Source organism: Streptomyces sp. NPDC025638, assembly GCF_055558775.1.
In genome coordinates this window covers 321,582-414,046 of record NZ_JBVHLX010000008.1, presented here as the reverse complement: position 1 = coordinate 414,046, position 92,465 = coordinate 321,582, and the positions used below count along the sequence as shown (strand labels likewise).

Below are 92,465 nucleotides of genomic sequence, written 5' to 3'. Positions count from 1 at the left end.
AGCGTGAGGGAAACGCCCGGTTACATTCCGAACCCGGAAGCTAAGCCTCACAGCGCCGATGGTACTGCAGGGGGGACCCTGTGGGAGAGTAGGACGCCGCCGAACAATCTTTGGAGGACCCCTGGTCCCAGCGTTCAGCTGGGACCAGGGGTCCTTTTGTTTTTAGAATGGCTTGCGGTACCGAAGACAGGAGTCACCATGTCCACCAACTCTCCCGACGACCGACCGGAGCGCGACCAGCGGCGACGGGACAGTGGTGACCGCGGTGACCGCGGCGGGTACCGAGGCGACCGCGGTGACCGCGGTGGCTACCGCCGGGACAACGACCGTGGTGGCTACGGCCGTCGCGACGACCGGCGTGGTGACGACCGCCGGGATGACCGCCGTGGTGACGACCGCGGTGACCGTGGTGGCTTCCGTCGCGACGACAGCCGTGGTGACGACCGTGGCGACCGTGGTGGCTTCCGTCGCGACGACAGCCGTGGTGGCTACGGCCGTCGCGACGACCGTCGTGACGACCGGCGTGATGGCGACCGTGGACCTCGTCCCGCGTACCGCCGTGACGACCGTTCCGGTGGGCCGCGCCGTGACGACCGTGACCGTGGCTTCCGTCGTGACGACCGCGGTGACCGCGGCGATCGTCCCTCCTACCGTCGCGATGACCGTCGCGATGACCGCCGTGATGACCGTGGCGAGCGCCGGGACGACGACCGCGGCGGCTACCGCCGTGACGACCATCGCGGTGACTATGGTCGTCGTGACGACCGCCGGGATGACCGCAGGGACGATCGCCGGGATGACCGCCGTGACGGTGACCGGGGCGGATACCGCCGTGACGACCGTGGCGAGCGTCGGGACGGCGACCGTGGACCTCGTCCCGCGTACCGCCGTGACGACCGTTCCGGTGGGCCGCGCCGTGACGACCGTGGCGACCGTGGTGGCTACGGCCGTCGCGACGACCGCAGGGACGACCGTCGCAGTGAGGACCGCGGCGAGCGCGGCGGTTTCCGGCGTGACGACAGCCGTGCCGGATACGGTCGCCGCGACGACCGTGGTGACCGTGCCGAGCGCACCGATCGCGGTGAGCGCGGCGGCTTCCGCCGTGACGACCGCGGCGGCGACCGCGGTGACCGCGGTGGATACGGCGGTGGCCGTCGTGACGACCGCGGTGGATACGGCGGTGGCCGTCGTGACGACCGCGGCGGTGACCGCGGTGGATACGGCGGTGGCCGTCGCGACGACCGCGGCGGTGACCGCGGCGGGCGCCCCGGTGGCTTCCGTGGCCGGCCCGGTGACGACCGGCGCGGTGGTGGCGGCCGCTTCCGTGAGGAGCGCGAGCGGGACCGCGACCGTGAGCCGATCAAGCGGCTGCCGATCCACGAGGACGTCACGGGCGACGAGATCGACAAGGACGTACGGCAGGAGTTGCTGAGCCTCCCGAAGACGCTCGCGGAGGACGTCGCCAAGAACCTGGTGATGGTCGCGCGGCTCATCGACGAGGACCCCGAGCGCGCGTATGCGTACTCCAAGGTGGCCCTGCGCCTGGCGTCGCGCGTCGCCGCCGTCCGCGAGGCGGCCGGGTTCGCCGCGTACGCGAACCAGAAGTACAGCGAGGCGCTCGCCGAGTTCCGGGCCGCGCGGCGTATGACCGGCAACATGGACCTGTGGCCGGTCATGGCCGACTGCGAGCGCGGGCTCGGGCGGCCGGAGAAGGCGCTGGACATGGCGGGTGCCGCCGAGGTGCACAAGCTGGACAAGGCCGGTCAGGTCGAGATGCGGCTCGTCGCCGCCGGCGCCCGGCGTGACATGGGGCAGCTGGACGCGGCGATCGTGACGCTGCAGAGCCCCGAGCTGGCCTCGAACTCCGTGCAGCCCTGGACCGCCCGCCTGCGCTACGCCTACGCCGACGCGCTGCTGGCCGCCGGGCGGGAGAGCGAGGCCCGTGAGTGGTTCGCGAAGGCTGTCGAGGCCGACCGTGACGGCAGCACGGACGCCTCCGACCGGCTGGCCGAGATGGACGGTGTGGAGTTCGTCGACGCCCTGGACGAGGGCGAGAACGACGGCGAGCACGACAGCGACGGCGACGGCGGCAACGACGGCGACAGTGACGACGAGTCCCGGGACGCCTCCGAGGAGGACGGCGACAAGGACTGACGTCCGTCAGTGAGAGAGGCGGGATCCCGGGCAACCGGGATCCCGCCGTCGTCGTATCAGAGGTCCAGCGCGCGCAGCACAAGCCCCGACGCCGGCTTCGGGCCGAACGACGTCGACTTGCGGGGCATCGTCACGCCCTCGCGGGCCAGGTCGAGTACGACCTCCTCGCGGACCGGGTGCAGCAGGACCGCCGTGCCGCCGTTGCGCTCCGCCTTCTCGACCGTGGCGGCCGCGTCGTGGATGTAGGCGATGTGCGCGGAGGAGTCCTCGGGGATGTGCCAGACGTGTTCGAGGAGCGCCGCGTGCAGGACCGTGGCGTCCAGGGTGCGCCACGCGACGGGACGGTCGGCGGGGACCGTGCGGGTCAGGAGGTCCGGGTCCGGGCGGTCGATCAGGTGGAAGGCGCCGTCGCCGGCCAGCAGGAAGGCGTTGCCGACGCAGGCCGCGTCCGCCAGGACCTCCAGGGCCTCGGGCAACGGCACGGCGAAGTGCCGTACCCGGAACAGGCCGTCCAGGGACGCGAGCGCGTCCGCGACCGGCAGGGCGTGCAGCAGACGGTGGATGGCCCGGACGCGGAGCGGATAGCGGACGGTGTCCACCAGGAGGACCAGGCCGTAGTCCCAGGGGCTGGGGGAGGAATGCTCCGCGTGTAGACGCAGATAGGTGGCCCAGCGGTGGTGTCCGTCGGCGATCAGGGCCTGACGCTGGGACAGGTCCGACTGGACCAGGGCCACTTCGGCGGGGTCGGTGACCGACCACAGACGGTGGTGGAAACCGTCCTCGGTGGTCGTCGAGAGCAGCGGGGGCCGTTCGGCGGTGCGTTCGACGACGTCGGACGCGGAGCCGTTGCCGCGGTAGGTCAGGAGCAGGGGCTCCAGGTTCGCCGAGGTGGCGCGCATCAGGGCGGCGCGGTCGGCGACGATGGGCGGCATGACGTCCTCGTGCGGCAGGACCACGCCCTCCGAGGGCTCCGAGACGCGCAGGGCACCGATGATGCCGCGTTGCAGCATGCCGTCGCCGTCGCTCTGCTCGTAGATGTACAGGCCCGGCTCGGGATCGGTGGTCAGGACGCCCTCGTCCAGCCAGCGGCGCAGGGTGTCGGCCGCCTGCTCGTTGCCTGCGCTGGGGGTGCCCGCCTGCGGAAGGATCAGCCGGACGATGTTGTACGGATCGGCCGATTGGAGGTGGTGCAGGCCGTCGGGGCGGACGACGACGTCGTAGGGCGGGGATGTCACGGCGGCCAGGCTGCCGACCCGGTCGGGGTCGTAGCGAAGGCCTCGGAACGGGGTCAGTTCCAGGCCTCGGCGCGCCGTTGCTTCCGAGTGACCTGCAGTGTTCATCCCGGCATCGTACGTGTGTCGGTGGCATGCGGGATGATCGGTGGGTGAGCGAGCGAACGAGGAGCGATGTGGAATGAGCCAGGGCGTCAGGACGAGGCCCGAGGGCAGTGGCCGGCCCCTGAGCGAGGTGTACGACACGGCGCTGCTCGATCTCGACGGGGTGGTGTACGCGGGCGGGAACGCGATCGTGCACGCGGTCGAGTCGCTGGCCGTGGCGCGTGCGGGAGGTATGCATCTGGCGTACGTCACCAACAACGCGCTGCGGACTCCCGACGCGGTGGCCGAGCACCTGAGCGAGCTGGGGATACCGACGGGCGCCGGTGATGTCATCACCTCCGCGCAGGCGGTGGCGCGGCTGATCAGCGAGCAGGTGCCGGCGGGGGCGCGGGTGCTGGTGATCGGCGGTGAGGGTCTGCGGGTGGCGCTGCGCGAGCGCGGTCTCGATCCGGTGGAGTCGGCGGACGACGACCCGGCGGCGGTGGTGCAGGGCTACGGCGGGCCCGACCTGACCTGGGGACGGTTCGCCGAGGCGTCGTATGCGGTCGCGCGCGGGGTGCCGTGGTTCGTCTCCAACACCGACCTGACGATCCCGAGCGGGCGCGGGATCGCGCCGGGCAACGGCGCGGCGGTGGAGGTCGTACGGATCACCACGGGGGCCGAGCCGCAGGTGGCGGGCAAGCCGTTGCCGCCCATGCACCGGGAGACGATCCTGCGGACGGGTGCGAAGCGGCCGCTGGTGGTCGGGGACCGGCTGGACACGGACATCGAGGGCGCGTTCAACGGCGAGGTCGACTCGCTGCTCGTGCTGACCGGCGTCACCGACGGCGCCCAACTGCTCGCCGCGCCGCCGCGGCACCGGCCGACGTACGTCGATGCCGATCTGCGGGGGCTGCTCACCGGTCAGCCGGAGATCACCCGGGAGGGTGAAGGCTTCCGGTGCGGCGGCTGGACGGCCACCGCGGGGAGCGTGGGGAGGCTGGAACTGGAGGGCGACGGCGAGGCCCTCGACGGTCTGCGGGCCCTGTGCGCGGCGGCCTGGACGGCGGCCGGGGAGGGCTCGTGCGAGCTGGACGGAGGGAAGGCGCTGGCGCGGCTCGGGCTCTGAGTGCCGTGGGGCGGTGAGCCCGCGGGGCGCGTGAACCTGTGCGCCCCGCCTCGGCATCGAGATCGTATGCGAGGGTAGGCTAACCTAACCTCGTGTTGGTCGACAGTCCTCCCGAACAGCGCGCGGAGACCGCCCCCGCGCGCCCAACCCGCCGGGCGATACGGGCCGTTGGGCTCGTCGCCGCCGTGGCGATCCTGGTGCTCGTCGCCCTGGCGAGCATCGCGATCGGCGCGAAGGCGCTCCCGCTGGACCAGGTCTGGCACGGCCTGTTCCACGACTCGGGGACGTACGGCGACGTAGTCGTCGACGAGCGGCTGTCGCGCACTGTCCTCGGTCTGCTCGCCGGCGCCGCGCTCGGCCTGTCGGGCGCGGTGCTGCAGGCGCTCACACGCAATCCGCTGGCCGACCCAGGGCTGCTCGGCATCAACGCGGGCGCCTCCGCCGCCGTCGTCACCGCCATCACCTACTTCGGCGTCACGAGCCTGAGCGGGTACGTGTGGTTCGCGTTCGCCGGCGCGGCGGCGGTCGGCGCGCTGGTCTGGTTCCTCGGCGGCAGCCGGGGCGCCACACCGGTGCGCCTCGCGCTCGCCGGTACGGCCGTCAGCGCCGCGCTGTACGGCTATCTCCAGGCCGTGATGATCACGGACGACGCGGCGCTGGGCAAGATGCGCTTCTGGACGGTCGGTTCACTGGCCTCGGCGACCGGTTCGACCATCCTGCAGGTGCTGCCGTTCCTCGCGGTCGGCACCCTCCTCGCGCTCGGGCTCGCCCGGCCGCTGAACGCCGTGGCGATGGGCGACGACACCGCCCGCGCCCTCGGCGCCGACCTCAACCGCACCCGGGCCCTGGCGATGCTCGCCGCCACCGTGCTGTGCGGCGCCGCGACCGCGGCCTGCGGGCCCATCGTGTTCGTCGGCCTGATGGTCCCGCACGTCGTGCGCTCCTTCACCGGCCCCGACCTGCGCTGGATCCTGCCCTACGCGACCGTCCTGTCGCCGGCGCTGCTGCTCGGTGCCGACGTCATCGGCCGGATCGTCGCCCGGCCCTCCGAACTCCAGGTCGGCATCGTCACCGCGATCCTGGGCGGTCCGGTCTTCATCTTTCTCGTACGACGGCGGAGGACGGCGCAGCTGTGAAGACCCCCCAGACGAGCCGCGCGGGCCGCGCCCTGCGCACGCCCGGCGGGCTCTCCGTCCGGCTGGACGTCCGCACGCTGATCGTCGTCGTCCTGCTGCTGGTGGCCGCGCTCACCGCGAGCGTGCTGCTGATCGGCACCGGCGACGCCGAGATCCCGGCCGCCGACGTCCTCAGGACGCTGGCCGGGAACGGCACGGCGTTCCAGGACTTCATCGTCAACGAGCTGCGGCTGCCGCGTGTCCTGGTCGGCCTCCTCGTCGGTGCCTCGCTGGGCCTCGGCGGCGCCCTGTTCCAGTCCGTCTCGCGCAATCCGCTGGGCAGCCCCGACGTGCTCGGTCTCTCCCAGGGCTCGACGGCCGGCGCCCTCGTCGTGATCGTGCTGACGTCCGGCTCCGCCGACGAGGTCACCATCGGCGCCCTCATCGGCGGCCTGGTCACCGGGCTCGCCATCTATCTGCTCGCCTGGAAGCAGGGCGTGCACGGATACCGGCTGGTCCTGGTCGGCATCGGCGTCTCCGCCGTCGTCACCGCCGTCAACGGCTATCTGCTCACCAAGGCCGACCTCGTCGACGCGGCCCGCGCGGTCGTGTGGATGACGGGGTCCCTCAACGGCCGCGACTGGAGCCAGGTCCGGCCGCTGCTCGCGCTGTGCGCCGTCCTCGTACCGCTCGTCCTCGCGAACGCGCGCGGCCTCAGGATGCTGGAGATGGGCGACGACGTCGCGTACGCCCTCGGGGTGCGCGTGGAGCGCGTACGGCTGCTGATGCTGGTCTCGGCCGTCCTGCTCACCGCGGCCGCCACCGCCGCCGCGGGCCCCGTCGGCTTCGTGGCGCTCACCGCGCCGCAGCTCGCCCGGCGCCTGACCCGCTCGCCGGGCCCGAACCTGGTGCCCTCCCTGTGCATGGGCGCCGCCCTGCTGGTCACCGCCGACTGGGCCGCGCAGCGCGTCTTCGGCGCCGACCAACTGCCCGTGGGCGTGGTCACCGGTGTCCTGGGCGGTGTCTATCTGCTCTGGCTCCTTGTCACCGAGCGCAAGGCAGGCCGGATATGACCGCGACCGGCGCGTCGAACAACCGAAGGAGCACCGTGAACCGCCTGTCCGCCGAGGACGTCACCCTCGCCTACGACCAGCGCGTCATCGCCGAGCGGTTGTCGGTGGAGATCCCCGACAACTCCTTCACGGTGATCGTCGGCCCGAACGCGTGCGGCAAGTCGACGCTTCTGCGGGCGCTGTCCCGGATGCTGAAGCCCAGCCGGGGCCAGGTGCTGCTCGACGGGCAGGTCATCCACTCGATGCCCGCGAAGAAGGTCGCGCGGACGCTCGGTCTGCTGCCGCAGTCGTCCATCGCGCCCGACGGGATCACCGTCGGCGATCTGGTGGGCCGCGGCCGCTATCCGCACCAGGGCCTCCTGCGCCAGTGGTCCGCCGAGGACGAGCGGGTCGTCCAGGAGGCGATGGCCCGGACGGGCGTCGCCGAACTCGCCGACCGGTACGTCGACGAGCTGTCCGGCGGTCAGCGCCAGCGCGTGTGGATCGCCATGGCGCTCGCCCAGCAGACCCCGCTGCTGCTCCTCGACGAGCCGACGACGTATCTGGACATCCAGCACCAGATCGACGTCCTCGACCTGTGCGCGGAACTGCACGAGGAGCAGGGGCGGACGCTGGTCGCCGTGCTGCACGACCTCAACCACGCCGCCCGTTACGCCACGCATCTGATCGCGCTCAGGAGCGGCCGGGTCATCGCCGAGGGCGCCCCGAACGACATCGTCACCGCGGAGCTGGTCGAGGAGGTCTTCGGACTGCGCTGCCAGGTCATCGACGACCCGGAGACGGGCACGCCCCTGGTGGTGCCCGCGGCGCGCGGGGCCCGCGCGGGAGCGAAGGTTGCCGCTACAGAAGCTTCCTGAGGCGGAACAGGTCGAGCAGGTTGGCCTCCAGCCTCACCCGGCCCGAGCCCCAGGCCTTGGCGAAGTTCAGTTCGCCGTCGACCAGGGCCACCATGTCGTCGCCGGCCATGGTGAGCCGGATCTGGGCCTTCCTGGGCGGCGGTCCCGGAAGGGTCTCGTCGACCACGATCCGGCCGTCGGTCATCCGGCCGAGGAAGGTGACGTCCAGGTCGGTGACGTAGCAGCTCACCGAGCGGTCCAGGGCGGCCGCCTCGCGGACGCCGCCCTCGGCGTCCTGCATGTTGTCCGAAAGCTTTTCGAGTGCGTCGCGGCACTCCTCGATCGTGGCCATCGTGATCGACGTTACCTCAGTGGTTCGAGGTAGCGTCTGGGCATGAACGACGCAGCGCCGGAGACCGAGGGCCCGCAGGAAGCGGTGGTCGAACCCGAGTACGACGCCGAGTGCGACCCCGCCGCGCCCGCCCCGCTGGAGGTCCCGCGCACCCCCACCGGCAACGCCGAGGTCGACGACCGGCTCGAGCGGCTGGCCGACGCGGACCACCTCGCCACCGACGGTCACATCGAGGTGTACGAGGATGTACATCGGGGGCTGCGCGACGCGCTCACCGCGCTCGACGCCCGCCCGGGACCTCCGGCGCCCCCGTCGGCATTCCAGAGCAGGAGCTGAACCGAACGTGGCAGGAGTCGCACGCCGTCGTCTGGACGCGGAGCTGGTCCGCCGGAAGCTCGCGCGCTCGCGCGAGCACGCCAGCCAGCTGATCGCCGCCGGACGGGTCACCGTCGGCAAGACCGTCGCGACGAAGCCGGCCACACAGGTGGAGACCGCCGCCGCGATCCTGGTCCGGGACGACGACAGCGACCCGGATTATGTGTCCCGGGGAGGCCACAAGCTGGCCGGCGCGCTCGCGGCCTTCATGCCCCAGGGGCTCGTCGTCCAGGGGCGGCGGGCGCTGGACGCCGGCGCGTCCACCGGCGGCTTCACCGACGTCCTGCTGCGGGCGGGCGCCGCGCATGTCGTCGCCGTCGACGTCGGTTACGGCCAACTCGCCTGGTCTCTCCGGAACGATGAACGCGTCACCGTCAAGGACCGTACGAACGTACGCGAGTTGACGCTTGAAGCGATCGATGGGGAACCTGTGGATCTTGTCGTGGGTGATCTGTCCTTCATCCCGCTCGGCCTGGTGCTGCCCGCCCTGAAGCGGTGCGTGCAGCCGGACGCCGACCTGGTGATGATGGTCAAGCCGCAGTTCGAGGTGGGGAAGGAAAGGCTGGGGAGCGGGGGAGTCGTACGGAGTCCGCAGCTGCGGGCGGAGGCCGTACGGGGCGTGGCCGAGAAGGCATGGGAACTGGGGCTCGGTGTGCGGGGGGTCACCGCCAGCCCACTGCCCGGACCGTCCGGCAATGTCGAATACTTTCTGTGGCTGCGGGCCGGAGCACCGGAACTGGACCCGGCCGATGTTGACCGTGCAGTGGCGGAGGGGCCGCGTTGACACAGAACCGAGCTCGTACTGTTTTCCTGCTCGCCCACACCGGGCGGCCCGCGGCGATCCGCAGCGCCGAGCTCGTGGTCAAGGGGCTGCTGCGGTCCGGCGTCGGCGTACGGGTCCTGGAGTACGAGGCGCGCGATCTGCCGCTGCCCGAGGAGGTGGAGCTCGTCGAGGAGGCGACTCCGCAGAGCCTCGACGGCTGCGAGCTGCTGATCGTGCTCGGCGGTGACGGCACGCTGCTGCGCGGCGCCGAGTTCGCCCGCGCGTCCGGGGTGCCGATGCTCGGCGTCAACCTCGGCAGCGTCGGGTTCCTCGCGGAGGCCGAGCGCGACGACCTCGACAAGGTCGTCGACCGGGTGGTGAGCAAGGCCTACGAGGTCGAGGAGCGGATGACCGTCGATGTGGTCGTGCACCGCAACGGCGACATCGTGCACACCGACTGGGCGCTGAACGAGGCGGCCGTGCAGAAGGCGGGCGCCGAGAAGCTCCTCGAAGTCGTGCTGGAGATCGACGGACGGCCGGTGACGGGCTTCGGGTGCGACGGGATCGTGCTGTCGACGCCGACCGGGTCGACGGCCTACGCGTTCTCCGCGGGCGGGCCCGTGGTGTGGCCCGAGGTCGAGGCGCTGCTGATGGTGCCGATCTCGGCCCACGCGCTGTTCGCGAAGCCGCTCGTCACCTCGCCGGAGTCGGTGCTCGCCGTGGAGGTGCTGCCGCACATTCCGCCGGGCGTGCTGTGGTGCGACGGCCGGCGCACCGTCGAGCTGCCGCCGGGAGCGCGGGTCGAGGTGCGGCGGGGAGCGGTGCCGGTGCGACTGGCCCGGCTGCACCACGCCTCGTTCACGGACCGGCTGGTGGCGAAGTTCGCGCTGCCGGTCTCCGGGTGGCGGGGCGCGCCTCACTAGCTCGCGCGGGTGACATCGGGTGCTCGATGCGCAATCGTCACCTGCACCTTCACACGATGGGGGCGGGGGCCGTCGCACTTCCCCGCCCCGACCTCGTATGGTCTTGTGCGTGCTGGAAGAGATGCGGATACGGTCGCTCGGAGTCATCGACGATGCCGTCGTCGAGCTGTCGCCCGGGTTCACCGCCGTCACCGGTGAGACGGGTGCGGGCAAGACCATGGTGGTCACCAGCCTGGGGCTGTTGCTGGGCGGGCGCGCGGACCCGGCGCTCGTACGGATCGGCGCCGGCAAGGCGGTCGTCGAGGGGCGGATCACCGTGCCCTCGGGTGCCGCCGTCGTCGTACGGGCGGAGGAGGCCGGTGCCGAGCTGGACGACGGGGCGCTGCTGATCAGCCGTACCGTTTCCGCCGAGGGACGGTCACGGGCCCATCTGGGCGGGCGCAACGTGCCCGTGGGGGTGCTCGCCGAACTCGCCGACGAACTGGTCGCCGTGCACGGGCAGACCGACCAGCAGGGTCTGCTCAAACTGTCCCGGCAGCGGCAGGCCCTCGACCGGTACGCGGGCGAGACGGTCGCCGGGCCGCTGGCCAAGTACACGGAGGCCTACCGGCGGCTGCGTGCCGTCTCCGCCGAGCTGGAGGAGATCGTCACGCGCGCGCGTGAGCGGGCGCAGGAAGCCGACATCCTGCGGTACGGGCTCGACGAGGTCGCGGGCGTCGAGCCGCGGGCCGGCGAGGACGTGGAGCTGGCCGAGGAGGCCGAGCGGCTCGGCCACGCGGAGGCGCTGTCGTCCGCCGCGACCGCCGCGCACGCCGCTCTCGCCGGCAACCCCGAGGATCCCGAGGGCATCGATGCTTCGACGCTCGTGGCGGGCGCGCACCGGGCCCTGGAGGCCGTGCGCTCCCACGACCCGGCGCTGGCCTCGCTCGCCGACCGCATCGGCGAGATCGGGATCCTGCTCGGCGACGTGGCGGGCGAGCTCGCCGGGTACGCCGACGACCTGGACGCCGATCCGCTGCGGCTGGCGGCCGTGGAGGAGCGGCGGGCCGCGCTCACCGCGCTCACCCGCAAGTACGGCGAGGACATCAACGCCGTACTGGCCTGGGCCGAGCAGGGCGCCGCGCGGCTGACCGAACTCGACGGCGACGACGGGCGGATCGGCGAGCTGACCGCCGAACGGGACGCGCTCCGTGCCGAGCTGAGCGGGCTCGCCCAGGCGCTGACGGACGCGCGCACGGAGGCCGCCGAGCGGTTCGCCGCCGCCGTGACCGCCGAACTGGCCTCCCTCGCGATGCCGCACGCGCGCGTGTCCTTCGACATCCGGCAGACCGAGGACCCCGAGGGCGTCGAGGTCGGCGGGCGCACGGTCGCCTACGGCCCGTCGGGCGCCGACGAGGTCGAGCTGCTGCTCGCGCCGCATCCGGGCGCGCCGCCGCGGCCCATCGCCAAGGGCGCGTCCGGCGGTGAGCTCTCGCGCGTGATGCTCGCCGTGGAGGTCGTGTTCGCGGGGACCGACCCGGTGCCGACGTATCTCTTCGACGAGGTCGACGCCGGTGTCGGCGGCAAGGCAGCCGTCGAGATCGGTCGGCGGCTGGCACGGCTGGCCAAGACCGCGCAGGTCGTCGTGGTCACCCACCTGCCCCAGGTCGCCGCGTTCGCGGACCGGCAACTGCTCGTGGAGAAGACCAACGACGGGTCGGTCACCCGCTCCGGCGTGAAGGTCCTCGAGGGCGAGGAGCGGGTCCGTGAACTGTCCCGGATGCTCGCGGGTCAGGAGGACTCGCAGACGGCCCGGGCGCACGCCGAGGAATTGCTGGCCGCGGCCCGCGCGGATGGCTAGCAGGACCGCCTTCCAGGGTGGCCGGATGATCACCCGTACTCGAAGGACCGGCTCGTTCGTACTCGCCGCTGCGCTCACCGGTGCCGCTGCCGCCGCTCTGCGCGCCAAGGCGCCGGGCGGACGGGAGCGTTGGGAGCGGAAGAACCACGCGGGGCGGACCGTCGGGCTGTACGCGGGCGCCGCGTCCGCCGGGGCCACCGCGGTGGCGGCCTGGCGCACGCACCCCGCCGCCGGGTTCGCGGTGCTGGCCGCCGGGGCGTGCGGGGCCTACGACGACATGGCCGGGGCCGGTGACCCTCGGCGCGGCTTCCGGGCGCATCTGGCCGCGCTGCGCGAGGGCGAAGTCACCAGCGGCGCGGTCAAGTTGGCCGGTGTCTCGGCCGCCGGGCTGGTCGCGGGGGCGGTGTTGAAGGAGCGGTTCCTCGACCAGGTGCTCGCGGGGGTGGTGATCGCCGGGGCCGCGCACTTCGTCAACCTCGTGGACGTACGGCCCGGTCGGGCCGCCGGCGCGGTGCTCGCCTTCGGGGCGCCGGGCCTGCTGCGGAAGGGGCCGGGGGCCGAGCTGGCCGCGGTCGCGATGGGGGCCGCGGCGGCCGTGCTGCCCGAGGACCTCGGTGAGCGCGTGATGATCGGTGACACGGGGGCGCACGCCCTGGGCGCGACTCTCGGCACTGCTGTCGTCGCGGGCAACGGGCGCGCCGGACTGCTCGCGCACGCCGTCGCGGTGGTGGCCGCGGCCGTGTGCGGCGACCGGGTGAGCGAGTTGGCCCGTTCGCTGTGACGGGTCACGGGGTCTGACCTTCGTACAGACGCTCCGGGGTGTTCGGCCGGTCCGCGATTTTCGACACTCGTGTGGGTGACGCGATCCCCGTGCGGCGAGGCGGGGCCGAGCACCGTGCGCCTCCTCCCGGTTCCCGGAACACCCCTCGGTCCTGGCATCCTTGGCAGGGAACGCGGTACGCGTGGGAGGCGCGCGCGGGGTCATCCCCTCGCCCGATACCTTCTGTACGTTTCTTCGTGACCGCCCGACGCCGAACCAGGAGCCCCGGCCACGTGAGCCACGTGAGCAGCAACTCGCCGCACGGTCAGTCGCCGCTGCGCACCGTGCAGGTGCTGGGCGGAGGCAACGCCGGCAGCAGCGCGCACGTGCGCTCCCTGGCCGCCGGGCTCGTCGCCCGGGGCGTGCGCGTCACGGTGTGCGCCCCCGCCGAGGCCGACCGCGCCTATGACTTCACCGGTGTCGGCGCCGAGCACGTCCACATCCCGCGCAGCAGCGACCCGGGTTCCGTGGCCGCGCTGCGAGCGGTCTGCGCGGACGCCGACCTGGTGCATGCGCACGGGCTGCACGCCTCCTTCCGTACCGTGCTCGCGCTCAGTGGCCGGGACACCCCGCTGGTCGTCACCTGGCACAACCGGGCGCACGCCGAGGGGGCCCGCGGGCATCTGCTGCGGCTGCTGGAGCGGCGGGTCGTGCGGACGGCGGCCGTGGTGCTCGGCACCACCTCGGACCTGGTGGACCGGGCACGCCGCACCGGCGCCCGGGACGCCCGGCTCGCCGCCGTCACGCTGCCCGGCTCGCGCCCGCCCGCCGAGGTGGACGACCCCGACCGGCAACCCCCCAAGGTGCGGGCCGAACTCGGCGCCACCGGACGCCCGTTGCTCATCGCCGTCGGCTCCCTCGACCGGCACCGCGGCTATGACGTCCTGCTGGACGCGGCCCGCGCCTGGCGCCGCCTCGATCCTCCGCCGCTGCTCGTGATCGCGGGGGAGGGACCGCTGCGCCCGGAGCTGCAGCGGCGGATCGAGGACGAGGAACTTCCGGTCCGGCTCATCGGGCAGCGGGAAGACGCGCGCGAGCTGCTCGACGCCGCCGATCTCGCGCTGCTGACCAGCAGGTGGGAGCCCCGCTCCGTCCTCGCCCAGGAAGCCCTGCACGCGCGCGTGCCGCTGGTCGCGACCGCCGTCGGCGGCATCCCGGACCTCGTCGGCGACGCGGCCGAACTCGTCCCGTACGGCGACCCGGCGGCGCTCGCCGGAGCCGTCGTACGACTGCTCGGCGACCCCGCGCGCTGCGAATTGCTCAGGGACAGAGGCGTACGGCAGGCGGCCGGCTGGCCGACCGATGACGAGACCGTGGCCCAAGTCCTCAGCGTGTACGACGAGTTGACCCGGCCACGCACCTTCTCCTAGGGCACGTGCCGACGGGCGCGCAAGGCCAGGCTCAACGCCAGTACCGTCTGCGGGTCGTCGAGGTCCGTGCCCAGCAACTCCCCGATGCGGGCGAGCCGGTTGTAGAGCGTCTGCCGGTTGAGGTGCAGCTCGCGGGCCGTCTCGGCCTTGCGGCCCGCGTGGGCCAGATAGGTCTCCAGCGTGGGCAGCAGCGGCGGCTTGGAGCGGTTGTCGTGGTCCCGCAGCGGGCCGATGGCGCGGTCCACGAAGGCCGCCAGGTCCGGGTGGTCGCGCAGCCGCCACAGCAGGAGGTCGATGTCGAGGCGGCGGGCGTCGTACCAGGGGCGGTCCGACAGGCCCTGCGCCGCCGTCGCGGTCTCCGCCGCGTGCCGCAGCCCGGCCGACGCCGCAGCCCAGCCGCCGGCCACCCCGACGACCACGACGGGCTGCTGCGCTCCCGGCCGCTGCATCCCGGCCCGCTCCACCCCCGCCCGCAGCGCCGCCGCGACCCGGTCGGCCACGGCCGACCGCTCCGACTCCGACCGCAGTCCGAGCAGCAGCGGCACCCGCCCCTCCACGGGCCGCACGCCCAGCAGGACCGGCACCCCCACCGAGGCCAGTTCCTCCGCGACCGCGCGCGCCAGGACGGCCCAGCCTCCCGCACTCTCGAATCCGCTAGAGCGGGCGGTACCCCCTCCGGGGGAGAGGGTGTCGCCCAGCCGCATCACCACCGGCAGCAGCGGGCTGTTGCCCGGCTTGAAGCCCAGCACCCGGGCCTGCGCGGGCGCGTCCGCGGCCGCGATGCGCCCCTCGGCGAGGTCGGTCAGGAAGTCGCCGCGCCCGCGTGCCGCGAGCTCCTCCTCCTGGCGGGCCTGCATCAGCACGACGGCCAGGATGCCGGCGGCCCGCTCGGCGGCGATCCGGTGCACGGGAGCCAGTGGATTCCGCACCGGCAGCAGGACCAGCCGGGCGCGCACCGAACCCGTGCCCGGCCCGCCGCCCGGCACGTCCACCAGCACCGAACCGGCCGACGGCGGCGCGTCCTTGTGCTGGCCGCGCAGCCCCTCCCACACCTGCAGCGGATCCGCACCCTCGGGCCCGGCCCCGGCGGCGTACAGGAGCTGGCCGTCGGTCGTCTCCAAGAACACCGGGTTGCCGCTGAAGTCCGCCAGGATGCTCAGCACCTGCGGCACCCCGCCGCCGCCCAGCAGGGCCTCGGTGCAGCGGCGGTGCACCTCCTCGGCCCGCTGGAGCAGCGCGTAGTGGCCGTTGACGATCTCGGTGTGGATCTCCTCGGTGACCGTCACGAACGGCACCTCGCGGTGCAGCTGGACGAGCGGCAGACCGGCCGCCCTCGCGGTGTCGACGAGGGCGGCGGGCAGCCGGGTGAAGCGCGGGCCGAGCTCCACGACCAGGGCCGCGATACCGCGCTCCGCGAGGGTGCGCACGAACGCCCGCTGATCGGCCGGGCGGGTGCCCAGGCCGTAGCCGGTGGTGAGCAGCAGCTCGCCGCCCTTCAGCAGCGAGGCGATGTTCGGCACCTCGCCCGCGTGCACCCAGCGCACGGTGCGCCCCAGCCGGTCGGCGCCCGCGATGATCTCCGGGAGCCCACTGCGCAGCCCGGGCAGCTCCAGTGCCCGCTGAACGGTGATCCCCGCGCCCTGCGTGTCGAATCCGCCGCCGGCCCTGCCGTCCGTACCGCTGCCCGCTCTGCTGTCCGTACCGCTGTCCATGCAGCGGACGCTACCTGCGAGAACGCCATGGCGTCAGCTCCGGCGGCAGGCTAGAGCCTGTCGCGAAAGTCCCGCCTGCCCGTCGACGCCCGGCACGCTCCCCCAAGCTCTTCGAGCAGGGGGGACCCCCATGACGCCGCAAGGCCCGCCCTTCGGGCGGACGACGGGACTTTCGCGACAGGCCCTAGACGGGCCGGATGTTGTGGTTGCAGCGGAAGACGTTGTCGGGGTCGTACGTCCGCTTCACCTTCTCCAGCCGCAGCAGGTTCCCGGCGCCCAGCCCCGCGCCGACCCGCTCGGGGCCCTCGTCCCCGACGAGGCCGAGGCAGACGGCACCTGTGGTCCAGGGACGGACGTCGGCGCGGGCGTCCCGGACCCAGGCCAGGGCCCGCTCGTCATCGGCCGGGTCGGCCCAGCGGGCGAAGGGGTGCGCCGTCCAGGACGCGTCCCGGTACGGAACCGGGTACCGGGCAGGTCCGGTGGCGGCGGCGCCACCACCTGGGAAGAGCGTGTACCGGGACCCGCTGGGCACGGGCACCGGAACGGCCTCCGCGCGGGCGCAGAAGGCGTCCACCAGTTCATCGGGCAGATCGGTCAGGCACTCCGCGGACCAGTGGGCGCGCAGTCCGGGGAAACAGTCCAGCAGGCGCAGCGCCTCGGCGCCCGGCAGCATCGCCTCGTACGGCAGGGCCAGCAGGGGCTCGGCGACCTTGCGCAGGTCCGCCTCGCCGCCCGCGTACGTCAGCAGCGCGCCGTACACCGGCCTGCCCGAGGCCGGACACGTCACGGCTCCGCTCACCTGGTCGGGTCCCGTTCGGATGATCTCGCGGAAGGTACGGACCACCTCGCGGCCGAACTCGGGGCGGTACAGCAGCAGCGCGACGGAGAACTCCGGCAGCTCGTGCAGCTCCAGGGTGAGCGCGGTGGCGATGCCGAAGTTGCCACCGCCGCCGTGCAGCGCCCAGAACAGCTCCGGGTTCTCGTCGGGGCTGGCATGGATGCGTTCGGCGTCGGCGGTGACCAGTTCGACGGCGATCAGGCTGTCCACCGCGAGGCCGAAGGCCCGGTCCAGCAGTCCGGTGCCACCGCCCAGGACGAACCCGGCGACGCTGACGGCCGCGGCCGCGGTGCCGTTGGCGGCCAGGCCGTAGGGCCGTGTGGCCCGGTGCAGCCGGCCCATCGTGGCGCCGCCCTCGACCCGTGCGGCCTCCCCGGCCGGATCGACGGTCACCTCGTGCATACGGCGCAGATCCACCAGGAGCGCGCCCTCGGTCGGGGCCGTGCCAACCAGGCCGTGGCCGCCGCCGCGTACGGCGATGCGCAGGTCGAGGTCCCGCGCGAAGCGCACGGCCCGGACGACGTCGCCCTCGTCCGCGCACCGCGCGATCACGGCCGGGCGCAGGTCGATCACCCCGCTGAACACGGTCCGGGCCTCGTCGTAGCCCGGATTCCCGGGGGCGAACACCTCGCCGACCAGATCCTCGCGCAGCGCGACGAGGGCCGCGCGCGCCTTGGAGAGGGAAGCCATGCCGCCCCCTTCCGAAGAGGGCCGGTCCGTCCCTTCCAGCCTAGGCGGGCAGGCCCAGCGGGTCGCGCCCGCCGACCACGCTCACCCGCGCACGCGCGGCCAACCCCGCTCGCTCCGCCGAACCCCCGGAGGGCTCAGCCGCCGTATGCGCCGGAGGCCGTCAGGCGGAGTGCCGTGTCGATCAGGGGGACGTGGCTGAAGGCCTGGGGGAAGTTGCCGACCTGGCGTTGGCGGCCCGGGTCCCATTCCTCCGCGAGCAGGCCCAGGTCGTTGCGCAGTGACAGCAGCTTCTCGAACAGCTTGCGGGCCTCGTCCACGCGGCCGATCATCGCGAGGTCGTCCGCCATCCAGAACGAGCACGCGAGGAAGGCGCCCTCGTCGCCGGGAAGACCATCGACTCCCTCGTGCTCGCCCTCCGTCGGGTAGCGCAGGATGAAGCCGTCCGGCGTGGACAGCTCGCGCTGGATCGCCTCGATGGTGCCGATCACGCGCTTGTCGTCCGGCGGCAGGAAGCCCATCTGCGGGATCAGCAGGAGCGAGGCGTCCAGCTCCTTGGAGCCGTACGACTGCGTGAAGGTGTTGCGCTCCTTGTCGTAGCCCTTCTCGCACACGTCCCGGTGGATGTCGTCGCGCAGCTCGCGCCACCGCTCCAGCGGGCCGTCCGCGTCACCGGACTCGATCAGCTTGATGGTGCGGTCCACCGCGACCCAGGCCATGACCTTGGAGTGCACGAAGTGCCGGCGCGGACCGCGCACCTCCCAGATGCCCTCGTCCGGCTCGTCCCAGTGGTCCTCCAGGTAGCGGATCAGCTTCAGCTGGAGGAGGGAGGCGTAGTCGTTGCGGGCGAGCCCGGTCATGTGGGCCAGGTGCAGGGCCTCGGTGACCTCGCCGTACACATCCAGCTGGAGCTGGTGCGCGGCGCCGTTGCCGACCCGGACCGGGGCCGAGTTCTCGTAGCCGGGCAGCCAGTCCAGCTCGGCCTCGCCCAGCTCGCGCTCGCCCGCGATGCCGTACATGATCTGCAGGTTCTCCGGGTCGCCGGCCACCGCCCGCAGCAGCCACTCACGCCAGGCGCGGGCCTCCTCCCGATAGCCGGTGCGCAGCAGTGAGGACAGGGTGATCGCCGCGTCGCGCAGCCAGGTGTAGCGGTAGTCCCAGTTGCGGACGCCGCCGATGTCCTCGGGCAGGGAGGTGGTGGGCGCGGCGACGATGCCGCCGGTCGGGGCGTACGTCAGCGCCTTGAGGGTGATCAGGGAGCGGATCACCGCCTCGCGGTACGGACCGTGGTACGTACAGTGCTCGACCCACTCGCGCCAGAACTCCTCGGTCGCCTCCAGCGAGGTCTCCGGCTCCGGCAGCGGCGGCGGCTCCTTGTGCGAGGGCTGCCAGGAGATCGTGAACGCGATCCGGTCACCCGGGGCCACCGTGAAGTCGGCGTAGGTGGTCAGCGACTTGCCGTAGGTCTCGGCCTCGGTGTCGAACCACACCGAGTCGGGACCGGCGACCGCCACCGTCCGGCCCTCGTGCTTGTGCACCCACGGCACGACCCGCCCGTACGAGAACCGCATCCGCAGCGCCGAGCGCATCGGCACCCGTCCGGTGACGCCCTCGACGATCCGGATCAGCTGCGGGGCACCGTCACGCGGCGGCATGAAGTCGGTCACGCGCACCGTGCCGCGCGGGGTGTCCCACTCCGACTCCAGGATCAGCGAGTCGCCCCGGTAGGTACGCCGCGCCGCCGTGGGCGGCTCCGAGTCGGCCGCGTGGGCGGGTCCGAGCCGCCAGAATCCGTGCTCCTCGGTGCCCAGCAGACCGGCGAAGATGGCGTGCGAGTCGAAGCGGGGCAGGCACAGCCAGTCGACTGTGCCGTCCCGGCAGACCAGCGCCGCGGTCTGCATGTCTCCGATGAGTGCGTAGTCTTCGATGCGCCCGGCCACGTGCAACTCCAGTCGAACGGCCACGTCGCCCCCGGGGAAAAGGGGGCTTTCGCTAGTGCGGTCAAGGGGTCGTTGTTGTGCGTCGTTGAGCGGTGAAGCAAAGCAGCCGCCCCGCCCTGAGGCAAAACGACAGTCATAGCTCAACGAACTGCCGAGCTCTCGTTGTTCCGGTTGGTACGAGCGGGGGTGTGCCGTCTTCTTCCGGCCGGGCTCGGCAGCGAGTGTCCGAGCAGGATACGACGCACGTAGATGATCTGCGTGCCGCTCCCGGCAACCCGTGTGGGCCGAACGAGTGAGCACCGGGTGAGAACACCGTAAGGTGCGCGCGCCCGTGTCGGCCCGTGCGCGGAGCGTGGCCGGAAGCCATCGCCTCGCGGCGCTGATACCCTGGTAGCCCGTGGACCGGTGGGCAAGAAACCCCCGAACCGCAGCGACGGCGCCCCCGGAAACCTCCGGGCGGGGAGTCGTACCGCACCAAAGATCGCGACCACGGGAGCCCCCTCTTGGCCATGCCGCCCACGGCTTTTCGACACGTCACAGCCACGACGACCAAGCACATCTTCGTCACCGGGGGTGTCGCCTCCTCTCTCGGCAAGGGCCTCACGGCCTCCAGCCTCGGCATGCTGCTCAAGGCTCGGGGACTGCGCGTCGTGATGCAGAAGCTCGACCCGTACCTGAACGTCGACCCGGGCACGATGAACCCGTTCCAGCACGGTGAGGTGTTCGTCACCAACGACGGCGCCGAGACCGACCTGGACATCGGACACTACGAGCGCTTCCTCGACCGCGACTTGGACGGCTCCGCCAACGTCACTACAGGCCAGGTGTACTCGACCGTCATCGCCAAGGAGCGGCGCGGTGAGTACCTGGGCGACACGGTGCAGGTCATCCCGCACATCACCAACGAGATCAAGCACCGCATCCGCCGCATGGCCACCGACGAGGTGGACGTCGTGATCACCGAGGTCGGCGGCACGGTCGGCGACATCGAGTCGCTGCCGTTCCTGGAGACGGTCCGCCAGGTCCGGCACGAGGTCGGCCGTGACAACGTCTTCGTCGTCCATATCTCGCTCCTGCCGTACATCGGCCCTTCGGGAGAGCTGAAGACGAAGCCGACCCAGCACTCGGTTGCGGCCCTGCGGAACATCGGTATCCAGCCGGACGCGATCGTGCTGCGCTGCGACCGCGAGGTGCCCACCGCGATCAAGCGCAAGATCTCGCTGATGTGCGACGTCGACGAGGCCGCCGTGGTCGCCTGCCCCGACGCACGCTCGATCTACGACATCCCGAAGACGGTGCACGGCGAGGGCCTGGACGCCTATGTCGTCCGCAAGCTCGACCTGCCCTTCCGTGACGTGGACTGGACGACCTGGGACGACCTGCTCGACCGCGTCCACAACCCCGACCACGAGATCACCCTCGCGCTGGTCGGCAAGTACATCGACCTGCCCGACGCCTATCTCTCGGTCACCGAGGCGCTGCGCGCGGGCGGCTTCGCCAACAAGGCCCGCGTCAAGATCAAGTGGGTCACCTCGGACGACTGCAAGACCCCGGCGGGCGCCAAGGCGCAGCTGGGCGACGTGGACGGCATCTGCATCCCGGGCGGCTTCGGCGACCGCGGTGTGCTCGGCAAGGTCGGCGCCATCCGCTACGCCCGCGAGAACAGGATCCCGCTGCTCGGTCTCTGTCTGGGCCTGCAGTGCATCGTGATCGAGGCCGCGCGCAACCTGGCCGACATCCCGGACGCCAACTCCACCGAGTTCGACGCCGCCACCGGCCACCCGGTCATCTCGACCATGGCCGAGCAGCTGGACATCGTCGCCGGTGAGGGCGACATGGGCGGAACGATGCGGCTGGGCATGTACCCGGCCAAGCTGGCCGAGGGCTCCATCGTGCGCGAGGTGTACGACGGCAAGGAGTACGTCGAGGAGCGGCACCGGCACCGCTACGAGGTGAACAACGCCTACCGCGCGGAGCTGGAGAAGAAGGCCGGCATCCTCTTCTCGGGCACCTCCCCGGACGGCAAGCTCGTCGAGTACGTCGAGTACCCGCGCGATGTCCACCCCTACCTGGTCGCCACGCAGGCGCACCCGGAGCTGCGCTCGCGTCCGACCCGTCCGCACCCGCTGTTCGCCGGGCTCGTGAAGGCGGCTGTCGAGCGTCAGCAGGCAGCGGGCGCGCAGGAGAACTCGAAGTAACACACCAGTTGTACGGTTGCCGGGGTGCATACCTTCAAAAGGTGAGCACCCCGGTTTCAGCCGACCGGTCTTTTGTGAAGCGTGTGGAGGACAGGGCATGACGATCAAGGACACCCCCGAGGAGTGGGAGATCCGGGCCACGGAGACCCCCTTCGTGGGGAACAAGACCTCCGTCCGCACGGACGAGGTGGTCATGCCCGACGGCTCGGTGGTCCGCCGCGACTACCAGGTCCACCCCGGCTCGGTGGCGGTCGTCGCCCTCGACGAAGAGGACCGCGTTCATCTCATCCGCCAGTACCGTCACCCGGTCCGGCACAAGCTGTGGGAGATCCCGGCCGGTCTGCTCGACGTGCCCGGCGAGAACCCGCTGCACGCCGCCCAGCGCGAGCTGTACGAGGAGGCGCACGTCAAGGCCGAGGACTGGCGGGTCCTGACCGACGTGTACACCACCCCCGGCGGCTGCGACGAGTCCGTACGGATCTTCCTCGCCCGTGATCTGTCCGAGGCCGACGGGCAGCGCTTCGAGGTCGAGGACGAGGAGGCCGACATGGAGCACGCGCGCGTGCCCGTGGCGGAGCTCGTCCGGGGCGTGCTCGCCGGCGAGCTGCACAACAACTGCCTCGTCGTGGGGGTCCTTTCCCTGGTCGCCGCCCGCAACGGCGAAGGCCTCGACGCCCTGCGCCCGGCCGAGGCACCGTGGCCCGCGCGTCCCTTCGAGTCCTGAACCCGGTCACCTCGACTCCTGACACCGGCCACCTCCGGTCCTGAAGTCGGCCGCTCCGCCACCGGTGTGACGATCGCCTGATCCGATCGAGGGACCTGCCCGCCGTGCTCCGCACGGATCGTCGCAGAGCGTGAACTAGGCTCGACTCACGCCCGAACCGGAGTCCCGGCGGGCTTGCGCGTTCGGTGGGACGGGAGTGTGGCCCGTGACGGATCAGGCGGTGGACACGGACGGCGCGGGGCCGTCGGGCGACGCGTCGGCGGAGAGCCATTTCCTGGGCCGTACAAGGGAGTTGAAGGAACTCCGGGCCGACATCGAGCGAGCGGGCCTGGACACCCTCTCCGGCCGCAAGGCCCCACGCGCGCGCGTGCTCCTCATCGCGGGCCGGCCCGGCTCCGGCCGTACGGCGCTCGCCGAGGAGCTCGTACGGCAGGTCGCCGACCGCTATGCCGACGGAGTGCTGCGGGTCCGGCTCGGCGAACCCGACGGCACCCCGGTGCCGGTCGAGCGCGCCGCCCGCGAACTGCTCACCGCCCTGGACCTGCCCACCCCGCCCGGAGCCGGCGAGGACGAGCTCAGCGAGGCGCTGCGCGCGGCCCTGGCCGAGCGGCGGGTGCTGCTCCTGCTGGACGACGCGGCGGGCGCCGAGCAGGTCGACGCGCTGCTGCCGGACTCCCCGGACTGCCTGGCCGTCGCCGTGTCCCAGGGCCCGCTCACCGGGATCACGGACGTCCGGCCCTGCACCCTGGGCGGTCTCGACACCAAGTCGGCCCTGGAACTGCTGACCCGGTACACCGGCTCGGTCCGCATCACCGTGGACCCGCGCGCCGCCGAGAGCCTCGTCGAGGTGTGCCAGGCCCAGCCCGCCGCGCTGGCCCTGGCCGGTGGCTGGCTCGCCGCGCGCCCCCAGGCGGGCGTCTCCGACCTGGCCAAACGCCTGCACGCCGAGGTCGACGAGGGAACGCCGCTCAGCCGGGCCTTCCGGCTCGTCCACGAGCAGCTGCCGGCCCCGGCCGCCCGGATGCTGCGACTGCTCTCCCTGGCCCCCGCCGGACTGGTCGACCCGCACACCGCCTCCGCGCTGGCCGGCTGCTCGGTGAGCACCGCCCGCACCACCCTGGACGACTTCGTCGCCCTCAACCTGCTGCGGGCCGTGGACTCCCCGCTGCCGCAGTACGAGGTCCCCGGCTGCCTCCACCCCCTGCTGCACGCCCTCGCCGAGAGCCATGACCGCCCCGGCGAGCTCCAGCTGGCCCGCGCCCGCATGCTGGAGCGCACCGTACGGCTGCTGCAGTCCTGCCGGGCGATCACCGAGACGGACAACCCCGAGGCGCGTGAGAAGCTCCAGGGCCTGCCCCGCTCCCTGCGCTTCCCCAGCCCCAGGGCGGCCGCCGACTGGCTCGACATCCGCCGTCCCGCCCTGCTGGCCGCCGCCCGCCTCGCGGTCGCCGACGGGGAGCTGGACACGCTGGCCCGCCGGCTGATGTCCCAGCTGGTCAGGGCGATGGTGGCGCATGTCGGAACCCAGGCGGCCGCGCCCGACCTGTACGGCATCCACCGCCTCGTCCTCGACGTGGCCGAGCGCCGCGGACTGCCCCGCGAGAAGGCCGCCGCGCTGCTGAACCTGGGCGACCTGGACGCCCGGACGGGCCGGACGAGCGAGGCGCTGGTCCGCTACCGGGCCGCGCTGGACGCCGGACGCGCGGCGAACGACCCGTACGCCACCGGTCGCGCGATGGAATCCGTAGGCGGCACGCATCAGGAGCTGGGGGACTACGACAGGGCCGCGGACTGGTTCGGCCGGGCCCTCGCCCAGCGCCTGGCCCGCGACGAGCGCGCGGACGCCGCCCGGCTGTACGGCCGTATCGGCACCGCCCACACCTATGCGGGCCGCTACGGCGAGGCGCTGCGGAACTGGCGCGCGGCCGTTGCCGGGCACCGCAAGAGCGGTGATGTCGCCGCTCAGGCACGGGCGTTGAGCGAACTGGCCCGGGTTCAGGAGTACGCCGGGCGGCCCGAGGAGTCGCTGCACACCTGCCAGGAGGCGGTGGAGTGGGCGCGCCGTGCCGACGACATCCGGCTGCAGGCCGCGCTGCAGCTGCGGCTCGCGGACACCCTGGAGCGGCTGGGCGACTCCGCCGCCGCTCGACTGCACCGTGGGGCCGCCGAGCGCATGCTGGGAGAGGAAGTCCAGGAGAGCCACGAGAGCGACGTCGAGGCAGACCACGGCTCCGATGCCTGCGAAATCCGCAGCACATCCATCGAAGATTGATGCAATGAAAGGCTAGACAGCCGGAACGCCTTCATTAAACTGGCTCTGCCGCACGTTCTCCTGCGGTGCATCCTGGTGTGCCCCCGCATGCCGGGTATGTCTTGCAATGCCCCCACACCCTCTGAGCCAAGGACCGTGATCGACGTGAAGGTCGGCATCCCCCGCGAGGTCAAGAACAACGAGTTCCGGGTGGCCATCACCCCCGCCGGCGTGCACGAGCTGGTGCGCAACGGTCACCAGGTCGTCGTCGAGCGGAATGCCGGCGTCGGCTCCTCGATCCCGGACGAGGAGTACGTGGCGGCCGGCGCCGAGATCCTGGAGACCGCGGACGAGGTCTGGGCCACCGCCGACCTGCTGCTGAAGGTCAAGGAGCCCATCGCGGAGGAGTACCACCGCCTCCGCAAGGACCAGATCCTCTTCACCTACCTGCACCTGGCCGCCTCCAAGGAGTGCACGGACGCCCTCCTGGAGTCCGGCACCACGGCGATCGCCTACGAGACGGTCGAGCTGCCCAACCGCGCGCTCCCGCTGCTCGCCCCGATGTCCGAGGTCGCGGGCCGGCTCGCCCCGCAGGTCGGCGCCTACCACCTGATGGCCGCGGCCGGTGGCCGTGGTGTGCTGCCCGGCGGTGTCCCGGGCGTGCCGGCCGGCAAGGCCGTCATCATCGGCGGCGGCGTCTCCGGCTGGAACGCCGCGCAGATCGCCATCGGCCTGGGCTTCCACGTGACCCTGCTCGACAGGGACATCAACAAGCTCAAGGAAGCCGACAAGATCTTCGGCACGAAGATCCAGACCGTCGTCTCCAACGCCTTCGAGCTGGAGAAGGCCTGCCTCGACGCCGACCTCGTCGTCGGTGCGGTCCTGATCCCGGGCGCCAAGGCCCCGAAGCTGGTCACCAACGAGCTGGTGTCCCGGATGAAGGCCGGAAGTGTCCTTGTCGACATCGCGATCGACCAGGGCGGCTGCTTCGAGGACTCCCACGCGACCACGCACGCCGAGCCGACCTTCCGGGTCCACAACTCGGTCTTCTACTGCGTGGCCAACATGCCCGGCGCGGTGCCCAACACCTCCACCTACGCGCTGACCAACGCCACGCTGCCGTACATCGTCTCGCTCGCCAACAACGGCTGGGTCGAGGCGCTGCGCCGCGACGCCGCGCTGGCCAAGGGTCTCAACACCCATGACGGCAAGGTCGTTTACAAGGAGGTCGCCGAGGCCCACGGCCTGGAGCACCTGGACCTGGAGACCCTGCTCGGCTGAGCCGGCCGCCGAGCCGCTCCGCTAAGTCACCATACGGTAAAGGCGATACGTCAACACTGGTCGTCAACCGCGCGTACCCGGCCGGACCTTGCCCGACAAGGTCCGGCCGGATGTGTGTATGGTCACTTTGCGACGCTCGGTCAACTCGCCTCGAACGTAACCCTTCGACCGATTCGCACACCGGTGAAACCTGCCGTGCGACGGCCGTACGCCCTTGACAGAGGGATGTTTCATTGCCGACACATCCTGCCGGGTCCGGCGGATTGTGTTGCTGCGGACCGCCGACACGCCATAGAGTCGCCAACCGTCGGCATGGTGCCACGCTGACCTGTCTAGAAGTTTCCTGGTCACCAAGGAGGTAAGACGACTTGTGAATGAGTCGACATTTTCTCCCGGGGGTGGTCAACCAGGAATGCCGGTACGGGCCCAGGGCCCCGCGGGGTTCGAGGCTGTCGGCTCTGTCGCGGTGCGTACCTTCGCCCAACAGAGTCACCGGTCTGCAGGGGTGACTCACTCAGCACACCAGAGCATGGATGGCCATCACGTGAACGCCATGGCCGGCGACGGAAGTGGCGCGCCCCACAACCAACTCGCCGACTACGACGAACTGCCCGAGGGGCACTTCTACGACCCCGACGCCGAATACGAGCCGGACCCGGAGTACGCGGCCACGCTCGCGCCCGACGCTGCCCGCCAGCGCCGTGAGCGCATCGGCCCGACCGGGCGCCCGCTGCCGTACTTCCCGATCCCGGGCCCGCTGACCGACCACGGCCCCGCGAAGATCATCGCGATGTGCAACCAGAAGGGCGGCGTCGGCAAGACGACGTCGACCATCAACCTGGGTGCCGCGCTCGCGGAGTACGGCCGGCGTGTACTGCTCGTGGACTTCGACCCGCAGGGCGCGCTGTCGGTGGGTCTCGGCGTCAACCCGATGGAGCTCGACCTCACCGTCTACAACCTGCTCATGGAGCGGGGCATGTCCGCGGACGAGGTCCTCCTGAAGACGGCGGTCCCCAACATGGACCTGCTGCCCAGCAACATCGACCTGTCGGCCGCCGAGGTGCAGCTGGTCTCCGAGGTCGCGCGCGAGTCCACGCTCCAGCGTGCGCTCAAGCCGCTGATGGACGACTACGACTACATCGTGATCGACTGCCAGCCCTCGCTCGGTCTGCTGACCGTCAACGCGCTGACGGCCGCGCACAAGGTGATCGTGCCGCTGGAGTGCGAGTTCTTCGCCCTGCGTGGTGTCGCGCTGCTCACCGAGACCATCGAGAAGGTCCAGGAGCGGCTCAACCCGGAGCTGGAGCTCGACGGGATCCTCGCGACGATGTACGACTCGCGCACGGTCCACAGCCGTGAGGTGCTGGCCCGTGTGGTCGAGGCGTTCGACGATCACGTCTACCACACGGTCATCGGCCGCACGGTCCGCTTCCCGGAGACCACGGTCGCCGGTGAGCCGATCACCACGTACGCCTCCAACTCCGTCGGTGCCGCCGCCTATCGCCAGCTCGCCAGGGAGGTGCTCGCCCGGTGTCACGCCGAGTGAGTCTGCCGGGGGCCGACGAACTGTTCCGTACGACAGGGGGAATGGCGCTCCAGCCGTCCACTCCCCGGCGCCCGGCCAACGGCGAGGCCCGGGTGCCGGCTCCCGCGGGGGAGAGTGACGCCGCGGCCGCCGCGGCGGAGGATGTGCCGCCGTCGGTGCCCGTGCAGGGCGGTGACGGCGACGGCGCGGAGCATGTGGCCGCGGAGGCGGAGCCGACCGACGCGGGCGAGTCCCGCAGCCGGTCCGCCTCGGCGGAGCGGTCGGAGCGGCGGCAGGCGGCGCAGGAAGGTTCTGCCGCCTCCTCCGCCGGCGCGCAGCCCCGCAAGCGCGGGAGCCGTGCGGCGGCGCGGCGCCCCAGCGGGCGGGAGCGGCACGACGAGAAGATCACGGTGTATGTGTCGGCCGAGGAACTGATGGACCTGGAACACGCCCGGCTGGTGCTCCGTGGCGAGCACGGGCTGGCCGTCGACCGCGGACGCATCGTCCGCGAGGCGGTCGCGGTGGTGCTGGCCGACCTGGAGTCCCGGGGAGAAGCGAGCATCCTGGTACGGCGGCTGCGCGGCCGGTAGTCGGCTCGGTGGGCGGTAAGCGATAGCCTGCGACGGCCATGACCTCGAACGACGTTCCCGCCCCCGGCCCCTCGGCCGGCCGCAGACGTGCCCTGGGGCGGGGACCGGGCGCCGCGCAGGCAGCTCAGCCAGGGGCTCCCACGCACCCCTCGAAGCCAAACCCCGAGCCACCCACCCCGGCCACGGAATCCGAAGCAGCCACGCCGCCCCGAAGCCCGTCTCCCGCCCCCGAGGCCACCTTCCCTGAGCCCGAGCCGGAGGGTTCGCGGTCTGGGTCCGTTGTGTCGGAGGCGGGGCACGCCTGGCCCGAGGCGGTCCTTCCTCAGCCCGAGTCGGAGGGCTCGGCGACAGAGCCGGGGATCTCCGTGACCGGGACTGTCCCCCCGGGCTCCGAACGTGCGGGCCTTCTTTCCGAGCCCGAGCCCGGACCGGATGGCTGGCGGTCTGGTTCCGTGGTGTCAGAGCGGGGGATCTCCGAGTCAGAGACCGTGGTCCTGGACCGCGAGCAGGGGACGCCCGAGCCTGCGGCTGCGCTTCCGCCCCGCGAGCCGGGGCTCGCCCGGCCCGAGGCCGTCCTCCCTGGGGCCGGGGCGGAGGGTTCGTCGGTGGGGCCGGGGATCTCCGTGACCGGGACTGTCCCCCTGGGCTCCGAACGTGCGGGCCTTCTTGCCGAGGCTGGCTCCGTGGTGCCGGGACGTGAGCCGGGGCTCTCCCGGACCGGGGTGGTCCTCCCCGGGGCCGGGCCGGGTCTTGTACCGGTCGGGGTGGAGTCTGCGCAGGTGCGGTCGGCAGGTGTCTCCTCCGGGGAGGATGCCGCGGTCGTCGACGGTGTGTTCAAGGTGCGGCTTGCCAACTTCGAGGGGCCCTTTGATCTGCTTCTCCAGTTGATCTCGAAGCACAAGCTGGACGTCACCGAGGTCGCCCTCTCCAAGGTGACCGACGAGTTCATGGCGCACATCCGGGCGATGGGGCCGGACTGGGACCTGGATCAGACGACCGAGTTTCTCGTCGTCGCCGCCACGCTGCTCGACCTCAAGGCCGCCCGGCTGCTGCCCGCCGCCGAGGTCGAGGACGAGGCCGACCTGGCCCTGCTGGAGGCCCGGGACCTGCTGTTCGCGCGGCTGCTGCAGTACCGGGCGTACAAACAGATCGCGGACATCTTCAATTACCGCCTCGATCAGGAGGCCCGCCGCTACCCCCGTACCGTCGGCCTCGAACCGCAGCACGCCGAGCTGCTGCCCGAGGTCGTCATCAGCATCGGACCCGAGGGGTTCGCCAAGCTCGCCGTCAAGGCGATGCAGCCCAAGGCCAAGCCCCAGGTGTACGTCGACCACATCCACGCCCCGCTGGTCAGCGTGCAGGAGCAGGCCGGGATCGTCGTCGCACGGCTCAGGGAGATGGGAGAGGCCAGCTTCCGGGTCCTCGTCGAGGACACCGACGACACCCTGACCGTCGTGGCCCGTTTCCTGGCCCTGCTGGAGCTGTACCGCGAGAAGGCCGTCGCGCTGGATCAGGAGACCGCCCTCGGGGACCTGATCGTGCGGTGGACCGGTGGGGACAGCGACGAGACACCGCGGGTGACCGACGAGTTCGATCGGCCGCCCGAGGAGCCCAAGGAGGAGAAGAAGGCGTGAGCGAGGAGATCACCGACGTCCCGGCGGGTCTGCGCACCGTCGCCGACCTCGACCTCAAGCCCGCACTGGAGGCGGTCCTCATGGTCGTGGACGAACCCGCGACCGAGGAGCACCTCTCGAAGATCCTCCAGCGGCCGAGGCGGCAGATCGCGGACGCGCTGCGCGAGCTGGCCGACGAGTACACGGTCCAGGGGCGGGGATTCGAGCTGCGGCTCATCGCCGGCGGCTGGCGTTTCTACACCCGCCCCGAGTACGCCGCTGCCGTCGAGGGCTTCGTCCTGGACGGCCAGCAGGCCCGCCTCACCCAGGCCGCGCTGGAGACCCTGGCCGTCGTCGCCTACCGCCAGCCGGTGAGCCGCAGCCGCGTCTCGGCCGTACGCGGAGTGAACTGCGACGGTGTGATGCGCACCCTCTTGCAGCGCGGTCTGGTCGAGGAGGCGGGCACGGAACCTGAAACAGGTGCGATCCTGTACAGGACGACGAACTACTTCCTGGAGCGGATGGGCCTGCGCGGTCTGGACGAACTCCCGGAGCTCGCGCCCTTCCTCCCGGAGGCGGAGGCGATCGAGGCCGAGACCCAGGAGGGCGTACCGTCGTTCGACCCGGACGCGCCCGACGCGCCCGGCGGTCAGGACGCAGACGACTAAGACGGAAACTTGATGCGAAGCAGCGGCAGCGGCAAGAGCGGCGGGCGCGGGAACTACCGCGGTGCCGGCAACAACAGGGACGAGCGGCAGGGGCAGGGCCGTCCCCGCAAGCCCCGTCCCGAGGAGCGCCGCTACGACGTGGGCCCCGGCGCCACGAAGGACGGCCCCAAGGCGGGGCGCGGCGGCGCCGCCCGCGGCGGTGCCAAGGGCGGGCCCAAGCAGTCCCAGCAGGGCGGCGGCGGGCGTACGGCTCCGGGGCGCTCCCGCGAGTACGAGGCGCGGGCCGAGGAGCGCAACCGCGAGCGGTACGCGGGCAAGAAGGACGTCAAGCTGCCCAAGACCTTCCCGGGCGCCGAGCAGGAGGGCGAGCGGCTGCAGAAGGTCCTCGCGCGCGCGGGCTACGGCTCCCGGCGTGCCTGCGAGGAGCTCATCGAGCAGGCGCGCGTCGAGATCAACGGCGAGATCGTCCTGGAGCAGGGCCGCCGTGTCGACCCGGAGAAGGACGAGGTCAAGGTCGACGGCCTGACGGTGGCGACCCAGTCGTACCAGTTCTTCTCGCTGAACAAGCCCGCCGGTGTCGTGTCGACGATGGAGGACCCCGAGGGGCGCCAGTGCCTCGGCGACTACGTCACCAACCGTGAGACGCGGCTCTTCCACGTCGGCCGGCTCGACACCGAGACCGAGGGCGTCATCCTGCTCACCAACCACGGCGAGCTGGCCCACCGTCTGACCCACCCCAAGTACGGCGTGAAGAAGACCTATCTCGCGGCCATCGTGGGCCCGATCCCGCGCGATCTCGGCAAGCGCCTGAAGGACGGCATCCAGCTGGAGGACGGCTACGCGCGCGCGGACCACTTCCGGGTCGTCGAGCAGACCGGCAAGAACTACCTCGTCGAGGTGACCCTCCACGAGGGCCGCAAGCACATCGTGCGCCGGATGCTCGCCGAGGCCGGCTTCCCGGTCGAGAAGCTGGTGCGGACCTCCTTCGGCCCGATCACCCTGGGCGACCAGAAGTCGGGCTGGCTGCGGCGGCTGTCGAACACCGAGGTCGGCATGCTGATGAAGGAGGTCGACCTCTAGGAGGGCTCTCAGCGGCTCTGGGGCGGCCGGTACCGGGTTTCCCGGTGCCGGCCGCTTCCGTGTGCGTGCAAGGCGCTCAGGGGGCAGCTGAGGGCTTGCGGTGGTGGGGCTGGGTTATTTATAGTCGTAGTGACTATTAGTCGCTCCGACCATGAAGCCCTGACCATGAAGGAGGCGAGACCGTGGAGGGCTACGACAAGTACGCCCACGAACCCTTCGCCGTCACCGTCGACCTCGCCGTCCTCACCCTGCGCGCGAACGCGTTGCACGTGCTGCTCGTCGAGCGGGGCCAGGAACCCTTCGCCGGCCACTGGGCGCTGCCCGGCGGCTTCGTGCTGCCGGACGAGTCCGCCGAGACGGCTGCCCGGCGTGAACTCGCCGAGGAGACCGGCCTGTCGGACGTCTCCGGACTGCATCTGGAACAGCTGCGCACCTACAGCGAGCCCGGCCGCGACCCCCGGATGCGGGTCGTGTCGGTCGCGTTCGCCGCGCTGCTGCCCGACGCGCCCGAGCCGCACGGCGGCGGCGACGCGGCCCAGGCCCGCTGGCTGCCGTACGACGCCGCCCGGCCGCTCGCCTTCGACCACGACCGGATCCTCGCCGACGCCCGCGAACGCGTCGGCGCCAAGCTCGAGTACACCTGCCTCGCCACCGCCTTCTGCCCGCCCGAGTTCACCCTCGGCGAGCTGCAGCGGGTCTACGAGACGGTGTGGGGTACGGCGCTCGACCGTCCCAACTTCCGCCGCAAGGTGCTGGCCACACCGGGGTTCGTCGAGCCCGTGCCCGGGGCCGCGCGGCTGACCGGCGGCCGCGGCAAACCGGCCGCCGTGTACCGCGCGGGCACCGCCACCGCCCTGCACCCACCCCTGCTCCGACCGTCCCGGGAAGGACGCCCAGCATGACCACCACCGTGAACAAGCGTGCCGCCACCGGATCCCTGCTGGGCCTCGCCCTCGGGGACGCGCTCGGCTTCCCCACCGAGTTCAACGACGTCCCGTCGATCCTCGCCAAGTGCGGACCCTGGCGGGAGATGGAGCTGCCGAAGCGCGCCTTCGTCTCCGACGACACCCAGATGACGCTGGCGCTGGGCCGCGGGCTGCGCACGGCCATGGACCGCGGGGTGCTCGCGCCCAAGCGGCTGGAGCGGCCGCTGCGCGAGGAGTTCGTGGACTGGTACCAGTCGCCGGAGAACAACCGGGCTCCCGGGCGCACCTGCCTGACCGCGTGCAGCCTCCTCAAGGAGGAGGGGCGGGCCTGGCAGGACGCCAGCCAGATCGGCTCCAAGGGCTGCGGCGCCAACATGCGCGTCGCGCCGATCGGACTCGTCCCCGGCCTCAGCGACGAACAGCGCGCCGGCGCCGCCCAGTTGCAGTCCGCGCTGACCCACGGGCATCCGACGGCACTGGCCGCCTCCGACCTCACCGCCCGCGCCGTACGGCTGCTCGCCCACGGCACCGAGCCCACCGGCCTGGTCGGACTGCTGCGCTCGTACGCCCTCGACAACCGCACCCGCTACCACCACACCTGGCTCGGCGACCTGTGGACCCGCTCGCAGGACCCCTCGCCCGAGCACTTCATCGCGCGCGGCTGGGACGAGTGCCTGGAGATCCTGGGCCGTCTCCAGGAGGCCGTGCGCACCGCCTCGCCCGAGGCCGACCCGTGCCTGGCCACGGGCGCGGGCTGGATCGCCGAAGAGGCCCTGGCGACCGGCCTGCTGTGCTTCCTGCTCTTCGTCGACGAACCGGTCACCGCCCTGCGCCGGGCCGCGTGCAGCTCCGGCGACTCGGACTCCATCGCCTGCCTGACCGGCGCCTTCGCGGGCGCCCACCTGGGCGCGGACGCCTGGCCGACCGCGTGGGCGGACCGGATCGAATACGGGGGAGACCTGCTCACCCTGGGGGCGCTCTGGGACGCTTAGCCCATGATCGACGATCTCGACCTGGACCTGACGCCCGTCATCGCCGAACAGCCGGACCCCCTGCTGTTCGCGACCGTCTCCGGCGCGCATCTGTACGGCTTCCCCTCGCAGGACTCCGACCTGGACCTGCGGGGCGTCCATCTGCTGCCCTCCGCCGACCTGGTGGGGCTGCGGGAGCCGGACGAGACGCGGTCACGGACCTGGGTCCGCCATGGCGTCGAGTTGGACCTCGTCACTCACGATCTGCGCAAGTTCGTACGACTGATGCTGCGCCGCAACGGCTACGTGCTGGAGCAGCTGCTCTCACCCCTGGTCGTGCACACCACCGACGCGCACAGCGAGCTGGCCGAGCTCGCGGCCGGCGTCCTCACCCGTCATCACGCCCACCACTACCGGGGGTTCGCGGTGACGCAGTGGCGGCTGTTCGAGAAGACCGGTGAACTCAAGCCGCTGCTCTACACGTTCCGGGCGCTGCTCACCGGCATCCATCTGATGCGCAGCGGGCAGGTGCAGGCCCATCTGCCCACGCTCGCCGCGGGACCGGACGCGCCCGCGTGTCTGCCGGAGCTGATAGCGGCGAAGGCGGAGCGGGAGCACGGGGCCGCCGAGGTCGATCACGCGCGCGTGGAGGCCGACGTGGAACGCCTGCACTCCGTGCTCGACGAGGCCCAGAGCGCCTCGGAGCTGCCCGACGTGCCCAGCGCCCATGACGCCCTGCACGACTTCGTGGTGCGCGTCCGGCTCGGGGTCACGCCAGGTGGATCGTCTCCCCGTTGACCTTGATGTTCTCCGGCGGCAGCGGCTCGGTCGCCGGGCCGTGGGCCACCGCGCCGTCGCTGATGTCGAACTTGCTGCCGTGACAGGGGCAGTCGATCGTGCGGTCCGCGACCCGGGCCACGGTGCAGCCCCGATGGGTGCAGACGGCCGAGAAGGCCTTGAACTCGTTCTGGCTCGGCTGGGTGACCACGACCTTCTGTTCCTTGAAGATCGTGCCGCCGCCGACCGGGATCTCGCTGGTCTTCGCCAGCGCCTGCCCGGCGGTGGCGCCCGCGGACGGTCCGGACTCCTTCGTCCCGGACTCCTTCTTCTCGCCGGAGCTCGTGCTCTCGCCGTATTTGCTGCACCCCACGCAACCCGCCGCGAGCGCCGCCGCGCCGGTCGCGAGAGCCGTGCGCCGCGTCGAGTCGTGCGTCATGTCGTCACTCCGAACGTGCGGAAGAACCAGAAGGCCGAGGTCAGCCAGATGACCGTGAGAACGGCGAACACCAGTCCGCCGACGACCGGCAGCAGCCAGCCGGGAAGTCGCTCCGAGCGGAGCAGCAGCATCTTGGCACTGAAAGCACCGAAGAAGAAGCAACCCAGGAAGGAGTGCCACAAAACGCGCGGTTCATACGTCTGATAGCCCAATGCGTACAGACAGTGCACCGCCACCGGGACCGCCACCAGGAACGCCACCCGGCCCGACCAGCGGTGCAGCACCGGCGTCCAGCCCGGCCCGGGCAGCTTCCCGTACATCATCAGCGCCGAGACCAGCTGGATCACCGCGAAGAAGACCGCAGTGGTCGCCAGCCACGACTTCACGGCGCCCGTGCTGGTGAACCCGGCGAGATTGAAGGCGGTCCCCGCCGGATGGTGGACCTTTCCGTACACACCGAGGGCGACCGCGACGGCGGCGGCCACCAGCGCCGGGACGAGATAGCGGGCCGGGTGCGGGCGCGCCTCGGGCGAGGGGAAGCCCTGGGTGGCGGCGTTCGGGTCGACGGTCATGGTCGGCTCCCTCCGGTCACGGGGTCACGGGACGTGCCGTCAGCCGCTCGCCGTCGACCGTTACCGCGCCGGTCGCCGGGTCGATGCGGGGCGCGGCGCCTGCCTTGCCGTCGCGGCTGAGGATGCCGACCTGGCGGCCGTCGGACAGCACGATCCAGCCGCCGTCGATCTTCGCGCCGCGCACGGTGGCCGTCGCACGGTAGAGCCCGGACGGCTTGACCGCCTTGTCGGCGGTGAAGGCGTAGTGGCCGCCGGCGAGGTCCACCGTGCCGCGGAGCTGCCGGCCCTCCTGGAGCCGGCCGTTCAGCTCGGCGCCGTGCCGTCCGGTCAGCCGCATGCTGCCGTCGTCCGCAACGTCGCCCTTCAGCCACGCCTCCTTGCGGCGGCCGTCGCAGAAGTACGCGATCGCCTTGCCGCCGCGGATCGACACGGCCACCGAGGAGGAGTCGTCGTCGGTGCGGCCCGCGTAGGAGGCGTCGGCGATCCGGGTGCGGGACGGGGTGGGAGTGGCTGACGCGACGGATCCGGCCGGCGTCGGGACGGGCGACCGCTCCTTGTACGTGGGCACCGTGTGCCTCGTCCCCGTCGTCGCGTCGAGCGTCAGCAGGAACAGGCCGAGCAGCAGACCCGCGAGCAGGGTCAGCAAAGGTCCGGGACGTTTCATGACGGGCCTCCCCCGAGGCGTGCTTCCTGACATCAGAGCGGACCGGCGGCCCCGGCGTAAAGAGGCGCACGGGGGTGTTCTCACATCAAGTAGCGGGATACGGCGATATGGATGAGATTGGGACGGTTCACCGCTCGGGGTGACCGTCTCAGCGGGCGGGCGCCGCCCACCGCACCGGCCCGCCCTGACTACGCTGGACGGACCAAGAGCCGATACGCATCTCAGCAAGGAGCAGCACCGTGGCGGTACGAGCGGTCCGGGGGGCCGTCCAGCTGGAACGGGACGAGGCCGGCCACATGGACGAGCAGGTCGGAGCCCTGCTCACCGCCGTCCTGGAGCGGAACGGGCTGAGCGTGGACGACCTGATCAGCATCTGGTTCACGGCCACTCCCGATCTGCACAGCGACTTCCCGGCGGCCGCCGCCCGCAAGCTCGGCATCGTCGACGTGCCGCTGATCTGCGCCCAGGAGCTGGACATCGAGGGCGCCATGCCCCGGGTGGTCCGCGTCCTCGCCCACATCGAGTCGGAGCGGCCCCGCGCCGACATCGCGCATGTCTACCTCGGCGCCGCGGCCGCCCTGCGCAAGGACATCGCCCAGTGAGGACCGCTCTCGTCATCGGCACCGGCCTCATCGGCACGTCCGCCGCGCTCGCCCTGACCCAGCGGGGCGTGACCGTCCACCTCGCCGACTACAACCCCGAGCAGGCCCGTACGGCGGCCGCGCTGGGCGCCGGCACGGACGAGGCCCCGGAGGGTCCCGTCGACCTCGCCGTCGTGGCCGCCCCGCCCGCACATGTGTCCGCGGTCCTCGCCGACGCCATGCGCCGCAACGTGGCCCGCGGCTATCTCGACGTGGCCAGCGTCAAGGGCGGTCCGCGCCGCGAGCTGGAGTCGCTGGGCCTCGACCTGTCGTCGTACATCGGCACGCACCCCATGTCGGGCCGGGAGAAGTCCGGCCCGCTGGCCGCGAGCGGCGACCTCTTCGAGGGCCGCCCCTGGGTGCTGACGCCCACCCGTGACACCGACACCGAGGTGCTGAACCTCGCCCTGGAGCTCGTCTCGCACTGCCGGGCGGTGCCGGTGGTCATGGACGCCGACGCCCACGACCGTGCCGTCGCCCTGGTCTCCCACATGCCCCACCTGGTCTCCAGCATGGTCGCCGCGCGCCTGGAGCACGCCGAGGAGACGGCCGTACGGCTGTGCGGCCAGGGCATTCGGGACGTGACCCGGATCGCCGCGTCCGACCCCCGGATGTGGATCGACATCCTGTCCGCGAACCCCGGTCCGGTCGCCGATCTGCTCGCCGACGTCTCCGCCGACCTCGACGAGACCGTCCGTGCCCTGCGCGCCCTGCAGTCGACCGACGACGCCAAGCGGCAGGAGGGCAGCTCCGGGATCGAGGACGTGCTGCGGCGGGGGAACGCGGGGCAGGTCCGGGTGCCCGGCAAGCACGGGTCCGCTCCGCGGATCTACGAGACGGTCGCCGTGCTCATCGACGACCAGCCCGGCCAGCTGGCCCGTATCTTCGCCGACGCGGGGCGGGCCGGCGTCAACATCGAGGACGTGCGCATCGAGCACGCGACCGGGCAGCAGGCCGGTCTGGTGCAGCTGATGGTGGAGCCGAAGGCGGCCGTGGCGCTGGCCGCCGCGCTGCGGGAGCGGGGCTGGGCGATCCGGCAGTAGGGCGCCCGGCGCCGCCGGTGCGGCCGTGGTGTGCGCCACGGTGCTGCGAGGTCCCGCACCTCTCGCGTCCGGACGAGTGACGCGCACCCAGTAACCTTGTGCGGGGCGCCCTCGCGTCCCGCACACCCGCCACACCGCACCAGGAAGGTGTCCCCCCGTGGAAAACGGCGCCGCCCGGACCGCCCTGCCCGTGATCGTCGCGATCGACGGCCCCTCCGGCACGGGCAAGTCGAGCACGTCGAAGGCCGTGGCCTCGAAGCTCGGCCTGAGCTACCTGGACACCGGGGCCCAGTACCGGGCGATCACCTGGTGGATGGTGAACAACGGCATCGACCTGGAAGACCCCACCGCGATCGCCGCCGTGGCGGGCAAGCCGGAGATCGTCTCGGGCACCGACCCGGCCAACCCCACGATCACGGTCGACGGCGTCGACGTGGCCGGCCCGATCCGCACCCAGGACGTCACCTCCAAGGTCAGCGCGGTCAGCGCGGTGCCCGAGGTGCGCGCCCGGATCACCGAGCTGCAGCGCACGCTGGCCGCCACCGCCGAGGTCGGCATAGTGGTCGAGGGCCGTGACATCGGCACCACGGTGCTGCCGGACGCCGACCTGAAGATCTTCCTGACCGCCTCCCCGGAGGCCCGCGCCGCCCGCCGCAGCGGTGAGCTCAAGGGCGTGGACGTCCACGCCACCCGCGAGGCGCTGATCAAGCGTGACGCGGCCGACTCCAGCCGTAAGACCTCGCCGCTCGCCAAGGCGGGCGACGCGGTCGAGGTGGACACCACCGACCTCACGCTGCCGCAGGTCATCGAGTGCGTTGTCACCCTCGTCGAGGAGAAGCGGGCCGGAAAGTGACCGAAGCTGCTTCGGCGAGAGGCGCCGAGGTCGGGCGGCGCATCGGCGTCGGCCTGATGTACGGGCTGTGGAAGCCCCGTGTGCTGGGCGCGTGGAAGGTGCCCGCGACCGGCCCGGTGATCTTTGCCGTCAACCACTCCCACAACATCGACGGCCCGATGGTCATGGGCGTGGCGCCCCGGCCGACGCACTTCCTGATCAAGAAGGAGGCGTTCGTCGGTCCGCTCGGCCGGTTCCTGACCGGCATCGGCCAGGTGAAGGTGGACCGCGAGGGCACCGACCGCACGGCGATCGCGCGGGCGCTGGGCGTGCTGGAGGCCGGGGAAGTGCTCGGCATCTTCCCGGAGGGCACCCGGGGCGACGGCGACTTCGCCTCGCTGCGTGCGGGCCTCGCCTACTTCGCGGTCCGCAGCGGCGCCCTGATCGTGCCCGTGGCCGTGCTGGGAAGTTCCGAGCGGCAGGGACGGTTGATGAAGGGACTGCCCCCGCTGCGCTCCCGCGTCGACGTCGTCTTCGGCGACCCCTTCGAGGCGGGCGACGGCAGCGGACGACGCACGCGCAGGGCGCTGGACGAGGCGACCGAGCGCATCCAGAAGCAGCTCACCGAGCACCTGGAAAACGCCAGGCGCCTGACCGGGCGCCAGGCGACACTGAGTAGTGAACGCTAGGCGACACTGAGTAGTGGATCAGCCCTTACGGGGTGCTCCACCGATCACCACGATGAACGAGGTACGGACTTCATGAACGACGACATCCATTCCGAGGGTTCGCTCGAAGAGCATGACCACGGAGCGCTTGGCGACGCCGAGTACGCGGAGTTCATGGAGCTCGCCGCGGAAGAGGGCTTCGACATCGCGGACGTCGAGGGCGCCATCGAGGCGGCGGGCCACGGCCCGCTGCCCGTGCTCGCCGTCGTCGGCCGGCCCAATGTCGGCAAGTCGACCCTGGTGAACCGGATCATCGGCCGCCGCGAGGCGGTCGTCGAGGACAAGCCGGGCGTCACCCGCGACCGTGTGACCTACGAGGCCGAGTGGGCGGGCCGCCGCTTCAAGGTCGTCGACACCGGCGGCTGGGAGCAGGACGTCCTCGGCATCGACGCCTCCGTGGCCGCCCAGGCCGAGTACGCGATCGAGGCGGCCGACGCGGTCGTCTTCGTCGTCGACGCCAAGGTCGGCGCGACCGACACCGACGAGGCCGTCGTACGTCTGCTGCGCAAGGCCGGCAAGCCCGTGGTGCTGGCCGCCAACAAGGTCGACGGACCGAGCGGCGAAGCGGACGCCGCGTACCTGTGGTCCCTCGGGCTCGGTGAGCCGCACCCGGTCTCCGCGCTGCACGGCCGCGGCACCGGCGACATGCTGGACGCCGTCCTGGAGGTGCTGCCGGACGCGCCCGAGCAGACCTTCGGCACCGCCGTCGGCGGCCCGCGCCGCATCGCGCTGATCGGCCGCCCGAACGTGGGCAAGTCCTCGCTGCTGAACAAGGTCGCGGGCGAGGAGCGCGTCGTCGTCAACGAACTCGCGGGCACCACCCGTGACCCGGTCGACGAGCTGATCGAACTGGGCGGCGTGACCTGGAAGTTCGTCGACACCGCCGGCATCCGCAAGCGGGTCCACCTCCAGCAGGGCGCCGACTACTACGCCTCGTTGCGCACCGCGGCGGCGGTGGAGAAGGCCGAGGTGGCCGTCGTCCTGATCGACGCCTCCGAGAACATCTCCGTGCAGGACCAGCGGATCATCACCATGGCCGTCGAGGCGGGCCGCGCGATGGTCATCGCCTACAACAAGTGGGACAACCTCGACGAGGAGCGCCGCTACTACCTGGAGCGCGAGATCGAGACCGAGCTCGGCCAGGTCGCCTGGGCGCCGCGGGTCAATGTCTCCGCGCGCACCGGCCGCCACATGGAGAAGCTGGTCCCGGCGATCGAGACCGCGCTCGCGGGCTGGGAGACGCGCGTGCCGACCGGCCGCCTCAACGCCTTCCTCGGCGAACTGGTCTCGGCCCACCCGCACCCGGTCCGGGGCGGCAAGCAGCCGCGCATCCTGTTCGGCACCCAGGCCGGCACCAAGCCCCCGCGGTTCGTGCTGTTCGCCTCCGGCTTCATCGAGGCGGGCTACCGCCGCTTCATCGAGCGCCGACTGCGCGAGGAGTTCGGCTTCGAGGGGACGCCGATCCATATCTCGGTGCGGGTGCGCGAGAAGCGCGGTACGAAGAAGAGGTGACGGCAGGCGAAAGGGCGGCCCTTGGCGAAGGGCCGCCCTTTCGCATGTCACACACCCCGGCTCACATACCCCGGCGTGGTCCCGGTGGCAGCGCCGCAGGAACATGGTGCATCCCGCTGTCGTGCCGCCCGATCGTCCCGACCCGCTGCCACTGCGCCTGCTGCTGCCCGGTGCCGTGGCGGGCGCTGTACGCACCCGCGCTGTACGCGCTGTACGAGTTCGAGCCGTGCGACCCCGTGCCGTACGTTCCCGTGCCATAGGCGCCGGCGTTGTGCGGGGCGATTCCGAAGGCGACGAACCCCAGTTCCTCCTCGCCGCTGCGGTCGCCCGGCAGTGCCCGGAGCATCTTGACCCACTCCGCGTAGAGCATGTCGTAGATGGGGGTCGGCGATGACACGGCCGCGCTCTCCTGCGCCGCCCGTGCGGACGGGATCGAGGAGAAGGACGGACGGCGGGGAGGAACGTCGTATGCGTGCACGTATGTCCAAACGACCGTGTGCGGGAAGAGATGCGGTCGTGGGGTGCCCCTTCGAGGGTGCGGGGCCGCTTCGCCGTCAGGTACCGGCGAGCGGCAGCGCCGCCGCGACGAGCTTCCCGTTGGCCGCCGCCTTGTCGAGCGCGTCCCGCAGCAGGTCCTCGCGGGGCTGACGCCCGATGGAGCCGACCGGAGCCGCGAACAGCAGCACCTGCTGGTGCTTGTTCGCCGCTGCCCGCCAGCCGTCCGTGACCTGCAGCGGCTGGTGCGCCTGCCACCAGGCGACCGGCTGACCGCCGTGGGTTCCGGGCTGGAGCACCGCGTGCAGCTGGCCCACCGCCAGCAGCACCGACCACCCGTGCAGCACCGGGGGCACCGCGCTGATCTGGGTCACCGGCATGTAGCCCTGCTCGATGAGCAGCGGCAGGAAGTCGTCGCCCACGCCCGTGGTGCCGGGCCGCACGATCGGCGTGGTCGGCTCCACGACGAGCGCCGGGTGCAACTCCCCGGCGATCAGCACCAGTCCGCTGGTGACGCCGAGCACGGCCTGCTCGGGCACGGCCCGGTGCGCGTCTCCGCCGGGGGCGCTGTCCCCGTTGATGGAGCGGACCGCGCCCTGCAACTGCTCCTCGGTGACCTGGACGACCTGCGAGGGCAGGCAGGTGGCGTGGGCGAAGGCGAGGACGGCGGTCTCGTCCCCGATGAACAGGACGGTGCTGGTGCGCTCCTGCTCGGAGTCGCCCGGGGTGCGGCAGGACGTGCAGTCGTAACTGCCCGGGGCGTTCTCTCCGGCGAGCAGCCGGTCGGCTTCTTCGTCGCCGATCTCGGCGCGTACGGCGTCGCTGACGTCGAGCATGCGCGGCACGGTGGCTCCCTCGGGATGCGTGCGTGAAGGGCCGGGTGGCTCCCGGTCCATGAGCCCCGGGGGGATCCGGGCTCATGAAGGAGACAACGGGCGATCTGTGGCGGGGGTCACGCCCGGAGGGGAACGGAATCGAACCATCCACCGCACAGGGTCACATGCGGTACGGAATCGCCCACTCAAAGTCAACTCTTCGAATGGCAAAGGACTTTGGATCGGTGAAGTGGGTCACAGATCACCCGAGGAGCTGGTCGACAAATCAGGAAATCAGCGAATGAAGTGGGTGGCCGAAAATCGCCGATACCTGAGGTAACGGTGAACTGGCCTGGAATGACAAGGACTTGGTTGATAGCGGGTGGCCACGCTCCGTACATTCCTCCGCCGTGTGCAACGAGCACCGCTCGGGTACGTCCGCCGGCCGCGCACCAGGCAAGCAAGATCGCAGCACCGGCTCAGGCGGACGGGGCGAGCGCGAGCGACCGCGTCCATGCGCGGCGGCCGCGCCCCGCCTGTGGGGGACCCCGGGTCCGTGGAGAGGGAATTACATGTCCGAATGTGCCGATACCACTCGCAACAACGTCCGTGACGACAGCACCCGCGGCGAGACCGCCCGCAGGGCGCGTACGACGGCGGTCCTCGCCGGGGCGGCACTGCTCGCTCCGCTCGGGCTGCTGGCCGCCACCGGCAACGCCGCGGCGGCGGACGGCGGAGTGTGGGACCGCATCGCCCAGTGCGAGAGCGGCGGCAACTGGCACATCAACACCGGCAACGGCTACTACGGCGGACTCCAGTTCTCCGCCGGCACCTGGCGTGCCTACGGGGGCACGGCCTACGCGCCGACCGCCGACCGGGCCAGCAGGACCCAGCAGATCGCCGTGGCCACCAAGGTCCAGCACGCCCAGGGCTGGGGTGCCTGGCCGACCTGTTCGGCCCGGGCCGGAGCGTACGGCGCCGCACCCGCGGCGGGCTCCTCCGGTACGGCGGGCACCAAGAGCACGAACACCAGGAGCACCAACACCACGAAGGCCGCCCCGGCCAAGCCGTCGAAGGCGCCGAAGCGTTCGACCGGCCACACCAACCGCGGCTCGTCGCGCGACTCGTCCGGCGGCAACTACACCGTTCGCAAGGGCGACACGCTCAGCGGCATCGCCGCCCGGCACGGGACCACCTGGCAGCGGCTCTACGCCGCCAACAAGTCCGTCATCGGCGGTGATCCCGACATGATCGTGCCCGGGCAGCGCCTCTCGCTCTGAGCCGCTCCCCCTGTCCCGGGCACGACGCCCCACCCGGTCCACCGACCGGGTGGGGCGCTGTCCTTCGGCGACGGCGGCCTCAGGGGCGGACGGCTCCCTCGCCCGCCTCGCCGCCGAACACGACAGCCCCGCGGCGCAGTTCGTACACGAACGCGGGCCGCCCGCGCAGCACCGGCGGCAGCCGCTGCTCGGCGACCACGACACACGCGTCGAGCGCGCTCAGCAGCTCGTACGTGCGCGCCGCCACCGCAGGGGACATGCCCTGCGCGGGCTCGTCGACGAGCAGCACACGCGCCCGTGCCAGCAGGGCACGGGACAGCGCGAGCATCCGCTGCTCACCGCCGGACAGGGTGCCCGCGCGGCGGTGGAGCAGAGGGCGCAGCCGCGGATAGGCGTCGAGCGCGCAGTCGTACGCGGGCGCCATGAGTTCCAGGTTCTCCCGTACGGTCAGCGACCCGAACACGGCCTGCCGCTCGGGAACCAGGAACAGCCCGCACCGGGCCCGTTCGTACGCGGGCACACGGGTCACGTCGACGCCGTCCCACACCACCGCCCCGCCGGACAGCGGCACGGTTCCGGCGAGCGCGCGCAGCACGGTGCTGCGACCGGAACCGTTGCGGCCCAGCAGTACGGTCAGCCCCGGGCCCGGCGCGGCGAGGCTGACACCGTGCAGGGCCTCCAGGGGGCCGTAGCGCACGCGCGCGTGGCGCAGTGAGACGGTCATGGCCCGGCCGCCGCTTCGAGGGAGTCCAGCACCTGGCGGGGCGGGCCGGACGCGACGATGCGGCCCGCCGTCATGACATGCACGACGTCGGCGATACCGGCGACCAGGTCGAGGTCGTGCTCGACGACCAGCAGGGCGGTGCCGTCGGCGGCCAGCGCGTCCAGCACCCGGGCCAGCGCGGCCACTTCGACGGTGTCGAGCCCCGCGGCGGGCTCGTCGAGCAGCAGCACGCAGGGGCCGCCGGCCAGCGCCCGGGCCAGCTCGACCCGGCGCAGCGTGCCGGTGGGCAGCCCCGCGGCGGGCAGCGTCCGCACCGGCCCGTCGAGCCCGGCCAGCCGCAGCGCCCGCTCCACCGCGCCGGGGTCGGCGAGCCGGCCCTGCTCGGCACCCACCCGGACGTTCTCGGCCACGGTCAACGACGGGAACACGGCCAGCTGCTGGAAGGTCCGCGCGATCCCGAGCCGGGTGCGGGCGTGGGCCGGCAGCCGGGTGATGTCCCGGCCACCGAACACGACCTGTCCGCGCGCGGGCCGCAGCGTCCCGGCCAGACAGTGGAACAGTGTGCTCTTTCCCGCCCCGTTGGGCCCGACGACGGCGGTGACCCGTCCGGGCCGGACCTCCAGATCGACACCGTCGAGGGCGGTGAAGCCGTCGTAGCGGGCGTGCAGGCGACGGGCGGCGAGCAGCGGGACCGCGGGGGGCGGGAGCGCGGCCGCCTCGGCCGTCGGGCGCGGCACGGCGGTGGCGCGGGACGGCCGCGGGCCGATGTGCGCGATGTGCGGCGCCGCCCGCGCGGCCGGCGGCCGCAGTCTCGCGCGCGCCCTCGTCCCCACCGCCGTGAGCTGGGCCCCGCGCCGCGGGCGCAGCCGCTGCCCGGCCGCACGCAACGCCTCGTACGGCCCGCCGGGGAACCGTCCGACCAGCACCGCCAGCACCCCGATCAGCGCCGCCGCCACCCCGCCCCGGGCCCCCGCGTCGAGCCCCACCAGAAGGGCCGCGGCGGCCAGGGCGCCCAGGGTGCTGTCCGCGCCCAGGACCACGACCGCGGCGAACCAGAGGAGTCCGCGCACGGGGTCGTACGCGCCGGGGTCGAACGCGCGCTGCCCCATGCCGAGCATGCCGCCACCGAGAGCGGCCAGGGCGGCGCCCGAGACGAAGGCGAGGAGCTTCAGGGACGGGACCCGGACGCCCGCCGCCGACGCGCCCGCCTCGTGGTCCCGCATGGCGGCGAGGGCGCGTCCGGTGCGGCCCCGGCGCAGAACGTGGGTCGCCAGCAGCGCGGCGGCCAGCAGAGCCAGTTCCAGGACGTAGTACGCGCGATCCCCGTCGAGGCCGGCCGGGCGGTCCAGCGACAGCCCGGAGGTGGCGTACGGCTGCGCGAAGACGAAGCGGCTCACCCCGACGCCCACCGCGAACGTGGCCAGCGCCAGGGCCAGGCCGTGGCGGCCGATGGCGGGCCAGCCGGTCAGCAGGCCGAGCGGTGCGACCAGGGCCACCGCCACGGCCAGCGCCGCCAGTTCGGGCAGCCGTGGCAGGCCCGGGAAGCGGCCCGCCGCGAGCAGCGCCGTGAACAGGGCGCCCAGCCCCGCGTACGCCGCCTGCCCGAGGGAGATCTGTCCACCGCGGCCGGTGACGACCACCAGGGACAGCAGGATCACGCCGAGCGCCGGTACCTGGACCGAGGTGTGCAGGTCCGAGCCCGCGAAGCCGAGCGGCAGCAGGAACAGCGCCACGGCCACGATCCAGGCGCCGGGCGGGGTCGGCACGCGCGCGGTGGCCGAGCGCGGCAGGGCGTCGCGCGTGCCGATGCCCGGCAGGACCAGGGCCGCGACCAGGAGCGCCACGACGAAGAGATTCGCCCCGACCGCCTGGAGCAGCTGCCCGCCCCAGCCCGCCGGGTGCAGCCGCGTCAACTGGCTCTGCCCGACCCCGATGCCGAGCGCCACCAGCACCGCAAGGGACAGGCTGCGCATCCGCGCGGCCACCGCGACCGCGACCACCTCCATGACGAGCAGCGGCAGACCGTACGGGTCGAGACGCACGTACGGCGCGAGCAGCGCGCCCGTCAGGCCCGCGGTGAACGAACCGAACGCCCAGCCCGCCGCGGCCACCCGGTCCGCGTCGATGCCGCCCAGCACCGCCAGCTGACGGTCGTCCACCACCCCCCGCAGCTCCCGCCCGAACCGGGTCCACCGGACGACCACGCCGACGCCCACCGCGAGCAGCAGCGCCACCGCCAACTGCCCCCACGGGTCCGCCGACACCAGCTCCGGCGCGTCGTCCCGTGCCCCCTGCCCCCACACCAGCGCCGCCCCGCCCACCAGCAGCACGAACACCCCGATGGACGCCACCAGGGTCTGCGCCGGATCGCCGCCCAGCACCGACAGCGGCCGGAAGACGAGACGTTCCAGCACCACACCGATCCCCGGCGCCAGCACGAGCAGCGTCGCCACCGCCCCGAGCCACAGCGGCCACCCCCACTCCACCACCGACTCCCGCAGCACGTACGCGCACACCATCGCGATCGCCCCGTGCGCGAAGTTGAGCACGCCGGTCGCGCGGTACGTCACGACCAGACCGATCCCGGTGAGCGCGGCGGCGCTGCCCACGGAGAGACCGGCGAGTGTGAGGTCGTACGTCAGCGAGGACACGGGTCCGCCGCGGAATCCGGCTCGCAGATCGGGCACGGGCCGAGCGCACCGCTCGCCAGCAGCTTGCCGTCCACCGGGACCGCCCCCGGCTTCCCCGCCACCAACGGGCAGTCCGCGCGGTGGTACAGCGTGCCGCCCGGCACCATCAGCGTCTCCCCGCCGACCGCCACGCGCGCGGCCACCGACGGCTCCGCCTCCTCGGCGGCGACGGGTTCGGCGGCCACCAGCAGCCCGTACAACTCGTCCACGCGCGCCGCGGCGAGCGCGCTCCTGCCCTGTGTGAGCAGCACCGATCCGGCGATGATCAGAGCCGCGCCGGGTATCGTGCACGAGGCGAGATAGGGCAGTTGGCGCTCCGCGTACCGCTCGCCCGAGATGCCGTACCAGCCGATGACGCACAGCACGGCGCCCGCGGCCAGCGCGGCCCATCCGGCCCAGAGGACGGGGTGCACGGTCCGAGGTCGCGTTGTCCGCATCGCCGGCTCCCCCACGTCATGTATCTGTCCATGTCGGCCAATGGCTTGCACTATGCCCTCTGGAAGCTGACCCTGAAAGCTCCGGGCGCACATGGCCCGGACGGACACCCGGTGGTGAGCCAGATGGTTCTCGGGAGCGACGTCAGGCGGGGACACACGACGACAGGGCGCGGCCCACGGGCGGCGGGACGGGTCACGGCACTGGCGGCCGTCCTGGTCCTCGTCCTCGCCCCGGCCCTGGCGGCATGCAGCGACGAGAGCGGCGGCAGCCAGAGCGCGCCCCCGACGCCCTCCGTGGAGAGGACGACCAGCGCCCCGGCGACCGCGCCCGCCGATCCGGCGGCCGCCGAGAAGGAGATCAGGCAGAACTGGAAGAAGTTCTTCGACCCGGCCACCGCCACGAAGGACAAGCAGGCCGTCCTGGAGAACGGCGAGCGGATGTCCGCCGTGCTGAAGAGCTTCAACGGCGACAAGCGCGGCGGACAGGTCGCGGCCGAGGTGACCAAGGTCGAGTTCACCGGGCCGGCCGAGGCGACCGTGACGTACAGCCTGACCCTGAACGGTGCCACCGCCCTGCCCGACGCCTCCGGGACGGCCGTCCTCGAGCACGGCACCTGGAAGGTGTCCGACAACACGCTGTGCGCGCTGGTGCAGTTGAGCGGCGATGCCTCGCAGTCGGCGCACCCGGGCTGCTGAGACCGCTGTCGCGGTGCTGCTGCTCCTCGTGGGCACGGCCTGCGGCAGCCGGCTGCCCGAGAGCGACTTCGAGCACGACTCGCGGGCGCCCGCGCCCGGCGGCGGAGCGCCCCTGCGCGTCGGCATCATCACCAGCGCCACCAGCCCCGTCGGCGGCAACGCGTTCACCGGTCCGCGCGACGGCGCCAAGGCGTACTTCGACCGACTCAACGCGCGCGGGGGCATCGACGGCCGCCGGGTCGAGGTGCGGCTGTGCGACGACGGCGGCAGCGGGGTCGGCAACAACACGTGCGTGCACCGGCTGATCGACGAGGACAGGGTGGTCGCCCTGGTCGCCACCGCGTCCCTGGACTACGCGGGCGCCTCCCGCGTCTCCCACGCGCGCGTGCCCGACATCGGCGGCCAGCCGATCGGCGCCGCCTACGACACCTGGCCGCACCTGTACGGCATCTACGGCAGCCTGGCGCCCCGCGGCGGCACACCGGGCTGGGGCGGGCAGCTGTACGGCGGCACGGAGGTGTACCGCTACTTCAAGCGGGAGAAGGGCGCCCGCACGGCCGCGGTCGTCTCCTACAACCAGGCCGCGTCCGCCGCCTACGCCCGGCTCGTCGAGCGGGGACTGAAGGCCGAGGGCTACAAGGTGGTCCCCGAACAGGTCGACTTCGCGCTGCCCAACTTCCGTGCCGTCGCCGCCGATCTGAAGGAGCAGGGCGCCGACCTGGTCTTCGACGCCATCGACACGCACGGCAACGCCCAGCTGTGCAAGGCGATGGACGACGTCGGCGCCCGGGTCGTGGCCAAGGTGACCAACGTCCAGAACTGGACGTCCGACGTCCCCGAGGACTACAGGGACTCCCCGCGCTGCCGCAACGCCCTGTGGGTGACCGGGGCCAGCCGCAACTACGAGGACACCGGCGACGCGGCCGTACGGGAGTTCCGGGACGCGACCAAGGGGCTGAGCACGCACTCCCAGTGGCAGCTGGAGGGCTGGGCGGCCGCGAGGTGGTTCACCGACGCGGCCAGGGCCTGTGGGACGAAGGGCATCACGCGCGCGTGCGTGGACGACTTCGTCAGCCGCGGGCGCGACTACACCGCGGACGGCCTGCTGATCCCGGTGTCGTTCGAGCGGCTTCCCGAGCCGCCGAGGACACGCAGGGCATGCCTGTCGGTGGCCCGCTGGAAGGACGGCAGGGGCTGGGTGTCGCAGGGGGACATGAACAGCACCTGCTTCGACGTGCCGCAACTGCCCTACACGCCCTGATCGCGGACAGTGGTTGTCCGCGACGGCTGGCAGACTCGGCGCCATGTTGGAGACCTCGGCACGACTGCTGCGCCTGCTCTCGCTCCTCCAGGCCCACCGCGAATGGTCCGGCTCCGAGCTGGCCGAACGGCTGGGGGTCACCCCTCGCACGGTGCGCCGCGACGTGGACCGGCTGCGCGAGCTCGGCTACCCGGTCAACGCCAGCCCCGGCACCGGCGGCGGCTACCAGCTCGGCGCGGGGGCCGAACTGCCGCCGCTGCTCCTGGACGACGACGAGGCGGTCGCCGTCGCCGTGGGCCTGCGCACCGCCGCCGGGCAGGGCATCGAGGGCATCGGCGAGAGCTCCGTACGGGCCCTGGCGAAGCTGGAGCAGGTGCTGCCCGGCCGGCTGCGCCGCCGCGTGGGCGCCCTCAACGCCTTCACCGTGCCGATGCTGCGCGGACCGCAGCCCTCCACCGTCGACCCGGCCGTGCTCACGGAACTGGCCCACCTCTGCCGGGACGCGGAACGTCTGCGCTTCGAGTACCGGGACCACGACGGTGCCTCGACTCGCCGTACGGTCGAACCGCACCGCCTGGTGTGCACCGAGCACCGCTGGTACCTGGTCGCCTGGGACCTCGACCGCGAGGACTGGCGCACGTTCCGCGCCGACCGCATCACGCCGAAGCCGCCGCACGGCCCGCGCTTCACTCCGCGCGAGCCCCCTGCCGAGGACCTCGCCGCCTATGTCTCCCGGGGCGTCTCCACGCGCGCGTACGCCGCCCACGCCGCCGTCCGCCTGCTGGTGCCCCTGGAGGTCGCCGCCCAGCGGATCTCGCCCTCGGCGGGGATGCTGGAGGCCGACGGCGCCGAGGCCTGCGTCCTGCGCGCCGGCGCCCCGAATCTCGACGTGATGGTCATTCACGTGATGATGACGGGCTTCGACTTCGAGGTGCTGGAGCCGGCCGAGCTCACCGAGTCGATCGGGACGATACGGGACCGGCTGTCGCGCGCTCTGGAGCGGTCCGTGTGAGGGGCGCGTGGCCGTGAGCCGAGGCTCGGGCGGTACGGGGGATCTGTGCCGAAGCGGTGAAATTCTTATGCGGTGTCAGCTCCCGCGCGCGTCGTGGATTCGGAATGGAATCGGGTCCGACAACCGTCCGTGACCCGCGCTTCGGTCCCTTTCCGTCCGGCTTTTCGAAGGGCCGTCCCGACACGCGGGGAATTTCGCTCGAATGCGCCGGGAAGGCGCACGCAACCGCTCGGACGTGTGACGCCGTCGAACCAAAACGCGTGTCGTGATCCTGTGACAGAAGTGTGACCGGAGGGGGACGGTCGCCTTCTCCGGCTCGTGACTTCCGTGGCCGCCGCACCTGGCCTAGCGTGGCCGCATGGCACCGATTCCCACTCCGTCAGCGGAGCCCCAGGACAGTCCGGAAGGGTACGTCGGCCTCGACGCGGCGAGCGCCGAGCGGCTCGCGCGCGAGCGGGGGTGGTCGACGGTGCGGTCGCTGCCGCCGGGCGCGATCATCACCATGGAGTACCGGGTGGGACGGCTGAACTTCGAGGTGCGGGACGGCCGGGTGGCGCGGGCCTGGAAGGGCTGAACCGACCACGGCGAAGGCCCCTGCTCCTGGATCGAGGAGCAGGGGCCTTCGCTCTGGCGGGGGTTGGGTGTGCGTACCGGACCCCGCTGCCGGTTGCGGTCAGCCGCCCGTCACCGGGCGGGCCGCCGGGGCGGTGCCGCGCGGCACGCGGTCCGAGTGCGGCGGGCGGCGGCTGCCCACCGGGGTGACGGGAGTGCGCTCGGAGCGGGCCGTGTGCGGGCCCGGCGCCAGATGGATCGGCGCCCGGGGCGAGCGGACCGAGGCGGCCGGTTCGCGCTCCGGGGCCGGCTCCTCGGCGGGCACGGTCCGCGGCTTGAGCACCACGACCGGAAGGGCGGGTACGGGCACCGTACGGCCGCGGCGGGCGCGCCAACGGTCGCGCTGGTCGAAGATCGCGATCTCGGCCTTGGCGATCAGCGGCTCGCACCACGGCAGGGCGAGCAGGATCAACAGGCCCGCGGCCCAGCCCAGCAGCACGTCGCTCAGCCAGTGCGTACCGAGGTAGACGGTGGTGAGGCCGACGCCGAGCGAGGTGACCGCCGACAGCGCGGACAGCCAGCGGCGCGCTCTCGGAGTGGAGGCCAGATAGGCCAGGATTCCCCAGGTCACCACCGCGTTGGCGGTGTGGCCGCTGGGGAATATATCGCCGCCCAGACCCATTTCGCTCGAACCGATCGTGGTGGCGTAGTGCGGGCCGAGACGGCCCATGCCGAGCTTGGCGGCGCCCACCGTGATGTTGAGCAGCAGCAGGGACGCACCGAGGGTGAGCATCGGGCGGAGCGTGTGCTGCCGCCAGGAGCGCCAGCCGAGCCACGCGGCGACCATCACGGCGGTGGGGCCGCGCTGGCCGAGCACCACGTAGTAGTCGAGGAAGGCGTGGATCTCCGGCCACTGCTGGTACGGCCGGAAGAACATGACCTGCCAGTCGAGCCGGACCAGCCAGGACGTGATCACGATGGCCCACACGATCGCCAGATAGAAGGCGAGGGTCGCGGTGAACAGCACGACCCGGTGCCGGCTCATCCTCGGCACATCGATGTGGGCCGGTCGTTCCGGCTCACGGTCCAGCCTGGCGAACACCCGGTCCAGACGGGTGAGGTTTCGTTCGGTACGCACCCAAAGGACGTTACAGCGAGTGAGCTCTGACCCCGGTCGAATCACCGGCTTTGTGATGACGATGTGATGTGGGAAACCTCTCAGCAGCCGCCATATTCCAGAGGAATCCGCAATCTCCGTCGGTCGTTCCCTTCAATTCCTTTGATCATGCCGGGGGTTGGTTTTATGGCGCTTTTGAATTCGTTCACCGAAGCATGGGGTGGATTTCTCCGTCCGCTCATCGGCCGTTCCGAGATGATCATGGCGGGCCGGATCCATTGAGCCAGAACGCGCCGTAGACGGCCGACGCCATCGCCACACCGGCCGTGACCAGCACCGCTCTTGACGTGCGCAGCCGGGCCAGGGCCAGGGCGAGCGGCAGGAGCAGGGGGAAGGCGGGCAGCAGGAGGCGTGGCTTGGAGCCGAAGTAACTCGACGCACACAGCGCGAGCGCGGTGACGACACCCGTGTACACCAGCAGTGGAAGCGGCTGGCGCTGCCGTACGCCGATCACGTACAGCCAGATCACCAGGCCCACTCCGACGATCAGTCCCAGCCCGGCGAGGGCGGACGGAAATGACGTGAACTTGTCGGCGACAAAGCGGGCGAAGGCATATCCGCCGTCGAAGCCGTTGCGCCAGCCCGCCTGGACGTCCAGATAGCCGAGCGGGCCCTTGCCGGTGTGATGGCCGACCCACAGGACATAGGCGGCGGCGCCAAGGGGAGCGAGGAGCATGCCGAGGGCGCGGCGCGCGACGGGCGCGCCGGAAGGGATGGATGGGGCGCGTGTTGCGTCCGGTGCGCCGTCGGTTGTCACGATGCGCGGGGCGCGGACGGCGCTGGCGGCACCGGGGGCGTGCTCCTCGCCTCGTGCGCCGTCTGCCACGGCCGCGCGCCGATCTCGCACGAACGAGGCAATGCCCGCCGTCCACACCGCGGCCACCACGGCGAGCCCCACCGGACGGGTCAGCCCGGCGAACGCGGCCAGCAGACCGGCACCCACCCAGCGGCCGGTCAGCACGGCGTACAGCGACCAGGCGGCGAGGGCGGTGAACAACGACTCGCTGTACGCCATCGACTGCACGATCCCGACCGGCAGCACCGCCCACAGCAGTACGGCGCACACCCCGGCCCGCCGCCCGTACACATGGTCCGCGACCGCGAAGATCCCCCAGGCCGCGGCGAGCGAGGCGACCACGCTCACGACGAGGCCCGCGTCCGCGTACGACAGCGGCGTGAGCGCGTGCACCAGCCGCTCCAGCCAGGGCAGCAGCGGGAAGAAGGCGAGGTTGGAGTGGACGTCGCCGTTCGGCAGCCGCACCTCGTAGCCATAGCCCAGCTCCGCGACCCGCGTGTACCAGAGGGCGTCCCAGCGCGCGGTCAGCAGCGTGTGCGCGCTCTTGCCGCGTGCCGCGCTCCACACCGCCAGCACGACCAGGCCCAGGACACGCACGGCCGCGTACCCGAGCAGGGCCGGGGCCGCCCGGCGCAGGAGCGCGGACCGGGGTGCCACGCGCGTTTCAAGATCGGTCACGGGCTCGATTATCGACCGGCGGCGGAACCGGACAGCTCACCGGGGCGTGGTCAAGGGAGGCGGGTAGTGGCGTACGCCACAAGGGTTCCGCGTGGAGTGTGAGAGGTCCGCCACGCTCAGCCGGAACGAACTCGCGTACGCTGACGTGTCACTCGCGTTGATATGCGCGGGCCGGAGACTCCGCTCCTCTCCGGCCGTACGACGGGTAGTCCCCACCCGCCCGTCCGCCGCACGCGAGGGGTTCATCTGGGAGGTACGTGCATGTCCGGGACGACCACGGCTGCCGTTCGGCTGCGCCGTCGGACGGCCGGGCTGGGCGCCAACCGCTGGGTCGTCCTCGTCGTCCTCTGCGTCAGCCTGCTCCTGGTCGCCCTCGACGCGACCGTGCTGCACGTGGCCGTGCCCGCGGTCACCGAGGACCTCAGGCCCGGCGCCATAGAACTGCTCTGGATCGTCGACGCCTATCCGCTGGTCTGCGCGTCGCTGCTGATCCTCTTCGGCACACTCGGCGACCGGGTGGGCCGCAGACGGATTCTCCTTCTCGGGTACGCCCTGTTCGGCGTCGCATCCGCCGTGGCGGCCGTCGCGCCGAGCGCCCATGTACTGATTCTGGCCCGCGCGCTGCTCGGCGTCGGCGGCGCGATGATCATGCCCGCCACGCTGTCGATCCTGCGCCAGGTCTTTCCCGACCGGCGGGAGCGGGCGCTGGCGATCGGCATCTGGAGCGCGGTCGCGGCGGTCGGCGCGGCGGTCGGTCCGCTGCTCGGCGGCTTCCTGCTCGAACACTTCTGGTGGGGTTCGGTGTTCCTGGTGAACATCCCCCTGATGCTGGTCAGCCTGCCGGTGGGCCGGCTGTTGCTGCCCGAGTCGACGGGCGAGCGCAACGGGCCCTGGGACGTGGTCGGCGCGCTGATGGCGGCGGCCGGGCTGTTCGGTCTGGTACTGGGCGTGAAGCGGCTCGGCGGCGGGGAGCCGGTGGCGAGCGTGTTCACGCTGGTGCCGCTGGTTCTCGGCGCGCTGCTGATGACGCTGTTCGTCCGCCGCCAGCGACGGCGCGCGCATCCACTGGTTGATCTGCGGATGTTCGCGCGGCCGGCGTTCAGCACGTCGGTGGGGTGCATCGTGCTGGCGATGCTCGCGCTGGTGGGCCTGGAACTGATCGCGGCGCAGTATCTGCAGTTGGTGCTCGGACTGTCGCCGCTGGAGACGGGACTGCGGCTGCTGCCGCTGACGATCGCGGCGATGGCGGCGGGGCTCGCGGGCGCGCGCATGCTGCGCCGGTTCGGGCCGCGGCGGATGGTGTGCTTCGGGTTCCTCCTCACCGCCGCGGGGGTGCTGACGCTGACGGCGATGGGCGGCGAGGACAACACGGGGCTGCTGCTGGCCGGTTTCGTCGTGCTCGGCTTCGGTCTGGAGACGACGCTCTTCGGGGCGTACGAGTCGATGTTGAGCGAGGCGCCCGCGGAGCAGGCCGGTGGGGCGGCGGCGATCGGCGAGACCTCGTACCAGCTGGGGGCGGGGATCGGGATCGCGCTTCTCGGGAGCGTGATGAACGCGGCGTACGCGCCCGGGCTCGCGTCGGTGCCGGGTGTGCCGGCGTCGGCGTCCGCGGCGGCGGGGCATTCGCTGGGGGAGGCGTACGGCGTCGCCGCGCGGCTCGGAGGGGCGGCCGGGGTGGCTCTTCGCCGGGCGGCGCGGGACTCCTTTGTGCATGGTCTGCATGTCACGTTGCTGGTGAGCGCGGGGTTGTTGCTGCTCGGGGCGGTGATGGCGGTGCGGTTGCCGCGGGTCATGCAGTGCGAGGAGGAGGCTGCGGCCGACGCCGAGACGGAGGCGGCGGTGGAGGTGCCGGCGCCCAGGGAGCCGGCGAGGACGCGCGTCTCGGCGTAGCGCTGGGGGTTGTTCGCCGTTTGCGGCTGTCCGTGCGTGGGTTGTGTTCTCCCACCCGCGCATCGCCCGTGACAGTCGGCTGAGAGGCTGGCCTTTCCCGTGGGGGGTCCTCGCCGTTGGCGGCCGTCCGTGGCTGGAGTCATGCCCACGTCGCGCGAGGGTGGGAGAGTGTGGACTGGACGTTCGGTTGGTTGCGTCGTAACGTCTGGGATGAGTCGTAACTAGCGGTGCTAGTTTTCATCTCGTGCCGGAGGGTGTTCCATGTCCGCGTCCTCGAAGTTGCCCCCGTTCGACCCCGCCGACCCCCTCGGGATCGACGACCTGCTGGACCCGGAGGACCTCGCCATCCGGGACACCGTGCGGAGCTGGGCCGCGGACCGCGTCCTGCCGTACATCGCCGACTGGTACGAGAAGGGCGAGCTGCCCGGCATCAGGGAGCTGGCCCGGGAGCTCGGTGGGATCGGGGCGCTCGGGATGTCCCTCGACGGATACGGCTGCGCGGGTGCCTCCGCCGTGCAGTACGGACTCGCCTGTCTGGAGCTGGAGGCCGCCGACTCGGGCATCCGGTCCCTCGTCTCCGTACAGGGATCCCTCGCCATGTACGCCATTCACCGGTTCGGGAGCGAAGAGCAGAAGCAGCAGTGGCTGCCCCGCATGGCCGCCGGCGAGGTCATCGGCTGCTTCGGGCTCACCGAGCCCGACCACGGCTCCGACCCCGCCTCGATGCGCACCCACGCCAAGCGCGACGGCGGCGACTGGGTGCTCAACGGGCGGAAGATGTGGATCACCAACGGGTCGGTGGCGGGAGTCGCCGTCGTCTGGGCGCAGACCGACGACGGCATCCGCGGTTTCGTCGTGCCCACCGACGCCCCCGGATTCTCCGCGCCCGAGATCAAGCACAAGTGGTCCTTGCGCGCCAGCGTCACCAGCGAACTCGTCCTCGACGACGTACGGCTGCCCGCCGACGCCGTGCTCCCGGAGGTCGTAGGGCTGCGCGGTCCGCTCAGCTGTCTCTCGCACGCCCGGTACGGCATCGTCTGGGGAGCCATGGGCGCGGCCCGCAGCTCTTTCGAGGCGGCTGTCGAATACGCGAAGACGCGGGAGCAGTTCGGGCGGCCCATCGGGGGCTTCCAGCTCACCCAGGCCAAACTCGCCGACATGGTGGTCGAACTGCACAAGGGGATCCTGCTCGCCCATCATCTGGGGCGGCGCATGGACGCCGGCCGCCTGCGTCCCGAGCAGGTCAGCTTCGGCAAGCTCAACAACGTACGGGAGGCGATCGAGATCTGCCGTACGGCGCGGACGATCCTCGGTGCCAACGGGATCTCGCTCGAATACCCCGTCATGCGGCACGCGACCAACCTCGAATCGGTGCTCACCTATGAGGGCACCGTCGAGATGCACCAGCTCGTGCTGGGCAAGGCGCTCACCGGACTCGACGCCTTCCGCTGACCCGACCCCCTCGGCCGAGGCAGGGCCGGCGAGCGGCCCTGCCTCAGCTCTGGTTGAAGAAGCCGTCCGAGCGGTGGGCCGACGCCTCGCCGCTGACGATCTCCGTGTTCGCCGGCGTCAGCAGGAAGACACGGGTGGCGACCCGCTCGATCGTGCCGCGCAGGCCGAAGGTCAGTCCGGCCGCGAAGTCGACCACGCGCTTGGCGTCGGCCGGCTCCATCGCCGTGAGGTTCATGATGACCGGGACCCCCTCCCGGAACAGTTCGCCGATGGCACGCGCGTCCCGGAAGCTGTCCGGGGTGACCGTGCCGATGCGGCGGCCCCTCTCCTCGGCGACGTCCGAGGCCACCTTGACCCGCGGGTCGGTGACCCAGGCATCCCCGGGCTGCTCGGTCCCTTCGGAGTAGTCGTCGTCGTAGTAACGCTCGTCGTCGTTGTCGTCGACGAGGCCAAGCCAGGCACTCGCTTTGCGTACCGATCCCATGGACGCCTCCTCTCACAGCGGTCCTTCTTGCTTTTCGCATCCCTATGGTCGTCCATGATGCGGATGACGCGCCAAGTGGATAGACGCCGCGCGGGGGGTTTGTGACGGTACTGGTGCACAGCCCATCCGTCGAGAGCCCAAGTGCCCCAAGGGTCGTTCTTTATACGGCTGCTGACTGAGAGTGAAATATTATTGTCGGTGGCGTCCGGGTGAGGAATGGCGCGTCTGGGTGAGTCGCGGGGCTGCTGCGAGATGACAGTCGGTCGATACGATGCCGCAGCTCAACGTCGTACAGCCCACGGGGGATCGTTGTGTTCGGAATCGTCAGGCCCTGCAGCCACCGGCTCGGGGAGAGCCTCAAGACCCAGTGGATGGCGCACTTGTGCGGGCTGTGCCTCGCGCTGCGTGGTGACCACGGACAGTTCGCACGCGTCGTGACGAATTATGACGGGCTTCTCATATCGGTTTTGACGGAGGCTCAGGCCGTGAACGCCAGGAAGGCGGGCACGGCCGGGGCGGCGGGGACGGCCGGAGGGTGGCGGCGTACGGCCGGACCCTGCCCGTTGCGCGGTATGCGGACCGCCTCCGTCGCACAGGGCGAGGGCGCGCGGCTCGCGGCGGCCGTCTCGCTGGTGCTCGCCTCGGCCAAGGTGCGCGATCATGTCGCCGACCGGGACGGACTGCTGGCCCGCAAGCCGGTGGCGCTCGCCGCGCGCCGGGTGGCCGACAGCTGGGGGCGGGCCGGCGCGCGCGGCGGGTCCGCCGTCGGCTTCGACACGGCCCTGCTCGTCGATGCCGTCGACCGGCAGGTCGGCATCGAGGCCCTCGCGGGACCGGGAACGCCGGTCCTGACGGTGACCGAGCCGACCGAGACCGCGACCGCCGCCGCCTTCGCCCACACCGCGGTGCTGGCCGGGCGGCCGGGCAACGCCGCGCCGCTCGCCGAGGCCGGGCGCCTCTTCGGGCGGCTGGCGCACCTCCTGGATGCCGTGGAGGACCGGGAGGCCGACGCCGCGTCCGGCGCCTGGAACCCGCTCACCGTGACCGGTACCTCCCTCACCGAGGCCCGCAGGCTTGCCGACGACGCGCTGCACGGCATCCGGCTCGCCCTGCGCGAGGTGGAGTTCGTCGACGGCAAGCTGGCGCATCTGCTGCTCGTGCACGAGCTCGGGCGCTCGGTGGACCGGGCGTTCGGGACCACGTCGTGCGGGCACGCGCCCGAGGCCTCCTTCGGGCCGCCGCAGGGCCCCTACGCGCCCCAGGCGCCGGGCAACCCCTACGGCAACCCCTTCGGCGGTGAGCCGCCGAGCCCGGACAAGCGGGGCTTCTGGGCCGGGTGCGCGGCGGCCCTCGGGCTGTGCTGCACCTGCAAGGTGTGCTGCGCCGACGAGTACGAGGGTGCCTGGTCGCGCAGGAAGCGCGAGGGCTGGTGCGGCAATTGCGACTGCGACTGCTCATGCTGCGAGGCATGCGAGTGCTGTGAATGCTGCGAGTGCTGCTCGTGCTGCGACTGCGGGCTGTGACGGGAGAGCGCGCCGCCGTCGCCGGGTGCGGCCCCAACTCGTGATGGCCGGTGCCGGACCGCGAGGGACGCCGTGACTGGGGGAGTGTCAGGACCGTATGTCCATCTGGATGGTTGACTTCCGGACATCCCCCGGCCGCTGGTCGCTCGACGGAGACACGGCCGTGCGCCGGTATGGTGACGGTCGGTCATCTCCCCCAGACCACCCCGGGATCACACAAAGTTCGCACAGATCGCACACGGTCGCACGGCCGAAAGGAGCCCTTGCGCCGACCGGTCGTTCGACCGAATACTCCCCTTCAGCGCTTGTCAGGGCACTGTGTGTTCGAAACCCGGGCGCTCTCCCTGGCTGCGCCTCACGGGCCCCGACCCCACGCGGGCCCCCGACTTCCCCTGGGAGGGAACGAAAAGTGAGGATCAAGCGCACCACTCCCCACAGCGGTATCGCGAGACGGACCCGGCTCATCGCACTGGTCTCCGGATTCGTGGCCGCGGCCGCGTTCGCCGCCCCCACGGCAAGCGCGAGCGACGCCCACACGTTCAGCGCCACCCAGCTCACCAAGGCGAGCGACTCCGTCCTGAAGGCCGACGTGGCCGGCACGGCCTGGGCGGTGGACAGCAAGACCAACCGGGTCGTCGTCACCGTCGACAGCACCGTCTCCAAGGCCGAGATCGCCAAGATCAAGCGGCAGGCCGGGGCCGACTCCGGGGCTCTCACCATCAAGCACACCTCCGGCAAGTTCAACAAGCTCATCACCGGCGGCGACGCCATCTACGGCGGTTCCTACCGCTGCTCGCTCGGCTTCAACGTGCACCGAGGCAGCACCTACTACTTCCTGACCGCCGGTCACTGCGGTGAGGTCGCCTCCACCTGGTACAGCAACTCGTCCCACACCACGGTGCTGGGCACGAACAGCGGTTACAGCTTCCCGGGCAACGACTTCGCGCTGGTGCGCTACACCAACTCCTCGATCGCGCACCCGAGCGCGGTCGGCAGCCAGACCATCAGCAGCGCGGCCACCCCGTCCGTGGGCACGACCGTCTACCGGCGCGGCTCCACCACCGGCACTCACAGCGGCCGGGTCACCGCGCTGAACGCCACGGTCAACTACGGCAGCGGTGACATCGTCTACGGTCTGATCCAGACCACGGTGTGCGCCGAGGGCGGCGACAGCGGCGGTCCGCTCTACGCGGGCAGCGTGGCCTACGGTCTGACCTCCGGCGGCAGCGGCAACTGCACCTCCGGCGGCACGACCTTCTTCCAGCCGGTCACCGAGGCGCTGAGCTACTACGGCGTGACCCTTCCCTGACGGGTCGGTTCCGTTGGCCCCCGCACGCAACCGGCGTGCGGGGGCTCCCTCTTGTCCGGGTCGCGGAGTTACCTTCGAAGGACAGGAAGTGCTCTCCTGAACACTCCCACTTCGGACCCCTGGGGGCCGGCATGGTCGAGGAGCTGGTGGCGGCGGGAGCGACCCTTGTGGCCGCCGGAGCGGTGTATGTGATGGCCGCGGCCCGGGTCGTCAAACAGTACGAGCGGGGTGTGGTGTTCCGGCTCGGCAGGCTCCGCCCGGAGGTCCGTGGGCCGGGGTTCACCCTCATCGTCCCCGTCGTGGACCGGCTCCAGAAGGTCAACATGCAGGTCGTGACGATGCCGGTGCCCGCGCAGGAGGGCATCACCCGGGACAATGTGACGGTGCGGGTGGACGCGGTGGTCTACTTCAAGGTGACCGGGCCGGCCGAGGCGGTCGTCCGGGTCGAGGACTACCGGTTCGCGGTCTCGCAGATGGCGCAGACCTCCCTGCGCTCGATCATCGGCAAGAGCGAGCTGGACGATCTGCTGTCCAACCGGGAAAAGCTCAACCAGGGGCTTGAGTTGATGATCGACAGCCCTGCCGTGGAGTGGGGTGTCACCATCGACCGCGTCGAGATCAAGGACGTGTCGCTGCCCGAGAGCATGAAGCGGTCCATGGCCCGGCAGGCCGAGGCCGACCGTGAGCGGCGGGCGCGGGTCATCAATGCCGACGCCGAGTTGCAGGCGTCGAAGAAGCTGGCGGAGGCGGCCCAGCAGATGCAGGACACGCCCGCCGCGCTGCAACTGCGGCTGCTGCAGACGGTGGTGGCGGTGGCGGCCGAGAAGAACTCCACCCTGGTGCTGCCGTTCCCGGTGGAGCTGCTGCGGTTCCTGGAGAAGGCGCAGCAGCTGCCTCCGACATCCTGAGGATCGAATTCCAGCCAGGGCTGATGTCACTGACTGCTCATCAGTTACTCGCACGTAGTATTTGCAGTGCGAATATTCCCGTGGTGGCCATGGGTGGTCGAAGGCGGAGGGGCGCGAGGCACCCGTCTACGCGCGTCCTGAACTCGACCTTGTGCGCTCCCTGTGGGGTTCGGAAGAGTAGGCGCCCGTCAACCAGCCTTCCGGCCCGCAAGGTCCCCACAACCGACCGGGCCGTCCCCCCACAGGAGGACATGAGTTGAAGCACCGACGCATACCCAGGCGCCGGATCGCCATGGCGGGTGCGGGAGTCACCGCACTGGTCGCCGCGGGCGTCACCTTCCAGAGTGCGAACGCCAGTGAGCCGGCCAAGGCCGCCGCGCCGGAAACCCTGTCGGCCCCGGCGGCCGGAAAGCTCGCCTCCACACTCGTCGACGACCTCGGTTCGGACGCGGCGGGCACGTACTACGACACGAAGACGAAGAACCTGGTCGTCAACGTGCTCGACGAGGCCGCCGCGAAGACCGTCGAGGAGGCCGGGGCCAAGGCCAGAGTCGTCGCCAACTCCCTCGCCGAACTCGACGGCGCCCGTACGACGCTGAAGCAGGACGCGACCATCCCCGGCACCTCGTGGGCGACCGACCCGGTCACCAACAAGGTCGTCGTCAGGGCGGACAGGACCGTCTCGAAGACCGAGTGGACCAAGCTCGCCAAGGTGGTCGACGGGCTCGGCGGCATGGCCGAACTCCAGCGGTCGAAGGGGGAGTTCAAGCCCTTCATCGCGGGTGGTGACGCGATCACCGGCTCGGGCGGGCGCTGCTCGCTCGGCTTCAACGTGGTCAAGGACGGGCAGCCGTACTTCCTGACCGCCGGGCACTGCACCGCGTCCATCTCCACCTGGTCGGACTCGTCCGGCAAGGAGATCGGGAAGAACGAGAAGTCCAGCTTCCCGGGCGATGACTTCGGGCTGGTCAAGTACACCTCGAACACCGAACACCCGAGCGAGGTCGACCTCTACAACGGCTCCACCCAGAAGATCACGGGCGCGGCCGAGGCCACGGTCGGCATGCAGGTCACGCGCAGCGGCTCGACGACCCAGGTGCACGAGGGCAAGGTCACCGGTCTGAACGCCACCGTGAACTACTCGGAGGGCACGGTCAGCGGTCTCATCCAGACCGACGTCTGCGCCGAGCCCGGCGACAGCGGCGGCTCGCTCTTCTCGGGCAGCAACGCGATCGGCCTGACCTCCGGCGGCAGCGGCGACTGCACCTCCGGCGGGGAGACCTTCTTCCAGCCGGTCACGGAGGCACTGTCCGCGACGGGCGCCCAGATCGGCTGACCCACACCGCGAACTCCCACGAGGTCCCGCCCCATACAGGAGGGGCGGGGCTTTCGTGTGCGGTTCCCTGGGGGCCTGGGGGCCTGGGGACCTGGGGGGCGGTTGGGCAGCGCCCGCCGTGCTGCCGTATCCGTACGGGGCGGCGCCGAGGGTCGGCCCGAAGAGGCACAGGCGGCCGGCACCGGCCCACGGCCGGGGTAAAGACCGACGGTCCGCCGAAGCCCTGGGGGAGGCAGCGGGGCGCACAAGGGGCGAACCGACCGTGCGGCGCGCCCGAGGTACAGGTCGGTGGGCCCACGGGATCGCGGCCCAGTGGGCGTCACGGGTGATCCACCCGCCACTGATGTCCCGGCCCGGGATCCGCCCCCGGCCGTCGCCTCGGCAGCCGCCGTGCGTGGGGCGAGCCGCGAACCGCGAGGCGGGCAGCTGTGGCGGCCAGGTGTAGAGGCGGACCGGGCGCGGCGATGGCGATGGCCGATGAGGCGGGCCTTGGCTGAGTCGCACAGGGCGCGGGCGTGACTGTGGCGTCGCCGACCGTGGCACCGCCGGGCGATGCGGCCATGGGCCGGTCCGCGGGGAGTTCCGCGACGATCTTGGGGGCCGCACGGGTCACCCCGGCCCGTGCGTCGCGCAGCGCCCTCGCCGACGGGACGGCGATCGCGGCTGGGTCCGACCTCTGCCGTACGTCATCGCGGCTGGGTCGACCTCCGCCGTCCGGTCACCCACGCCCCGCCGCCATCGAACGCACCCCGCCCGACCCCGTCCCCGACATCGGCCGTACGGCGCCCTGACCGCGCCGCGCCCAGCTCACCGGCCCCCCGTCCCTGTCGTCCCCGCGCCCTTGGTCGGTCGGCGTTTGCGCAGGTGGGACGCGCTGGAGTGGATGTCGCACAGGTGTTCGGAATTAGGGGTATGGTGGGTGAGGGATTAGGGAACTGATGTTCGAGAGTCGGTAGGGACTCACGAGTGCGGGAGGTGCGTGTGCCGGGCTTCACGCATCTGCACACCGTCTCCGGGTTCTCCCTGAGATACGGAGCCTCACACCCGGAGCGTCTCGCCGAGCGCGCCTCCGAGCGGGGCATGGACGCCCTCGCCCTCACCGACCGCGACACCCTCTCCGGCACGGTCCGCTTCGCCAAGGCCTGTGCGAAGGTCGGCGTCCGCCCGTTGTTCGGGGTGGAGCTGGCCGTGGAGGCGCCCGCGCGGGTGCGCGACGAGGACGCGTCCGTACGACGGGAAAGGCGCCGTACTCCCGTGCGCGGCGGTGCCTTCGTCGACGAGTCGACCCCCCGCGCGACCTTCCTCGCCCGGGACGGCGCCCGCGGCTGGGCCGACCTGTGCCGCCTGGTCACCGCCGCCCACGCCGCCGACGCCGAGGGCACCCCCCTCCTGCCCTGGTCCGCCAACCACGCCGACGGCCTGACCGTCCTGCTCGGCCCCGCCTCCGACGTCGGCCGTGCCCTCGCCGCCGGGCGCCCGGACCGCGCGGCCCGGCTGCTCGCCCCCTGGCGCGAGATCTACGGCGACGCCCTGCGTCTGGAGACCGTCTGGCACGGCCGCCAGGGCACCGGCCCCGGCTCCCTGCGCCTGGCCGCCCGTACCGTCGGCTTCGCCGTCGAACAGCGGATCCGGCCGGTGCTCAGCAACGCCGTCCGGTACGCCGACCCCGGCCAGGGCCCGGTCGCCGACGTCCTGGACGCCGCCCGCCGGCTCGTCCCGATCGACCCGGCCAAGGAACTGGACTCCGGCGAGGCCTGGCTCAAGGACGCGGGCGCCATGCTCGGGGCGGCCGAACGGATCGTGGAGGCCGCGGGCTACCGGCGCGACACCGCCCACCGCCTGCTGGAGCAGACGCGGGCGACGGCCGCCGAGTGCCTGGTCGACCCCGAGGACGACCTCGGCATCGGCACCGTCCACTTCCCCGAGCCGCACCTCGTCGGCGCCGGCCGCCGCACCGCCCAGCGGGCGCTGGCCTCACGGGCGGCGGCGGGGATGGTGCTGCGCGGCCATGCCGGAGACCGTGCCTACTGGGAGCGGATGCACCGGGAGCTGGACATCATCGCCCACCACGGCTTCGCCTCCTACTTCCTCACCGTCGCCCAGGTGGTGGACGACGTACGGGAGATGGGCATCCGGGTCGCCGCGCGCGGCTCCGGCGCGGGCTCCCTCGTCAACCACCTCCTCGGCATCGCACACGCCGATCCGGTCGAGCACGGGCTGCTGATGGAGCGCTTCCTGTCGAAGGAGCGGGTCGTGCTGCCCGACATCGACATCGACGTGGAGTCGGCGCGCCGGCTGGAGGTCTACCGGGCGATCATCCACCGCTTCGGCACCGAGCGGGTCGCGACCGTCTCCATGCCGGAGACCTACCGGGTCCGCCATGCGATCCGTGACGTGGGCGCGGCCCTGTCCATGGACCCGGCCGAGATCGACCGCATCGCCAAGTCCTTCCCGCACATCCGCGCCCGCGACGCCCGCGCGGCGCTGGAGGAGCTGCCCGAACTCAGGCAGCTGGCGGGGGAGGGGGAGCGGTACGGGCGGCTCTGGGAACTGGTCGAGTCCCTCGACGCCCTCCCGCGCGGCATCGCCATGCACCCGTGCGGGGTGCTGCTCTCCGACGCCTCCCTCCTCTCCCGTACGCCGGTCGTGCCGACCAGCGGCGAGGGGTTCCCCATGTCGCAGTTCGACAAGGAGGACGTGGAGGACCTCGGACTGCTCAAGCTCGATGTGCTCGGGGTGCGGATGCAGTCGGCGATGGCGCACGCGGTCGCCGAGGTGGAGCGGGCGACCGGGGAGCGGATCGACCTGGACGCGGTGGCGCCGGGCGACCCGGCGACGTACGCGCTCATCCGGTCCACCGAGACGCTGGGCTGCTTCCAGATCGAGTCGCCCGGCCAGCGGGACCTGGTGGGACGTCTGCAGCCGGCCACCTTCCACGACCTGGTCGTCGACATCTCCCTCTTCCGGCCCGGTCCGGTCGCCGCCGACATGGTGCGGCCGTTCATCGAGGCGCGGCACGGGCGGGCGCCGGTCCGCTTCCCGCACCCGGACCTGGCGGAGCCGCTGCGGGACACCTACGGGGTCGTGGTCTTCCACGAGCAGATCATCGACATCGTCGACATCATGACCGGCTGCGGTCGCGGCGAGGCGGACCGGGTGCGGCGCGGGCTGTCCGACCCGGAGTCGCAGGGGCGGATCCGGTTCTGGTTCGCCCAGCACGCGGCGGCGCACGGATACAGCGCGGAAACGATTCAGCGGACCTGGGAGATCATCGAGGCCTTCGGCTCGTACGGCTTCTGCAAGGCGCACGCGGTCGCCTTCGCCGTACCGACGTACCAGTCGGCCTGGCTGAAGGCGCATCACCCGGCCGCCTTCTACGCGGGGCTGCTCACGCACGACCCCGGGATGTACCCGAAGCGGCTGCTGCTGGCGGACGCGCGCCGGCGCGGGGTGCCGATCCTGCCGTTGGACGTGAACCGGTCCGCGGTCGCCCACCGTATCGAACTGGTGTCTGAATCAGCTGAATCGCCTGCCGTGTGGGGCCTCCGGCTCGCCCTCTCCGATGTGTACGGCATCAGTGAGGCCGAGGCGGCGCGGATCGCGGACGGACAGCCGTACGCCTCCCTGCTGGACTTCTGGGAGCGGGCACGACCGAGCAGGCCACTGGCCGGGCGGCTCGCCCAGGTCGGCGCGCTGGACGCCTTCGGTGCCAACCGCCGCGATCTGCAACTGCACCTGACCGAGCTGCACCGCGGCGCCCGGGGCGCCGGCGGCGGCCAGCTCCCGCTGGCGGGCGGGCGTAAGACGGCCCCGGCCGGACTGCCCGACCTCACCTCGGCGGAGAAGCTCAGCGCCGAACTCGGCGTGCTGTCCATGGACGCCTCGCGCAATCTGATGGACGACCACCGGGAGTTCCTGAAGGAGCTGGGCGTGGTGTCGGCACGCCGGCTGCGCGAGGCCGGACACGGCGCGACGGTGCTGGTCGCGGGCGCCAAGGCGGCCACCCAGACCCCGCCGATCCGGTCCGGCAAGCGGGTCATCTTCACCACGCTGGACGACGGCACCGGACTGGTCGACCTCGCCTTCTTCGACGACTCCCACGACGCCTGCGCGCACACCGTCTTCCACTCCTGGCTGCTGCTGGTGCGCGGGGTGGTGCAGCGGCGCGGCCCGCGCAGCGTCAGCGTGGTGGGCGCCGCCGCCTGGAACCTCGCCGAACTCGTCGAACTGCGCGCCGAGGGCGGGCTCGACGAGGTGGCGGCCCGCCTCGCGGAGCCGGTGCCGGACGCGGCGGGCGGCGATCCGACGCACGGCCGCCGCATCCAGCTGCCCACCGGATACGAGCTGCACCCATGGGCCGATCTCCGCCCCGCGGGTCAAGAGCCTTCACAGATACGGAAGTTGTGGCACCAGAGTCCGGGGAGTGCGGGATGACCATCCTCTGCGTACGTTTCCAGCTGCCTCCGATGTACGAGGCGGCCCTGCCGGGGCTGCTCGGGTTGCTGGAGGAGTTCACCCCGGTCGTGGAGGCGCTGCCACCGGACGGGGCACTGGCCGATCTGCGCGGCGCCGAGCGCTACTTCGGCCGCAGCGCCGTCGAGCTGGCGGCGGTGATCCGCGTCCGTGCGCTCGCGCTGTACGGCGTCGACTGCACGATCGGCGCCGGGCCGGGCCCGATGACGGCCCGCATGGCGCTGCGTGACGCGCGGCCCGGGGTGACCTGCGCGGTCCCCGAGGGCCCCGACGCCGTAGCGGAGTTCCTCGCGGACCGCCCGGTGGCCGCGCTGCCCGGCGTCGGCACGGCCACCGCCCGCACCCTGTGCGAGTACGGCCTCGACACCCTGGGCCGGGTTGCCGCCGCGCCGCTGTCCACGCTCCAGCGCCTGGTCGGCGCGAAGGCGGGCCGCGAGCTGCACGAGAAGGCGAACGGCATCGACCGCGGCCGGGTCGTGCCGAACGCCGTCTCCCGCTCCCTTGCCGCCGAACGCCCCTTCCCCCTCGACGAGCTGGACCCCGACCGGCACCGCCGTGCCCTGCTCTCGGCCGCCGAGGAACTGGGCGCCAGGCTGCGCGCCCTGGAGAAGGTCTGCCGCACCCTGACCCTCACCGTGCGTTATGCCGACCGGTCCTCGACGACCCGCAGCCGGACTCTCGGGGAGCCGACCGCACACTCCGCCGCGCTGACGAAAACCGCGTACGGCATGTACGAGGCGCTCGGCCTCCAGCGCGCCCGGGTCCGTGCGCTCGTCCTGCGCGCGGAGGGCCTCGCCCCCGCCGCACAGGCCTCCCACCAGCTCACCTTCGATCCCGTGGACGAGAGGGTCCGCCGTATCGAGGAGGTCGCGGACCGCGCGCGAGCGAAGTTCGGACCACGGGCGGTGATGCCGGGGACGCTGGCGGCGTGACCCCTTCGGCCGGGCGTCAGTTGGCCCACGGCGGCGTGATGCGGGTGCCGTCGGCCAGCTCCGCCTCCAGGCCGATGGAGGTGGTGACCCAGGAGATCGCGGTGTGATCGGTCGGGTTCTCGACGGCGAGGGTCGCGCCCGGGTTGATGATCACCGTGTCGCCGGCGCCGATCCGCTCGCTGTGGCCGTCGAGGGTGATCAGAAGGTCGCCGACCAGCAGATGGAATATCTCCTCACGGGTGACGGTGTGGGCGGGGGCCTTGGTCCCCGCCGGGATCTCGCCCCGCCAGGCGCACAGCTCCTTGCTGCCGGTGAGGGGGGTGGCGTACGAGACGAAGCGGGCGCCGTGGATCTCGTGGGTCACGGCTTCGGACGAGCGGACGACGGGCAAGACGACCTCCGTTATTTGGTCAAGCTGCTTGACTACATGGTCAAGCAGCTTGACCAATCCGTCAAGGGTGTTTCAATGCCTCCGTGCAGAACTCCGAAGCCATAGGCCTGTCCGCCGCCCTGCTCGCCGTCGCCGGTGAGCTCACGCAACGCATTCACGACGGGGTCGTCGCCCGTGGCTTCGAGGGGCTGCGGCCCGCCCATGGCTTCGCCTTCGCGCGACTCGCCCCGGACGGGGCCACGGTGACCGACCTCGCCGCGCATCTCGGGGTGACCAAGCAGGCGGCCAGTCAGCTCGTCGACGAGATCGTGCGCAAGGGGTACGCCGAGCGGCGCCCGCATCCCGCGGACGCGCGGGCCCGGCTGATCGTGCTCACCGAGCGTGGCTGGGCCTGCACCCGGGCGGCGGAGGAGGCGGCCGCCGAGGCCGTGGGGGCGTGGGTCGAACTCCTGGGCGAAGGCGAAGTGCGCGTGTTGCGGGACCGGTTGGTGCGTATCGCGCCCTACGGTCCTGTCAGGCCTGCTTGGTGACGGTCCACCGGCGATCCGGTGCGTCGCTGGTTATCACTGGAAGTTTTTACTGACGCGTAACTTCACACTTGCGCTACTCGCCCGTAACTTGACGAGTGAACAGCATCCTTCGTGATCCGGATCACAGGGCGTCATGCCGTCGCAACTCCCTTGAGCCGCAAGGAGATCACCCGATGCTGCCCTGGAAGAGAGTCGCCAGACCCCTCGTCGCACTGCTCCTGGCCGCCACCGTCGCCGCCGTCCCCGCCGCCACCGCCCACGCCTCCACCGCCCCGACCAGCGGTTGGAACGACTACTCCTGCAAGCCGTCCGCGAGCCACCCCCGCCCTGTCGTGCTGGTCCACGGCACCCTGGGCAACTCCATCGACAACTGGCTGTCCCTCGCACCGTACCTGAAGGACCGCGGGTACTGCGTCTTCTCCCTCGACTACGGACAACTGTCCGGTGTCCCGCTCTTCCACGGCCTCGGCCCCATCGACAAGTCGGCACAGCAACTGTCCGACTACGTCGACAAGGTGCTCTCCGCCACCGGCGCCGCCAAGGCCGACCTCGTCGGCCACTCGCAGGGCGGCATGATGCCCCGCTACTACCTGAAGTTCTTCGGCGGAGCCGCCAAGGTGAACGCCCTGGTCGGCCTCGCCCCCGACAACCACGGGACGAACCTGAACGGCCTGACCAACCTGCTGCCGTACTTCCCGGGCGCCGAAGACCTGATCAAGGCCACCACCCCTGGCCTCGCCGACCAGATCGCCGGCTCCGACTTCCTCACCACGCTCAACGCGGGCGGCGACACCGTCCCCGGAGTGCACTACACGGTCATCGCCACCAAGTACGACGAGGTGGCCACGCCCTGGCGCAGCCAGTACCTGAGCGGCTCGGACGTCAACAACGTCCTGCTCCAGGACCTGTGCCCGCTCGACCTCTCCGAACACGTGGCGATCGGGCTCTTCGACCGCATCGCCTTCCACGAAGTGGCCAACGCGCTCGACCCGGCGCACGCCACCGCCACCACCTGCGCGTCGGTGTTCAGCTGACGTTCGCCGGGGCCTGTCCGGCCTGAGCCGCCGGTCAGGCCCCGGAGCCTTGTTCAGCGGCCGCCACGGCCACCGCTGATCGCACGCCGCCGGACCGAGGCGAACGCGGCGGCGGACCCGATCGCCAGGGCGGCCGCGCCCCCGATCGCCAGGTACGGCGTGCTGCCGTCGGCGCCGGTCTCGGCGAGTTCCTTGGAAGTGCCGGCCGCCTCGGGTGCGTTGGCCGGGCCGGCCTCGGCGCGTGCCGTGGGTTCCGCCGACGTACCGGCGTCGTCGTCCCCGTGACCGTGGTGCTCGATCGTCGACTTGTCGGCACCGGTCTCGATCTGCTCGTCCGAGGGCGCGGAGGCGGTCGGCGCCGGGGTGGTGCCGCCGGCCGTACCGCCACCGTTGCTCCCACCGCCCTTCCCGCCGTCCGTTCCGCCGCCGAAGGCCACGTCCGAGCAGGAGTAGAACGCCTCCGGGCTGTCCGACCGCTGCCAGACCGCATAGAGGAGCTGCCGGCCGGAGCGCTCGGGGAGGGTGCCCGAGAACGTGTAGAAGCCGCCCGAGGCGACCGGGTTCGTCGCCGTCGCCACTGGGTGCGCCAGATCCAGGTCGCCCCAGCCGAGCGGCTTCGACGGGTCGTAACCGGGCTTGGTGACATAGACCTTGAAGGTGCCCCTGTGCGGGGCGGTCACGCGGTACTTGAAGGTGTACGGACCACTGCGCACGCTCGTCGCCGGCCAGTCGGCGCGGGCCAGGTCGAGCCCCTTGAACTCGTCGTTGTCGGCGCTGCACAGCTTGCCGTCCGGGATCAGCTGCTGGTGACGCCCGTTCGCGTCACCGATCCGGATGCCGTTCCAGTCGTAGAGCGCCTGGGTGCCGCCGGCCGCGACCGCCGCTTTGCAGGCCGCCGACTTCGGGCTCTCCGGACCCTCCGCGTAGCACTGCGACACCCGGCTGACCGGGTCGCCCATCGAACCGTGCGCCGAGGCGGGCGCGGCGGCGAGGGCGGTCAGCGCGAGCGGGGCCAGACCGAGGGCGGCGACAGCGGCGGCCGTGCGGCGTGCGGGCATGGGGAACTCCTCGGACGGTCCTCGGTGCGGGGCGGATCCAGGGTGGGGGATCCCGTGGGGGGTGATCCGAAACTAGCCGCAAGGAACCGCGAAATCGCCTGCTGAAAGCGGGTGATGGAGATCCTTATGGTGCCGTTAAGGGAGTGCTCAGGCTGCGCTGAGGTAGGTAGCGTGCGCGGCATGGAGAACGACGAGATCCGGCCGGCCACGGCCGCCGATGTGGCCGCCGTGAAGTCCGTGACCGACGCGGCGTACCACCACTACATCGAGCGCATCGGGGTGGTTCCCGGGCCCATGCGGGCGGACCACGTGGCGGACGTCGCCGCGGGGCGGGTGTTCGTGACGGGCGAGCCCGTGATCGGCCTCGTCGTGGTAGAGGCGCACGAGGACCATCTGTTCCTCGACAGCATCGCCGTCCACCCCGATGCGCACGGCAGGGGAGTGGGACGGCGGCTGCTGGAGTTCGTGGACGCACGCGCGCGTGCGCTCGGCCTGCCCGAGGTCAGGCTCTATACGAACGCGATGATGTGGGAGAACCAGAAGATCTATCCGAGGTTCGGATACGAGGTGGTGGAGCGTCGCGTGGACGGTCCGTACGACCGCTTCCACTACCGCAAGCGACTGGAGTGACGCGCCTTCGGCGTCAGCCGTCGGGCCACCAGGTGCGTGCGATGTCCTTCCGCACCTCGGGGCGTCCCGCGGGGCGCTCGTCGACCTCGTCGCGGTGCCGGCGGCTGTTGTCGGTCCTCTTCAGGGGCTTCTGCACGGTGGTGCGGCGCATGGCTGCCTCCTTCAGTGCCTACCGAGGCCCGCGGTCTCACGGAGGTAGACGCTTTCGGCGAGAGTTCCTCATCGGTCCCGGTCTGTCAGTGGCCGCTGTCACGATTCGACTGTCAGTGGCGGGTGTCACTCTGGGGCCATGACGAACGAGAGTGACCGAACGGCTGCGGTGGGTGCGGACGCGATCGACTGGGACGCCGAGGCGGCCACCTTCGACGACGAGCCGGACCACGGCCTGCGCGACCCCGAGGTGCGCGCGGCCTGGGCGGAAAGGCTCACCGCCTGGCTCCCCGGCCGCCCCGCCGACGTCCTGGACCTCGGCTGCGGCACGGGCAGCCTGTCGCTCCTCGCCGCCGAGCGGGGACACCGCGTGACCGGCGTCGACCTGTCCGCGCCCATGGTGGAGCAGGCCCGCGCCAAGCTCGCCGGGCGTGACGCGGTGTTCCTGGTCGGCGACGCGGCGGCACCCCCGGTGGGGGAGCAGCGCTACGACGTCGTGCTGGTACGGCATGTGCTGTGGACGCTGCCCGACCCCGCCCGCGTACTGCGCCACTGGCGGGGGCTGCTGCGGCCTGGGGGTACCTCCCACGCTTTCGGCAGTGGGGGAGGGCGGCTCGTGCTGGTCGAGGGCGTGTGGGGGACGGTCACCCCGGTCGGCATACCCGCCGACCGGCTCGTCGGCCTCCTGGAACCGCTCGCCGGGCACGTGCGCGTGGAGCGGCTGTCGGAGGACGCACGGCTGTGGGGGAGGCGGGTGGACGACGAGCGGTACGCCGTGGTGGCGACGATATGAGCCGCCGCCGCGCCGATGGGGGTCAGTAGCGCCGCGTCAAGTCGTCAGGGCCTCGAAGTCACCCTCACGGGCCAGTGACTCCAGCTCGTCGAAGGCGGCCAGGGCGGCAGCGGCGGCCCGCGGGTCCGTCTGTGCCAGACCGCTCTCGGCGAACTCGTCCTCGTCCAGGCGTCGTACGTCCGTGCCGTCGGCCGAGCGCCACAGGTCCAGGTCGAGGTCCTCGACGACCAGGTCCGTGCCGGAGAGCGTCGCGGGCCGGGTGATGTCGCAGTACCAGCCCTTGAGCGTGCCGTCACCGGCGCGGACCTCCTTCACGGAGTACCAGCGGTCGCGCCAGTAGTACTCGGTGAACACATCACCCGGCTCGAAGCGCACAAAGCCGAAGTCGCGCACACGCTCGCCCGCCCAGGGGGCCCGCACGGACACGCGCACGCCGTCGTCGCGGAGCAGCTCCGCCGGGTAACGGATCTTCGTACGGCCGCCCTTGACGAGCACGACCTCCACGACGGTGGCCCGGTCAGCCGAGTTCGCGGACATGGTGCACCTCCGTCGCACAGACCTCGTACCCGAACCACTTGTTGATCGCGAGCATCGGACCGTTGCCGGTGTCGTTGCCCGTGAACGCCTCCGTGTATCCGGCGGCGCGGGCGCGCTGCAGGGAGTCGTTCTTGGCGAGCTTGGCCAGGCCCCGGCCGCGGAAGGCGCGGGCCGTGCCCGTCATGACGGTCCCGTACCGGGTGCCGCCGTCCGTGCGGGCCGCGCTGAACGCGACGGGTCGGCCGTCGGCGACGGCGACCGACGTCAGCTCGGGGCTGAACAGCGGGTGGTGCCAGGTCTCCTGGAGCCAGGCCTCGTAGTCCGTGAACTCGTGATCGATGTCGCTCGGTTCGTCGGCCAGTGTCTCCGCGTCCAGGGCGAACAGCGGGCGCGGGTCGTCCGCGAAGTCGGCGCCCGTACGCAGCTCGACGCCCGGCGGGAGGTCCTGGCGCGGCGGCAGGGTGCCGTGTGCCAGGTCGAGGCGCAGGAAGTGCGCGGAACGGCTCGCGCGATAGCCGCGCCGCTCGGCGAAGGAGCGGTTGCCGGGCTCGTCCAGGACCCAGGCGAAGAGCTTCGTCGCTCCGTGCGCGGCCAGGTGCTCCTCGGCCGCCCGCACCAGGAGCGCCCCGGCGCCGCGGCGCGTCCGCTCCGGGTTCGTGTACACGTTCAGATAGCCCTGGCCGGGCTGGGGGCTGTCGTAGGCGATCCCGACCTGGGCCGTGCCGATGATCTCGCCGTCCTCCTCCGCGACCAGGGGGCGGAAGTGGGCCTCGGGGTGGGCGTGGGTGATGTCGTAGGCGATGGAGCCGGGAGTGACGAGGAAGAAGGGGAGGGCGAGGTGCCGGACGTGGGCGAAGCCCTCTGCATCGGCTCGGACTTCGGGACGCAGGTCCCGCACGATCACTGTCATGGGGCCGCACGGTATGCGGGAGCCGTGTCGGGATGCCTCTCATTTTCCGGTGGGTGCGGGACAATCGGCCCCGTGACCTTGAAGATCCACATCGACGACAGCGCGCCGCCGTACGAGCAGGTGCGGGCGCGGATTTCCGAGCAGGCGCGGTCGGGTGCGCTGCCGGTGGGATATCGGCTGCCGACCGTACGGGGGCTGGCCGAGTCGCTGGGGCTCGCGGTGAACACGGTGGCCAAGGCGTACCGGGCGCTGGAGTCGGACGGGGTGATCGAGACCCGGGGACGCAACGGCACGTTCGTGGCTGCCGCCGGCTCGGCCGCGGTCCGTGAGGCGGCGTCGGCTGCTCAGGCTTACGTCGAGCGTGTTCGGCGGCTCGGGTTGGACGAGGAGGCGGCTCTGGCCGCCGTGCGGGATGCCCTGCGGGCGGCTTACGGGGAGGGGTGAGGCGAGTTCGGCACCGCCGGGATGCGTCCTTGTGGCTGAGCGCCGTTGCGGCGGAGACGAATATCAGCTGTGTGCGCCGAGTTAGATCGACTGCCGGCGGTGTGCGCCGAGTTCCGGTGTGCGGGTTGCCGTCAGGTCTGCCCCTGTCGCCAGTCTGCCGAAGGTCCGCGCGTCCTCCACCGCCGCGCCGCCGGGGTCGTTGTTGAAGTACGTGTAGACGTCGTGGTCGTCGGACCAGGTCGTCGCGATGCGGTCGACCCAGGTCTCCAGGGAGCGGCGGCCGTAGCGCGGCCACGGCCGGGCGCGGCCCTCGTGGAAGCGGACGTAGCCCCAGTCCGTGGTCCGCCACAGCGGGGTCACCGGGTGGGCCTGCACATCGGCCCAGCACAGCGCGGCGCCCCGGGACTCCAGGACCTCGCGGACGTCGGCCGTCCACCATGAATCGTGGCGGGGCTCGACCGCGACCCGTGTGCCGGACGGGAAGCAGGCGAGGCAGGCGTCCAGCAGAGCGGGGTCGACGCGCAGGGTCGGCGGCAGCTGGAGGAGGACCGGGCCGAGGCGGGCACCCAGGCCGGCCGCATGCGACATCAGACGGTCCACCGGTTCCGCCGGCTCCTTCAGCCGCTTGATGTGCGTGAGGTACCGGCTCGCCTTCACCGCCACCACGAAGTCGTCCGGCAGCCGGTCCCGCCAGGCCTCGAAGTTCTCCCGCGTCGGCAGCCGGTAGAACGCGTTGTTGATCTCCACCGTGGCGAAACGGCGCGCGTACTCCTCCAGCCACAGCCGCACCGGCACATCGGCGGGATACAGGACGCCCCGCCAGTCCTTGTACTGCCACCCGGACGTGCCGACGTACAGGGTCATACATCCATCAAAGCACCGGCCGGCAGCGGGGGCCTCCTACAGATACAGCCCCGCGTCCGCCCCGTCCCGAGCCCCCGGCACCGACGTCGGCGACGTGCCCCTGCGCAGCGCGTACAGCTCCGCGAGCGTCGCGCCCTCCCGGCCCACGCCGTCCTCCCGGCCCAGCCAGGCCACCGACTCCCGGCGGGTCAGCGGGCCCACCTCGATCCGGGCCAGGCAGCGGCCGGGACGGACCACGGCCGGGTGGAGGCGCTCCAGGTCCTCGTTGGTGGTGACCCCGACCAGCACATTGCGGCCCTGGCCCAGCAGGCCGTCGGTCAGGTTCAGCAGCCGCGACAGCGCCTGTCCCGCCGTGTGCTTGGCCTCGCCGCGGATCAGTTCGTCGCAGTCCTCCAGCAGAAGCAGCCGCCAGCGCCCCTTGCCCGCCGTGTCCTCCTCGCCGATCGCGATGTCCATCAGATAGCCGACGTCGGAGAACAGCCGCTCGGGGTCCAGCACACAGTCCACCTGGCACCAGTCCCGCCAGGAGCGGGCCAGTGTGCGCAGGGCCGAGGTCTTGCCCGTGCCCGGCGGACCGTGCAGCAGCAGAAGGCGGCCCGCGATGTCCTCCGGGGTCGTCTTCATCAGGCGGTCCATGGCCTCCGCCACCGGCGTGGTGTAGTTGGGCCGGACCTCGTCCCAGGTGCCCGCGGAGATCTGGCGGGTCGTGCGGTGGGGGCCGCGCCTCGGTGACACGTACCAAAAGCCCATGGTCACGTTCTCCGGCTGCGGCTCGGGCTCGTCCGCCGCGCCGTCCGTGGCCTGGTCGACGACCTTCTTCGCCAGCTCGGCGCTGGTCGCGGTCACCGTGACGTCCGCGCCCCGGTTCCACCGGGAGACGAGGAGCGTCCAGCCGTCCCCCTCGGCCAGCGTCGCGCTGCGGTCGTCGTCGCGGGCCACACGCAGCACCCGGGCGTCCTGCGGCAGCAGGCTCGCGCCGGAGCGCACCCGGTCGATGTTGACCGCGTGCGAGTAGGGTTGCTCGCCCGTCGCGAAGCGGCCGAGGAACAGCGCGTCGACGACGTCGGACGGCGAGTCGGAGTCGTCGACGTTGAGCCGGATCGGCAGAGCGTCGTGTGGGTTCGCAGACATGCCGCCATGATCCGGCACCGACGCGCTCCGTGCACTGCATTTCCGCCGCTTGTTCCGGTGTTCCCAACACCTCTCCCGTACACGAAATTCGCCATTACTGTTGTCCTTGATGGGACGTCATGGGTGGAATTCGGGGAATCGGCGGTGGCGGCTCACCGCCCTGCTCGGCGTGGGAATGGCCGCGCTGGCCCTCGTGGTGACCCTGATCAACACGCTCCCCGGCAAAGGCGCGAGCACCGCGGGCACCACCCGCGACGGCGACAAGGTGCACGGCACACCGGCCACCCCGCCCCACGCGACCGACCCCTATGTCGGCTGGGGCTTCACCCACACCCAGTACAGCGCCGACGAGGGCAGCGACTCCGTCACCCGGCGCGTCGAGGAACTGCTGGCCAAGAACGGCGGGCTGCCGCAGAACCAGCACATCATGGGCTGGGGCGCGGACAACCCCGAGCCGGTGAAGGGGCGATACGACTTCGGTGCGATGGACCGCCGTATCGACTTCATGCGCAAGTCCGGCGCCACCCCGGTCGTCACGCTGTGCTGCTCCCCGGACTGGATGAAGGGCGGCAAGGCGGGTGTCGGCAACACCGACTGGAGCCAGGCCGCCCTGGAGACGGCGCCGACCCCCGACCACTACCAGGACTTCGCCGACCTCGCCGCGACCGTCGCCAGGCGCTATCCGGACGTACGCCACTTCATCGTCTGGAACGAGTTCAAGGGCTTCTGGAACAACGGCAAGGGGCGCTGGGACTACGAGGGCTACACCACGATGTACAACCTTGTGTACAAGGCCCTGAAGAAGGTGAACAAGGGCATCATGGTCGGCGGGCCGTACCTGGTCATGGACAGCGTCGACCCACGTCAGACCCAGGACGCCTCCACGACGTTCCGGGGTGCCTGGGGAGCCATGGACCAGCGGGTCCTGGACGCCTTCGACTACTGGAACACGCACAAGTCCGGCGCCGACTTCGTGGTCGTCGACGGCTCCAGCTACACCAACGACGACGACATGCTGCCCGACGAGTTCGCCGCCACCGACAAGCTCACGGCGGTGAGCGAGTGGGTGCGTTGGCAAACCCACGACCTGCCCCTGTGGTGGGCCGAGTACTACGTCGAGCCCGCCGACGGCAACGACGACCGCAAGGGCTGGTCCGAGACCCATCGCGTCGCCGTCCAGGCCACCGGAATGATCGCCATGGTCAAGGGCGGCGCCGAATCCGGCTTCTACTGGAACCCGGAGGAGAAGAAGGGCACCGACTGCGCCGGCTGCCTGTGGACGCCGACCGACGGCGCGGACGGGGGCAAGCAGCTGCCCATGTACGACCTGGTGTCGAGGTTCGGCAAGGCGTTCGGGCCCGGCACCCGGTACGAGACCGTGTCCGTCGCCAAGAACGACGTGCCCAATGTCCGTGTGCTGGCCAGTGACAAGACCGTCCTCGTGGTCAACACACTCGACCGGACCATCAGCGCCCAGGTCGACGGGAAGCGGTTCGACATGCATGCGTACGAGGTGAAGTGGCTCGCCCGCTAGCCCGGCGAGCCACTTCTGGCCTCACTTCATGGTCAGGAACCGCTGCACCAGCGAGGCCAGCAGGACCGCCAGCAGGGGCAGCGAGAACCAGAAACTGCTCTGCAGCCAGCGCAGTTGACGCACCCCGGGCCGCACCGCGACCCGGACCACCTCGCGCGCGGTGAGCAGCAGGATCAGTGCGACCGCCGCGAGCCCGCCGACCACCGACCACGGCGTCCAGGTCACCTGCGGCCCGATCGGACCGGGATCCGGCCGCGGCACCTTGCCCGCGGGCTGCTTGCGCATCGCGTACATCGTGACGTCGTCGTTGACCAGGACCTTCGTCAGCTCCTGCCGGTTGTCCAGGTTCTGGATCAGCCGGGACTCCCAGGTCGCCGAGTAGCCCACGTCCATCTGGAGGTAGGTGATCTGGCTCCTGTTGAGCATCAGATACGAGTTCGGGCCCGCGTCCTTGAGCGCCTTGACCAGGCCCGACACCAGGACCGGGTCGGTCGGGGCCAGGGTCGGCACATAGTTGACCCGCTCCATGTCCCGCGCGCCCCACGGCATCGCCGGTGTCACGTTGTTGACCGTGTCGTTGCTCAGCCACAGCAGCCGTACGGTCGGCTTGTCATGGGCGTACACATAGTCCATGGCCGCGACCTCGCCCGGCCGGATCCGCTCGAACGGCTCGTTGCCCCAGCGGGCCACCAGGAAGCCGCCCATGAGCAGCAGGCCCGCCATGAGCGCGGCCAGCGGAGCCAGACTGATCCGGTCCTTGTCGCGCTCCTTCGCGGTGACCCCGGTGCGCGGGAACAGGGCCAGCGCACCGAGCAGGGCCGCCCCTGGCAGCGCGAACATGAAGACGCGCAGCGCCATCTCGCCGCCGTACGACTGCATGCCGAAGCCCAGGAACGGGACGAAGGTGAGCACCAGCAGCGACCGCTCGCGGTACTTGTGGTCGCGCCGTCGCCACCAGCCCCAGCAGGCGAACACCATCACCCCGCCGGCCAGCAGCACCCGGGTGTACAGAACCAGCTTGTGTGTCGAACTGCCGCCCTGGATACGGCCGGAGACGGAGGTCGACACATTGCTGCCGACCCCGCCGACCCCGCCGAACAGGTCGTTGAAGTGACCGGACCAGTACGGCTCCGCCATGAACCCGAGCCACACCGCGGCCAGCACCCCGAACAGGATCGGCAGACCGCGCAGCTCCGATCGGCCGATCAGGACCAGCACCGCCAGTACGCCCAGCATCACGAACGGGGTGAGCTGGTGCGCCGGGACGCTCGCCGCGTACAGACCGATGAGCACCATGAGCAGCACGGCCCGCTGACGCCGGTCCGCCGGCTCGACCTCGGCCTCACCGGGGCGGAACTTCGTCCAGATCACGCGCGGGGCGCGGAACCAGACGAGGAGGACCGCCACGAAGACGAGGTAGAGCAGATAGGTGAAGCCCTGCGGGGAGAAGTAGTCCTGGCCGACCCAGCCGCTGAGCACGAAGATCCAGATGCCGGTCCACTTGGCCCGCCAGCTCGCCCGCATATGGCGCACGAGCAGGAACATCGGGGCCAGATAGGCGAGCTGGATGCCCGTCGGCCACCAGCGGATGATCTCCGTGAAGTCCGTGATCCCGCACGCCTTGGCGACGAACGCGGCCACCGCGAAGAAGCCCGGCCAGCTCCAGCGCGCGTCCAGGTCCGGCACCGCGGACCCGGTGCGGTCGATGTAGTCGATGAACCCGAGGTGCTGCCAGGCCGTCGCGAACCGCGGTTCCGTCTCGATCACGGCCGGCAGGGCGTGCAGCGACACCACCGTCGCAAGGAGGGTGACCAGCAGCAGCGCCCGGTGCTCGCGGCGCAGCCAGAGCAGCGAGGCGAACACCGCGATCAGCAGCACGGCCCCGACCAGTGTGGGCAGCGGCAGTACGGAGATCAGGCCGAGCCCGCCCATGTCGTCCAGGTCGGACTCGCCGAGCCGTAGCGCCGGCACCCAGTAGAGCAGGAGCGCGGCGATCAGCAGACAGCCGAGGACGACTCCGGAGCGGGTGGGCGTCAGCCGGTCGCGCAGCGACGCGGCCGCTGTCCCGGGCGGGCCCTCGTCCGGTGGTGTCGTGGTTTCCTCCGGCGCGTCGGGAGCCTCCGCTACGACATCCTCCTCGAACGGCGCGTCGACCTCGGCCTCCTTCAGCAGCGAGGCCTCGGCCGGACCCAGCGAGGCCTCCGAGCCCGGCTCGCTCCCCCACTCTCGGATTCGCTCGAGCGGGGGGACCCCCATTTCGACGGGCAGTCCCACGGCCTCGGCCGGCCGAGGCCGCAGTGCCCACGTCGGCCGGTCCTCGGGGTGCGGCACGGGCGTGCCCGTGGGCGGGGTGCCCGGACCGGGGCGCACGTCGGGGCGGCGCTCCAGATGGTCGAAGTCGACGTGGATGCCCAGCGCGAGGGTGTCGGAGTCCAGTGCCCAGGCCGGACCCCGCCTGCGCGGCTGGGTGGTGGCCGGGACCTCGGGCGCGCCCAGGTCGGCGAGGTCGCCGTCCGGTGCCGCGTCCTCGGGGATCTCGTCCGGTGCCGCCCGGAGCGTCTTCCACAGCCGGGGCGCGGCGATCGTCACGATCACCGCAAGGCTGGAGATCTCGGCCACGCCCGCGCCGGTCAGCCCCATACGGGGGAGCAGCAGCAGCGTCAGACCGAGGACCAGGACGCACAGCAGCCCCTGCAGCCAGGCGAGTCCGGCGGTGCGGCTCTGGGCGCGCAGCACGGCGAAGTACGTCTCCATCACGACCCGCAGCAGCGCGCCGACCGCGAACCAGCGCAGCAGCGGGGTCGCCGCGTCCGCGTAGCCCGTGCCGAACACGCCGAGGATCCACGGCGCCCCGACGAACAGCAGCCCGCAGATCGGCAGCATGATCCGGGCCATCCGCCGCAGCGCCGCCCGGGTGTTGGCGGCCAGCCGGGCGGGCTCGTGCGAGCCCTCGACGGTCAGGGACGCGCCCATGTTGATGGCGAGCAGATTGACCGTGCCGCCGATCGTGGTGGTGATGTAGAAGTACGCGTTGTCCTCGGAGCTGACCTGCGAGGCGATGATCACCGGGACGAGGTAGACCACGGCGAGCGAGAACAGCGAGCCGGTGTAGTCCCCGGCGAGGAATCTGCCGACCTCCCTCAGCGTGGGCGGACGCGTGTGCTCCGCGGTCGCCTTGACGTGCCGGGGCACCAGACGCCTGAACACCAGCCAGCCGAGCGGCACCACCGAGGTGGCGATCGCGGCGACCCAGGAGACGAAGACACCGGTCGTCGGGATCGCCACCGCGAACGCGACCAGCAGACCCAGTTTGACGGCCGAGAACACGGTGTTGCCGACCGGCACCCAGGGCGCGCTGCGCAGTCCGGTCAGCACACCGTCCTGGAGGGTGAGCACGTTCCAGGCGACGACGGCCACGACGAAGCCGAGCCCGTTGAGCGGCCCGTGCAGAAAGCGGTACGACGGCCCCCACACGCCCAGCGTCATCAGGAAGACGCCCGCGCCCAGCGCCACGATCAGCGAACTGCCCGCGTACGTACGGAAGATCAGCCGTCCGGTGCCGCGCCCGGCGACAGGGATGAAGCGGGCCAGGGCGCCGGTCAGGGTCACCGCGGTCAGGCCCGCGAGCAGCTTCATCGCGGCGATCGCGGCGGAGCCCTGGCCGACCGCCGACTCGGTGTAGTAGCGGGCCGCGGCCAGCCAGAAGCCGAGCCCGAGGACGGCGGAGATGCCGGTGTTGAGCATCAGGGCATAGGCGTTCCGGAACAGTGGGCTGCCACCGGGCGACAGGCCCCTGACGGGCAGCCGGAGACGGCGCCCCGGCTGCTCGGGCGCCTGTGTCCCGGGCGATGCGGCCTCGGTCGTGGTCGTCGTGTCAGACACGGGAACGGATGGCCTTCCGGCGGACCTGACGTGCTCTGCGGAGGACGGCGTACCCCTTGGTGAGGGCACGGTCCCTGGCGAAGTTGCGGCCGATCGAACGGCCTTCGACCAGCCGCTCGAACTCCTCGGCGCCGGTGCCGCGGCGCACGGTGACCCGCTGCAGGGCGTACGGCCCCTGGTCGCGGCGGGCCAGCCCGTTGCCGACGGCGAGCGCCTGGGCGAACCCGGCCTCCCGCACGGCCCGGCGCACCCGGCGGCTGGAGTAGCCGTAGGGGTAGGCGAACGAGGCCGGCACGGTGCCCAGTTCGTCGGCGACGATCTCCTTGCAGCGGGTCAGCTCCGAGCGCAGCGTGTCGTCGTCGAGCTGGTCGAGCTGCGGGTGCGTATGGCTGTGCCCGCCGATCTCGACCCCGGAGCCCGCGAGTTCGCACACCTGGTGCCAGTCGAGCATGGTGTCCAGGCCGCCCCCGGTGTCGTAGGCGCCCCGGATCCAGCCGGTCGAGACGAACAGTGTCGCCGCGAAGCCGTGCTTGGCGAGGACGGGCAGGGCGTGCCGGTGCACGCCCTCGTAGCCGTCGTCGAAGGTGATCAGCACCGGGCGCTCGGGCAGCGGGCCGCCCGAGCGCCAGCTCGCCGCCAGCTCGGCCGTGCCGATGGGGGTGAGGCCCAGGTCGCCGATCAGAGCCATCTGCTCCGCGAACGCCTCCGGGGCGACCGACAGGTCCCAAGTGGCGTCGTTCGGCGCGGTCGCGACCGAGTGGTACATGAGAATCGGCACGCGGGTGTCGCTCATCCGGTCCCCCCTTCGATCTCCACGACGGAGAACGTGGTGTCACCTGTGCGCGCCCGTGCGCTCCCCACCACGTACCCGCCCGCCGCGGTGAGCACGCCGGCCACGATCGCCCCGGCCCGGCCGGCGCCGCCCGGCCGGGCCAGCAGTGCGTCCCGCAGGCCACGAGCGACCCCGGCGGGCAGCACACGCGTGGTGTACCGGCGTTCCGATTCGAGTCCCTTGTCCGCGCCCACGCTCCGGGCCACCAGGGCCTTCGACAGTCCCTCGGCGTAGGCGCGGGTGCGGAAGTACCGGAAGTGCTCGCGTGCTTCGGGAACCCGGTGGTGGATCACCGCCCGGTCGTCGATCAGCAGGATCGCGTCCGGCCGGGCGCGGGTGAGGCGGATGCACAGCTCCGTCTCCTCGCAGCCCAGCGGCCGTTTGTCGCCGTCGCGGCCGATGCCGGTGGCGAAGCCGCCCGCCGCGTCGAACGCCGTGCGACGGAAAGAAGCGTTTCCGCCCAGGACGTTGCGGACCCGGACCCGGCCCGCCGGCAGCCCCTTGTAGGTGCAGCCCACCACCCAGTCGAACTCCTCCGGGAACCAGGCGGGGCGGCGGCCCGACGCCCAGACCGGCATCGTGCGGCCGCCGACCGCCATCACCCGCGGGTCGGCGTACCCCTCGGCGAAGCGGCGCAGCCAGTCCCGCTCGGCCACGGCGTCGTCGTCGAGAAAAGCGATCACCTCGCCGTACGAGGCGGCGATGCCGGTGTTGCGGCCCGCGGACAGGCCACGGGGACCCGCGTTGGCGAGCACCCGTACCTCGCCGGCCTCCTTGTACTCCTTGGTGAGCCGCTCCAGGAGCGCCCGGTTGTGGTCGACGACCAGCAGCGTCTCCCGGGCGGGCCGGGACTGCGCGCGCACCGAGGAGACCGCCGCGAGGATGTCCTCCCAGCGGTCCTCGGTGTACACGCAGATCACGACGGAGATGTCGGGATCGCTCAAGACAGCTCTCCCCGGCCCGTGTTCAGCATCGGCGAGTGGTGCTCACGGCGCCGCAGCGCACGCCGGTTGGAGCGCTCCCTCAGGATGACCTTGAGCACCCGGAACCCGTCCCGCACGGCCCGCAGATTGCTCGTGCCGTGGATGCGGAGATACTCGTGGCTGGGAATCTCCTGCACCTTCAGCCCGGCCTTGACCACCCGGATGTTCATCAGGGTCTCCACCTCGAAGCCGGTGCAGTCGAGGTCGATCTTGTCGAGGCAGTGCCGCCAGAACGCGTTGTATCCGTAGCAGAGATCGGTGTAGCGGGCGCCGAACTTGCGGTTGACGATGGTGCACAGCGCCCAGTTGCCCAGCTTGCGGATGAAGGTCATGTCATCCGTGCCGCCGCCGTTGGCGAACCGCGAGCCCTTGGCGAAGTCGGCGCCCGAGACCAGGGCGGAGACATACGAGACGATCTCGTTGCCGTCGGCCGAGCCGTCCGCGTCGACCATCACGATGATGTCGCCGGTGCAGGCCTCGAACCCGGTGATCAGGGCATCCCCCTTGCCCTTGCCCCGCTGTTCGACGACCTTGACCTTCGGCCACAGTTCACGGGCCACTTCGACGGTGTCGTCGGTGGAATTGCCGTCCACAAGAACGACTTCGTGGATCCAGTCCGGAAGCGTCTTGAAGACGTAGGGCAGATTCTCCGCCTCATTCATGGCGGGGATCACCACGCTCACCGGCGGCGCAATGGCCAGGTGAGAGGAGATCGGCCGGTAGGTGCCCGTCATTAACGGACCTTGGCCCGAAGTGGGCGGGCGCACAACAGAACTCATGAGTCTTGTCCCTCTCGTCCGGTGGACCGCCCGCCCCTGGGCGGCCCGGCTCTGTATCCGGTTCGAAAGGGGGGTTCTCACATACGGCACGGCGAACGGATCTCCGTGCACGCGGGTGAGCTGGCAAAAGCTGGCCGGGCTGCCGGGAAAAACGGCAGCCGGTCGCGCGGCACGACTCGGTCACAAGTGCGGTCACCGAGCACGGCACCCCCCTACCGCGCCCCGCGCCGGAACGTCGCGGTCCTTGAGCCCTCCCCTGGAGCCGCGTAGTGACGGACCGATGCGGGTGAGATGTACGACGGTATTGACGATTCAACCTGTATGGCAAGACCTGGAACGAGGTCTCACGTTTTTGTTGGTTTGGCCGTTGCACAACCTTGGTGGTCGTGGTTCAACGCCTCGAACGGACCTTTCTGATCCGCTGGAGAATTCGATCCGCCGGCCGCAGCAGAACCCCCAGCAGCAGAAGAACGCTGAGCGCGGTCACGACGACGACACCCCCGCGGACCGACCATCGGTGCACGGCCAGCATTCCCTGTGCCACCAGCATGTTCACGACCACGGCACCGGCCAACGACGCGAGCGTCCGGCCGAATGGATCCAGCCCGCGCAGTGCCGCCGCGATGGCGGCTGCCGGCGCCGCGAGCAGGAAGAACAGCGTGAACGGCCCGCGCAGCGGTGAACCCTCGTCGGTGAGCGCGAGCAGTGCGCCGGTTGCCCCGACGGCTGTCGCGGCACCGGCGAGCAGCGGTGACAGGTCCCTCCCCGGTCCTGTCCGCGCCCGCTCGGCAGCGTCCGTTGAAGATGTCTTGATACGGATGGTCTGCATTGGCGACTTTGCCCCCCGACGCGCCGGATGCCGGACTTCAATGTCGCGCAGCCCAACGGCGGCCGTCAAGGGCGTTGCCCTTCAGGGCGGCCGGGCGATCTTGCGGAACCCATGAACAGTCGTGACCGATCAAGTTGAGGCCTCAAAAGTTTTGGCATGGACACTTCCCGTCAACACGCGTAGTTGCTACGACAGTTGTGGCAGAGATCCTGCTAAAGGGAGGTTCCATGAGACGTTTCCGACTTACGGCATACGTGACCTCACTCCTCCTCGCCGCCGGCTTCGCCCTCACCGGGGCAGCGACGGCGCAGGCGTCCCCCCAACTCGCCGCGGCCGGGGGCTATGTGGCGCTCGGTGACTCCTACTCCTCCGGAGTCGGAGCGGGCAGCTACATCAGTTCGAGTGGGAGCTGCGACCGCAGCACCAAGGCGTATCCGTACCTGTGGAACGCAGCCCACGCCCCGTCGTCGTTCGCCTTCGACGCCTGCTCGGGCGCCCGGACGGACGACGTGCTCGCCAATCAGCTCGGCTCGCTCAACTCCTCGACCGCCCTCGTCTCCCTCACCATCGGCGGCAACGACGCAGGCTTCGCCGATGTCATGACGACCTGTGTGCTCAACTCCGACAGCACCTGCCTGTCCCGGATCAACACCGCGAAGGCCTACGTCGACTCGACGCTGCCCGGCAAGCTCGACAACGTCTACAACGCGATCAGTGCCAGAGCCCCGTCCGCCCGCGTGGTCGTGCTCGGCTACCCCCGCTTCTACAAGCTGGGCACGTCGTGCATCGGCCTCTCCGAGACCAAGCGCAGCGCCATCAACAACGCGGCCGACTATCTGAACGCCGCGATCGCCAAGCGCGCCGCCGACCACGGCTTCGCGTTCGCCGACGTCCGCACCACCTTCAGCGGCCATGAGATCTGCTCCGGCAGCTCCTGGCTGCACAGCCTCGAATGGTTCGACATCGGCGTGTCGTACCACCCGACCGCCGCCGGCCAGTCGGGCGGCTATCTGCCCGTGCTGACCAGCGCGGCCTGACCCGTCAGGGCGAGGCCGAAGGCGAGGAGGCCCCGTCCGTCGGGGTCTCCGTCGTCGCGCAGGTCACCGAGAACGGCACCGAGTTCGACGTCGTCCGCACCGGCGCACGCACCTCGACACTGATCGCGTTCCGGATCGTCCCGCTCTCGGAGTACGTCGTCACGATCACCTTGTCCTGCTGGGACTTCCCGCCGCCCGAGGGGAACGACAGCGTCTTCCACCTCGGGTCGGAGACCGATCCGTCCTTCAGCACCCACCGGTACTCCACCTGGGCCGGCAACCGACCCACCGTGAACGTCGCCGTGAAGGCGGGCGCCTGCTCGCTCGGTGGCGGACAGGCCCCGGAGTAGTCCGTGTTCGCGCCGCTCACCGTGACGTGCACGGACTGGGCCGACTGGGTGCTGGGCGGGGTGCTGCTCGGGGTGGGCGGCGGGGCACCCGTCTCCGAGTCGGTGGTGCTGCTCGGGGCGGGGGAGCTGAGATTGCTGCCCGACTGGCTGCTGCTCCCTCCGGTGTTCCCCTTGTCACCGCCGTTGTCGCGGTTGAGCAGCGCGTACGTCAGCCCCGCCAGCGCCAGCACGACGGCGACCAGCCCCGCGACCAGGACGACCCCGGCCCGCCGGTTGCGGTCGGGCCGCGTGGCCGTGGCCGTGGTCGTCCCGCTCGGCACGGGCCGGGTCGGCACCGGAACCGGCATCGGCGGTGTGGGGAACGGCTGTTGCGGCTGGGCCGCGACGGTCTGCGGGTACGACGATGCGGACACCGTGTCGGCGCGCAGGGTGCCGCCCGCCGCGATCAGCCGCAGATCCCGCTCGGCGACGTCGGCCGGCAACCGGTCCGCCGGATCCTTGCGCAGCAGGCCCTCGATGACCGGGGCGAGCGGCCCCGCTCTCCGGGCCGGCGGCAGCTCCTCGTCGACGACGGCCCGCAGCGTGCTGAGCGGGGTGTCCTGGCGGAACGGCGAGCTGCCCTCGACGGCCGCGTACAGCAGCACGCCGAGCGACCACAGATCGGACTCGGGGCCGGGCGTACGGCCCAACGCCCGCTCCGGAGCCAGGAACTCGGGCGAGCCGATCACCTCGCCGGTCATGGTCAGTGCGGAGCTGCCTTCCACCGTGGCGATGCCGAAGTCGGTGAGCACCACACGGCCGTCGTTCGCCATCAGCACATTGCCCGGCTTCACGTCCCGGTGCAGCACCCCGGCGTCGTGCGCGGCGCGCAGCGCGGCCAGCACCTCCGCGCCGATGTGCGCGGCACTCTGCGGGGACAGCGGGCCCTCAGCCTCCAACTGGTCGGCGAGCGACACACCGCGGATCAGCTCCATGACGATCCAGGGCCGGCCGCCCTCCATCGCCACGTCGTACACCGTCACCACGTTGCGGTTCGCGACCCTGGCCGCCGCCCATGCCTCACGCTCCAGGCGGGCGTACATCCGCTCGACGTCCGGGCCCGGCAGCCCGGCCGGGGCCCGCACCTCCTTGACGGCGACCTCGCGGTACAACACCTCGTCGCGGGCCCGCCACACCGTTCCCATGCCGCCCTCGCCGAGCGGGGACAGGAGCCGGTAGCGGCCCGCGATGACACGTTCACTGCCCGGTTCTTCGGACACCGGCGCCCCCCACGGCATCTCGCGTGATATCTCCACAAAAGTAGCTCAGCCGAGTGCGGATGCCGCCCCCTTGAGCACCAATCCGACTCCGAGAGCCAGAACGACGAACGCCGACGCCAAGGGCATGGTCCGGCGCACCAGGGCGGTTACCGGGTGGGCGGTCCAGCGGGGGCGCCCGTCCATCACCCGGTTGATTCCCGTACCCAGCTTGACGACCGCGAACCCGGCCGCGGTGAGGGTCAGGGCGAGCCCGACCCCGTAGGCGACGACGAGCAGCAGACCGAACCAGGCCTGGCCGAGGGCCGCCGCGCCGACGAGGACCACCACGGCGGACGGACTGGGCACGAGCCCGCCCGCGAAGCCGAGGAGGATCGTGCCGCGCAGGGTGGGGGCGGTGGGGTGCGTGTGGGTGAAGCCGCCGTGGGTGTGACGTAGGTGTGTGTGACCGGTGTTCGGTCGTGGGTGGCTGTCGTCGTGAGGGTGCGGGTGGTGGTGCGCAAGACCGTGTACGGCGTTGCCGTGCCCGTCGGTTTCGGAAGTGCCTTGGCTGTGTGCGGCAACCAGGGTCAGGGAGCGTTCCTCCTTCTGCTCGGTCTCGTGCGTGTGGGTGTGGCCGCCGGGGCCGTGCGGGTGGGGGTGGTCGTGCGTGTGGCCATGCTCGTGGTCATGGGTGTGGCCGTGCCCATGGCCACGGGCGCGCCAGGCGCGTCGCAGGAGGTTCGCGCCCGCCAGGGTCACCAGGACGCCGCTGGCGATGCCCAGCCAGGCGATCACCGAGGGGGTGGCGGCCGAACCGGCGGTGACGAGCAGGCCCAGGGCGACGACGCCGAGGGTGTGGGTCACCGTGACCGAGGCGGCAAGCGGCAGCACGTCCTTCAGCCGGGCCCGCCCGCCGCGGGCCGCGGCCGTCGCGGCCATCAGGGTCTTGCCGTGGCCCGGGGCCAGGGCGTGCATCGCGCCGAGGCCGATCGCGATGAGCAGGGCGAGGGCGGCGAAGCCGGCGGTGAGGTCGTGCCGGGCGACCAGGTTGTCCAGGGCCCGGGTCCAGCGGTCGGCGCCGCGGGGCAGTACGGAGGCGGCCGGCGCGTCCTGCCGCTCCTCGGTGAGGGCGGGCCCGCCGGGGCGCACCCGCAGCGAGGCGGTGGCGGTGTCGGCGGGAGAGGAGAGCAACTCTTTGGGATAGCTGGTGAGTTCGTGCGAGACGGACTTCTCCGGGACGTCCGACGCGGCGAGGGTCATCCGGTCGCCGCGCGCGGTGATCTCCCGCCAGCCGGGCCCGGTGGACACCCCCGCGCTGTGGAAGCCGAGGGTGACCGTGCCGCCCTTGGGGAGCCGGGCGGTGAACCGGCACTCCACGCGGAGGGTGTCGAGTCCGGCCTGCCCGGGCCGCGGCCGGGCGCGGCTGCTGTCGGCGGACAGTGCGGTGGTACGGCCGTCGACGGTGACCTTGCTGCCTTCGGCGGCCTTCGCGCACCGCTGCCGGGCCCACTCGGTCATGCCGAGCCGTTTGATGTCGGGCTTGGCCTGGGTGGCCGGGATCTCGGCGAGGTCCTCGATGTGGTCGACGCGCAGCTGCCCGGGGGCGGCGACCAGACCGTCGTAGCGGTTGACGGTGAAGTTGCCGAGGGGGTGCGCGCTCGCGCTCGTGGAAGGGGCGAGCGCGAGCGCGCAGGCGGCCGTGAGCACGGCCGCGGTGGAGGCGAACAGTCTGCGACGGGGCTTCACTTGGCCGCCTCCAGGGTCTTCAGCGCCGTACGGGTCTTGGCCGCGCCCAGGGGAGAGAAGCCGGGGTTCAGCTTCAGGGCCGCCCGAAGAGAGGCGCGGGCCTCCTTCTTGTGGCCGGTGGCGAGTTCGATCATGCCGCGGTGGTAGCGGAAGGAGGCGTTGCGGTAGCCGGTGGCGGTGGCCCGACGGGCGTAGGGGAGGGCCTCCTGGTCGTGGCCGTTGACGTGCAGGGCCCAGGCGAGGGCGTCCGCGGTGTGCACGGTGTGGCGGCGGGCCCATTCGGCGCGTGCGGCGCGCAGGGCCTCGGTCTTGTCGCCGTGGTCGGCGGCGGCCAGGGCGGTGTCGAGGTCGGCGTTGACGCCGTTGGCACGGGCGAGGGTGATCCAGGCGTCGACCAGGGCGTACTGGTCGCCGGCCTTGGCCTTGTCCCCTTCGGCGCCGCGGGCGTCGTACAGCTCGCCGAGCTCGACGAGGGGGCCGGGCAGCGGATAGCGGGAGACGACGAGCTCCATGCCCTTGACGGCGTCGGCCCGGTCGCCGCTCGCGGCCTGCGCGCGGGCGCGGCCCTCCAGGGCGGGCAGGTAGTTCTCGTCGGCGGCCAGGGCCCGCGCGTAGTAGGTGAGGGCCGTCTTGTAGTCGCCCTGGTTCCAGGCGAGCTGGCCGAGCTGGGCGGCGACGTAGGCGATGTCGCCCTTCGAGGTGGCGCCGGCCAGGGCCTGCTCCAGGACCTGCCGTGCCGCGCCGACCTCGCCGCGCAGTTCGCGCACATAGGCGTAGCGCGTGAAGACGGGCACTCCCGGGCGGCGCTCGTCGGCGGTGTCGGCGGCCTTCGACGCCTCGTCGTACCGGCCGAGTTCGACCAGGGCGTCGATACGGGAGGACAGGGCACGTTCGCTGTAGGGGTTCTCCTTCAGGACCTTGTCCGCGTAGGTCAGGGCGCCCTTGAAGTCGTGCCGCGCGGCGGCGAGGGCGGCGCGGCCGCACAGGGCCTGTTCGTTGTCCGGGGACAGTGTCAGTGAGCGTTGCAGCGCCTTGTCCGCCTGCGGATAGCGGGACGGGTCGCCCTTGGTCCGCGCCTGTTCCACGTAGGCGAGACCGAGGGTGGCCCAGCTGCCGTAGTCCTTGGGCTGCGACCGGAGATGGCTCTGCAGGGCGGCAATGCTCGCGTCGAGGCTCCCGCTGGTCAGCAACGCGGGATCCACGGCACTGGAGGCGGCCGCCACGGCTGCCGGCGCCCCGTCCCGCGCTGCCCCGAGGGCGATCGCCCCGCCGGTCATCGCCACGGCCAACAGTGCGGCACAGGTGGCGAGTCGGGCGGCCCGCCAACGACGCCCGGCGGCGCCGACCCGCCGCACGGCCTCGACCCGCTCGTCGGTCCGTGCCTCGGTGGCTGCCTCGCCTTCGCCAGCCCCCGCCGCTCCGGCGCCCGGCGCCTCGTCCCCGTCCGTGGTCCGTGATGCCGCTTCGGCGTCCCCCGTGTCGTCGTCTGCGTCCACCGGCCGCGCGGCGGGCTCGTTGTCGTTCGTACGCGGGGACATGCCCTCTCCTAGGTCGCCTGGTCACTGCTGGTGGAGGTCGTGGGGTGGCGCGGCCCGCGCCGTGGGGGATGTGGTGCGCGGGCCGCGCCAGTCGGTGGGGTGCGGATCGATCAGTACGGACGCTGCATACGACGGCGCCACCACGCGAGGGCGGTGCCGATCAGCAGGATCCCGGCCGCGCCCGAGGCCGCCGAGGCGGCGATCAGCATCGTGTTGTCGGAACCGCCGGACGCCGAACCCGCCGGCTGCAGCGCGTCGCCGAGCTGGCTCTTCACATCCGTGCCGCTGGTCGTGCCCTTGGCGAGCGCACCGCGCGAACCGGAGGTCGGCTGAGCCACGTACGGGAAGTACTTCTCGAACTTCTTGTCGTTCTTGTCGACCGCGTCACCCAGGTCGTTCTTGGAGCCGACCAGTTCACCCTCGACCACCTGGAGGGAGGCGTCGATCACGTCGTCCGTCAGCCGGCGGCCGTTGGGGAAGCCCGCGTTGTCGCCGTCGAGGACACCCAGGCGCTTGGGGTGCATGCTCGGTGTGATGGAGGTGTTCAGGCGCAGTTCCTCCGAGGGCTTCACATACGGGGGCTGGTTGAGGCCCTTGACGCCCTTGAGGAACACATCGACCAGGTCGTTGCGCGGCTCGGCCGGCGCCTTGATCTTGTAGATCGCCTCGATGAGCTTCGGCAGCTCGGGGTTGGTCACGTTCTTCAGGAACTGCGCGTCGTCCCAGGGCGCGGACGCGTTGAACTTGTCCTTGTCCTTCTGCGGGTTGACGACCTCGTTGACCAGCGGGTTGCCGAGGCGCGAGACCTGCGAGTAGTAGCCCTGCGCGTTCCTGCGCTGGGTCGTCGACCAGATGCCGACGATCGGCTGCTTCGACGACTCGCGGATCAGGTCGTTGGGGACCTGGAGGGCGATCGTGTTGACGTTGTAGCCCTTGAGCGTGTCCCGGCCGACCTCGGTGAGGTTGCCGCCGTAGAGCAGGTCGAAGACCCGCAGGTCCGCGAAGAAGGGGTCGTCGGCCTGGCCGGCGAAGGTCGCGGCACCGCCCGCAGTCTTGTAGACGGCCTGCGAGCGCAGCTTGCCGTAGTCCGGCATCGACGCCTTGCCGACGTTCGACGGCGCCACCGGCACGTTGTCCGCGAGCCTGGTCTTCGACACCACGCGCTGGTTCTTCAGCTTGACCAGGTCGATGTCGTACGTCTGCGTGATGTTGAGGTCCGGGTCGTCGAGGCTGGTGACCGGGCCCGTGTTGTAGAGGAAGGTGTTCTTGTTCTTGGTGTGGGTCTTGAAGGTGTAGCGGAAGAGCAACTCGCCCTGCGCGTCACCGTTGTTGTCGATGTGGATGTCGTACTGGGCGTCGTCCGCGAACGTGTAGAAGTTCGGACCGCCGGCCGGCTCCTCGAACGGGATCCAGTTCGCCACGATCGTCGTCGTGTCCGGCTTGTCCGGGCTGACGAACGCATACAGGTCCGTGTTGTCGTACTGCGGGGTGCCCGAGATGAGCGGGGCCTCCCTGTGGGAGGAGGCGGAGGCCGCCCCCGGTTCCAGCGTGGCCACGCCGGCGGCTGCGAGCCCCCCGGCGGCCAGCGCACCACATATGAGCGTGACAAGGCTCTTGCGTCCCGTGCCGCTCCTGGAGAATAGAGGTGTCATGCCGTCCGTCCTCAGTCCAACTTGCTTGACGGACGGGTATACGGAGCGGGCAGCCGGATCGGATTGGTCCGACGCAAAAAATCTTTTCTTGTCGTCCGACCCGCGTTTTCGGCACTCTGATCCGTACCCCATCCGGAGGTGCGTTCGTTGCGAATCCCTGGTGTGAAAGGACGATCCGGGTGCGGCGGGGGAGAGGGGGCCCGAGTGGAGGCTGACGAGCTGCTGGTGCTCGTGGCAGGCGGCGACCAGAAGGCATTCGAGGACCTGTACGGACTGGTGTCCGGGCCGGTGTTCGGGCTCGTACGGCGTGTGGTGCGCGACCCCGCCCAGTCGGAGGAGGTGGCGCAGGAGGTGCTGCTCGAACTCTGGCGCTCCGCCGCCCGGTTCGACCCCGG

Annotated in this window: 80 protein-coding genes, 1 rRNA gene and 2 pseudogenes (1 of these 83 only partly in view); 51 read left to right on the top strand and 32 right to left on the bottom strand. The window is 71.7% G+C overall.

Going from position 1 to position 92,465, the window contains the following annotated elements:
- The 3 genes and pseudogenes from rrf to ACZ4EG_RS23080 all read left to right on the top strand — a co-directional run.
- Nucleotides 1–105, top strand: a 5S ribosomal RNA gene (gene rrf, locus ACZ4EG_RS23090); the annotation flags it as partial.
- A gap of 93 nt (nucleotides 106–198) precedes the next feature.
- Nucleotides 199–1,212 (top strand): annotated as a pseudogene (locus tag ACZ4EG_RS23085) (hypothetical protein); the annotation flags it as partial.
- A gap of 156 nt (nucleotides 1,213–1,368) precedes the next feature.
- On the top strand, nucleotides 1,369–2,154 hold the full coding sequence (locus tag ACZ4EG_RS23080) for a tetratricopeptide repeat protein (RefSeq protein WP_467791885.1): 786 nt from the start codon (nucleotides 1,369–1,371) through the stop codon (nucleotides 2,152–2,154).
- Nucleotides 2,155–2,210: 56 nt separating this feature from the next.
- Here the strand turns inward: ACZ4EG_RS23080 and ACZ4EG_RS23075 are convergent, their stop codons facing one another.
- The gene (locus ACZ4EG_RS23075; protein WP_453550096.1) at nucleotides 2,211–3,494 is read right to left on the bottom strand and encodes a DUF1015 domain-containing protein; all 1,284 of its coding nucleotides are present in this window, start codon (nucleotides 3,492–3,494) and stop codon (nucleotides 2,211–2,213) included.
- A gap of 73 nt (nucleotides 3,495–3,567) precedes the next feature.
- Between ACZ4EG_RS23075 and ACZ4EG_RS23070 the strand changes: the two genes are divergently transcribed.
- The 4 genes from ACZ4EG_RS23070 (at nucleotide 3,568) to ACZ4EG_RS23055 (ending at nucleotide 7,644) form a co-directional block, all read left to right on the top strand.
- Nucleotides 3,568–4,599, top strand: a complete 1,032-nt coding sequence (locus ACZ4EG_RS23070; RefSeq protein WP_453550093.1) for an HAD hydrolase-like protein — start codon at nucleotides 3,568–3,570, stop codon at nucleotides 4,597–4,599.
- Between the two features lie 92 nt (nucleotides 4,600–4,691).
- Nucleotides 4,692–5,735, top strand: coding sequence for a FecCD family ABC transporter permease (locus tag ACZ4EG_RS23065; protein ID WP_467791873.1), 1,044 nt, complete (start codon nucleotides 4,692–4,694; stop codon nucleotides 5,733–5,735).
- The gene (locus ACZ4EG_RS23060) at nucleotides 5,732–6,787 is read left to right on the top strand and encodes a FecCD family ABC transporter permease (protein WP_467791872.1); all 1,056 of its coding nucleotides are present in this window, start codon (nucleotides 5,732–5,734) and stop codon (nucleotides 6,785–6,787) included. The genes ACZ4EG_RS23065 and ACZ4EG_RS23060 overlap by 4 nt, the downstream gene beginning before the upstream one ends.
- Nucleotides 6,784–7,644 carry an ABC transporter ATP-binding protein gene (locus tag ACZ4EG_RS23055; RefSeq protein ID WP_467791871.1) on the top strand — a complete coding sequence of 287 codons (861 nt, stop codon included), beginning with the start codon at nucleotides 6,784–6,786 and terminating at the stop codon, nucleotides 7,642–7,644. Before ACZ4EG_RS23060 ends, ACZ4EG_RS23055 begins: the two co-directional genes overlap by 4 nt.
- Here ACZ4EG_RS23055 and ACZ4EG_RS23050 read toward each other — a convergent pair.
- Complete coding sequence (locus tag ACZ4EG_RS23050) at nucleotides 7,628–7,975, bottom strand: SCP2 sterol-binding domain-containing protein (protein WP_467791870.1); 348 nt, start codon at nucleotides 7,973–7,975, stop codon at nucleotides 7,628–7,630. The two genes, ACZ4EG_RS23055 and ACZ4EG_RS23050, sit on opposite strands and share 17 nt — an antisense overlap.
- Nucleotides 7,976–8,017: 42 nt before the next feature.
- Here ACZ4EG_RS23050 and ACZ4EG_RS23045 point away from each other — a divergent pair, with 42 nt between their 5' ends.
- The 6 genes from ACZ4EG_RS23045 (at nucleotide 8,018) to ACZ4EG_RS23020 (ending at nucleotide 14,066) form a co-directional block, all read left to right on the top strand.
- Nucleotides 8,018–8,311, top strand: a complete 294-nt coding sequence (locus tag ACZ4EG_RS23045; protein ID WP_453550081.1) for a hypothetical protein — start codon at nucleotides 8,018–8,020, stop codon at nucleotides 8,309–8,311.
- Between the two features lie 7 nt (nucleotides 8,312–8,318).
- A complete protein-coding gene (locus ACZ4EG_RS23040; RefSeq protein ID WP_467791869.1) occupies nucleotides 8,319–9,134 on the top strand; it encodes a TlyA family RNA methyltransferase in 816 nt (271 codons plus the stop codon).
- Nucleotides 9,131–10,036, top strand: a complete 906-nt coding sequence (locus tag ACZ4EG_RS23035; protein ID WP_363296544.1) for an NAD kinase — start codon at nucleotides 9,131–9,133, stop codon at nucleotides 10,034–10,036. The genes ACZ4EG_RS23040 and ACZ4EG_RS23035 overlap by 4 nt, the downstream gene beginning before the upstream one ends.
- 97 nt (nucleotides 10,037–10,133) lie before the next feature.
- Complete coding sequence (recN, locus tag ACZ4EG_RS23030; RefSeq protein WP_467791868.1) at nucleotides 10,134–11,876, top strand: DNA repair protein RecN; 1,743 nt, start codon at nucleotides 10,134–10,136, stop codon at nucleotides 11,874–11,876.
- Nucleotides 11,877–11,901: 25 nt separating this feature from the next.
- On the top strand, nucleotides 11,902–12,657 hold the full coding sequence (locus ACZ4EG_RS23025; protein WP_467791867.1) for a hypothetical protein: 756 nt from the start codon (nucleotides 11,902–11,904) through the stop codon (nucleotides 12,655–12,657).
- A gap of 272 nt (nucleotides 12,658–12,929) precedes the next feature.
- Nucleotides 12,930–14,066 carry a glycosyltransferase family 4 protein gene (locus ACZ4EG_RS23020; RefSeq protein WP_467791866.1) on the top strand — a complete coding sequence of 379 codons (1,137 nt, stop codon included), beginning with the start codon at nucleotides 12,930–12,932 and terminating at the stop codon, nucleotides 14,064–14,066.
- On the opposite strand, the gene ACZ4EG_RS23015 is transcribed toward ACZ4EG_RS23020, so the two are convergent.
- From ACZ4EG_RS23015 to ACZ4EG_RS23005, 3 genes are all read right to left on the bottom strand, one after another.
- The gene (locus ACZ4EG_RS23015) at nucleotides 14,063–15,778 is read right to left on the bottom strand and encodes a PucR family transcriptional regulator (RefSeq protein WP_467791865.1); all 1,716 of its coding nucleotides are present in this window, start codon (nucleotides 15,776–15,778) and stop codon (nucleotides 14,063–14,065) included. The two genes, ACZ4EG_RS23020 and ACZ4EG_RS23015, sit on opposite strands and share 4 nt — an antisense overlap.
- A gap of 184 nt (nucleotides 15,779–15,962) precedes the next feature.
- A complete protein-coding gene (locus ACZ4EG_RS23010) occupies nucleotides 15,963–17,306 on the bottom strand; it encodes an FAD-binding oxidoreductase (protein ID WP_467791864.1) in 1,344 nt (447 codons plus the stop codon).
- Between the two features lie 134 nt (nucleotides 17,307–17,440).
- The gene (locus tag ACZ4EG_RS23005) at nucleotides 17,441–19,243 is read right to left on the bottom strand and encodes a glycoside hydrolase family 15 protein (protein WP_390712271.1); all 1,803 of its coding nucleotides are present in this window, start codon (nucleotides 19,241–19,243) and stop codon (nucleotides 17,441–17,443) included.
- A gap of 509 nt (nucleotides 19,244–19,752) precedes the next feature.
- On the opposite strand from ACZ4EG_RS23005, the gene ACZ4EG_RS23000 reads away from it, so the two are divergent.
- From ACZ4EG_RS23000 to ACZ4EG_RS22945, 12 genes are all read left to right on the top strand, one after another.
- Entirely contained in the window at nucleotides 19,753–21,441 is a 1,689-nt protein-coding gene (locus ACZ4EG_RS23000) for a CTP synthase (RefSeq protein WP_363296941.1), read from the top strand.
- A gap of 97 nt (nucleotides 21,442–21,538) precedes the next feature.
- A complete protein-coding gene (locus ACZ4EG_RS22995) occupies nucleotides 21,539–22,165 on the top strand; it encodes an NUDIX domain-containing protein (protein ID WP_453550068.1) in 627 nt (208 codons plus the stop codon).
- A gap of 205 nt (nucleotides 22,166–22,370) precedes the next feature.
- Nucleotides 22,371–24,437 (top strand): tetratricopeptide repeat protein, encoded by a 2,067-nt coding sequence (locus ACZ4EG_RS22990; protein WP_467791863.1) that lies wholly within the window; start codon nucleotides 22,371–22,373, stop codon nucleotides 24,435–24,437.
- A 135-nt stretch (nucleotides 24,438–24,572) separates the two neighbouring features.
- Nucleotides 24,573–25,697, top strand: a complete 1,125-nt coding sequence (gene ald / locus ACZ4EG_RS22985) for an alanine dehydrogenase (protein ID WP_453550064.1) — start codon at nucleotides 24,573–24,575, stop codon at nucleotides 25,695–25,697.
- A gap of 412 nt (nucleotides 25,698–26,109) precedes the next feature.
- Nucleotides 26,110–27,243 (top strand): ParA family protein, encoded by a 1,134-nt coding sequence (locus ACZ4EG_RS22980; protein ID WP_263207123.1) that lies wholly within the window; start codon nucleotides 26,110–26,112, stop codon nucleotides 27,241–27,243.
- Nucleotides 27,228–27,812 carry a hypothetical protein gene (locus ACZ4EG_RS22975; protein WP_467791862.1) on the top strand — a complete coding sequence of 195 codons (585 nt, stop codon included), beginning with the start codon at nucleotides 27,228–27,230 and terminating at the stop codon, nucleotides 27,810–27,812. Before ACZ4EG_RS22980 ends, ACZ4EG_RS22975 begins: the two co-directional genes overlap by 16 nt.
- A 605-nt stretch (nucleotides 27,813–28,417) precedes the next feature.
- A complete protein-coding gene (locus ACZ4EG_RS22970; RefSeq protein WP_467791884.1) occupies nucleotides 28,418–29,446 on the top strand; it encodes a segregation and condensation protein A in 1,029 nt (342 codons plus the stop codon).
- The gene (scpB, locus tag ACZ4EG_RS22965; RefSeq protein ID WP_263207119.1) at nucleotides 29,443–30,093 is read left to right on the top strand and encodes an SMC-Scp complex subunit ScpB; all 651 of its coding nucleotides are present in this window, start codon (nucleotides 29,443–29,445) and stop codon (nucleotides 30,091–30,093) included. Before ACZ4EG_RS22970 ends, scpB begins: the two co-directional genes overlap by 4 nt.
- Before the next feature lie 12 nt (nucleotides 30,094–30,105).
- Nucleotides 30,106–31,173, top strand: a complete 1,068-nt coding sequence (locus tag ACZ4EG_RS22960) for a pseudouridine synthase (protein ID WP_453550056.1) — start codon at nucleotides 30,106–30,108, stop codon at nucleotides 31,171–31,173.
- Nucleotides 31,174–31,355: 182 nt separating this feature from the next.
- Entirely contained in the window at nucleotides 31,356–32,075 is a 720-nt protein-coding gene (locus tag ACZ4EG_RS22955; protein WP_467791861.1) for an NUDIX hydrolase, read from the top strand.
- Nucleotides 32,072–33,091, top strand: coding sequence for an ADP-ribosylglycohydrolase family protein (locus tag ACZ4EG_RS22950; protein WP_453550050.1), 1,020 nt, complete (start codon nucleotides 32,072–32,074; stop codon nucleotides 33,089–33,091). Before ACZ4EG_RS22955 ends, ACZ4EG_RS22950 begins: the two co-directional genes overlap by 4 nt.
- A 3-nt stretch (nucleotides 33,092–33,094) precedes the next feature.
- Nucleotides 33,095–33,868, top strand: a complete 774-nt coding sequence (locus ACZ4EG_RS22945) for a nucleotidyltransferase domain-containing protein (RefSeq protein ID WP_453550047.1) — start codon at nucleotides 33,095–33,097, stop codon at nucleotides 33,866–33,868.
- On the opposite strand, the gene ACZ4EG_RS22940 is transcribed toward ACZ4EG_RS22945, so the two are convergent.
- The 3 genes from ACZ4EG_RS22940 to ACZ4EG_RS22930 are packed head-to-tail and all read right to left on the bottom strand — an operon-like array spanning nucleotide 33,840 to nucleotide 35,522.
- Entirely contained in the window at nucleotides 33,840–34,286 is a 447-nt protein-coding gene (locus tag ACZ4EG_RS22940) for a Rieske (2Fe-2S) protein (protein ID WP_467791860.1), read from the bottom strand. The two genes, ACZ4EG_RS22945 and ACZ4EG_RS22940, sit on opposite strands and share 29 nt — an antisense overlap.
- Nucleotides 34,283–34,858, bottom strand: a complete 576-nt coding sequence (locus ACZ4EG_RS22935; protein WP_467791859.1) for a DUF6529 family protein — start codon at nucleotides 34,856–34,858, stop codon at nucleotides 34,283–34,285. The genes ACZ4EG_RS22940 and ACZ4EG_RS22935 overlap by 4 nt, the downstream gene beginning before the upstream one ends.
- Nucleotides 34,859–34,874: 16 nt before the next feature.
- The gene (locus ACZ4EG_RS22930; protein ID WP_467791858.1) at nucleotides 34,875–35,522 is read right to left on the bottom strand and encodes a hypothetical protein; all 648 of its coding nucleotides are present in this window, start codon (nucleotides 35,520–35,522) and stop codon (nucleotides 34,875–34,877) included.
- A 239-nt stretch (nucleotides 35,523–35,761) separates the two neighbouring features.
- On the opposite strand from ACZ4EG_RS22930, the gene aroH reads away from it, so the two are divergent.
- The 5 genes from aroH to der all read left to right on the top strand — a co-directional run bounded on the left by aroH (nucleotide 35,762) and on the right by der (nucleotide 40,278).
- Nucleotides 35,762–36,124 carry a chorismate mutase gene (gene aroH, locus ACZ4EG_RS22925; protein WP_263207106.1) on the top strand — a complete coding sequence of 121 codons (363 nt, stop codon included), beginning with the start codon at nucleotides 35,762–35,764 and terminating at the stop codon, nucleotides 36,122–36,124.
- A complete protein-coding gene (locus tag ACZ4EG_RS22920; RefSeq protein ID WP_453550037.1) occupies nucleotides 36,121–37,206 on the top strand; it encodes a prephenate dehydrogenase in 1,086 nt (361 codons plus the stop codon). The genes aroH and ACZ4EG_RS22920 overlap by 4 nt, the downstream gene beginning before the upstream one ends.
- A 157-nt stretch (nucleotides 37,207–37,363) precedes the next feature.
- Nucleotides 37,364–38,059 carry a (d)CMP kinase gene (cmk, locus tag ACZ4EG_RS22915; protein WP_390712195.1) on the top strand — a complete coding sequence of 232 codons (696 nt, stop codon included), beginning with the start codon at nucleotides 37,364–37,366 and terminating at the stop codon, nucleotides 38,057–38,059.
- A complete protein-coding gene (locus tag ACZ4EG_RS22910) occupies nucleotides 38,056–38,727 on the top strand; it encodes a lysophospholipid acyltransferase family protein (protein WP_453550034.1) in 672 nt (223 codons plus the stop codon). The genes cmk and ACZ4EG_RS22910 overlap by 4 nt, the downstream gene beginning before the upstream one ends.
- A 72-nt stretch (nucleotides 38,728–38,799) precedes the next feature.
- The gene (gene der / locus ACZ4EG_RS22905) at nucleotides 38,800–40,278 is read left to right on the top strand and encodes a ribosome biogenesis GTPase Der (protein WP_453550032.1); all 1,479 of its coding nucleotides are present in this window, start codon (nucleotides 38,800–38,802) and stop codon (nucleotides 40,276–40,278) included.
- 61 nt (nucleotides 40,279–40,339) lie between these two features.
- Here the strand turns inward: der and ACZ4EG_RS22900 are convergent, their stop codons facing one another.
- Nucleotides 40,340–40,756: a hypothetical protein gene (locus tag ACZ4EG_RS22900; RefSeq protein WP_453550029.1), complete on the bottom strand. Its 417-nt coding sequence runs from the start codon at nucleotides 40,754–40,756 to the stop codon at nucleotides 40,340–40,342.
- Nucleotides 40,757–40,832: 76 nt separating this feature from the next.
- Nucleotides 40,833–41,618 carry a hypothetical protein gene (locus ACZ4EG_RS22895; protein ID WP_390712197.1) on the bottom strand — a complete coding sequence of 262 codons (786 nt, stop codon included), beginning with the start codon at nucleotides 41,616–41,618 and terminating at the stop codon, nucleotides 40,833–40,835.
- Nucleotides 41,619–42,160: 542 nt separating this feature from the next.
- On the opposite strand from ACZ4EG_RS22895, the gene ACZ4EG_RS22890 reads away from it, so the two are divergent.
- The gene (locus ACZ4EG_RS22890) at nucleotides 42,161–42,868 is read left to right on the top strand and encodes a LysM peptidoglycan-binding domain-containing protein (RefSeq protein WP_467791857.1); all 708 of its coding nucleotides are present in this window, start codon (nucleotides 42,161–42,163) and stop codon (nucleotides 42,866–42,868) included.
- 79 nt (nucleotides 42,869–42,947) lie between these two features.
- Here the strand turns inward: ACZ4EG_RS22890 and ACZ4EG_RS22885 are convergent, their stop codons facing one another.
- From ACZ4EG_RS22885 to ACZ4EG_RS22875, 3 genes are read right to left on the bottom strand one after another with little or no spacing between them, the layout of a single operon-like run.
- Nucleotides 42,948–43,592 carry an ABC transporter ATP-binding protein gene (locus ACZ4EG_RS22885; protein WP_467791856.1) on the bottom strand — a complete coding sequence of 215 codons (645 nt, stop codon included), beginning with the start codon at nucleotides 43,590–43,592 and terminating at the stop codon, nucleotides 42,948–42,950.
- Nucleotides 43,589–46,243: a branched-chain amino acid ABC transporter permease/ATP-binding protein gene (locus ACZ4EG_RS22880; RefSeq protein WP_467791883.1), complete on the bottom strand. Its 2,655-nt coding sequence runs from the start codon at nucleotides 46,241–46,243 to the stop codon at nucleotides 43,589–43,591. Before ACZ4EG_RS22880 ends, ACZ4EG_RS22885 begins: the two co-directional genes overlap by 4 nt.
- Complete coding sequence (locus ACZ4EG_RS22875) at nucleotides 46,231–46,719, bottom strand: hypothetical protein (protein ID WP_453550022.1); 489 nt, start codon at nucleotides 46,717–46,719, stop codon at nucleotides 46,231–46,233. The genes ACZ4EG_RS22880 and ACZ4EG_RS22875 overlap by 13 nt, the downstream gene beginning before the upstream one ends.
- Before the next feature lie 123 nt (nucleotides 46,720–46,842).
- Between ACZ4EG_RS22875 and ACZ4EG_RS22870 the strand changes: the two genes are divergently transcribed.
- The 4 genes and pseudogenes from ACZ4EG_RS22870 to ACZ4EG_RS22855 all read left to right on the top strand — a co-directional run bounded on the left by ACZ4EG_RS22870 (nucleotide 46,843) and on the right by ACZ4EG_RS22855 (nucleotide 50,262).
- On the top strand, nucleotides 46,843–47,415 hold the full coding sequence (locus tag ACZ4EG_RS22870) for an MTB12 C-terminal domain-containing protein (protein ID WP_453550020.1): 573 nt from the start codon (nucleotides 46,843–46,845) through the stop codon (nucleotides 47,413–47,415).
- Nucleotides 47,384–48,676 (top strand): ABC transporter substrate-binding protein, encoded by a 1,293-nt coding sequence (locus ACZ4EG_RS22865; protein ID WP_467791855.1) that lies wholly within the window; start codon nucleotides 47,384–47,386, stop codon nucleotides 48,674–48,676. The genes ACZ4EG_RS22870 and ACZ4EG_RS22865 overlap by 32 nt, the downstream gene beginning before the upstream one ends.
- A 43-nt stretch (nucleotides 48,677–48,719) precedes the next feature.
- Nucleotides 48,720–49,682 (top strand): annotated as a pseudogene (locus ACZ4EG_RS22860) (helix-turn-helix transcriptional regulator); the annotation flags it as partial.
- A gap of 364 nt (nucleotides 49,683–50,046) precedes the next feature.
- Nucleotides 50,047–50,262, top strand: coding sequence for an I78 family peptidase inhibitor (locus tag ACZ4EG_RS22855; protein ID WP_263207083.1), 216 nt, complete (start codon nucleotides 50,047–50,049; stop codon nucleotides 50,260–50,262).
- A gap of 99 nt (nucleotides 50,263–50,361) precedes the next feature.
- On the opposite strand, the gene ACZ4EG_RS22850 is transcribed toward ACZ4EG_RS22855, so the two are convergent.
- The gene (locus ACZ4EG_RS22850; protein WP_467791854.1) at nucleotides 50,362–51,378 is read right to left on the bottom strand and encodes a phosphatase PAP2 family protein; all 1,017 of its coding nucleotides are present in this window, start codon (nucleotides 51,376–51,378) and stop codon (nucleotides 50,362–50,364) included.
- 238 nt (nucleotides 51,379–51,616) lie between these two features.
- A complete protein-coding gene (locus ACZ4EG_RS22845; RefSeq protein WP_467791853.1) occupies nucleotides 51,617–52,891 on the bottom strand; it encodes a glycosyltransferase family 39 protein in 1,275 nt (424 codons plus the stop codon).
- A 261-nt stretch (nucleotides 52,892–53,152) separates the two neighbouring features.
- On the opposite strand from ACZ4EG_RS22845, the gene ACZ4EG_RS22840 reads away from it, so the two are divergent.
- Together ACZ4EG_RS22840 and ACZ4EG_RS22835 are read left to right on the top strand one after the other, a co-directional pair.
- Nucleotides 53,153–54,781: an MFS transporter gene (locus ACZ4EG_RS22840; protein ID WP_467791852.1), complete on the top strand. Its 1,629-nt coding sequence runs from the start codon at nucleotides 53,153–53,155 to the stop codon at nucleotides 54,779–54,781.
- A gap of 261 nt (nucleotides 54,782–55,042) precedes the next feature.
- Complete coding sequence (locus tag ACZ4EG_RS22835; protein ID WP_453550008.1) at nucleotides 55,043–56,233, top strand: acyl-CoA dehydrogenase family protein; 1,191 nt, start codon at nucleotides 55,043–55,045, stop codon at nucleotides 56,231–56,233.
- A gap of 43 nt (nucleotides 56,234–56,276) precedes the next feature.
- On the opposite strand, the gene ACZ4EG_RS22830 is transcribed toward ACZ4EG_RS22835, so the two are convergent.
- Nucleotides 56,277–56,717 carry a cell division protein SepF gene (locus tag ACZ4EG_RS22830; RefSeq protein ID WP_263207075.1) on the bottom strand — a complete coding sequence of 147 codons (441 nt, stop codon included), beginning with the start codon at nucleotides 56,715–56,717 and terminating at the stop codon, nucleotides 56,277–56,279.
- Between the two features lie 311 nt (nucleotides 56,718–57,028).
- Here ACZ4EG_RS22830 and ACZ4EG_RS22825 point away from each other — a divergent pair, with 311 nt between their 5' ends.
- The 6 genes from ACZ4EG_RS22825 to ACZ4EG_RS22800 all read left to right on the top strand — a co-directional run bounded on the left by ACZ4EG_RS22825 (nucleotide 57,029) and on the right by ACZ4EG_RS22800 (nucleotide 67,198).
- Nucleotides 57,029–58,240 (top strand): DUF5685 family protein, encoded by a 1,212-nt coding sequence (locus ACZ4EG_RS22825; protein ID WP_467791851.1) that lies wholly within the window; start codon nucleotides 57,029–57,031, stop codon nucleotides 58,238–58,240.
- A 409-nt stretch (nucleotides 58,241–58,649) separates the two neighbouring features.
- Nucleotides 58,650–59,549, top strand: a complete 900-nt coding sequence (locus ACZ4EG_RS22820) for a S1 family peptidase (RefSeq protein WP_467791850.1) — start codon at nucleotides 58,650–58,652, stop codon at nucleotides 59,547–59,549.
- A gap of 131 nt (nucleotides 59,550–59,680) precedes the next feature.
- Nucleotides 59,681–60,457 carry a slipin family protein gene (locus ACZ4EG_RS22815; RefSeq protein ID WP_467791849.1) on the top strand — a complete coding sequence of 259 codons (777 nt, stop codon included), beginning with the start codon at nucleotides 59,681–59,683 and terminating at the stop codon, nucleotides 60,455–60,457.
- 256 nt (nucleotides 60,458–60,713) lie between these two features.
- Nucleotides 60,714–61,793 carry a S1 family peptidase gene (locus ACZ4EG_RS22810; RefSeq protein ID WP_467791848.1) on the top strand — a complete coding sequence of 360 codons (1,080 nt, stop codon included), beginning with the start codon at nucleotides 60,714–60,716 and terminating at the stop codon, nucleotides 61,791–61,793.
- Nucleotides 61,794–62,774: 981 nt separating this feature from the next.
- A complete protein-coding gene (locus ACZ4EG_RS22805) occupies nucleotides 62,775–66,227 on the top strand; it encodes a DNA polymerase III subunit alpha (protein ID WP_467791847.1) in 3,453 nt (1,150 codons plus the stop codon).
- Nucleotides 66,224–67,198 (top strand): DNA polymerase Y family protein, encoded by a 975-nt coding sequence (locus tag ACZ4EG_RS22800; protein WP_467791846.1) that lies wholly within the window; start codon nucleotides 66,224–66,226, stop codon nucleotides 67,196–67,198. The genes ACZ4EG_RS22805 and ACZ4EG_RS22800 overlap by 4 nt, the downstream gene beginning before the upstream one ends.
- Before the next feature lie 16 nt (nucleotides 67,199–67,214).
- On the opposite strand, the gene ACZ4EG_RS22795 is transcribed toward ACZ4EG_RS22800, so the two are convergent.
- The gene (locus ACZ4EG_RS22795) at nucleotides 67,215–67,589 is read right to left on the bottom strand and encodes a cupin domain-containing protein (RefSeq protein ID WP_453549994.1); all 375 of its coding nucleotides are present in this window, start codon (nucleotides 67,587–67,589) and stop codon (nucleotides 67,215–67,217) included.
- Between the two features lie 83 nt (nucleotides 67,590–67,672).
- Between ACZ4EG_RS22795 and ACZ4EG_RS22790 the strand changes: the two genes are divergently transcribed.
- Nucleotides 67,673–68,119 (top strand): MarR family winged helix-turn-helix transcriptional regulator, encoded by a 447-nt coding sequence (locus tag ACZ4EG_RS22790; protein WP_390712216.1) that lies wholly within the window; start codon nucleotides 67,673–67,675, stop codon nucleotides 68,117–68,119.
- Nucleotides 68,120–68,292: 173 nt separating this feature from the next.
- A complete protein-coding gene (locus ACZ4EG_RS22785) occupies nucleotides 68,293–69,153 on the top strand; it encodes an esterase/lipase family protein (RefSeq protein ID WP_467791845.1) in 861 nt (286 codons plus the stop codon).
- 53 nt (nucleotides 69,154–69,206) lie between these two features.
- Here the strand turns inward: ACZ4EG_RS22785 and ACZ4EG_RS22780 are convergent, their stop codons facing one another.
- Complete coding sequence (locus tag ACZ4EG_RS22780) at nucleotides 69,207–70,211, bottom strand: lytic polysaccharide monooxygenase auxiliary activity family 9 protein (RefSeq protein WP_467791844.1); 1,005 nt, start codon at nucleotides 70,209–70,211, stop codon at nucleotides 69,207–69,209.
- Between the two features lie 180 nt (nucleotides 70,212–70,391).
- Between ACZ4EG_RS22780 and ACZ4EG_RS22775 the strand changes: the two genes are divergently transcribed.
- Complete coding sequence (locus ACZ4EG_RS22775) at nucleotides 70,392–70,841, top strand: GNAT family N-acetyltransferase (protein WP_453549985.1); 450 nt, start codon at nucleotides 70,392–70,394, stop codon at nucleotides 70,839–70,841.
- Nucleotides 70,842–70,854: 13 nt separating this feature from the next.
- Here the strand turns inward: ACZ4EG_RS22775 and ACZ4EG_RS22770 are convergent, their stop codons facing one another.
- A complete protein-coding gene (locus ACZ4EG_RS22770) occupies nucleotides 70,855–70,992 on the bottom strand; it encodes a hypothetical protein (protein ID WP_363296593.1) in 138 nt (45 codons plus the stop codon).
- 138 nt (nucleotides 70,993–71,130) lie between these two features.
- On the opposite strand from ACZ4EG_RS22770, the gene ACZ4EG_RS22765 reads away from it, so the two are divergent.
- Nucleotides 71,131–71,784 carry a class I SAM-dependent methyltransferase gene (locus tag ACZ4EG_RS22765; RefSeq protein ID WP_467791843.1) on the top strand — a complete coding sequence of 218 codons (654 nt, stop codon included), beginning with the start codon at nucleotides 71,131–71,133 and terminating at the stop codon, nucleotides 71,782–71,784.
- A 36-nt stretch (nucleotides 71,785–71,820) separates the two neighbouring features.
- Here the strand turns inward: ACZ4EG_RS22765 and ACZ4EG_RS22760 are convergent, their stop codons facing one another.
- Nucleotides 71,821–72,321 (bottom strand): ribonuclease FAU-1 family protein, encoded by a 501-nt coding sequence (locus tag ACZ4EG_RS22760; protein ID WP_467791842.1) that lies wholly within the window; start codon nucleotides 72,319–72,321, stop codon nucleotides 71,821–71,823.
- A complete protein-coding gene (locus tag ACZ4EG_RS22755) occupies nucleotides 72,302–73,231 on the bottom strand; it encodes a GNAT family N-acetyltransferase (RefSeq protein WP_467791841.1) in 930 nt (309 codons plus the stop codon). Before ACZ4EG_RS22755 ends, ACZ4EG_RS22760 begins: the two co-directional genes overlap by 20 nt.
- Nucleotides 73,232–73,303: 72 nt before the next feature.
- On the opposite strand from ACZ4EG_RS22755, the gene ACZ4EG_RS22750 reads away from it, so the two are divergent.
- Nucleotides 73,304–73,675: a GntR family transcriptional regulator gene (locus ACZ4EG_RS22750; RefSeq protein ID WP_363296597.1), complete on the top strand. Its 372-nt coding sequence runs from the start codon at nucleotides 73,304–73,306 to the stop codon at nucleotides 73,673–73,675.
- A gap of 81 nt (nucleotides 73,676–73,756) precedes the next feature.
- On the opposite strand, the gene ACZ4EG_RS22745 is transcribed toward ACZ4EG_RS22750, so the two are convergent.
- Together ACZ4EG_RS22745 and ACZ4EG_RS22740 are read right to left on the bottom strand one after the other, a co-directional pair.
- On the bottom strand, nucleotides 73,757–74,539 hold the full coding sequence (locus ACZ4EG_RS22745; RefSeq protein WP_467791840.1) for a DUF72 domain-containing protein: 783 nt from the start codon (nucleotides 74,537–74,539) through the stop codon (nucleotides 73,757–73,759).
- Between the two features lie 36 nt (nucleotides 74,540–74,575).
- Nucleotides 74,576–75,670: a DUF5925 domain-containing protein gene (locus ACZ4EG_RS22740; RefSeq protein ID WP_467791839.1), complete on the bottom strand. Its 1,095-nt coding sequence runs from the start codon at nucleotides 75,668–75,670 to the stop codon at nucleotides 74,576–74,578.
- Nucleotides 75,671–75,779: 109 nt separating this feature from the next.
- Between ACZ4EG_RS22740 and ACZ4EG_RS22735 the strand changes: the two genes are divergently transcribed.
- On the top strand, nucleotides 75,780–77,204 hold the full coding sequence (locus tag ACZ4EG_RS22735; RefSeq protein ID WP_467791838.1) for a GH39 family glycosyl hydrolase: 1,425 nt from the start codon (nucleotides 75,780–75,782) through the stop codon (nucleotides 77,202–77,204).
- Between the two features lie 21 nt (nucleotides 77,205–77,225).
- On the opposite strand, the gene ACZ4EG_RS22730 is transcribed toward ACZ4EG_RS22735, so the two are convergent.
- The 5 genes from ACZ4EG_RS22730 to ACZ4EG_RS22710 form a co-directional block, all read right to left on the bottom strand.
- Nucleotides 77,226–81,086, bottom strand: coding sequence for a lipopolysaccharide biosynthesis protein (locus ACZ4EG_RS22730; RefSeq protein WP_467791837.1), 3,861 nt, complete (start codon nucleotides 81,084–81,086; stop codon nucleotides 77,226–77,228).
- A complete protein-coding gene (locus ACZ4EG_RS22725; protein WP_453549965.1) occupies nucleotides 81,079–81,879 on the bottom strand; it encodes a polysaccharide deacetylase family protein in 801 nt (266 codons plus the stop codon). The genes ACZ4EG_RS22730 and ACZ4EG_RS22725 overlap by 8 nt, the downstream gene beginning before the upstream one ends.
- A complete protein-coding gene (locus ACZ4EG_RS22720; protein WP_453549962.1) occupies nucleotides 81,876–82,862 on the bottom strand; it encodes a glycosyltransferase family 2 protein in 987 nt (328 codons plus the stop codon). Before ACZ4EG_RS22720 ends, ACZ4EG_RS22725 begins: the two co-directional genes overlap by 4 nt.
- Complete coding sequence (locus ACZ4EG_RS22715) at nucleotides 82,859–83,680, bottom strand: glycosyltransferase family 2 protein (protein WP_453549960.1); 822 nt, start codon at nucleotides 83,678–83,680, stop codon at nucleotides 82,859–82,861. Before ACZ4EG_RS22715 ends, ACZ4EG_RS22720 begins: the two co-directional genes overlap by 4 nt.
- A gap of 391 nt (nucleotides 83,681–84,071) precedes the next feature.
- Nucleotides 84,072–84,509, bottom strand: a complete 438-nt coding sequence (locus ACZ4EG_RS22710) for a hypothetical protein (protein ID WP_467791882.1) — start codon at nucleotides 84,507–84,509, stop codon at nucleotides 84,072–84,074.
- Between the two features lie 227 nt (nucleotides 84,510–84,736).
- Here ACZ4EG_RS22710 and ACZ4EG_RS22705 point away from each other — a divergent pair, with 227 nt between their 5' ends.
- Complete coding sequence (locus ACZ4EG_RS22705) at nucleotides 84,737–85,546, top strand: SGNH/GDSL hydrolase family protein (protein ID WP_467791836.1); 810 nt, start codon at nucleotides 84,737–84,739, stop codon at nucleotides 85,544–85,546.
- 4 nt (nucleotides 85,547–85,550) lie between these two features.
- On the opposite strand, the gene ACZ4EG_RS22700 is transcribed toward ACZ4EG_RS22705, so the two are convergent.
- The 4 genes from ACZ4EG_RS22700 to ACZ4EG_RS22685 form a co-directional block, all read right to left on the bottom strand.
- Nucleotides 85,551–87,155 carry a serine/threonine-protein kinase gene (locus ACZ4EG_RS22700; RefSeq protein ID WP_467791835.1) on the bottom strand — a complete coding sequence of 535 codons (1,605 nt, stop codon included), beginning with the start codon at nucleotides 87,153–87,155 and terminating at the stop codon, nucleotides 85,551–85,553.
- 45 nt (nucleotides 87,156–87,200) lie between these two features.
- Nucleotides 87,201–88,880 (bottom strand): nickel transporter, encoded by a 1,680-nt coding sequence (locus ACZ4EG_RS22695; RefSeq protein WP_453549951.1) that lies wholly within the window; start codon nucleotides 88,878–88,880, stop codon nucleotides 87,201–87,203.
- Nucleotides 88,877–90,418 (bottom strand): tetratricopeptide repeat protein, encoded by a 1,542-nt coding sequence (locus ACZ4EG_RS22690; RefSeq protein ID WP_467791834.1) that lies wholly within the window; start codon nucleotides 90,416–90,418, stop codon nucleotides 88,877–88,879. Before ACZ4EG_RS22690 ends, ACZ4EG_RS22695 begins: the two co-directional genes overlap by 4 nt.
- 110 nt (nucleotides 90,419–90,528) lie before the next feature.
- Complete coding sequence (locus ACZ4EG_RS22685; protein WP_467791833.1) at nucleotides 90,529–92,070, bottom strand: DUF4331 domain-containing protein; 1,542 nt, start codon at nucleotides 92,068–92,070, stop codon at nucleotides 90,529–90,531.
- 204 nt (nucleotides 92,071–92,274) lie between these two features.
- Between ACZ4EG_RS22685 and ACZ4EG_RS22680 the strand changes: the two genes are divergently transcribed.
- Nucleotides 92,275–92,465: the 5' end (the start) of a sigma-70 family RNA polymerase sigma factor gene (locus ACZ4EG_RS22680; RefSeq protein WP_390712236.1), read on the top strand. It continues 352 nt past the right edge of the window; the window shows 191 of its 543 coding nt (coding positions 1–191); the start codon lies at nucleotides 92,275–92,277; its stop codon lies beyond the right edge, outside the window.

Excerpts from the sequence above, each read along its gene's own strand:
- ACZ4EG_RS22980 (WP_263207123.1), top strand. The coding sequence starts at position 26,110 with ATGCCGGTACGGGCCCAGGGCCCCGCGGGGTTCGAGGCTGTCGGCTCT.
- ACZ4EG_RS22995 (WP_453550068.1), top strand. The coding sequence starts at position 21,539 with ATGACGATCAAGGACACCCCCGAGGAGTGGGAGATCCGGGCCACGGAG.
- ACZ4EG_RS22760 (WP_467791842.1), bottom strand. The coding sequence starts at position 72,321 with ATGTCCGCGAACTCGGCTGACCGGGCCACCGTCGTGGAGGTCGTGCTC.
- ACZ4EG_RS22685 (WP_467791833.1), bottom strand. The coding sequence starts at position 92,070 with ATGACACCTCTATTCTCCAGGAGCGGCACGGGACGCAAGAGCCTTGTC.
- ACZ4EG_RS23070 (WP_453550093.1), top strand. The coding sequence starts at position 3,568 with ATGAGCCAGGGCGTCAGGACGAGGCCCGAGGGCAGTGGCCGGCCCCTG.
- ACZ4EG_RS22835 (WP_453550008.1), top strand. The coding sequence starts at position 55,043 with ATGTCCGCGTCCTCGAAGTTGCCCCCGTTCGACCCCGCCGACCCCCTC.
- der (WP_453550032.1), top strand. The coding sequence starts at position 38,800 with ATGAACGACGACATCCATTCCGAGGGTTCGCTCGAAGAGCATGACCAC.
- ACZ4EG_RS22765 (WP_467791843.1), top strand. The coding sequence starts at position 71,131 with ATGACGAACGAGAGTGACCGAACGGCTGCGGTGGGTGCGGACGCGATC.
- ACZ4EG_RS22960 (WP_453550056.1), top strand. The coding sequence starts at position 30,106 with ATGCGAAGCAGCGGCAGCGGCAAGAGCGGCGGGCGCGGGAACTACCGC.
- ACZ4EG_RS23075 (WP_453550096.1), bottom strand. The coding sequence starts at position 3,494 with ATGAACACTGCAGGTCACTCGGAAGCAACGGCGCGCCGAGGCCTGGAA.
- ACZ4EG_RS22940 (WP_467791860.1), bottom strand. The coding sequence starts at position 34,286 with ATGACGCACGACTCGACGCGGCGCACGGCTCTCGCGACCGGCGCGGCG.
- ACZ4EG_RS23025 (WP_467791867.1), top strand. The coding sequence starts at position 11,902 with ATGATCACCCGTACTCGAAGGACCGGCTCGTTCGTACTCGCCGCTGCG.
- ACZ4EG_RS23050 (WP_467791870.1), bottom strand. The coding sequence starts at position 7,975 with ATGGCCACGATCGAGGAGTGCCGCGACGCACTCGAAAAGCTTTCGGAC.
- ACZ4EG_RS23055 (WP_467791871.1), top strand. The coding sequence starts at position 6,784 with ATGACCGCGACCGGCGCGTCGAACAACCGAAGGAGCACCGTGAACCGC.
- ACZ4EG_RS22715 (WP_453549960.1), bottom strand. The coding sequence starts at position 83,680 with ATGAGTTCTGTTGTGCGCCCGCCCACTTCGGGCCAAGGTCCGTTAATG.
- ACZ4EG_RS22875 (WP_453550022.1), bottom strand. The coding sequence starts at position 46,719 with ATGCGGACAACGCGACCTCGGACCGTGCACCCCGTCCTCTGGGCCGGA.
- ACZ4EG_RS23045 (WP_453550081.1), top strand. The coding sequence starts at position 8,018 with ATGAACGACGCAGCGCCGGAGACCGAGGGCCCGCAGGAAGCGGTGGTC.
- ACZ4EG_RS22745 (WP_467791840.1), bottom strand. The coding sequence starts at position 74,539 with ATGACCCTGTACGTCGGCACGTCCGGGTGGCAGTACAAGGACTGGCGG.
- ACZ4EG_RS22740 (WP_467791839.1), bottom strand. The coding sequence starts at position 75,670 with ATGTCTGCGAACCCACACGACGCTCTGCCGATCCGGCTCAACGTCGAC.
- ACZ4EG_RS22735 (WP_467791838.1), top strand. The coding sequence starts at position 75,780 with ATGGGACGTCATGGGTGGAATTCGGGGAATCGGCGGTGGCGGCTCACC.
- ACZ4EG_RS22815 (WP_467791849.1), top strand. The coding sequence starts at position 59,681 with ATGGTCGAGGAGCTGGTGGCGGCGGGAGCGACCCTTGTGGCCGCCGGA.
- ACZ4EG_RS22780 (WP_467791844.1), bottom strand. The coding sequence starts at position 70,211 with ATGCCCGCACGCCGCACGGCCGCCGCTGTCGCCGCCCTCGGTCTGGCC.
- ACZ4EG_RS22840 (WP_467791852.1), top strand. The coding sequence starts at position 53,153 with ATGTCCGGGACGACCACGGCTGCCGTTCGGCTGCGCCGTCGGACGGCC.
- ACZ4EG_RS23000 (WP_363296941.1), top strand. The coding sequence starts at position 19,753 with ATGCCGCCCACGGCTTTTCGACACGTCACAGCCACGACGACCAAGCAC.
- ACZ4EG_RS22705 (WP_467791836.1), top strand. The coding sequence starts at position 84,737 with ATGAGACGTTTCCGACTTACGGCATACGTGACCTCACTCCTCCTCGCC.
- ACZ4EG_RS23015 (WP_467791865.1), bottom strand. The coding sequence starts at position 15,778 with ATGGACAGCGGTACGGACAGCAGAGCGGGCAGCGGTACGGACGGCAGG.
- ACZ4EG_RS22865 (WP_467791855.1), top strand. The coding sequence starts at position 47,384 with ATGCCTCGCAGTCGGCGCACCCGGGCTGCTGAGACCGCTGTCGCGGTG.
- ACZ4EG_RS22755 (WP_467791841.1), bottom strand. The coding sequence starts at position 73,231 with ATGACAGTGATCGTGCGGGACCTGCGTCCCGAAGTCCGAGCCGATGCA.
- ACZ4EG_RS22775 (WP_453549985.1), top strand. The coding sequence starts at position 70,392 with ATGGAGAACGACGAGATCCGGCCGGCCACGGCCGCCGATGTGGCCGCC.
- ACZ4EG_RS22855 (WP_263207083.1), top strand. The coding sequence starts at position 50,047 with ATGGCACCGATTCCCACTCCGTCAGCGGAGCCCCAGGACAGTCCGGAA.
- ACZ4EG_RS22945 (WP_453550047.1), top strand. The coding sequence starts at position 33,095 with ATGATCGACGATCTCGACCTGGACCTGACGCCCGTCATCGCCGAACAG.
- ACZ4EG_RS22930 (WP_467791858.1), bottom strand. The coding sequence starts at position 35,522 with ATGAAACGTCCCGGACCTTTGCTGACCCTGCTCGCGGGTCTGCTGCTC.
- ACZ4EG_RS22870 (WP_453550020.1), top strand. The coding sequence starts at position 46,843 with ATGGTTCTCGGGAGCGACGTCAGGCGGGGACACACGACGACAGGGCGC.
- ACZ4EG_RS22770 (WP_363296593.1), bottom strand. The coding sequence starts at position 70,992 with ATGCGCCGCACCACCGTGCAGAAGCCCCTGAAGAGGACCGACAACAGC.
- recN (WP_467791868.1), top strand. The coding sequence starts at position 10,134 with ATGGTCTTGTGCGTGCTGGAAGAGATGCGGATACGGTCGCTCGGAGTC.
- ACZ4EG_RS22785 (WP_467791845.1), top strand. The coding sequence starts at position 68,293 with ATGCTGCCCTGGAAGAGAGTCGCCAGACCCCTCGTCGCACTGCTCCTG.
- ACZ4EG_RS22800 (WP_467791846.1), top strand. The coding sequence starts at position 66,224 with ATGACCATCCTCTGCGTACGTTTCCAGCTGCCTCCGATGTACGAGGCG.
- ACZ4EG_RS22890 (WP_467791857.1), top strand. The coding sequence starts at position 42,161 with ATGTCCGAATGTGCCGATACCACTCGCAACAACGTCCGTGACGACAGC.
- ACZ4EG_RS22710 (WP_467791882.1), bottom strand. The coding sequence starts at position 84,509 with ATGCAGACCATCCGTATCAAGACATCTTCAACGGACGCTGCCGAGCGG.
- ACZ4EG_RS22830 (WP_263207075.1), bottom strand. The coding sequence starts at position 56,717 with ATGGGATCGGTACGCAAAGCGAGTGCCTGGCTTGGCCTCGTCGACGAC.
- ACZ4EG_RS22935 (WP_467791859.1), bottom strand. The coding sequence starts at position 34,858 with ATGACCGTCGACCCGAACGCCGCCACCCAGGGCTTCCCCTCGCCCGAG.
- ACZ4EG_RS22725 (WP_453549965.1), bottom strand. The coding sequence starts at position 81,879 with ATGAGCGACACCCGCGTGCCGATTCTCATGTACCACTCGGTCGCGACC.
- ACZ4EG_RS22885 (WP_467791856.1), bottom strand. The coding sequence starts at position 43,592 with ATGACCGTCTCACTGCGCCACGCGCGCGTGCGCTACGGCCCCCTGGAG.
- ACZ4EG_RS23010 (WP_467791864.1), bottom strand. The coding sequence starts at position 17,306 with ATGGCTTCCCTCTCCAAGGCGCGCGCGGCCCTCGTCGCGCTGCGCGAG.
- ACZ4EG_RS22950 (WP_453550050.1), top strand. The coding sequence starts at position 32,072 with ATGACCACCACCGTGAACAAGCGTGCCGCCACCGGATCCCTGCTGGGC.
- ACZ4EG_RS22690 (WP_467791834.1), bottom strand. The coding sequence starts at position 90,418 with ATGTCCCCGCGTACGAACGACAACGAGCCCGCCGCGCGGCCGGTGGAC.